75 protein-coding genes (2 of these 75 only partly in view) are annotated in these 115,343 nt (G+C 60.9%); 42 read left to right on the forward strand and 33 right to left on the reverse strand.

What is annotated here, in order from left to right:
* The 5 genes from M2447_RS02730 to M2447_RS02750 form a co-directional block, all read right to left on the reverse strand.
* Positions 1-175, reverse strand: the 5' portion of a protein-coding gene (locus M2447_RS02730) for a peptidase (RefSeq protein WP_277557302.1). 2,207 nt of this gene lie to the left of the window's left edge; only the first 175 of its 2,382 coding nucleotides appear in the window; its start codon is at positions 173-175; the stop codon falls past the left edge of the window.
* Between the two features lie 35 nt (positions 176-210).
* The gene (locus M2447_RS02735; RefSeq protein ID WP_277557303.1) at positions 211-1,626 is read right to left on the reverse strand and encodes a DUF1501 domain-containing protein; all 1,416 of its coding nucleotides are present in this window, start codon (positions 1,624-1,626) and stop codon (positions 211-213) included.
* A 120-nt stretch (positions 1,627-1,746) separates the two neighbouring features.
* Positions 1,747-3,606, reverse strand: a complete 1,860-nt coding sequence (locus M2447_RS02740) for a DUF1553 domain-containing protein (protein ID WP_277557304.1) — start codon at positions 3,604-3,606, stop codon at positions 1,747-1,749.
* Positions 3,603-4,739 carry a translation initiation inhibitor gene (locus M2447_RS02745; RefSeq protein WP_277557305.1) on the reverse strand — a complete coding sequence of 379 codons (1,137 nt, stop codon included), beginning with the start codon at positions 4,737-4,739 and terminating at the stop codon, positions 3,603-3,605. The genes M2447_RS02740 and M2447_RS02745 overlap by 4 nt, the downstream gene beginning before the upstream one ends.
* Before the next feature lie 241 nt (positions 4,740-4,980).
* Positions 4,981-5,877: an AraC family transcriptional regulator gene (locus M2447_RS02750; protein WP_277557306.1), complete on the reverse strand. Its 897-nt coding sequence runs from the start codon at positions 5,875-5,877 to the stop codon at positions 4,981-4,983.
* Between the two features lie 182 nt (positions 5,878-6,059).
* Here M2447_RS02750 and M2447_RS02755 point away from each other — a divergent pair, with 182 nt between their 5' ends.
* The 3 genes from M2447_RS02755 to M2447_RS02765 are packed head-to-tail and all read left to right on the forward strand — an operon-like array spanning position 6,060 to position 13,643.
* Entirely contained in the window at positions 6,060-9,383 is a 3,324-nt protein-coding gene (locus tag M2447_RS02755; RefSeq protein WP_277557307.1) for a DUF5107 domain-containing protein, read from the forward strand.
* A gap of 28 nt (positions 9,384-9,411) precedes the next feature.
* The gene (locus tag M2447_RS02760) at positions 9,412-10,836 is read left to right on the forward strand and encodes a sugar porter family MFS transporter (RefSeq protein ID WP_277557308.1); all 1,425 of its coding nucleotides are present in this window, start codon (positions 9,412-9,414) and stop codon (positions 10,834-10,836) included.
* 38 nt (positions 10,837-10,874) lie between these two features.
* Positions 10,875-13,643 (forward strand): sugar-binding domain-containing protein, encoded by a 2,769-nt coding sequence (locus M2447_RS02765; RefSeq protein WP_277557309.1) that lies wholly within the window; start codon positions 10,875-10,877, stop codon positions 13,641-13,643.
* A gap of 197 nt (positions 13,644-13,840) precedes the next feature.
* Here M2447_RS02765 and M2447_RS02770 read toward each other — a convergent pair whose 3' ends face one another.
* Complete coding sequence (locus M2447_RS02770) at positions 13,841-21,784, reverse strand: autotransporter outer membrane beta-barrel domain-containing protein (protein WP_277557310.1); 7,944 nt, start codon at positions 21,782-21,784, stop codon at positions 13,841-13,843.
* Between the two features lie 248 nt (positions 21,785-22,032).
* Here M2447_RS02770 and argC point away from each other — a divergent pair, with 248 nt between their 5' ends.
* On the forward strand, positions 22,033-23,067 hold the full coding sequence (gene argC, locus M2447_RS02775; RefSeq protein WP_277557311.1) for an N-acetyl-gamma-glutamyl-phosphate reductase: 1,035 nt from the start codon (positions 22,033-22,035) through the stop codon (positions 23,065-23,067).
* Between the two features lie 114 nt (positions 23,068-23,181).
* Here the strand turns inward: argC and M2447_RS02780 are convergent, their stop codons facing one another.
* Both M2447_RS02780 and M2447_RS02785 read right to left on the reverse strand, forming a co-directional pair.
* Positions 23,182-24,216, reverse strand: coding sequence for a hypothetical protein (locus M2447_RS02780; protein WP_277508976.1), 1,035 nt, complete (start codon positions 24,214-24,216; stop codon positions 23,182-23,184).
* Positions 24,217-24,351: 135 nt separating this feature from the next.
* Positions 24,352-25,155 carry an Hsp33 family molecular chaperone HslO gene (locus M2447_RS02785; protein WP_277508977.1) on the reverse strand — a complete coding sequence of 268 codons (804 nt, stop codon included), beginning with the start codon at positions 25,153-25,155 and terminating at the stop codon, positions 24,352-24,354.
* A 112-nt stretch (positions 25,156-25,267) separates the two neighbouring features.
* Between M2447_RS02785 and M2447_RS02790 the strand changes: the two genes are divergently transcribed.
* Entirely contained in the window at positions 25,268-25,966 is a 699-nt protein-coding gene (locus tag M2447_RS02790; RefSeq protein WP_277557312.1) for a L,D-transpeptidase family protein, read from the forward strand.
* A 71-nt stretch (positions 25,967-26,037) separates the two neighbouring features.
* Here the strand turns inward: M2447_RS02790 and M2447_RS02795 are convergent, their stop codons facing one another.
* On the reverse strand, positions 26,038-28,092 hold the full coding sequence (locus M2447_RS02795; RefSeq protein ID WP_277557313.1) for a sulfatase-like hydrolase/transferase: 2,055 nt from the start codon (positions 28,090-28,092) through the stop codon (positions 26,038-26,040).
* A 105-nt stretch (positions 28,093-28,197) separates the two neighbouring features.
* A complete protein-coding gene (locus M2447_RS02800) occupies positions 28,198-29,163 on the reverse strand; it encodes a hypothetical protein (RefSeq protein WP_277557314.1) in 966 nt (321 codons plus the stop codon).
* On the opposite strand from M2447_RS02800, the gene M2447_RS02805 reads away from it, so the two are divergent.
* The 4 genes from M2447_RS02805 (at position 29,162) to ruvA (ending at position 32,042) form a co-directional block, all read left to right on the forward strand.
* Entirely contained in the window at positions 29,162-29,302 is a 141-nt protein-coding gene (locus tag M2447_RS02805; RefSeq protein ID WP_277508981.1) for a hypothetical protein, read from the forward strand. The genes M2447_RS02800 and M2447_RS02805 overlap by 2 nt on opposite strands.
* An 11-nt stretch (positions 29,303-29,313) precedes the next feature.
* A complete protein-coding gene (gene dapA / locus M2447_RS02810; RefSeq protein WP_277557315.1) occupies positions 29,314-30,204 on the forward strand; it encodes a 4-hydroxy-tetrahydrodipicolinate synthase in 891 nt (296 codons plus the stop codon).
* Between the two features lie 263 nt (positions 30,205-30,467).
* On the forward strand, positions 30,468-31,202 hold the full coding sequence (gene dapB / locus M2447_RS02815; protein WP_277557316.1) for a 4-hydroxy-tetrahydrodipicolinate reductase: 735 nt from the start codon (positions 30,468-30,470) through the stop codon (positions 31,200-31,202).
* A gap of 228 nt (positions 31,203-31,430) precedes the next feature.
* Positions 31,431-32,042 (forward strand): Holliday junction branch migration protein RuvA, encoded by a 612-nt coding sequence (gene ruvA / locus M2447_RS02820; RefSeq protein WP_277508985.1) that lies wholly within the window; start codon positions 31,431-31,433, stop codon positions 32,040-32,042.
* 72 nt (positions 32,043-32,114) lie between these two features.
* Here the strand turns inward: ruvA and M2447_RS02825 are convergent, their stop codons facing one another.
* Positions 32,115-37,919 (reverse strand): MG2 domain-containing protein, encoded by a 5,805-nt coding sequence (locus M2447_RS02825; RefSeq protein ID WP_277557317.1) that lies wholly within the window; start codon positions 37,917-37,919, stop codon positions 32,115-32,117.
* 101 nt (positions 37,920-38,020) lie between these two features.
* A complete protein-coding gene (locus tag M2447_RS02830) occupies positions 38,021-39,295 on the reverse strand; it encodes a glutamate-5-semialdehyde dehydrogenase (protein ID WP_277557318.1) in 1,275 nt (424 codons plus the stop codon).
* Between the two features lie 104 nt (positions 39,296-39,399).
* On the opposite strand from M2447_RS02830, the gene M2447_RS02835 reads away from it, so the two are divergent.
* Positions 39,400-40,902, forward strand: coding sequence for a GTP-binding protein (locus tag M2447_RS02835; RefSeq protein WP_277557319.1), 1,503 nt, complete (start codon positions 39,400-39,402; stop codon positions 40,900-40,902).
* Between the two features lie 85 nt (positions 40,903-40,987).
* Here the strand turns inward: M2447_RS02835 and M2447_RS02840 are convergent, their stop codons facing one another.
* From M2447_RS02840 to M2447_RS02860, 5 genes are all read right to left on the reverse strand, one after another.
* On the reverse strand, positions 40,988-42,379 hold the full coding sequence (locus M2447_RS02840; protein WP_277557320.1) for a class II fumarate hydratase: 1,392 nt from the start codon (positions 42,377-42,379) through the stop codon (positions 40,988-40,990).
* A 122-nt stretch (positions 42,380-42,501) separates the two neighbouring features.
* The gene (hisF, locus tag M2447_RS02845; RefSeq protein ID WP_277557321.1) at positions 42,502-43,263 is read right to left on the reverse strand and encodes an imidazole glycerol phosphate synthase subunit HisF; all 762 of its coding nucleotides are present in this window, start codon (positions 43,261-43,263) and stop codon (positions 42,502-42,504) included.
* Between the two features lie 164 nt (positions 43,264-43,427).
* Complete coding sequence (locus M2447_RS02850; protein WP_277557322.1) at positions 43,428-45,197, reverse strand: hypothetical protein; 1,770 nt, start codon at positions 45,195-45,197, stop codon at positions 43,428-43,430.
* Positions 45,198-45,419: 222 nt separating this feature from the next.
* Entirely contained in the window at positions 45,420-45,872 is a 453-nt protein-coding gene (locus tag M2447_RS02855; RefSeq protein ID WP_277508994.1) for a hypothetical protein, read from the reverse strand.
* A gap of 174 nt (positions 45,873-46,046) precedes the next feature.
* Positions 46,047-46,820 carry an endonuclease/exonuclease/phosphatase family protein gene (locus M2447_RS02860; protein WP_277557323.1) on the reverse strand — a complete coding sequence of 258 codons (774 nt, stop codon included), beginning with the start codon at positions 46,818-46,820 and terminating at the stop codon, positions 46,047-46,049.
* 311 nt (positions 46,821-47,131) lie between these two features.
* On the opposite strand from M2447_RS02860, the gene rph reads away from it, so the two are divergent.
* Positions 47,132-47,884: a ribonuclease PH gene (rph, locus tag M2447_RS02865; RefSeq protein WP_277508996.1), complete on the forward strand. Its 753-nt coding sequence runs from the start codon at positions 47,132-47,134 to the stop codon at positions 47,882-47,884.
* 330 nt (positions 47,885-48,214) lie between these two features.
* Positions 48,215-48,772, forward strand: coding sequence for a DUF1287 domain-containing protein (locus tag M2447_RS02870; RefSeq protein ID WP_277508997.1), 558 nt, complete (start codon positions 48,215-48,217; stop codon positions 48,770-48,772).
* A gap of 75 nt (positions 48,773-48,847) precedes the next feature.
* Here M2447_RS02870 and M2447_RS02875 read toward each other — a convergent pair whose 3' ends face one another.
* The 3 genes from M2447_RS02875 to M2447_RS02885 form a co-directional block, all read right to left on the reverse strand.
* Positions 48,848-49,789: a TatD family hydrolase gene (locus M2447_RS02875; protein ID WP_277557324.1), complete on the reverse strand. Its 942-nt coding sequence runs from the start codon at positions 49,787-49,789 to the stop codon at positions 48,848-48,850.
* Positions 49,790-49,860: 71 nt separating this feature from the next.
* Positions 49,861-51,480 (reverse strand): sulfatase, encoded by a 1,620-nt coding sequence (locus M2447_RS02880; RefSeq protein ID WP_277557325.1) that lies wholly within the window; start codon positions 51,478-51,480, stop codon positions 49,861-49,863.
* A gap of 31 nt (positions 51,481-51,511) precedes the next feature.
* Positions 51,512-52,345 carry a hypothetical protein gene (locus tag M2447_RS02885; protein WP_277557326.1) on the reverse strand — a complete coding sequence of 278 codons (834 nt, stop codon included), beginning with the start codon at positions 52,343-52,345 and terminating at the stop codon, positions 51,512-51,514.
* Between the two features lie 184 nt (positions 52,346-52,529).
* On the opposite strand from M2447_RS02885, the gene M2447_RS02890 reads away from it, so the two are divergent.
* The 4 genes from M2447_RS02890 to M2447_RS02905 all read left to right on the forward strand — a co-directional run bounded on the left by M2447_RS02890 (position 52,530) and on the right by M2447_RS02905 (position 57,147).
* Complete coding sequence (locus M2447_RS02890; protein WP_277557327.1) at positions 52,530-53,669, forward strand: aminoglycoside phosphotransferase family protein; 1,140 nt, start codon at positions 52,530-52,532, stop codon at positions 53,667-53,669.
* Positions 53,666-54,592, forward strand: coding sequence for an NAD-dependent epimerase/dehydratase family protein (locus M2447_RS02895; protein ID WP_277557328.1), 927 nt, complete (start codon positions 53,666-53,668; stop codon positions 54,590-54,592). The genes M2447_RS02890 and M2447_RS02895 overlap by 4 nt, the downstream gene beginning before the upstream one ends.
* Entirely contained in the window at positions 54,574-55,539 is a 966-nt protein-coding gene (locus tag M2447_RS02900; RefSeq protein WP_277557329.1) for an AraC family transcriptional regulator, read from the forward strand. The genes M2447_RS02895 and M2447_RS02900 overlap by 19 nt, the downstream gene beginning before the upstream one ends.
* 183 nt (positions 55,540-55,722) lie before the next feature.
* A complete protein-coding gene (locus tag M2447_RS02905) occupies positions 55,723-57,147 on the forward strand; it encodes a hypothetical protein (protein WP_277557330.1) in 1,425 nt (474 codons plus the stop codon).
* A 58-nt stretch (positions 57,148-57,205) separates the two neighbouring features.
* Here M2447_RS02905 and M2447_RS02910 read toward each other — a convergent pair whose 3' ends face one another.
* From M2447_RS02910 to nagB, 5 genes are all read right to left on the reverse strand, one after another.
* Positions 57,206-58,057 carry a PIG-L family deacetylase gene (locus M2447_RS02910; RefSeq protein ID WP_277557331.1) on the reverse strand — a complete coding sequence of 284 codons (852 nt, stop codon included), beginning with the start codon at positions 58,055-58,057 and terminating at the stop codon, positions 57,206-57,208.
* A gap of 171 nt (positions 58,058-58,228) precedes the next feature.
* Positions 58,229-59,638 carry an ROK family protein gene (locus tag M2447_RS02915; RefSeq protein WP_277557332.1) on the reverse strand — a complete coding sequence of 470 codons (1,410 nt, stop codon included), beginning with the start codon at positions 59,636-59,638 and terminating at the stop codon, positions 58,229-58,231.
* 333 nt (positions 59,639-59,971) lie between these two features.
* A complete protein-coding gene (locus M2447_RS02920; RefSeq protein WP_277509010.1) occupies positions 59,972-61,942 on the reverse strand; it encodes a sodium:solute symporter family protein in 1,971 nt (656 codons plus the stop codon).
* A gap of 60 nt (positions 61,943-62,002) precedes the next feature.
* Positions 62,003-63,673 (reverse strand): beta-N-acetylhexosaminidase, encoded by a 1,671-nt coding sequence (locus M2447_RS02925; RefSeq protein WP_277557333.1) that lies wholly within the window; start codon positions 63,671-63,673, stop codon positions 62,003-62,005.
* A gap of 34 nt (positions 63,674-63,707) precedes the next feature.
* Positions 63,708-65,615, reverse strand: a complete 1,908-nt coding sequence (gene nagB, locus M2447_RS02930) for a glucosamine-6-phosphate deaminase (protein WP_277557334.1) — start codon at positions 65,613-65,615, stop codon at positions 63,708-63,710.
* Between the two features lie 226 nt (positions 65,616-65,841).
* Between nagB and M2447_RS02935 the strand changes: the two genes are divergently transcribed.
* Positions 65,842-66,729, forward strand: a complete 888-nt coding sequence (locus tag M2447_RS02935) for an AraC family transcriptional regulator (protein WP_277509013.1) — start codon at positions 65,842-65,844, stop codon at positions 66,727-66,729.
* Between the two features lie 33 nt (positions 66,730-66,762).
* On the opposite strand, the gene M2447_RS02940 is transcribed toward M2447_RS02935, so the two are convergent.
* Together M2447_RS02940 and M2447_RS02945 are read right to left on the reverse strand one after the other, a co-directional pair.
* Positions 66,763-67,707, reverse strand: coding sequence for a tyrosine recombinase XerC (locus tag M2447_RS02940; protein ID WP_277557335.1), 945 nt, complete (start codon positions 67,705-67,707; stop codon positions 66,763-66,765).
* A 44-nt stretch (positions 67,708-67,751) separates the two neighbouring features.
* Positions 67,752-68,462 carry a MazG family protein gene (locus M2447_RS02945; protein WP_277557336.1) on the reverse strand — a complete coding sequence of 237 codons (711 nt, stop codon included), beginning with the start codon at positions 68,460-68,462 and terminating at the stop codon, positions 67,752-67,754.
* A 170-nt stretch (positions 68,463-68,632) separates the two neighbouring features.
* Here M2447_RS02945 and M2447_RS02950 point away from each other — a divergent pair, with 170 nt between their 5' ends.
* The 4 genes from M2447_RS02950 to M2447_RS02965 all read left to right on the forward strand — a co-directional run bounded on the left by M2447_RS02950 (position 68,633) and on the right by M2447_RS02965 (position 73,565).
* Positions 68,633-69,637 (forward strand): serine/threonine-protein kinase, encoded by a 1,005-nt coding sequence (locus M2447_RS02950; RefSeq protein ID WP_277557337.1) that lies wholly within the window; start codon positions 68,633-68,635, stop codon positions 69,635-69,637.
* 46 nt (positions 69,638-69,683) lie between these two features.
* Positions 69,684-71,246 carry an RNA polymerase factor sigma-54 gene (rpoN, locus tag M2447_RS02955; RefSeq protein WP_108825884.1) on the forward strand — a complete coding sequence of 521 codons (1,563 nt, stop codon included), beginning with the start codon at positions 69,684-69,686 and terminating at the stop codon, positions 71,244-71,246.
* Positions 71,247-71,502: 256 nt separating this feature from the next.
* Entirely contained in the window at positions 71,503-72,918 is a 1,416-nt protein-coding gene (locus M2447_RS02960) for a DUF1343 domain-containing protein (protein ID WP_277557338.1), read from the forward strand.
* 266 nt (positions 72,919-73,184) lie between these two features.
* Positions 73,185-73,565 (forward strand): RNHCP domain-containing protein, encoded by a 381-nt coding sequence (locus M2447_RS02965; protein WP_277557339.1) that lies wholly within the window; start codon positions 73,185-73,187, stop codon positions 73,563-73,565.
* 93 nt (positions 73,566-73,658) lie between these two features.
* On the opposite strand, the gene M2447_RS02970 is transcribed toward M2447_RS02965, so the two are convergent.
* From M2447_RS02970 to M2447_RS02980, 3 genes are all read right to left on the reverse strand, one after another.
* Positions 73,659-74,576 (reverse strand): endonuclease/exonuclease/phosphatase family protein, encoded by a 918-nt coding sequence (locus tag M2447_RS02970; protein ID WP_277509022.1) that lies wholly within the window; start codon positions 74,574-74,576, stop codon positions 73,659-73,661.
* Between the two features lie 75 nt (positions 74,577-74,651).
* The gene (locus M2447_RS02975) at positions 74,652-75,059 is read right to left on the reverse strand and encodes a protease inhibitor I42 family protein (protein WP_277557340.1); all 408 of its coding nucleotides are present in this window, start codon (positions 75,057-75,059) and stop codon (positions 74,652-74,654) included.
* A gap of 29 nt (positions 75,060-75,088) precedes the next feature.
* Positions 75,089-75,976 (reverse strand): polyprenyl synthetase family protein, encoded by an 888-nt coding sequence (locus M2447_RS02980; RefSeq protein ID WP_277557341.1) that lies wholly within the window; start codon positions 75,974-75,976, stop codon positions 75,089-75,091.
* Between the two features lie 198 nt (positions 75,977-76,174).
* Here M2447_RS02980 and M2447_RS02985 point away from each other — a divergent pair, with 198 nt between their 5' ends.
* From M2447_RS02985 to M2447_RS03070, 18 genes are all read left to right on the forward strand, one after another.
* Positions 76,175-76,447 (forward strand): zinc ribbon domain-containing protein, encoded by a 273-nt coding sequence (locus M2447_RS02985; RefSeq protein WP_277509026.1) that lies wholly within the window; start codon positions 76,175-76,177, stop codon positions 76,445-76,447.
* A gap of 3 nt (positions 76,448-76,450) precedes the next feature.
* Positions 76,451-77,140, forward strand: a complete 690-nt coding sequence (locus M2447_RS02990; protein WP_277557342.1) for a hypothetical protein — start codon at positions 76,451-76,453, stop codon at positions 77,138-77,140.
* 58 nt (positions 77,141-77,198) lie between these two features.
* On the forward strand, positions 77,199-77,756 hold the full coding sequence (locus tag M2447_RS02995; RefSeq protein WP_277509028.1) for an FKBP-type peptidyl-prolyl cis-trans isomerase: 558 nt from the start codon (positions 77,199-77,201) through the stop codon (positions 77,754-77,756).
* A gap of 179 nt (positions 77,757-77,935) precedes the next feature.
* A complete protein-coding gene (malQ, locus tag M2447_RS03000) occupies positions 77,936-79,594 on the forward strand; it encodes a 4-alpha-glucanotransferase (RefSeq protein WP_277557343.1) in 1,659 nt (552 codons plus the stop codon).
* 230 nt (positions 79,595-79,824) lie between these two features.
* A complete protein-coding gene (locus tag M2447_RS03005; RefSeq protein ID WP_277557344.1) occupies positions 79,825-80,478 on the forward strand; it encodes a hypothetical protein in 654 nt (217 codons plus the stop codon).
* The gene (locus M2447_RS03010) at positions 80,475-81,449 is read left to right on the forward strand and encodes an ATP-binding cassette domain-containing protein (RefSeq protein WP_277557345.1); all 975 of its coding nucleotides are present in this window, start codon (positions 80,475-80,477) and stop codon (positions 81,447-81,449) included. The genes M2447_RS03005 and M2447_RS03010 overlap by 4 nt, the downstream gene beginning before the upstream one ends.
* A 548-nt stretch (positions 81,450-81,997) precedes the next feature.
* Positions 81,998-83,956: a type VI secretion system contractile sheath large subunit gene (locus M2447_RS03015; protein WP_277557346.1), complete on the forward strand. Its 1,959-nt coding sequence runs from the start codon at positions 81,998-82,000 to the stop codon at positions 83,954-83,956.
* Positions 83,957-84,061: 105 nt separating this feature from the next.
* Positions 84,062-85,207: a hypothetical protein gene (locus M2447_RS03020; protein WP_277557347.1), complete on the forward strand. Its 1,146-nt coding sequence runs from the start codon at positions 84,062-84,064 to the stop codon at positions 85,205-85,207.
* 145 nt (positions 85,208-85,352) lie between these two features.
* Positions 85,353-86,186: an ion transporter gene (locus M2447_RS03025; RefSeq protein WP_277509035.1), complete on the forward strand. Its 834-nt coding sequence runs from the start codon at positions 85,353-85,355 to the stop codon at positions 86,184-86,186.
* 100 nt (positions 86,187-86,286) lie between these two features.
* A complete protein-coding gene (locus tag M2447_RS03030; protein ID WP_277509036.1) occupies positions 86,287-86,586 on the forward strand; it encodes a PAAR domain-containing protein in 300 nt (99 codons plus the stop codon).
* A gap of 68 nt (positions 86,587-86,654) precedes the next feature.
* Positions 86,655-88,622: a hypothetical protein gene (locus M2447_RS03035; protein ID WP_277509039.1), complete on the forward strand. Its 1,968-nt coding sequence runs from the start codon at positions 86,655-86,657 to the stop codon at positions 88,620-88,622.
* 57 nt (positions 88,623-88,679) lie between these two features.
* Positions 88,680-89,219 (forward strand): hypothetical protein, encoded by a 540-nt coding sequence (locus M2447_RS03040; protein ID WP_277509040.1) that lies wholly within the window; start codon positions 88,680-88,682, stop codon positions 89,217-89,219.
* A 114-nt stretch (positions 89,220-89,333) separates the two neighbouring features.
* A complete protein-coding gene (locus tag M2447_RS03045) occupies positions 89,334-93,665 on the forward strand; it encodes a hypothetical protein (RefSeq protein ID WP_277557348.1) in 4,332 nt (1,443 codons plus the stop codon).
* 48 nt (positions 93,666-93,713) lie between these two features.
* Complete coding sequence (locus M2447_RS03050) at positions 93,714-94,661, forward strand: hypothetical protein (RefSeq protein WP_277557349.1); 948 nt, start codon at positions 93,714-93,716, stop codon at positions 94,659-94,661.
* Positions 94,662-94,838: 177 nt separating this feature from the next.
* On the forward strand, positions 94,839-96,206 hold the full coding sequence (gene tssK / locus M2447_RS03055; protein WP_277509046.1) for a type VI secretion system baseplate subunit TssK: 1,368 nt from the start codon (positions 94,839-94,841) through the stop codon (positions 96,204-96,206).
* 148 nt (positions 96,207-96,354) lie between these two features.
* Positions 96,355-97,125, forward strand: coding sequence for a DotU family type IV/VI secretion system protein (locus M2447_RS03060; RefSeq protein ID WP_277557350.1), 771 nt, complete (start codon positions 96,355-96,357; stop codon positions 97,123-97,125).
* 245 nt (positions 97,126-97,370) lie between these two features.
* Entirely contained in the window at positions 97,371-101,009 is a 3,639-nt protein-coding gene (locus tag M2447_RS03065; RefSeq protein WP_277557351.1) for a type VI secretion protein IcmF/TssM N-terminal domain-containing protein, read from the forward strand.
* A gap of 77 nt (positions 101,010-101,086) precedes the next feature.
* Positions 101,087-102,247: a hypothetical protein gene (locus M2447_RS03070; RefSeq protein ID WP_277557352.1), complete on the forward strand. Its 1,161-nt coding sequence runs from the start codon at positions 101,087-101,089 to the stop codon at positions 102,245-102,247.
* A gap of 229 nt (positions 102,248-102,476) precedes the next feature.
* On the opposite strand, the gene M2447_RS03075 is transcribed toward M2447_RS03070, so the two are convergent.
* The 3 genes from M2447_RS03075 to M2447_RS03085 all read right to left on the reverse strand — a co-directional run bounded on the left by M2447_RS03075 (position 102,477) and on the right by M2447_RS03085 (position 106,447).
* Positions 102,477-103,319: a hypothetical protein gene (locus M2447_RS03075; RefSeq protein WP_277509051.1), complete on the reverse strand. Its 843-nt coding sequence runs from the start codon at positions 103,317-103,319 to the stop codon at positions 102,477-102,479.
* Between the two features lie 99 nt (positions 103,320-103,418).
* A complete protein-coding gene (locus M2447_RS03080) occupies positions 103,419-104,567 on the reverse strand; it encodes a hypothetical protein (RefSeq protein WP_277557353.1) in 1,149 nt (382 codons plus the stop codon).
* Positions 104,568-104,689: 122 nt separating this feature from the next.
* Positions 104,690-106,447 carry a hypothetical protein gene (locus tag M2447_RS03085; RefSeq protein WP_277557354.1) on the reverse strand — a complete coding sequence of 586 codons (1,758 nt, stop codon included), beginning with the start codon at positions 106,445-106,447 and terminating at the stop codon, positions 104,690-104,692.
* Between the two features lie 556 nt (positions 106,448-107,003).
* Between M2447_RS03085 and M2447_RS03090 the strand changes: the two genes are divergently transcribed.
* The 3 genes from M2447_RS03090 to M2447_RS03100 form a co-directional block, all read left to right on the forward strand.
* Complete coding sequence (locus M2447_RS03090; RefSeq protein WP_277557355.1) at positions 107,004-107,348, forward strand: hypothetical protein; 345 nt, start codon at positions 107,004-107,006, stop codon at positions 107,346-107,348.
* A 481-nt stretch (positions 107,349-107,829) separates the two neighbouring features.
* Positions 107,830-109,791 carry a ShlB/FhaC/HecB family hemolysin secretion/activation protein gene (locus M2447_RS03095; RefSeq protein ID WP_277509057.1) on the forward strand — a complete coding sequence of 654 codons (1,962 nt, stop codon included), beginning with the start codon at positions 107,830-107,832 and terminating at the stop codon, positions 109,789-109,791.
* 35 nt (positions 109,792-109,826) lie between these two features.
* Positions 109,827-115,343: the 5' portion of a filamentous hemagglutinin N-terminal domain-containing protein gene (locus M2447_RS03100; protein WP_277557356.1), read on the forward strand. The gene runs 918 nt beyond the window's last position; only the first 5,517 of its 6,435 coding nucleotides appear in the window; its start codon is at positions 109,827-109,829; its stop codon lies beyond the right edge, outside the window.

Below are 115,343 nucleotides of genomic sequence, written 5' to 3' on the forward strand. Positions count from 1 at the left end.
GCTGCGCGCCCGCGGGGTAAAGGTATTCAATGTAAGGCGCGGCCACTGCGTGGCCGCAAATTCCAACGATCAAAATCCAGATTCCAACCAGCCAGCGGAATGTTGGCTGGAGGAATGCTTTTTCAGTTTTGGAATTTGGATGCCGGAATTTGGAATTTCGTTGGAATTTGTTCATTGGAATTTGGGATTTACCGAGAGCGCAGCGAGCGGTCATGTTGGCATGATCTCCTTTAACATTCCCTCGCCGGGCGTGAATTGGGTGGATTTTTTTGCGGGCTGGGCGGTTTCGTCCTGGCGCGGCGTCACGTAGGCGGCGCAACCGAGGGGGTGGGGGAGGGTGCCGTCGGGATCGATACCGAGGAGCTTGTAGATGCTCGCCGACAAATCCCACGGCGCGATGGCGCGCTTGGTGACGCGTTCGCCGCGGTTGTCCGTTTCGCCGACGATCTGTCCGCCCCGGAATCCGCCGCCGGCAATCGCCCACGAAAACGCCGCGCCGTAGTGGTTGCGTCCGCCGTTCCACGGCGGCTCGGTCATGAATCGCGGCGTGCGGCCAAACTCACCGCCGCAGGTGACAATCGTTGAGTCGAGCATCCCGCGCTCGGTGAGATCGGTGAGCAGTGCGGAGAATCCGCGGTCGAGTTCGGGCATGAGTTTTTTGTAGCGCTCGGCCTGGTCGCGGTGCGTGTCCCAGCCGCGCATGTTCACGGTGACGTAGGCGACGCCGTTTTCGACGAGCCGGCGCGCTTGCAGGCACGAGCGGCCAAACTCGGTGTTGCCGTAGAGTTCGCGGGTCTTGGCGCTTTCCTTGGAAATGTCGAAGGCGTCGCGCGCCTTGCCGAGCACCATTTCGCGAGCCTGGTCGCGGAAATAATCGGCTTCCTCGAACACGGCTTTTTGCGAATGGCCGAGGGCGTCGAGGTTGTCCAGGAGCGCGGCTCGTTTTTCGAGGTGCGCGCGTTGCTCGGCGCTGATCGGATTGGAGAGGTTGCCCGGAATGAACGAACGGTAGCGGGGGCCGAGAAACCCGGTCTCGGAAAAACGCCCGATCGCAACCGGCACCGTCATGTAGGCGGGAAGCGCGCGCCCCTTGAGCAGGCCGGCCTCCTCCATTTTGTAGGCGATGACCGCGCCCATCGACGGATACACAAGGCCGGACCTGGGATCCGTGCCGGTTTGCATCATGTAGGTGGCGGTTTCGTGCGCGTTGGTTTTGTGCGAGAGGCCGCGCAGGAGCGTGTATTTGTCGGCGTGTTTCGCGGAGAGCGGCAGCAGTTCGCCGATCTGGATGCCGTCCACGTTGGTCCGCGCGGTTTTGCGCCACGGGCCGGTGATGTCGGTCGAGGCCTGCGGTTTGGGATCGAAGGTGTCGATATGCGACGGGCCGCCAAACAGGAACAGTTGAATGACGGCCTTGGCGCGGGCGTTCGACGCGGGCGCGGAGCGCAGATACGGCGCCATGGCGAGTCCGCCGACGGTGAGCGCGCCGATGCGCAGAAAGTCGCGCCGGGTAACAAGGTCAAACGCGCGCCGGTAAAGCGCGTCCGAGGCGTGGTCTTCGTGGGCGCAGAGCGGGTCGTGTGGCGAGGCGGAATCGGGAGAAAAGAGAGGATCGGGAGTGTTCATGGAAATGTGGATTTCAGAACGCGGATTTAGGAATTGTGGTGCTTCCGCCCCACTGGGGATTTTGAAATTCGCATGGCAGCGCGCATTCCGAAATCCACATTCCGAATTCCGCATTTTGTATCAGTGATTGTATAAAAATTCCTTTGTGTTGATCAGCGCCCAGACGACATCTTGCGCGGCGGTGTTTTTGGAGGGGGCCTCCTGGAAATAACTGTTGATGATGGAGGTTTCCCCGCCGGTCGGCATGCGCGCGAGAAACGTGAGGTAACACTCCTCGGCAAACGCGCCCGCGTTCGCCCCGTGCTTTTTGGCGAGCTGCGAAATAACGCCGTCTTTTTTTCGCAGTTTTTTGGTGAGTGCCTCCGAGTCGAACAGGTAGAGGGCCTGCGCCATCGAGGGTCTGCGGTCGCGCTCGACCTCGTGGGAGGTGTCGCGTCCGGGGCGCCCGAAGGTTTCGAGAAATCCACTCGTCACGCTCGCGTCGGGATTCGCCACGCTGTGGAAATCGTCCGGCCACATGGCAAACGGCTCGGGGATCCGGCTCTCGAAATATTCATACGCGCCGGTGGCCGTGCCGATCGCGTCCGCAAGAACCTCGGCGTCGAGGCGGCGCGGAATGTAATGCGACCAGTTTTGCGAGTCGCGGGCGTTGCTTTCGTTTGCGGCGCTCGAGCGCTGGTAAGTTTGCGAGGTCACGATGAAGCGGAGCAGGGCGCGCAAATCGAAACCGCTTGAGACCACCTTTTCCGCGAGCAGATCAAGCAGCTCGGGATTGGCCGGCGGATTGCCGGGGCGCACATCATCGACGGGCATTGTGATGCCGCGCCCGAACAGCGCGCACCAATAACGATTTGCCACGTGCCGCGCGAAGTAGGGATTTTTCGGCGAGGTCAGCCACTTTACGAGATGCTTTTGCGGATTGTCCGCGCGGCTGAATTTCACCGGCGTGCCATCGGGGAGAACGGGGGCGGCGACGGTGTTTTTTTCCGCGCCGATCCTGTGCGGGGCCCACGAGGGGTTGAAATACACAATCTCCTCCTTCCACTCGCCGGTTTTTTTGTATTTCACATTGGTGAAAAACGCGGCGAGACCCGCGGCCTGCCCGGACTGCCAAGTCTGATACGGATGCTCCTTGCACTCGGCGCAATCGAGGCGCGCGCCCATGAAAATAAGCGCAAACGCCGACGCGAGCCCCGCGGGCGTGCGACGCTGGGTGGCGCGGTAAAAATTGCACGGTGGATCGCGGAAATTACTGCCCGCCGTGGTGAGAAGCGTCCGCGCCATCTCATCGTAGCGCATGTTGCCGGCCATCGCTCCGCGCAGCCAGTTGTGGTAGGCCTGCACGGCGTTGGGCCAGAGGTTGCTGGGGAACTCGCTTTTCACGCGCAACACGTCGCTCCACTTCATCGCCCAATAATCCGCGTATTCGGGGCGCGAAAAAATCCAGTCGATCAACTTCTCGCGCTTTTGCGGATCTGTGTCCGCAAGAAACTCGCGCGTTTTTTCGAGCGGGGGAAGCGCGCCCGTCAGGTCGAGACACGCGCGTCGCAGGAATTCCGAATCCGAGCAAAGAGGGGAGGGGAGAACGCCGAGCTGGCGCAGATTTTTGTTAACCAGCGTGTCAATCGGATGCGCGTCGGCGGCATCGGCAGTCGTGAAGAATTTCGCGCCGGAAGGAGGTGTTTGTTTCACCGTCACGAAAACCGTCGCGTAATCATCCCCGGAGCGAAAACTGAGCACGGCGCGCCCCGGCGAAACCGCCTCCAGCGTGCCATCGCTTTTGATTCGGGCGACGTTGGAATCGTTTGAATGGACGCTCGTGCCGGACGGGATTTTGATGCGCTTCGTTTTGCCAGGTTCAATGACCACCGACTCGGGACGGATTTTAAGTGCCGCGGCTTGCGCAAAAACGGAGCCGATCAGGCAAAACACAAATGCGCAAAAAGCCGTCCGCAGCGCGCGGGTGTGTTGCGTTTTCATGCACGCGCCTCGCTTTCTTTTTTCCACGCGTCCAGTTCGATTTCAAAAAGCAAATCGTCGCGGCAGATGTCGCAATGCGCAAAAATCGCGGGCAATGGCGGAATCCCGAGCGCCGTTCGGCGCGCCTCCCAGCGGGGCATCCATTCGATGCGGGGGAAATATAAAATCGCGCGCGCAGTGTCGCGCCAGTCCATGTCGCGCGATTTGAGAATCGCCTCGACCACGCGCAGGCTCAGGTCGATTTGCGCGTCGAGATCGTCGAGATGGATGGTCTTGCCGCCGGGTTCGATGCTCGCCGTGCCCGACACGAGCAAATGGCGCGAACCGTCCGCGTCCGCGCATTCCACGGCGCGGCTAAACGCGCTCTTGTAATCGTAGGCGGCGCACTGGAGCGGCGAAGTCACCGCGCTCACGCGCGGCGCAACGGCGGATTTTGGCGCGACTGCGAGCGCATCGAGTGAAAGCGCCGCGCCCGCGGCGTTGCTTGCGCCGACTCCCGTGCTCGCGGGCACCAGCGTGCCGAAGATATTGTGCTCCGTGAAAAACGCATTTCGCACGCGATTGAAGTCCGCATACCAGTCGAGAATATGGTCGTTGAAAAACCAGGTGCGAACTAGGTTGCCGAGCGTGAAACCCGCGTGTTCGAGCCGCGCCTTCAACAACTGCCACACATCCGCGGACTGGGCATCACGCGCCGCGCGAACATCAGGCGGCGTGAGCGCGCCGAGCAGCAGATAACGCGCATCGGGCGTTTCCCATTGCGCGCCGCAAACCGCGCCGCGCTCGTCCAGCACGCGGTCAATCTTGATTTCCTTGGGAAGCGCCGTGATGCGCGCGCTCAAGACGCAACCCGCCGGTGTGTCGTGGCGCCCGAGAAATGCCACCGGGAAGGGCAGGTTCGCGGTCGCGTTGCCAAGCGCGGGATCACAAAACGCATTGCCTTGAATCGGAACGAGCCCGCGAGCGAGCGCCGCATCGGACAATCGGCCAATCAGCGCGACGATGGACTCGTCGGGCCCGGCATTTGCGCTGATTGAGACCATGCTTCCGCCAAGTGATTTCTCATGAACGAAGCCGTTGGTGTGGGATTGCGAGGATTCCAAATCAGATGGAACGGGAGTTTGCAGTGACATGGTTTTCGAGGAAAAAGTCAGTGTTGTTTGGGTTTGGGGACTTTGATGCGACTGAGGACGCTTATTTCAGCAGGCGGTTACAACAGAGGGTTTTGAGAGGCGATTTTCAGGGAGCGAATGCCACTGAAAACTGTAACTGTAGGGAAAGGTCAATCGAATTCGCACAATGAACGTTATGTCTAATTATATTAAATCGAGATGCTCCTCATTCCGGTTTGTCCAGTCAGTCTTGAGGAGCAATTCAGCGCCCTGCCTGTTCCCTATACTCCGACGGGCTTGTGCCGACGTGCAGGCGGAAGCGTTTTGAGAAATACAACGGGTCGGTGAAGCCGAGGCTATAGGCGATTTCGGAAATGCCCTGGTCGGTTTGCATCAAAAGCTCGCAGGCGCGCTGCATTTTCAGGCGCGTGAAAAATTCCAGCGGACCGCAGTTGATCTGGCGTTTGAACATGGCGCAAAAATGCGGCACCGAAATGCCCGCCTCCTTCGCGATTTGAGCGAGCGTGAGCGTGCGGTCCAGGTTCTCGCGCAGGAACCGCACGCTGCGGACGATGCGCTCCTCGGTGTGCCGTCGGCGCGTGCTCGGCGAGCGTTTCATCGTGCGGCACAATCCCATGAATCGCATGAACGTGGTCGAGAGCCCGATCAGGTCGGAGTCGGTGTGGCCGCCGATTGTGTGATGATAACATTCCTCAAACGCCTCGATCATCACATCGACATTCTGAATCCAAAACCGCGGTTGTCGCGTGGTGAGGCCGAGCATTTTCACGTAGGCGGCGGCGCGGGCACCCGTGAAGTGAAACCAGAAAACCGTCCATGGATCGCGCGTGTCCGCCGCGTATCGGTGCGCGACATTCGGAGGCAGCACAATGCCGTGCCCGCGGTGCAAAAACCACTTCGACGAACCCGAGTGGACAATGCCGCGACCGCCGAGGCAAAAGATAAGAACGTGCTGCGCGCAACCGTCCGGCCGGTCCACATAATGCCCGAGCACGCGGTCAAAGCGTCCGATGTGCGTCACGCAAAGATCGGCGCACGCGGGAATGCGCCCGGCCTGCCGGAGCACGTTTTTCGGAAGGATGACAAGCCGTTCGCCGGGGAATCCGTCCGCGATGCGCGGTGTTGCTGGAGTTTTCACAATACCATAATATCTTCCATACCAAACATAGGGATGTCCATTTCAAACACGGGCGCGGCGTGTTACGATTTCGGCATCCTGTTTTCAAAACCGGGTTCCCATATTTCACCCTTCCCCACCCTTCAATCCCGCAACCTCACGATTCAACGGCAAACGAGTCCTCGGCACACTTGCGAATAGTCATGTCAATCCACGCACACATCATCCAAAAAACAATAAAAACGTATCCGGTCGGAAAACCCGAGCGCAACCCCATGTTCTTCGAACGGCGGGTTTATCAAGGTTCGTCGGGGCGCGTTTATCCGGTTCCGTTTATCGACAAGGTGTTCGACGATCCGGTCGACGCGAAATACAGCGTCGCGGAATTGGAGAACGAATTTGTGCGCCTCGAAATGCTGCCGGAAATCGGCGGCAGGATTTTTCTCGGTCAGGACAAAACCAACAACGACTACGATTTTTTCTACAAGCAAACCGTCATCAAGCCCGCCCTTGTCGGGCTCGCGGGGCCGTGGATTTCCGGCGGCGTGGAGTTCAACTGGCCGCAACACCACCGCCCCGGCACCTTCATGCCGACCGATATGTTTATCGAGGAAGAGGCGGATGGCGCGCGCACGGTCTGGATGTCCGAGCACGATCCGATGCTGCGCATGAAGGGCATGCACGGCATTCGCCTGCGCCCCGGCAGTTCGCTGGTGGAGTTGCGCGCGCGTTTGTTCAATCGCACGCCCTTCATGCAGACATTCCTGTGGTGGGCAAATGTCGCGGCGCGGGTGCATGATCGCTACCAGTCTTTTTTCCCGGAGGATGTCACTTACGTGGCCGACCACGCGGTGCGCGCGATGACATCGTTTCCGATTGCGACGAGTCCGTATTACGGTGTCCGTTACCAGGACCGCCCCGGGGCCAACGACCTGACTTGGTATAAAAACATTCCCGTGCCGACCAGCTACATGGTGTGCCAGACCGCGTTCGATTTCTTCGGCGGTTTCGACTTCGAGGCGGACGGCGGTTTTGTGCATGTGGCCGACCGCATGATTTCCCCCGGCAAAAAACAATGGACCTGGGGCAACCACCCTTTCGGTTATTCGTGGGATCGCGAGCTGACCGACGAGGGCGGCCCCTACATCGAATTGATGGCGGGCGTTTACACGGACAACCAGCCCGACTTCGCGTATCTCGCGCCCTACGAGACCAAGACATTCTCGCAATACTGGTGGCCCATCCAGAAAACCGGCCCCGTGCAAAACGCCAGCGAACGCGCCGCGCTCCGCCTCGTCGTCGGCGACGACAGGCGCATCGACGCGGCGGCGCTCGCGCCCGCGTTGCTCGACGGACGCGTCATTTTGCGCGAGGGCGGGCACACGCTCATCGACACGCGCGTCGAGCTGCGTCCGGGCCGGCCCTGGCAAAACCGCGAGCACACCATGCGCGGTGACAACCCGTCCGCGCTTGAGCTGATCCTTGAGGACGCGCGCGGCGAACGCGTGCTCGACTACCGTCCTGTTGACCGCGCCGCGCAGAAACAATCGCGCAACGTCGCAACCGAACCGCCCTCCCCCGCCGACATAACGACGGTTGATGAGCTGCGCTCCGTCGCCGAGCATCTTGAGCAATACCGTCATTGCACGCGCGCGCCCGAGCCCTACTGGGAAGAGGCGCTCAAGCGCGATCCGGACAATGTCGCGTGCAATATCGCGCTTGGACGCCGCCTGCTTTCGCGCGGGCTCTTTGAGAAAGCCGCCGCGCATCTCGAACGGGCCATTGCGCGGCTCACGGAGCGGCATCCGAATCCCTCGACGGGCGAGGCGCATTATTATCTCGGCCTGGCCCGCCGCTTCCAAGGCCGCCATGCCGAGGCCGCGCGCCATTTCGGCAAGGCGACATGGAACTACGAATGGCGCGCCCCCGCGCACTACGAACTCGCCGCGCTGTCGTGCCGCGACCGTCAATGGAAACGCGCGCTCGAACACTTGGAGAGCGGCCTGAAAACCAACACCGAAAACAACAAGGCCCTCGTGTTAAAATCCATCGTGCTGCGCCGTCTCGGTGAGAACCAAAAGGCCGATGCCGTGCTGGACGCCTTGCTGAAAACCGACGCGCTCGATCATTGGGCGCGTTGCGAGCGGGCGCGCGCGATGAACGACAACACCGAGTTCCTCAAGCTGTCGCGCAACGACGCGCAGACGATCCTGGATATTGCGTTTGATTACGCCGAGGCAGGCCTGTTTGCGGAAGCGCTCGCGCTGCTTGATTTGCACGAGGCGCAACCCGTGGGCGTCAGCGCCACGCCGAATCCGATGGAGCGCTCGCAGTCGATCCGCTACACGCGCGCATGGCTGCTTGCGCAAGCCGGCGACGCCGCCGCCGCCGAGCGCGAACTCGCCGCGGCGCGCAATGCGTCGTTCGAATATTTCTTCCCCTCGCGCGTGCACGAGCAAGTCGTGCTCGAATGGGCGCTCTCGCAACCCGGCGGCGATCCGCTCGCGGCCTACGCGCTTGGCAATTATTATTACGACAAAAAACGTCACGAGGATGCGATTTCCGTGTGGGAGCGCTGCGCCGCCTCCTCCTCGAAATGCGCGACCGCGCACCGCAACCTTGGCATCGCGTATTGGAATATTCGCAACGACGGCGACAAGGCAAAGGCCGCCTACGAGCGCGCGCTCGAAATCGATCCGAACGATCCGCGCCTGATTTACGAATTCGACCAGCTCTTAAAAAAGCGCAACGAGCCGCTCGAAAAACGCCTCGCCTGGCTTGAGGCGCGGCGCGAGTTGGTCAACGAGCGCGACGACACATCGGTCGAGCTCGCCACGCTGTATAACCTGACCGGCCGGCCCGCCAAGGCGCTCGACCTCGTGCTCTCGCGCCGGTTCCACCCGTGGGAAGGTGGCGAGGGAAAAGTGCTGCGCGAATACACGCGGGCGCGGCTGCTGCTCGGCTGCGACGCGCTGGAACGCGGGGTCGCGGACGAGGCGCTGAAACAATTTCAACAGGCGATGGACACGCCCGACTCGCTCGGCGAGTCCTACCACCTGCTGCAAGCCAAAGCCAATGTGAATTACTGGACCGGTTGCGCGCTGCTTGCGCTCGGACAAAACGACGAGGCCGCGAAACACTTCGAAATGAGCGCCGCCGAGCAGGGCGATTTCAGCGAGATGGCCGTCACCGTCCACAGCCCGCTCAGTTATTATCGCGGACTTTCGCTGCAAAAACTCGGGCGCGAGCAAGAGGCGAAAACGCAGTTCGAGGAAATGAAAAGTTTCGCAAAAATCCGCTTGGGCGAGCGCGCGAAAATCGACTACTTCGCCACGTCGCTGCCCGACATCCTTGTGTTTGACGAAAACCTGCAAGCCCGGCGCGACGCGGAAAACCATCTCTTGATTGCGCTCGCCTGCGAAGGCCTCGGCGACGCGGCCCGGGCTCGCGAACACCTCGCGCGCACGCTCGCTTTCACAAACGCCGACGCATGGGCCGCCGACTTGAAAAACAAACTGGAAAAATAACCGCACCATTAACCTCATATAAAAAACCATGAATGCCAACGTCCCCGCAGGCCCCGCAGTCCCCGCGCCGAAAACCGGTTACAACCTCGCCTACGTCTGGTGCATTTCGATTGTCGTCGCGCTGGGCGGCTTGCTGTTCGGCTACGACTGGGTCGTGATCGGCGGCGCGAAGCCGTTTTTTGAACGCTATTTCCAACTCGATAATCCCGCGCTTTCCGGCTGGGCCAACAGTTGCGCGCTCATCGGTTGCCTGGTCGGCGTCATGGTGGCCGGCATGCTCAGCGACCGCTTCGGACGCAAACGGCTGCTGATGACGGCCGCGCTCACATTTGCGATTACCTCGATCGGCAACGCCCTCGCGCCAAACTTCACGCTGTTCATCATCTGGCGGATGCTCGGCGGCGTGGCCATTGGCCTGGCGTCGAATCTCTCGCCGCTGTATATCGCCGAGGTCGCGCCGGCGCATTTGCGCGGACGTCTCGTTTCCGTGAACCAGCTCACCATCGTGATCGGCATTTTGCTGGCGCAATTCATAAACTGGTTTCTCGTGCGCAACCTGCCCGAGGGCGCGACGAACGAGTGGATCGTTAACTCGTGGTTCGGACAGCAAGGCTGGCGCTGGATGTTCGGCCTCACCGCGGTGCCGTCGGTGCTGTTCATCATTGGCATGTTTTTTGTTCCCGAAAGCCCGCGCTGGCTCGTGACAAAGGGCCGCGTTGATGACGCCGCAAAAATCCTCGGCAAAATCGGCGGCGCGGCCTACGCGCAAACGGCGATTGGCGAGATCAACCAAACCATCACCACCACGCGGGAAAAAATAAACTTTCGCGAACTGCTCGACCCGCGTTTGCGGGGCGTGCTCATCCTGGGCATCACGCTCGCCGTCTTTCAGCAATGGTGCGGCATCAATGTCATATTCAATTACGCGGAGGATATTTTTAGCGCGGCGGGATATGACATTTCGACCGTGTTGAAAAACATCGCGTGGACGGGCTCGGTGAATCTCGCGTTCACGTTTGTCGCGCTCGGAACGGTGGACAAGGGCGGACGCCGTCCGCTGATGCTTTTCGGCGCGGCGGGGCTTGCGCTGATTTACACGGCGATGGGTTTTTGTTATTTCACCGGCGTGCAAGGCTGGCCGATGCTGCTGCTCGTGCTCGCCGCGATCGGCTGCTACGCCATGTCGCTCGGCCCCGTGACGTGGGTGGTGATTTCCGAGGTGTTCCCCAACCGCATACGCGGCGCGGCGATGGCCGTCGCCGTGGCGGCGCTGTGGGGCGCGTGCTTCGTGCTCACCTACACGTTTCCGCTGCTCAACAGCGCGCTCGGCGCCTACGGCACCTTCTGGCTGTATGCCGCGATCTGCCTCGCCGGGTTTATTTTTATCAAAATCAAGCTGCCCGAAACAAAGGGCAAAACACTCGAGCAATTGGAAAAGGAACTGGTCGATTAATAACACACACCACAACGAAATTTTAACCTGATTATCCCATGTCAAAAAAAACAGTAATTATATTCGCCCTAATATTGATCCAGACGATTGCGGGGGCGAAGGATGAATTGTCATTGGCCGGCAAGTGGCAGGTGAGCCTGCGCCCTCCCCTGTCCGCCGACGCGGCATGGCGCGACATTCGCCTGCCCGGAACACTCGACGACGCCGGCATCGGCGAGGCGCTCGCACTAAAACCGGAGCTGACACTGCAAGTGCTCACGCGGCTCCAGCGAAAGCACATTCACATCGGCCCCGCGTGGTATCGGCGCGATGTTGTCATTCCAGAAAACTGGCGCGGCAAACAAGTCGTGCTGGAGCTTGAGCGCGTGCTTTGGGAGTCACGGGTGTTTGTTGACGGAGTGGAAATCAGCCGCGAAGACAGCCTGAGCACGCCGCACCGGCACGACCTCACCACCGCGCTGAAACCGGGGCGGCACGAGTTGATTTTGCAAATCGACAATTCGGAAATCCTGCCGGACTTGAGCCGCCACCACACGCGAAAATACCAGGCCCGCCACGACACCGCGCTGGCCCACGCCTATACAAATCACACGCAAGTGATGTGGAACGGCGCGCTCGGATTCATGCGCCTGGCCGCGATTGAACCGGACGCCATCAAGACAATCTCGGCGCACCCGCGCGTGACGCCCGGCTTCTCGGTTCAAATCGCGCTCGCGTTCGATTCCGCCGCGGCGAAAAACAAAACGCGCAATGCCGCGACATTCGATTTGGTGCTGCGCAACGCCGCGGGAAAACAAGTCGCCGCGGCGACAAAATCATTTCTGCCAAACAAAACGGGCGACTCGCTGGAAGCCGCGTGGACGCTACCGGAAGGCAGTGTGCGCGCATGGGACGAACTTGCGCCGCACCTCTATAAACTGGAAGTGCGCGCGCCCGGAAAATCCGGCGCGCTTGCATCGACGACTCTTGGATTTCGCGAAATCGCGGCGCAAGGCAGCGAGCTTCACGTCAACGGCAAGCGCGTCTTTTTGCGCGGCACGCTCGAGTGCGCCGTGTTTCCGCTCACCGGTTATCCGGCAACATCCGTCGCCGAGTGGAAACGCATAATCGCCACAGCCAAGGAATGGGGGCTGAATCATTTCCGCTTCCATTCGTGGTGCCCGCCCGACGCCGCGTTTCAAGCGGCCGATGAACTCGGCTTTTATCTGCAAGCCGAGTTGCCGCACTGGAGCCTCTTGGTCGGACAAAACAAGAAGTCTTGGAATTATCTAAACGAGGAGGCGCGGCGCATATTGACCGCCTATGGAAACCATCCCTCGTTCGTGCTCATGTCGCTCGGCAATGAACTGCAAGGCGATCTGGATTTGTTGAACAAGCTGGTCGGGGAACTGCGCGCGGAGGATTCGCGCCGGCTTTACACAACGACCTCGTTCACATTCAAAAAGGGGCACGGACGCTCGCCCGAACCGCAGGATGAGTTCTTCATCACACAATACACAAAGGACGGCTGGGTTCGCGGGCAGGGGGTGTTTAATGAAAAACCGCCCTCCTTTGACAATGACTACAGTCATGCCGCAAAGAATATAAAAGTGCCGATCATCACGCACGAAATCGGACAATATTCGGTTTATCCCGATCTCGCCGAAATCAAAAAATACAAGGGCAACCTCGTGCCGTTAAATTTCATCGCCGTGCAAAACGACTTGAAGGCAAAGGGACTCTTGAAACTGGCGGACAAGTTCACCGAGGCCACGGGCAGATTTGCCACCCTGCTCTACAAGGAGGAAATTGAGCGCGCCCTGCGCACGCCCGAGTTCGACGGATTCCAGTTGTTGGGATTGCAGGATTTCCCGGGCCAGGGCACCGCGCTTGTCGGCATGGTGAACGTGTTTTGGGAGGGAAAACGCTTTATAAAATCGTCCGAGTTTCGCGAGTTTTGCAGCGCCACCGTGCCACTCGCCCGCCTGCCGAAGGCAGTTTATGAACGCGGCGAAACCGTGAGCGCCGCCATACAAGTGGCAAATTATGGAAATGATATAAACCCAGCTGTCATCAAATGGCGCGTCAAGGATCAGGCGGGAAAACAGATCGCGTCGGGACAATTTGATAAACAGGAAATCGCATCCGGCGGCACAGTGGATTGCGGTCGGATTTCGGTTGCAATTCCAGGCAGCGGTCCCGCGGCGCGCTGGACACTCGAAGTGACAATCGACGGCACGCCATATCGCAACCATTGGAACCTGTGGGTCTATCCGAAGGAAACAACACCCGTGCCGGAAAACGTCACCTATACAAGAACACTCGGCGAGGCATTGACCGCCCTGTCCGCTGGCAAGAAAGTGCTCTTCAATCCACCCGTCGCGCAAACCAAGGGCATCGATGGGAAATTCGTTCCCGTTTTCTGGAGCCCGGTGCATTTCCCCGAGCAACCCGGCACGATGGGCATGTTGTGCGACCCGAAACATCCGGCGCTGAAAAATTTCCCGACCGGGGAGCACTCCGACTGGCAATGGTGGGATCTGGCGTTGAAATCAAAAAGCGTGCGAATCGACGGCCTCTCCGTGACGCCAATTGTGCGGGTGATTGACAATTTCGCCCGCAACCACTCGCTCGCCGCCGTGTTCGAGGCGCGCATCGGAAACGGACGCCTGCTATTCTGCACCATCGACCTGGACGCCGACCTGCAAACCCGCCCGCCCGCGCGCCAGCTGCGCAACAGCATACTGGGCTACATGGCCGGCGATTCCTTTAATCCCAAAACCGAAATGAAACCGGACGAACTCGGCGAAATGATTTTGAGCAACTAGCGCATTTATATAAAGAGTGCGGTCGTGTTTGACATTCAACAAACCTCGGCGCGCCCGCCCTGCCCTTCAACAACCAAAACTAAATCGTGGATGGCAGGGGTTGGTCCGTGGCATTTGAGACGCGCCCTTCGCCATGTGGAATTATAAGCGAAGGGCGGACGCCAGTGCTCGTGTTTGTGTTAAGCGCGCGTTGTGTCTTACCAGGCGCGGCGGTAGCCGAGGTTTAGCGACCAGGGGCGCTCGTAACGGGATGCCTTGTTGTATTCGTAATCGAAATACACCTGGCTGCGCGCGTCGATCAGGTAGCCGACACCCGCGCCGGCTTCCATCCGCCAGCCGTCAAACCAGGGTTGGTAGGAGCGGCCTTCAACCGTCACCCTGCCGCCGCCGGTGTCGCTTTTCACCGCGGCAAACTTCAGGTAGGGTTGCCAGCGTCCGTAGTCCGCGCCGGTGCGCAGTTGCCCGCGATATTGCCAGGCGTCGGAGTCGCCGATGTGCACTTGCAGGTCGCGGCTCACGCCGTTCGAGACGGTGTAGTCCGCGCCGTTGATCCATGCCACGGCCACTTGCGCGCTGGGCTCAACCCAGTAGCGGCCGTTCATGAGACGGCGGCCAAACTCAACCGAGAGGCCTTGCGTTTGGTTGGTGTATTTGCCTCGCGAGACAAAGCCGTCCACGCCGCGCGCGTTGAGTTCGTTGGTCGAGCGGTCGAAGCGCAGGGTCGCGTCAACGAACCAGGCGTTGTCGTAGAGCCAGAGCGCGTAGAGGCCGGCGCCGATCATGTTGCTCTTGCCGTCGCCGTATTGGTTGCGCGCGTCGTCGAAGGTGCGGTCGCTGCGGCTCATGCCGAGGTAGGCGCCGGCAATGAGCACCGCGTTTTCGCGGCGGAAGATTTTATCGCCGCCGGCGGTGACGCCGTAGCTGTCCTGCTCGAAGGTGCTGCCGCCGAGTTGCGCGGAGGCGTTGAGGCGGTAGTTGTTCACGCGGGCCCAGACGTTGCCGGTGTCGGCGGGCAGGTTCACGCGGATTTCGCCGAGGCGTTTGTGGACGTTGTCGAGGTTGTAGTGCCAGTCGGCGCCCATCACGCCGGCGGTGAGCAGGATCGCGTCGGCGGCGCGGCTGAGGGCGTCGCCGCCCGAGAGGTAGTAGGCGTTTTTGTCGGGCAGAATCAGGCCGCCGTCGCCTTTGTGGAGTTTGTAGGTGTGCATGCCGGATTCGAGGCCGTCCGACTCAAACACGGCGTCGCCATTGGTGTAGCCGATGACTTTGAGCGCGTAGGTGCGCAGCGGGTCGTCGAGCGGCGTGTCGTTGGTCGAGTTGAGATAAACAAAGTGCGTGCCGCTGGCCGTGCCTTGGATCGAGAGTGTGTCGCTGTTTTGGTTGAACAGGTCCACGTTCATGACGCTGGTGGTGTCGCCGGTGAGGTTGCCGGTGATCGTCAGCGTGGTGTAATTTGTCGAAAGACCGGCGGCGGTGCTGTATCTAATGAATCCGTTTTCGGCGTGCAGGTTTTTGACGGATTGCGAGTAATTGTTCAGGTCGAGCATCGCGTTGCGCAGGGTCAGGGTGCCGCTGTTTTGGATCGCGTCGGCAACGCCGGCGCGCAGGGTGCCGTTTTCGACGAGCGTGGCGCCGGCGTGCGTTTGCGCGACGGCGATGGTCGTGACGCCGGAGCCGGGGAGCACGAGGTTGCCCGCGCCGATGTTGCTGGCGAGGGTCATGTCGTAACCGTCGGCGTCGAGCGTGGCGGTGGCGTCCGCGGTGCTGACGAAGGGGTTCGAGACGGTGCCGCCGTAGCTGATGTAGAGGTCGGCGTTGTTGGCGAGCGTGGCGGTGGCGACAACGGCGTCGGCGTGCGTGATGGCGAGGTGGCCGTCGTTGGTGAGCAGCGAGGCGTCGCCCATGGCGGAGGAGCGGGTGAGGGCGAGCGCGCTGCCGGCGTCGATGACGGCGCGTGCGTTGGATGCGAGGCCGGAGTTGTCGCGCGAGATGGTGACGGTCGAGGATTCGGCGACGTGCACGGCGAGGTTGCCGGCGAGCTCGTTGCGAAGTGTGTCGGTGTAACCTTCGAGGCGCAGGGTGGCGTCGTTGCCGTCTCCGGCGATATATGCCGAGCCGAGCACCGACTGGTTTTGCGCGCGCAGGGTGCCGCTTTCATCAATCCAGAAGGCTGCGTTTTCGGTGAGGCCGGTGTTATTTCCTGTGAGGAGCACGGTGCGGTCCTCCTTGATGATGACGACGCCGCTATTGCTGACGAGGTCCTTGCTGAATGTGCCGCTGGCATCGAGGTAGAGCCAGGTGGGGCCGAAGTCGCCGAGAAATACGGTGCCGGAGTTGCCGAGGCCGGCGAGGTTGGTGAGGTGGACATCGCTCCACGATGTGTCGCTGCCGGCATATACGTTTCCTGTGAAGCCGGTGTTGGCTCCGTGGATGTAAACATCAGAGTTGCCGGTGAGGATGAGCGTGGAGGCGTCGCCGCCGGTCAGCGCGTTGTCGCCGTGCATCGTGCCGTCGCCGTTGATATTGAGCGCGCCGCTGGCGCCGAGGTCGATGCGGGCGGTGTCGGCGATGTCGATGCCGCCGATGGTTTGCTCCTGATTGTTGAGATCGAAGACCGACTCCGCCTCGATGGTGAGGCTGGAGGTTTGGCCGAGAGCGTTGTCGGCGAGGGCTCTCACAGTCGTGGTGCCGGTGATGAGGCTCGCGCCTTCGTAGTTGTTGTTGGTGTGACCGAGCGAGAGTGTGCCGCCGCCGGTGAAGATGAAATCTCCCGCGCCGCTGAGTTGCGCGCTGAGGGTTTTGTCAACCGAGCCGGTGTGGTCGATCTGCACGCCGAGGCCGTCGGCGATTGCCGTGGTGCTTTCGATTTTGCTCACGCCGTAGCCGAGGACGATGCCAGCGCCGAGGCTGCCGCTTTCGACAACTTTCGCCGTGTAGCCGTAGTGAATCGTGCCGAGCGCCGTGCCGCCGCTGTTTTCTATCGTGGCGGAGGCCGTTCCGGGCGGGTTGGCGATTTCGTTGCCGTGCGCATCCTTCACGTTGAAGCTTTTTCCGATGGCGCTGGAATCGATCACGCCGGCCTTGACGACGAGCGCCTGGTGGTCGCCGTCAACGTCGAAGACGTGGCTGGTGAGGGTGGCCGGATCGATGTCGAGTCCGTTGAGGATGCCGTCGGCGAGGTGGATTTGGCTGGCGCCGTCGGTGGACGCGAGCGTGCCGGTGTTCAGGGTCGAGGGCTCGACTGGGCTGGCGTTGGTGTTGGTGACGACGACGAGCGCGCCGCCGGCGAGGTCGAGCGTGCCGATGGTGCCGGTGACGGTGGAATCGACCGTGGCGCTGCCTTTTTCGTCGAGGCGCAGGGTGGCGTCGGCGAGGGTGGCTTGCGCGTTGTCGTCGAGGACGAGGTGCGACCAGCCGTTTACACCGCGCATGTTGACGGTGCCGGTGAAAGTCGTGCCGATGTCGATGGTGTAGTCGATGGTGTCGGTGGCCGGGGAGGTGTTGGCGAGGTCGAGTTGGCCGGCGCCGGTGATGGCGTTGCCCACGGTCGCGTCGGCGGTGGCGGAGATTTGCAGGGTGGCGCCGGCGTCGATGGAGGCGGCGCTTCCGCTGAGCTGGTATTCGTCCCACGCGACGTTGAGGGTGCCGGTTTTCACGAGCGTGATTTGTTGCTTCATGCCCGCGCCGGGATCCTTGTCGATTGTCCATGCGCCCGCGCCCTGCTTGATGAGCGTGCCGCTGAAGGTGGTGTCGCCGGTGACGGCGTCGGAGTAATTTTGCGTGCCGCCCGCGTCGCCGTTGAGCGTGAGTTGCGAGGCCGCGCCGGCGATGTTGAGGTTGCCGACGAGTGTGCCGCTGTTCCAGAGAGTCACTTCGTTCGCGGCGTCGGCGGTGAGGTTGATCGCGTGGGTGCCGCCGCTGATCACGCCGCCGGTGGTGTTGGTGATGACGGTCTGGGCATTGGCATAAATGCCAGTGTCGGCGGTGCCGGAGATGGTGCCGGAGTTGGTGACACGGCCGCCGTTGGCGAGGTATATGCCGTTGTCATCGCCCCGGATGAGGCCGGTGTCGTTGTTGACAATCGCGACCTGGCCGGCGCTGTCGGCGTAGATGCCGTGGCTGGAGGCGGAGGTGCCGGTGATTTTGCCGGAGTTGGTCACCGTGCCGCTGCCGTTCAGATACGCGCCGTAGAGTCCGCCCTCGATCAAGGCGTTGGAGGTGCTGGTGATTTCGATGGTGCCGAAGACGTGGATGCCGGCGCCATCGGCCGCGAGGCTGCGGATGGTGCCGGTGTTGAGCGTCGTGCCGCTGCCCGCGAGGTAAGCGCCGGTGCCGCCGCCTTGGACGAGGCCCGTGTTTGTGAGCAGGGCGGGGCCGTTGAAATAAACGCCCAGGCCGCTGCCCGACACACCGAGGATCGTGCCGTGGTTCGCCAGCGTGCCGCTCGATTCAAAATAAACGCCGATGGACTCGCCCTGGATGAGGCCGCCGGTGGTGTTGGTGACAAGCGCGTTCCAATTGACCAGCCTGACGCCGTGGCTGACCGCGGAGGTGCCGCTGATCGTGCCGGAGTTCGTTATGGCGCCATCAGTCATGCGCACCCCGGCGGCTCCGCCCGAAATCAGGCCGCCGTTTTCGTTGGTGAGTGTGACGGTGCCGCCGGAATAGATGCCGTGGCTGCCGGCGGATGCGCCGCTGATTGTTCCGGTGTTGGTGATCGTGCCGCCGACGTCGAGCCGGATGCCGGTGGTGCCGCCAGTGATGAGGGCGTGGTTGGCGACGGTGCCGCCGCCTTGCAGCCACACGGCGATGTCGTTGCCCTCGATGAGTCCGCCCGCGGTGTTGGTGACGAGGGTGGTCGTCGCCGAGACGATGGCTTCGCTGCCCATCATGGCGCGGATGGTGCCGGTGTTGAGGATCGTGCCGCCCGCCGCGCCCGTGTCGAGCGAGACGCCTTGCGAGTAGCCCTCGATGAGTCCGCTGTTGGTGATGTCAACACGACCGTTGGAATACACTCCGATGCTGCCGGCGCGGGTCGTGTCGCTGATGATGGCGCCGTGATTGGTGATCGTGCCGCCGGCGGCCAGCCGCACGCCGTAGGTGCCGCCCTGAATGAGGGCGCCGGTGGCGTTGGTGACGAAGGCCGCGTTGCCAGCGGAATTGACGCCGATGCCGTTGGCGGAGGTGCCGGTGATCGTGCCGGAGTTGCTCACCGTGCCGCCGGCGAGGAGGGAAACTCCTCTTGCTCCGCCCTGAATGAGGGCGCCGGTGTCGTTGGTGACGAGCGTGGCGTTGGCGTCGGAAAGGACGCTGGTGGAGTTGGCGGCCGTGCTGATGATCGTGCCGGAGTTGCTCACCGTGCCACCGGCGAGGAGGGAAACTCCTCTGTAGCCGCCCTGAATGAGGGCGCCGGTGGTGTTGGTGACGAAGGCTGCGTAGACTTCGGAATTGACGCCTTGGCCTGAGGAGGCGTCGGTGCCGGTGATCGTGCCGGCGTTGCTCACGGTGCCGCCGGCGACGAGGGAAACGCCGTAGAGGTCGCCCTGAATGAGGGCGCCGGTGGTGTTGGTGACGAGCGTGGCGTTGGATGCTGAATAGACGCCGGTGCCACCGGTGATCGTGCCGGAGTTGCTCAGCATGCCGCCGGCAAGGAGGGAAACGCCTCTTGCTCCGCCCTGAATGAGGGCGCCGGTGTCGTTGGTGACGAGTGTGGCGTTGGCGTTGGAAAAGACGCCGATGCCGTTGTAGGCGGTGCCGGTGATCGTGCCGGAGTTGGCAACCGTGCCGCCTTGGTTCAGATTCACGCCGTATCCGAGGCCTTGGACGAGGCCGTTGGTGGTGTTGGAAATGAGCGTGGCATTATTGTTGGAATAGATGCCGTGGCTGTCCGCGCTCGTGGCCTCGATCACGCCGCTGTTTGTCACCGTGCCGCCGCCGGCGAGGTTCACACCGGTATCGGCGCCTCGAATCAGGCCGGTGTTGCTGTTGCTGACGAGGATGGCGCCGGTCATTGCATCGACTCCCGTGCCGCCGAGGATTGTGCCGGAGTTGGCCACGGTGCCCAGCTCGATGCTCACACCGCGGGTATGGCCGCTGATAAAGCCGCCCGTCTCGTTGCTTATGCGGATGGAAACATTGCTGCCGGAAACACCGCCGTAGTTGCCGGTGATCGAACCGGAATTGACGACGGTGCCGCCGGCCAGAAGCTCAACACCCACGTAATTTGCGTTGATGAGCGCATCGGTGTTGTTTTCGACAAACACCGCCGCGCCGGTCGCCGTGACGCCCACCCTCGAGCTGCTTTCAATCGTGCCGGAATTGGCAAGCGTGCCGCCTGCCTCGAACAATACGGCGCTGGGGCCGCCCTGGATGAGTCCGGCGGAGTTGTTCGTGATCGTCGCCGCCCCGGACGCGCGCACGCTGGCCTCGCCATATCCGAAGATCGCGCCGTCGTTGCCCAGCGAGCCCGTGCCCTGCATATGCACGCCCAGTATGCCACCGGTGAGAGTGCCTTCGTTGGTGTGAGTTTTGGTGTTCGCAAGAATCAACGCGGTGCCGCTGCTGACATAGACCTCACCAGTGCCGGTGAGCGTGGAATTCACGCCGAGATAAACGCCGCCGCCTTCGATGCGTCCGTCGTTGTGCACGTTTATGGTGGCGCTTGCGTCCGCATAAATGCCATTCTCTATTGTGGCGCCGGCGTTGTTTTCGATCCGCGCCACGCCGCCCTCCACACGCACGCCGTGACCGCTGTCGCCCTGAATTGTGTCATTGTTTACAATGGTGCCGCCAGCGGTGAGTCGCACGCCATTGGTGTCGCCCTGTATCCAGCCGTTGTTGACCACCGAGCCGCCCGCAGTGAGCGTCACGCCGTCGATGCCACCGTAAATGATGCCGTTCGTCTCATTGGTGATGAGCGTGGCGGCGTTGGTGGAATAAACGCCGGACGCGGCGTGGCCTTCGATATTGCCGTCGTTCGTCACCGTGCCGCCCTTGGCGAGGTTCACGCCATAATTGCCACCCATGATCAGGGCGTCCGCGGAGTTGGTGATTGCCACCGGCGCGTTTTTCGCCTCCACGCCGATGTCGTTTGTGCCCTTGATCACGCCGGTGTTTCCAAGCGAACCGGTGCCCGCAAAGGACACGCCGACCATGCCGCCCTTGATCTCGTTTGGATTGGTGTGGGTCGCGCCGTCCAGCAGGATCAGCGCCGTGCCGGAGACGTCCATGGAGCCGGTTCCCGTAAGGGTGGAATTGGCGCCCAGCCAGATGCCCAGGCTGCCTGAAACGGTGCCGTTGTTCACCACCTTGGTGGTGCCGCCGGCGTAGATGCCTCCGTTGATTGTGGCGCCGGTATTGTTTTCCACGAGGCCCTCGCCCGCGCCTATATACACGCCGTAATTAGAGTCGCTCGTGATTTCACCATGGTTCCTCACCGTGCCGCCATTCACCAGACGCACCCCATTGCCATATCCTTGAATCGTGCCGCTGGCTTGGTTGGTGATGAGCGCCGTGCTGTTGGAAAATACGCCACGGCCGGTTCCACTGATAATCGAGCCTTTATTCGCAACTGTGCCTCCGGCACGTAGAAGCACCGCATCGCCCGTGCCGCTGATAACCGCGTTCGCCTCGTTCGTGACCAGCGCGGAAACGGCGTTGCCCACATGAACACCCCAGTTCCCCTTTATGGTGCCGGAGTTTGCGACCGTGCCGCCTCCGTAGAGGTCTATGGCATCATCACCGATGCCATGGATGAGTCCGTTGTTGGTGACCAAGGTCGATGCGTCGTTGCCGGAGTTGATGCCATCGCTGCTGCCTATGATTGTGCCGTGGTTGTCAATGATACCGCCTCCAGCCGAAAGGTATATCCCATTGGATGACCCCGATGCCAGCGCGCCGGCATCGATGGTGAGGTTCACGCCGGTCATCGTGCCCCTCATGCCGGTGCCGCCGCTGACGGTGCCGGTGAGGGTGTAAGTGCCGGAATTGGCGAAGGTGTAGCTGGTGCTGAGGCCCTCGATGCGTGTCGACTCGGCGGGCAGGGGTGCGTGGCTCATGAATGCTGCGAGCAGAATGAGCGCAAGGATGCCGCGCGAGCGGGCGCGAATCAGATGGCGGGTGAGACGGTTTGTGGTGTGCATGAGGGGGAAAAAGGATTGAGGGTTAACATGGGGCGATGGAAATGGCGCCCTGCTGGTTTATGGATGAATGAGACGTTTTTTGTTTTTTTACACGTTTTTAGTTACGGGCAATTTTTGCAATCCTCTAATGAAGATTTGCGCCAACAAAACACCTGGGAAATTTGAACACGCAAGGCGCCGAACCGCATTTGCGGGCACGCTAAAAAACCGCTCGCACTGCGGAGGATTTTCTTTGAGCCTCGCGGGCTATGTTAAAAGTCGGAGTCATCGGAGCATCGGGTTATTCGGGCGAGCAGTTGCTGAAGCTGCTTCTCGCGCATCCGCGCGTCACACTCGCGGCCGTCACCTCGCGTTCGCAGGCGGGCAAGCCGCTCTCGCAAGTCGTGCCATTTTTGCGCGGACAAGATCGCGGGCTCGCGTTTGTCGACTCGGACGCCGCCGCGCTCGCCGCGAGTGACATCGATTTGTTTTTCCTCGCCCTTCCCCACGGTGCCGCGGCTGAGTTTGCCAAGGCGCTCGTTCCGGCGGGCAAGCGCGTGATCGACCTGAGCGCCGATTTCCGCATCGCCGATCTCGCAACCTACGAAAAATACTACGGAAAACACCACGCGCCCGAGTTGCTGCCCGGCGCGCGTTTTGTGCTTCCCGAGCTCGCGCCGCCCTCGTGGAAGACCGAGGCCAAGTTAATCGCCGCGCCCGGTTGTTATCCGACGAGCATCCTCACCCCGCTCCTGCCACTAGTGCGCGCGGGCAACATTATTTCGCTCAAGCATATCGTCGCAAACTCCTACAGCGGCGTGAGTGGCGCGGGCAAAAAAGCGCAGGAAATGTATCTCTACGTCGAGCGCGCCGAAAGCATCAAGGCCTACGGCCTGGTGAAACACCGCCATCTCGCGGAAATCGAGGCGCAACTTTCGCTCGGCGCCGGCGGCAGCCCCATCGCGATCCAGTTCAACCCGCACCTCGCCCCCATGCGCCGCGGCATCGCGACAACAATCACCGTGCCCGCCGCGCCGGGGGCGACAATCGACGCGCTCTACGCCGCGTGGAAGTCCGTTTACGACGGGCGTCCTTTCGTGCAAATTCTCCCGACGGGCGAGACTCCCGACACCGCGCATGTGACGGGCACGAATCGCGTGGACATGTCCGCCGTGCTCGACGAGCGCACGGGCAATTTTGTGATCACCTCCGCCGTTGACAATCTTGTGAAAGGCGCGAGCGGCCAGGCTGTGCAGATTATGAACATCTGGTGCGGTTTCGACGAAACCGCCGGATTGGTGTGAGGCAAAAAATTTGGCCGGGGTAAAAGGCAGGGCGAACCGTCCCGGTGAGCCGCCTTGCCATCCCTGCTCACCGGGACGGTTCGCCCTGCCCCAGGCTCTGCCTCGCCAAAAGCGTCACTTGATGAATTTCTTCAAATCCCACGGTCTGATGTCCGTGGCGCGAACATTCCCCTTGCCGTCGAAAATGTGCCCGCTCCACTGGCCGCCGGCAACCAGGCGTTGATAGAGTTCGCCCTTGTTTCCCTTGCCGTCGAAATGAACGGGCATCTTGCACTTCGTTTTTTTGATGAATGCCTTCACTTCGGCGCTCTTGCTTTCCGGATCGAGGCACACAGCCACAAACTCAATCTGCCTGCGACTGTAATTGTAATACTGGTCGAGCATCCGGTCCATTTCGCCCGCGGCGTTTCGGGAAGTCGTGCTCCAGGTGAAAACATACAGTAGCGTGTCGCTCTTGAGCTTGGCGGAGTCGAACGCCTTTCCATTGATCGTGGTGAAGGCGAGCGTGAACGGCGTCTTGCGCATTTCGCCGAGCCGGAGCTCCCGCTTCGCCCAGTTGGAGAGGTCCCTGATCTTGCTTTTTGAGCATCCCTCAAGCTGCGTGTCGATGACCTTTTGCATCGAGGGCAGCCGTGCCTTCATGCGGTTCAAGACCAGGTAGAAGCCCCGCTCGCGATCCAGCATGTAAATGTCGCTGCCCGGGGTTTGCGCAAGGTCGTCGATATGCCTGCGCCAGTCATTGATCGCGCTTCCGGAGGGCGCGTCGAGGGTTTCGCCCTCGGCGATCGCGGCGCGAAGCGCGGCAAAGGCGGCCTTGTTCTTGTCGTTGGCGGCTGGTTGCTTGTCTATGATCGCAAAGTTGACTTTCGCATACCAGTCGGATCGCAGCGCGTCATTTTTGGCGAGAACGCTCGTGCCGAAACTGAGCATGTCGTTGACGACTTCCCTCGCCCGTTTTGCATCGCCTCCGTGATCGGCGAGGAACCCCACGCCGGCGTCGCACAGTTGCTGGCTAAAGGCGACGTCCCGCTTGGGGCTTTTGCGCATGCCCTTAAATTTGTTAAAGGACTCGTCGGCGGTTTGCGCCCAGGCCGTCGAGACGATGAGGCAGGCGAGCGCGAGGATGGGGATTCGGAGTGTGGTTTTCATGGTAAAATTGTTTTTGGGGACGGGCGGCGGGCGATTTCATGAAACAAACGCGCTGCCTTGTTTCAATGTTTTAAGGATTGAATTTCGTTCGGAAGAAACAGCCGTCGCCGCAAGCGCGCGAGTTTCACAAGCGGTTTACTTTTTGCCCGGCGCAAACGCCTCCATCGCCTCGCGCGTGATGATATGGCGCGCGCCGCAACGCGGGCAGCGCATCTCGATTTTTGGCTCGTCGCCGAAAAGCCCGCCGGGGTCGCGTTTCATCGCGGGCAGGAGCACCTCCATCATTCGGCTCTGGTTGCATCCGCAGTGCCAGCGGTAGATTCGTTTTTCGAGCAGTGCGAGCGTTTCGCTTTTGTCGATCCCGCGCATGGCGTCGGTCGTGAGCGCGTCGAACCATGCCTTGTCACAATCGGGATGCTCCGCGACCATCACGTAATCCTCCTCGGCCAGCTGAAAAAAACGCGCGGGGCGCTGCTCGCTTTGCGCGTAAAACTTTTCAACGCCCGCGAGCGGATCGCCGCCCTCGAACTCGACCGCGCTGCGGCGCTTCGGCTCGCCGGGCCGCACCGTGTCGGCGTAAAACAAGTTGCCCTGCATTTCCTTCACGTCCTCGTCGAACACGCGCCCGGTGATCGCGCCGGTCTCGTTGTCGCCGGTGAGAAACAGGTTCAAAAGCGGCTGCTGAAAATGAATCGTCCACGCGGTCATCTCGTTCCACGGGCGCGACGCCAGGTGGAGCGCAAAACCCGCCAGCGCGCGCTTGAACAATTCCGCGTGCGCGGGCTCGACGCGCAGTTTCTGTTCGCCGGCATGCAAAAAGTAATCGACATACAGCTCGCTGAACATGCCGCGCGCGACGAGCGCGTTGCGATTGCGGACAAAATACGTGCGAACTTCGTGGCCGGCGTCCTTCAAGTTGGGCGGTGTGTTTTCAGGCATGGCGAACAGGCAAGGCGAATTCCCCGTTTTTGAAAAGCCGCAATATGCGGCCATTGAGGCTAATTGGTTTGAAATATTCGCGCCTGTTCGCGTTCATTCGAGGCTCAAAACCATGGGCACTCGCATCACTCGAACACATCGGATTTTTCTCATCGGCTTCATACTTTTCGCAACCTTCGCATCCGCGGCGAACGCCGCCACCGTGCAGGAGCGGGTCAACCAATACGGCGCCGCGGTTCGCGCGCGCATGGAACCGCGCTTCAAGGCGGCCTGCCTCACCTACCCCGCCGCGCGCCTTACTTTCATCGTGCTCAAGGACGTCAAGCGCCTCGAACTTTGGGCGGGTAACAACACCTCCAAGGACGCGCCCATGCGCCTCGTCAAAACCTACGAAATCAAGGCCGCCAGCGGCACCGCAGGCCCCAAGCTCCGCGAGGGCGACCGGCAGGTTCCCGAGGGCATCTACGCCATCGAATCGCTCAATCCCAACAGCCGCTACCATCTCTCGTTGCGAATCAATTATCCGAACGCCTTCGACCGCGCCCGCGCCAGGGAGGAACGTCGTGCCAACCTCGGCGGCGACATCATGATCCACGGCAAGGCGGTGTCCATCGGCTGCATCGCGATGGGTGACGAGGCCGCGGAGGAACTCTTCGTGATGGCTGCGCAAACCGGCGTTAAAAACATCCGCGTCCTCCTTTGCCCCTGCGACCTGCGCTCGCAGGAAAACTTTCTCCCGCCCTTCACCGCCCCCGGGTGGACCGCCACGATCTACAAAAACCTGAAGCTCGCGCTCGAGGATTATAAATGAGGAGCACAATCACACCCTGCGCGAGTCGCTCTTGCGCAACGGTTGGCTCATGCGCCGGCGGGCAGGCACGATCATTTGTCTGACTTGAACACCCCGGCGGGAATCGGCTGCTTGGGCAGGCCGGGCGCGCTCCATGAAACATCCAGGCGCGGCGCGGTGCGATCCTTGGCACTGCGGCAGACAAGGCGGAACGGATGCAGGCCCGCCTTGAGTTTCATCGCGCCGTTTTTTTCCGCGTCGCCCTGGTATCCATAGTCCGCGTCAACAACCGTGGCGTCGTGGATGCGCAGCGTGGCGCCGTTGCGGGCGAGCAGGTGGAATGTGTATTCACCGTCAGCGGGAATTTGCAGGTAGCCGGTAAAACTAATCGCGCCGGCGACATGCTGTTTTGCCGGCTTGGTGTCGGGGCGCGGGATCATCCCGCTGTCAGCCGGCGCCAGGTCGTCGAGGGCGGGCACCCAGGGGAATTGGCCCAGATAAAACTTCCACGCGAGACCGTCCGCAAGCGGCGTGGGCGCGTCGATTGCGGGAGCAAACTCGTCGTCGTAGGGACGCGGCGCGGGCGCCGAGGCGACGCGCATTTGCAGGACGCGCGCCTTCATCTCGGCTTGCAGCGCGGGCTGCCCGGCGGCGAGGTTTTGTGTTTCCTTCGGATCGGTGACGACGTTGTAGATTTCAAAATCGTCGGCGTGCGATTTGATGTCGTAGCGCACACCCATCATGTCGCCGATGCGGATGGCCTGCATTTCGCCGCGCAAGCGGCCGCGCCTCGCGGGTTCAAAATCGGGATAGCCGGGCGTTTTGCTTTTGTTAAAGTATTCGAAATAGAACGCGCGGCTTGGTGGCGCGCCTTTGCCGGAGAGGAGCGGGAGCAGGGAAACGCCGTCCGTGCGCGCGGGCGGCGTGAGTCCGCTTGCGGCGGCAAACGTGGGCATCCAATCCCAAAACGCCGTGGGCGCGGCGATGACGCGATTGGCCGGGATTTTTGCGGGCCAGCGGGTGATGGTGGGCACGCGCAAACCGCCCTCGAGGCAGTCGCGCTTGATGCCGTCGTGCGGACCGTAGGTGCCGAAGAAGGACGGCTTGTAATCCTCGGAAAGATAGGACTCGGCGGCGGGGCCGTTGTCGGAGGTGAACACGACGAGCGTGTTGTCGTCGATGTTGAGATCCTTGAGAAGTTGAAGGAGGTCGCCGACGGCATCGTCGATGCGGCGCACGCTTGTGGCGTGGCGTTTGTAAACTTCGGTCCAGGGTTTGTCCTTGTATTCGGGGTGAATCCAGGAATCGGGCGTGCCGCTTGCGGTGGTGATGGCGCGCCCGGGCGTGCCGAGCCATTGCATGCCGCCGTGAAGTCCGCCGCCCGCGGGATAGGCTTGCGCGGGCAGTTCGAGGACGGCGTGCGGAGTGTCGTAGGCGAGGTAGAGGAAGAAGGGTTTGTTCGGCGCGTTTTGCTTTTGCTCGACGATCCACTTTTTTGCGCGGGCGGTGAACAGGTCGGTGGTGTAACATTTGTCGAGTCCGGCGGTGACGTCGTTGCGATTTTCCCAAACGATCAACGGGCCGCGCTGCCGGGCCTTTTTCTTAAAATAGATCGTCTCGACGGGGTAGTGTTCGTGACCGTCGATGTGGCGGATGTAGCCGTAATAATAATCGAAGCCGCGGTTGAGCGGATGGCTGGTCCAGTCGGGGCCGTTGCCCGCGCCTTGCAGCCCCCATTTGCCAATGGCGGCGGTGGCGTAACCGGCCTGCCGAAGCACGGTGCCGAGGGTGTGGTTTTCCTCGAGCGCCTTGTCGAACTGGTTGTTGCGGACGGTGGCGTGCCCTTGGTGGACGCCCTGCATGAGCGAGGCGCGCGAGGCGACGCAGACGGGCGCGGCGACATACTGGCTGGTGAAGCGCGCGCCCTCGGCGGCCATGCGGTCGATGTTGGGCGTGCGATGCCAGGGGCGCCCGGGATTGTCGTCGGCGCGCCGCTGATTTTGGTAAAACACGCCGACGTCACCATAACCGAGATCGTCGGTGAGAATGAAAATGATGTTGGGTTGTTGCGCGGGCTGGGCGGTTGCGGAGGCAAGCGCTCCGAGACCGATGGCGGCTGCGGCAGTGAGGCGGGCGGCGGGATTCATGTCGGGTTGTTTTTTGGAGAGGCAATAAAAAGAATGATGACTCCGGTCGCGCCAGACTGAATGCGCATGGCGGCGCGCCGTTTTTGTGAACGCCGTTTGAGCGGCTCAGAACCGCTGCAATTGCGGAAAATATTTTTTGTCGTTCACGATCGGCTTGGTCGGCTCGGTGTCTTTTTCGATCGGCTTGATCTTCAACGCGGCGTGCTCGGGGATTCCCGTTGCAACCGACGCGGGTTGCTGATCGCCGACACCTTGGAAGGTTGTTCCCGCCGGGGCAACGGGCGGTGGCGGTGGCAGCACAATGCTCGGGCCCGTCGCCTCAAGCATGGGCTGCCCCATCATCGCGGCGAGATCGGCTCCGCCCGCCGCGCGCGGCGACACATTCGCCGGCGCGTCGCCGGCGCCGGTATCCGCCGCATTAACGACACCGCCCGCGCTTGGGGGCGTGTCGCCGGAAACTGCTTTCTGCGCGGCGGCGGCGATGCCTGCGGCCGCGGGCGAGGCATCCGCCCATTTCTGCAAATATTGCACCAGCGGATCATTCGCCGCTGCGGCGTTTCTATTTTCGGGATTGTTTTCGATATCGCGGTCGCGCTCCGATTTTTCGTTCAACGCACCACGCGCGCTCCCGTCCTCGCGCTTGCCGAAACGCGCCTCAAATTCCTTCTGCCGCTTTTCATCCGCCTCGAGCTGGGCCATGCCGTCAACCAGCCAGTTGGGCGAGTAGGCCGCGCTCCCCGGCAATTGGTGCGCGACATTGTTGTTCGTCGTCGCCGGGGTCATGCGATCACGCGGCATCCGCGAAGCCGGCGCGTATTCGTTGACGGAGGGATGCACGACCGACAGGCCGCCGATACGATCCGGCGCGAACGCGGAATCGGCGGCGCCCGTGTTCAGGCCGGTTTGCGGAACCGGCGCGGGGGCCATTGCCTGCAACTCCTTGCCCGCGTTCGACGGCGATGGCTGCGGTTGCGCATCCGCTTGCTTTTGCCCTTCGTTGCCGGACAACGGCGTGATCGCCATTGCGAGGACGGCACAGACGACGGGGACTTGGACGCGAGGGAAAATCATGTGGGCAATCATTGAGCTTGCCCCGAACATGAACAATCCCGCGCCCCGTGGCAAGCCGCATCCCTCAACCTGCGCAAATGCGAAAAAACGTGTCGCATTGATTCAAATGGATGCTTTTGTTGATGGGAAATTCTCTTAACAACATCCGACATGAAACTGCGTCCACTCACAGGAGCCATCACCGCCCTCGCAACGCCATTCAAGAACGAAGCCGTCGCCTACGACGACTTGCGCAAGCTGGTCGAGTTTCAAATCAAATCGGGCATCAACGGCCTCGTTCCCGTCGGCACCACCGGCGAGTCCCCCACCCTCCTCCACGACGAGCATCTCGACGTGATCCGCGCCGTCATCGAAACCGCGCGCGGCCGCGTGCCCGTCATCGCCGGCACCGGCTCCAACTCCACGCACGAGGCCGTCGAATACACGCGCTTCGCGCACGAGGCCGGGGCCGACTCCATGCTCCTCGTCGCGCCCTATTACAACAAACCCAGCCAGGAGGGCCTCTACCGGCACTTCGCCGCCATCGCCGAGGCCACCGACCGGCCGCTCATCCTCTACTCAATCCCCGGCCGTTGCGGCATCGAAATCGGCGTGCCCGTCGTCGAACGCCTCCGAGCCAAGTATCCGCACGTCCGCTACATCAAGGAAGCCGGCGGCTCGGTCGATCGTGTTGACCAGCTCAAAAACGCGCTTGGCAAGGACATCACCGTGCTCAGCGGCGACGACAGCCTCACGCTCCCCTTCATGTCGGTTGGCGCGGAGGGCGTCATCAGCGTCGCCTCAAACCTCATCCCGCGCCAGGTTGTGAAGCTCACCGCGCTCGCCCTCTCCAACAACTACACCGCCGCAACAAAGCTGCACCGCAAGCTCTACCCGCTGTTCAAGGCGCTCTTCATCGAACCCAATCCCGTCCCCCTGAAAACCGCGCTCGCCCGCGCCGGCATCATCAGCTCCGCCCTCGTGCGCTCGCCCCTCTGCGAAATGTCCGCCGCCAACGAAAAAATCCTGGCCGCCGCGCTCGAAAAACTCGGCAAAGCATAAGGAGTCGAAAGGCCGGAGCACCAAAAGCCTAAAATAGAATAACCACGGAGGACACGGAGATGCACGGAGACGAAGAAAAATCACCGACAGTTTCCCACGATTTCTCCGTGTTTCCCAGTGTCCTCCGTGGTTAAAATCAGAAACTCTAAACCTCCAATTTCCAAGTTTAAGCTGAAAGTTTAAGATTCAGGTCCTCTGGTCTCTGGCTTTCCGGCATCTTCCTCCTGACTCCTGTATCCTGACTCCTTCCTCCTTTTAAAAAAATGTCACTACGCATCTCACTCTTTGGCTCCAAGGGCCGCATGGGCCATGCCATCATCAACGCCGCGCAACAACTCGGCCACACCATCGCCGCCACCGTTGACCTCGGCGACGACTTCGACGCGGGCGCGAAAGCCGGCGATGTGCTCATAGACTTCAGCTCGCACAAAATCACGGGCGACATCATCCGGCTCGCCGCCGCCAACAACAAGCCGCTCATCATCGGCACCACCGGGCACACCGACGCCGAGAAAAAAGCGCTCCTCGTCGAGGCCGCCAAAATTCCCTGCGTGTGGTCCGGTAACTATTCCATCGGAGTGAACCTCCTTTTCGCGCTCACCCGCCGCGCCACCGCCGTCCTCGGCGCCGACTACGACACCGAGGTGATCGAGATGCACCACCGCTTCAAAAAAGACGCCCCCAGCGGCACCGCAGCGCGCCTCCTCGAAATCATCCTTGAGGAACGCAAACTCGCCGCCGACGCCGTCCGCCATGGACGCGAAGGCATCACCGGCGAACGCACGCAATCCGAAATCGGCATGCACTCCCTGCGCGGCGGCGACGTCATCGGCGACCACACCGTCATGTTTGCCGGCCTCGGCGAACGCATCGAACTCACGCACAAAGCCAGCGACCGCGCCATCTTCGCCCGAGGCGCCCTCCGCGCCGCCGAGTGGATCACCGGCCAGCCAAACGGCGTCTACGACATGCAACGTGTTTTAGGCCTGACGGCCTGAAAAAGGAGTCAGAATACAGGAGTCAGGAGTCAGAAGTAAAAGGTCAGAGGCCGGAGAGCCAGAAGGCCGAAAGATTAAATCTGATCCACACCCTCAACCTCATCTTGAACCTAAAATAACGCAGTAGCGCCCCTCTGCCTAAGTTCGTTTCCCTCTTCTTAATGTCAAATATCCCACTTCGTTCGGAACACTCTTCACTCTTCTTCGGCTCCTGACTCCTTTCCTTCAATGATCGTCTCCATCCAAGGCACACTCGCCGCCGCCACACCGCTCCACGCAACCATTGAAATCAACGGCCTTGGCTACGGCGTGAACATCCCCGTCACCACCGCCGAAAAACTCCCCGCCGCCGGCTCCAATGTGAAACTGCACACCGTGGCGATCTACCGCGAGGACTCGCAAACGCTCTACGGATTCGCAACCATCGAAGAGCGCGATTTTTTCCAGCTCATGATCAACAATGTGAGCGGAATCGGCCCCAAAAGCGCGCTCACAATCATGAGCAAGCTCTCGCTCGCCTCGCTCGAGTCGGCGATTCGCATGGGAGACATCGCGACCCTTTCAAAATGCCCCGGCATCGGCAAAAAAACCGCCGAGCGCCTCGTCGTCGAACTCCGCGGCAAACTCGGAACGGGCACCGCGACCGGTGATTCGCCAATCGCGACAAACGCATCCGGCGAGCCCCAGCCCGCCGGTGATTCGCGCATCCGCGACGCAGTGCTCGCACTCGCCGCGCTCGGTTACAAAACCGCCGCCGCCGATGAAGCCATCCGCCGCGCGAACCTCGCCCTCGGCCCCAAGGCCACCACCGAGCAACTCATCAAAAAAGCGCTTGGTTAATCGGCAAGGTAGCACGGACATTCCTGTCTGTGCGGGTGCATCCGCGCGAACCCCCATTGCATTTTCACCACATCACCTCGCATCGATCCGCACGCGCCGCGCGTCGCTGTTGGCGCGGATTTCCGGCACATACATTGCCTCGACCTTCACCGGCAGCGCGCGGAAATCCCCCGGCGTGATCGCGCGCATGGTGAAACGGATTTCCCATTCGCCCGCCTCGACATGATCGAGGAAAAACGCGCTGTGGTCGTCGTGCTCCTCGCGGTAAATGCGGTGGCCGCGAACGCGCGCAGATTCGTCATCAAAATCATCGTCGTCATCGTCATCAAACTCGTCGGCGATGGGATCTTTTTTTCCATCAACCCGCACAAGCCGGGCATCCCAGCCGCTGCGCGCGTTTATTGGTTCGCAACCAGCGGGCTTTGGCACGGCGATCATCACGTATTCGAGGTCGTTTGGAACATCCAGTTTGACACGGGCCACCACTTGTTCGCCGGCTTGCGCCGCATTTTCACTCCCGCTCATTGGCATGGGATCAATGCGCACGGCTCCCGTCACTGTGCGGGTGACTTTTTGGCGTGTGAAGTCGCGCGAAACAGCGACCAAATGACTCGCTGGTTTCAGCGAATCGCCGCGCGCCCACGCCGTGGCAAGCGCCACGGCGTAAACAGGTGATGAACCGGAAAGGCGCCGGAGCGTGATCGCATTATCATTCTCCCGCAAAAGAGGCGCGTCGATTGGCAGCTCGCATGTCTCGCCGGCAAGCAATGCCGCAAGGTCGAGCGTTATCGTTCGCCATGTGTTCCCGTTGATCAGAATTTCCATTTGCGCGCCAGCAGACTCACCGGCGCGTTGCTTCATATATTGATTCAATGCGATCAGCGCGAATGCCGTGGCGCGCGTGTTCTCCCATGCCGTGCCGCGACGGTTCAGCACGAGCCAGTTCACAGCGGGCTCGACATGCGGGTGCGCGGCGTCAATCCGAAGCAGGGCAATCAACATGAGCGCGGTGGATTCAACGGCCCCGTCTGCCGCCCTCCAGTAACCGGATGTCGAGCCCCAATGCACCGTGTCGCCCATGCCGTCGGCGCGAACCCGTCGCGCGCCGTTTTCAAGATTGCGCAACAACACCGCGCGTTGATCCGGCGAGGCAAAACGCGAGGAGGCAAGCAGCAGGCTCGCGCGTCCGGCGGAGGAAAGTTTTTCGCGCTGCTCGTAAACACGTTCAAACACATCCCGCAATTCCTTATCCTCATCGTCCTGTTGCTTGTGTTTGTCCAAGCGCAAGCCGGCGTGCGCGACCACGCCAAGCATCCATGCGCTTGTGTCGTTCGGTATTGTTTTGTCTTTCAATATCAGTTCTTCAATCGCCTCGTGTGTCCGGTCGCGCAAATCTTGGGAAACGGCAATTCCAGCTTCCTCCGCCAATGCCAGTCCCCACGCCACATAGACGGTCATCCACGCGTCAGCCCTCCGACTGTCCGGCCACCAGCCGAATCCCCCATCGTCCCGTTCCGCCATCACAATGCGGTCGAGTCCGCGCCTCACAATATCATCGAGCGATGTCCGCGTTTTCCCACCGGCCATGATGCGTTTTTCCAGCACGTCATTTGAAACGCCCAAGTCCGCAAAAGTTTTTCGAATCATAACCGCCGGCAAAAACCGGCTCATTGTCTGCTCCACGCACCCATACGGATAATTAATCAAATAAGGCAGCGCGCCGAACATCGCGCCCGCTTGGTTCGGGCTGAGTTGTAACGTCGCGTTCAGGCGATTCCGATTCAGTTGCGCGGGCAATGTCAGCATGAATGTGTGCTCTTTCGCATCACCCGCGAGTCGCGCGCTGGTTGCGATTTGCTGGCTGACGCCGTCCTCGAGCACGGGTATTGTCAGGGCCATTCCATCGGTCTCCGATTCGGTTTTTGCGGTAAGCGTGAATGTCGCGTCGCCCGGCCACGTCGCCATTACCTCCGGCCATGTGACCACAGTCTCCGCTTGGACGGGAATGTTTTTCCTCACCGGACCAATAGTCATCCCCAGTGGAAACATCGCGGCGCCGGATGGCATGACAAACGCCTCGGCTGAGACCGCCGTGTCGGTGCGATTGACAAGCCGCGCGGAAATCATCGCCCGGTCTCCCTCAATCAGGAAGCGCGGAGTTTGCAGGCGGGCCTGAAACGGCAGCGTGGTTTGCGTGAAAGCCCGCCCTGTGCCGAACCGGTTTCCATCTATGTCGACAGCCAGCGCGCTAATGCTCCAGCGCGTCAGATTATCGGGATAATTGAATGCGACACTCGCCCGCCCTTGCATGTCGGTCAGGACTTCCGGAGCCCAGAAAGCCGTTGACGAAAAATGCCGCCGGATGCGCGTGGACATGGTGCTCGACATGGCATTCGCCGCATGACCAAGCGATTCTCCATCATCTAAGCCAAACACCCGCCCCACTTCAGTTTCATGCAGCAACCCGCCAAACGACATCGTTCGACCCGAGGGATTCAGTAACGCGCCCGGCCGCGCGTCGCGCAACGCCAACGGCCCCGTGTGCGCGCGTCGCGACATCGTGCGGGCGATCTGCGCCGGGGCGCAATGCCACATTGTCGAAGCTTCCATTATTTCCGGATTGCGCGCGTCCCCGGCAAGGGCGTCCACGGCCTGGTCGCTGACTGCGACGGCGATCTCGGCGACCGCCGGACGTCCGTGCGAATCTCGCACCATTATTTGCGCCTCCGCTCTGTCGCCCGGACGCGATTTCTCCGGCACGGGTTCGATATCCACGCGCAGCCGCGTGTCCACACGCTCCGTAATCTCCACATAGCCGGAGTCCATGTTGCTTCCCTTGGCATCATAAAAAATCACATACATCACGCCACCGAAAACCACGGGCGCGCGATCCAAGCAAACAGAAGTCACCCGCCGTCCGGCGCCCTCGACCACACGCGTGATGATCTCATTTTCCGCATACAAAACGAGCACCGCGCGCGACACGTCCTTTGGCAGCACAACCAGCGTTCGCAGAGACTCGCCGGCCCTCCATGCGTCAAGCCCGATCACTTTGCGAGCATCGGGAGGCAGGGCCAGTTCCGTCGTCATATCATCGGCCACCGTCAATTGCGGAGCATCCCTGCGGAGCGAATAACGCATGTCCAAAGTCTCGCCATCCGTCTCCAACCGCACGGTGTATAGCCCCTCGCGGGGCGGAGTAAACGGGATCGTCACGTTGCCGTCCGCGCCACCGCTCGCGTCAAAAACAGCAACCTCGGAAAGCTCATACTCGGACATTCCCAACATGCGCGCCGGGATAAAATCCCTCTTGTCATCCTTCGCGGCAAACCGCCGCTTCGCAGCATCCAGTTCATCCTCAAACACAAAGCTCCCATCCGGAGCCCGCCACTTCGGACGCCATTTTGCCTCCATCACCCGCGCTTTGCCGGAAAACGCGCAAGGTTCGCGCGCAGCATTGATAACCCCGACCGTGAACACCACGCTTTCCCCCGGCCTAGCCAAGCTGCGGCTGGCCTTGATAGAACCAACCGATACCGACGCTGCGCGCGCCAGATAAGCACTTGTCCTGGCTGTGACCGAGGGCGAGCCCTCCAGAACCACGTCAGCTTTCACGCCCACACGTCGAAGTCCTCGCACAGCGGGTTGCGGCAAATGAAGACGCGCTTCGCCATTCGAGTCCGTGATGAGCTCAATCGGCATATCCGTGTGCGTCTCCATCCAGTTTTTGAGCAAACGGCGCGCGTCCGGGCCGATGTCTTCCTCGCGCTCCACATCGGCATCAATCGACACATGCACGCGCGCGCCACCCACGGGGCCTCCGGAGTAGTATCGGGCGCGCACCGCAAACACCACGTCCGCGTCAGGTTGGGCGACAGCCTCGGGATTCAACCACACGGTTTCAGCCTCGATTCCCGATACCGCATAATTGTCCACATGAAACGCCCGGGGCAATTCGATCGTTTTTGACGACGGCGCATCGACGAGCGATAAACGCATTCGCACATTTCCGGGCTTGAGCGCCGACGGAAGCCGCAAGTCCCCGTGCGCAGTTCCATATTTGTTCAGCCTCAACGGGAGCCCATCAATCAAAGTTTCCTCCCCGTGCTCCACGGTGAGCGCAAGATTCGCCCGGCATGGTTCGAATCGTCCGTTGTTGCGTTCCCGTGCGACTATTTTCCAATGCACCGTCTCTCCCGGACGATAAAGAGAGCGGTCAAAAAACACATCGGCCCACACATTTGGCCGCAACACACCCTCGTGGCTCTCCACGCTGTTTGGCATGAATTGGTTTTCGCCGAACCAAACAGGCTGCCCGTCGACAAGCGCCATGAGAGTTGCCCCCCAGTTCGACTCAAATTCGCCCTTTCCTTTTTTGTCATTTGAAACAGGCAGCGTCGCATACCCCTTGTCATCAGTGACCGTCTCCCATTTTTCTTTTTCGCTCAAAATACCGATCACCTTCGCCCCGGCCACCGGCTCGCCCGAATCATTGTGATAGACGAACAATTTTTTCGGCCCCTCGGTGTGAAAAACAGCGATAGCCCGCACACTTGTGACAAAAATATCCGCAACACGCTCCTCGGGCTTCTTGCCGGAGCCTGTAATTGAAATTGTATAAAACCCCGGAGGCAACTCCTCCGCTATTTCGGTGGACTGACGCACCCACTGCATCGAACCGGCAGGAGATCCGCGCAAGGTGAGCCGCTTCATTACCGTGCCGCCATCACGCCAATTTTTTTCTCGCTGTGCTTCAATTGAAATCCCCGCTCTCCACAAGCCCCACCAATCCACGGGGCGATAAGACTCCATCGGAAACCTGAGAAGCTCGACCGTAAGTTCGCCGCAATTTGCCGTCGCATAATCAATGCGCAACGGCTCGCCCGGCGCGACGTAATCGGGCGCGTCAAGCAACAGTATTGGACGCGTCCACCAACCGATGAGCTTTTCCATCATGGTGCGCGTTTCACGGACAAAACGATCATCAGGAGCGCCGGCAAGCGCGTCGATCAACGCCGAAGCCTGTGCCCTCAATTTTTCCAAATCCGCCGGTGTGTCGGATTCGACAACAACCGTCCCCGCCGCACTGCCCTTAAGCGTTTGAAGGACAAAAAACCTCGCGCGAACCACGGCGTCCCATTGTGTGTTTTTTGAAATCTCAACGGCAAAGGCCCAGCGATTGTCGCGCTCCTTCGCAGACACATCTCTGGAGTCCGTGGAATAGTGCGCGTATTGCAAAGCGCACCATGCGCGATCATCCGCGGAAAGTTCGTCCAACCGTGAGGATCGTCCAAAATTTTCGATAAATTTCTCGCGGTATTCTTTGCGCAAACTCGCATACTCGGGCGCTGTGTTCGCCAGTCTGCGAAGGCTTCTCACATACGCATCCGTATTCTCTTTTTCAGGTGTTTTTGCTCCGCAGTAATCTGAAACTTCCAGTAAATCGCGTATCATGGCTGGATAATCATATGCGCCTGTCCGATGAAATTCGACACGCTCCTCAATGACAGCCAACCAAAAGGCATCCCGCTCGCGATACCCCTTTTCATAGGGAGCGAGCAGTTTCCCAAACATAGGCTTAATTTTCGCCTCGTTCCTTGAGCGCGCAGGCCAGTTCCAATCGTCCTTGGAAAAAGTCCGCCACTCCGCTCGCGCCAGCCACAACTCGCACCAGCGCCGCGCCTCGTCGTCGGGCGCGAGTTTTTGCGCTTGTGCATAGGCGTCGCGCGCCAGCGCCCAGGATTTTTCATCGTCGAAACGTTGCGCCTCGGCCAGTTGTGCTTCGTATGTTTTGTCCGCGCCTGCGATTGGAGCCTGCGAAAAAATTACGAAGAAAAATAACAATGCGAGGCGACGAGTGATTGAGGGGATTTTCATGAGGCGAGGAGTGTCTGATGAGAAGACGACCAACTTTCGCTTTTCTTAATCACAAAGACAATCGCAGACATCGCCCCTGCCCTTCCCCTTGCCAAAACACCCTACTCGCGCACCTGGCCGGTGCCTTCAACTAGGAACTTGTAGCTGCAGAGTTCGCGCAGGCCCATGGGGCCGCGGGCGTGGAGGCGGTCGGTGCTGATGCCGATCTCGGCGCCGAAACCGAACTCAAAGCCGTCGTTGAAGCGCGTGGAGGTGTTCCAGAAAACAGCGGCGCTGTCCACGGCCGCGAGGAAGCGGCGGGCTGTCGGCTCGTCGCGCGTGATGATGGCGTCGCTGTGCGCGGAGCTGTCGCGGTTGATTGTTGCAATGGCGGTTTCGAGCGAATCGACCACGCGCACGGCCATCACGTAATCGAGAAATTCGGTGCGATAATCCGCCTCGGTCGCGGCGGTGTGAGGAATGTTTTCCCCTGCAAGAATGGCCGCGCTCGCGGGGTCGCAGCGGAGCGAGACGTTTTTGGCGACCAGCGCGCGCGCCACCCGGGGCAGCAGCGTTTCCGCCGCGTCGCGGTGCACGAGGAGTTGCTCCGCGGAATTGCAGACGGAGACGCGGCTCGTTTTTGCGTTCACTGTCACGCGCTCGGCAATGTCCGCGTCGGCCGCGGCGTCGAGGTAGACGAAGCAGATTCCGTTGTAGTGCTTGAGCACGGGCACGGTGGCATTTTCGGTGACGAAGCGGATGAGCGACTCGCCGCCGCGCGGGATGATGCAGTGCACGTATTGGTCGAGCTTGAGCAGCGTGTTGAGCGCGGCGCGGTCGGTCGTGGGGATGAGTTGCACGGCGTCGGCGGGCAGGCCGGCGTGGCGAAGCGCGTCGGGGATGAGCGCGGCGAAGGCGGTGTTGGTGTTGAAGATTTCCCTGCCGCCGCGCAGGATTGAGGCGTTGCCACTCTTGAGGCAGAGGATCGCGCAATCGATGGTGACGTTGGGGCGCGCCTCGTAGATAATGCCGATCACGCCGATGGGCACGCGGACGCGGCGGATGCGCAGGTCGTTGGGACGCGTGGCGTCCTCCAATACCTCACCGACCGGATCTGTCAGCGCGACAACCTGCCGCACGCTTTCGACAAGCTGGGCGATGCGCGCGGGTGTGAGTGTGAGCCGGTCGATTTGCGCGTCGCTCAAGCCGTTGTTTTTCGCCTCGGCGAGGTCGCGGGCGTTGGCGGCGAGAAGCGCGTCCTGTGAAGAGGCGATCAACTCGGCCAGGCGTGTGAGCGCGGCGTTTTTCTGTTCGGGCGTCGCCGTGGCAAGGGCGAGCGATGCGGCGCGGGCGCGTTGGGCGATGGTGGTGACGAGTTGTGCGAGATCGGCGGACATGATGTTGAAAAGCATGCAATTTAGCGTTGCGCGCCCCACATGCAAGCGGAGAGCGGAAGCCGCGCTTGCGTCGGCGGGCTGGACGGGTTTGTTATGCTTTCTTCATGAGCAATTCCGCAGATTCCACGAACACCGCGCCAGCGCCCATTCCCGTCACCGTCCTCACCGGATTTCTCGGCGCGGGCAAAACCACGCTTCTCAATCGCATCCTCACCGAGCAGCACGGCAAAAAGCTCGCCGTCATCGAAAACGAATTCGGCGAGGTGGGCGTGGACAACCAGATCGTCGTCCAGACCGACGAGGAGCTTTTCGAGATGAACAACGGCTGCATTTGCTGCTCGGTGCGCGGCGACTTGATCCGCATCCTCACGCGCCTCATGAAGCGCAAGGACCGGCTCGACGGCATCATCATCGAAACCACCGGGCTCGCCGATCCCGGCCCCGTGGCGCAGACGTTTTTCACCGACGACGAGATGCGCGCGAACTTCCGCCTGGACGCGATCGTGACCATCGTGGACACGGCGCACATACTCCGGCACATCGACGACTCGCCCGAGGCGAAAAAACAAATAGCCTTCGCCGACGTGCTCGTGCTCAACAAAACCGATCTCATCGCCGCCGCCGAACTCGACGCGCTCGAAAAACGCATTCACGCCATGAACGCCGCGGCCAAAATTTACCGCGCCAAAAATTGCGATGTGCCGCTCGACGCCGTCATCAACATCGCCGGCTTCGATCCGGCGCGCGCGCTGTCGGTCGATCCGAAATTTCTCCAGCCGAGTTATCCGTTCGAGTGGGCCGGCGCCTACAAACTTCCCGCCGGCACGCACAAGCTCGTGATCGGCCACTGCCATTGCCACGAGCACGGGCATGAGGGTTGCGATCACGAACACGACCATGAGCATGAGCACGCGCACGGCGACGAACATGAACACGGCGACGGGCACGAGCATCACCACCATCATCACCACGGCAATCCGGGCGAGCTCGATGTCGTTGTCGCGCCGGTGAAATCGCTCGACGAGGCGGATATTGACGCGGTGGTGAAAACCACGGTGCTCACGTTTTCCGATTGGGAAAACAATGTGCGCGACGGCGACGCGTTCACGCCCGGCGACACGCTTCAACGCCTGCATCTCGGCGAGCATGAGCACGGGCATTTTAAGTTCACTGTCACCGAGCCCGGTTATTACCTTGTGTTCGAGGGCTGCGGCGAGCATCCGCTGCACATTTATCCCGAGGGCGCGGGCGAGGACGACAATGTGCGCCCGGACTGGCAGCGCGATTTTGAGCACACGCATTCGCACGAGGACGATGTTTCGTCGGTGGGCATCAACACGCCCGGCGACCTCGACGGCCAGCGCCTGAACGCGTGGATCAGCGAATTGCTGCGCACCAAGGGCAACGACATTTACCGCATGAAAGGCGTGCTCAGCGTGAAGGGCTCAAACCGCCGCCTCGTCTTTCAGGGCGTGCACATGCTTTTCGACGCGAAGATGGACCGCGAATGGGCCGCGGGCGAGACGCGCGCAAACACGCTTGTCTTCATCGGCAAAAACCTGGACCGCGCCGCGCTCAACGAAGGTTTTAACAAGTGCCTGGCGTGAGCGATGCGAAGTAGCGCGGACTGCCAAGTCTGTCTTCAGTTCCACCGCCGTTTTTCGGAGGCGGACCAGGCAGTCCGAGTCACGTTTATTCCTTGGCGCCGGGCCGGACCATGGTTGTCGGATCGAGGGCGCGGTCGAGCGTGGCAGCGTCGAGCAGGCCTTTTTCGAGGACGACTTCGCGCAATGTCTTGTTTTTTGAATACGCCTCCTTCGCAACCGCGGCCGCGGCATCGTAGCCGATATGGGGATTGAGCGCGGTCACGAGCATGAGTGAGCGGTCAACGAGTTCGCGGCAGCGCCCGGGGTCGGCCTCGATGCCCTTCACGCAGGCGTCGGCAAACTGTCGCGCGCCGGCGGCCAGGCACCGAATCGAGTCGTGCAGCGCGTAGGACATCAGCGGAAGCGTGACGTTGAGCTCGAAGTGTCCGTCGCGTCCGCACATGGCCACAATGTTGGCCATGCCTTGCGTGTAGATGCAGACTTGCACGAGCATTTCGCTCATCACGGGATTAACTTTTCCCGGCATGATCGAGCTGCCGGGTTGCGTGGCGGGAAGTTTGATTTCCTGCAGGCCGCTGCGCGGGCCGGAGCCGAGCAGCCGGATGTCGTTTGCGATTTTTGTGAGCGCCGCGGCAATGGCGCTGAGATGGCCGGCGGCCTCAACACAATCGTCGCGCGCCGCCTGCGCCTCGAAATGGTTTTCCGCCTCGTAGAAAAGGATGCCCGTTCGTTCCGTGAGAATGCGGCAGACTGTCGCGGCAAATTCGGGATGGGTGTTGATGCCGGTGCCAACCGCAGTGCCGCCGATCGCAAGTTCGCGCAGGCAGGCGATGGCTTTTTCCGCGCGGTCGGCGGCCTTCTTGGCTTGCGCGGCGTAACCCGAAAACTCCTGCCCAAGCGTGACGGGCGTGGCGTCCATCAGGTGCGTGCGCCCGATTTTCACAACGCCGTCGAAGGCGCGCGCCTTTGCGGCGAGTTCGGTGTGCAGGTGCTTGAGCGCGGGCACGAGCTGCGCGTGCAGCGCAAGCGCGACCGAAACATGCAGGGCGGTGGGAATGACGTCGTTGGATGACTGGCCGTGGTTGACGTCGTCATTCGGATGAAGCGGTTTTTTGGAGCCGATCGGATTGCCCGTGATCTGGCTGGCGCGGTTGGCGATGACCTCGTTCATGTTCATGTTGGTCGAGGTGCCCGAGCCGGTCTGGAAAATATCGAGCGGAAAGTGCGCGATGTGCTCCCCTTGGATGATTTCCTGCGCGACCTGCTGGATGAGTTGCGATTTCTCGGGTGAGAGCTGCCCGAGCTGCTCGTTGGCGGCGGCCGCGGCGAACTTCACAAGCGCAAGGCCCCGAATGAAACTCTCGGGCAGCGGACGCCCGCTGATCGGAAAATTCAAAAACGCGCGCTGGGTGGACGCGCCGTGGAGTGTTTCGTCCGGAACGGACATTTCGCCCATGGAATCTCTTTCAATACGCATGGGTAAACCAATAACCGCTTTGACAAAAAAATCAAAGCGGAAGCCCGTTTTTGTCGCTGTTTGCCAAAAACTTAACATCGGGCGCACCGAACGCGCCTCGCGATTTTGGACCGACTTGAAAGTTACAGCCTTACCGGAATGCCGCAGGAGGCGAGGTAACCTTTCACTTGCGGGACGCTCAGCGTGCCGAAGTGGAAGAGACTCGCGGCGAGCACGGCGCTGGCGTGCCCCTCCGTCACCGCCTCGGCAAAGTGCTCCAGTTTTCCCGCGCCGCCGCTGGCGATCACGGGCACTGTCACGGCGTCGCTCACCGCGCGGGTGAGCGCGCAGTCGTAGCCATTTTGCACGCCGTCGCAATCCATGCTGGTGAGGAGGATTTCGCCCGCGCCGAGCGCGACGGCCTCGCGCGCCCAGGCAACCGCGTTGAGTTCGGTCGGGTTGCGGCCGCCATGCGTGTAAACGCGCCATGTCTTGCCATCGGGTTCGCGTTTGGCGTCGATGGCGACAACGATGCACTGGTTGCCAAACCGGTTTGACGCGTCGGCAACGAGCTGCGGGGTTTTGATTGCGGCGGTGTTGAGCGAAACCTTGTCCGCACCCGATTTGAGCATTTTCTCGATATCATCGACCGTGCGAAGTCCGCCGCCGACAGTGAGGGGCATGAAACATTTTTCCGCGGTGCGGGCGACGACATCGTGCATGATGTTGCGTTCCTCATACGAGGCGGTGATGTCCAGAAAAACGAGTTCGTCGGCGCCTTGCGCGTCGTAAGCCTTGGCGCACTCGACCGGGTCGCCGGCATCGCGAAGTTGCTCGAACTGCACGCCTTTGACGACGCGCCCGTTTTTAACATCCAGACAGGGAATGACTCGTTTTGAAAGCATGGCGGTTTGGATTGGAGGAAAAGGAGTCAGAATACAGGAGTCAGGAGAAAAAAGACTGAAGGCCGAAGTGCAGGAATCCCCGAAAGACTAGGCGAGTCCATTTTGCCTTGCTCTTTCCAATGGCGCGGCAGCGCCCGTCCGGAGGCTGACTCCTGACTCCTTCTTCACTCTTCAATTCTGGTGACGTCGGGTTCGAAGTTCACGATGAGGCGGTAGATGTTGCCGGGGCGCATGATGAGCGGATGGTCGCGCACAAGGCTCTGCAAATAGTGGATTTTGCCGTAGTTCGTGCAATAGTTGGGGTCGTCGGTCACCACCTCGGTTTCCTGCCAGGAGGCCTGGAAATCATCCTTTTGCACTGTGCAACGGTGCGCTTGCTCTCCGAGCGCGAGCGAGCCAGCCACGCGATAGCGAGAATGCGGCGCGGCGATGGCGAGCATGTAGCGGAACTTCGTAAGCGTGACTTGCTGCTTCACCGTGTAGGCGAATTCGCAGCTGATGCTTGGGCCCGCAAAATTCCACTGCACTTTCACCGAGCCGATGTTTTTTGTGAGTTCCTCGTCCTTGGTGATGAGTTCGGGTTGCTCGTAGCGGAAATAGAAGCTGTTGCGCAGTCCGAGGCCGGTCACGCAGTTTTTGCCGTAATACGCGGGGATCGTGACTGTGGTGTCGTCGAAGGTGAGCTCTGGGAGCATGATCGGCGCGTAAACATTGCACGGCCAGTCAAACACACCCGGGCAATGCGGGAAGGGCAGCGTGTCGGCGCTCGGCACCTTGCTGGAGCTGACGAGCGGGATTTGGGCTTGGATTCCGCTCGTGGGATCGCGATAGAGGAAGAGCCCCTGCTCCTTGCGGTTCGACTTGTCGAAGATGACGAAGCGTCCGGTGGGATTGGTGCGCACGGGCTCGGGTTTGATCGGCGCGGCGGGCATTTGCACGGTCTTGGCGAGGCGCGACCACTGGCAGAGGAAGCGCGCGGCGTCGAAATTGGCGATGCGCGTGGTATGGTGCTGATTGGCAGTGCGCTCGTTGTCGCGCATGTCGAGGAAGCCGTGCTCCTGGTCGAGATAGGTTTGGTAGAAGAACAGGAAGAGGCGGCGCAGGATATCGAAATACTTCGGTTTTTGATCCTCGGCGATCCAGCCGTCGCGCAGGCCTTGCAGAATGAGGCTGATGCAGTGCATCTGGCCGTAGGCGCCCGAGTAGCGGCCAAACGCCCAGCCGAGCCCGTCCGCGCGCACGAGGTCGGGCATCATTTTGATGTATTTCTCGGCGTAGGTGCGAAGTGTGGGGAGCTTGCGGTCGCGCACGCCTGAGTTGGCGTGGAGCTGGAGCGAGGAGCGGATGAACACGTAGGTCATCACACCGTAGAGTGAAAAGTTGCCGCCGATGCCGGGGGCCGCGTCGTCGAAAAATCCGGTGGAGCTGGTGGCGTTGATGCGCTCGACCATGCGCTCGATGAGGCGCGAGGTTTCGTCCTTCTTGGAAAGACCGAATGAGAAACGGGCGACGGCCTTGGCGACGTTGAACGCCTGCCAGTGGTTATCGTAGTCCGAGCGGTGGAGCAATTGTTTGTCGATGCGGGCGCGGGTTTCGTCAACAAGGCGTTCCCAAACGAGATTGCGCTCCTTGGACGGGCCGAAGCAGAGCAGGCCGAGCGAGGCGTAGGCGAGGCCGTTTTCGGCGGCGGGTTCGGTGAACATCTGCGCGGTGATGCAGCGCGCGGTCAGGTCAACGAGGTCGTAGCCTTTGAGCGTGGTGGCACCGGTGGCGCGGTAATACTCGCCAAGTGCAAGCGCGGCGTGACCGGGTTCGTCGGGCCGGGAGTGCTCGCCTTCAACAGGAAGAATAGTGCCTTCCGGCTGTATTGAGGTTAAATTGTGGGCCAGCATTGTGCGGGCCATTTCGAGACATTGCTCGGAGAAGCTGTGCATGAAGGTAGTAGGCTAATCTGTCGTGCGCACCACGCGCGCAACAATGAAGTCGTTAGTTTTGCCAGTGTTTTGGATGCGTGTGCAAGAGGTAATTTTTCGTAAAGTTAAAAAATTACGTCGCAAACGCGTGAATCGCTCGGGTTTTGCAAAAAAATGCGGGGTCGACTCGAAAGCCGTCCCCGCATGTCGCGATAAACGAAATGTGTTTGTGCCGAGCGCCGGTTACTCGAAGGTAGGGATAAGAACGAGTTCGTCGCCCGGTTGCGCAACGTAGTCCTCGCCATCGCTCCAGGACAGGTCGTTGACAAGGAATTTGAACGAGACAGGCCCGCTGACGCCGACGAGCGTGATCGACCAGAGGTCGTCGTTGACGCAATTCATCGAAATGCCCTTGTCCCAGCTCAAGCCGGCGCCGAGGCCGCGAATTGTGAGCGAATTGCCGAAACCGATGTCGATCTGCGCCTTGATCTTGATGATCGAGGGCTTCGGCTGCCCGGCCGACGCGGCGGCTTTTTTCACTTGCGGAGCAGGCGCGGGAGCGACCGCCGCGGCCGCCGCTTTCGCCACCTTGGGCGAAGTGACTTTAGCCGAGGATACCGCTTTGGTTTTCTTCTTTTTTGCCGGAACGGGCGCCGGCGCCGCTGGGGTAGCTTTGGCTTTTGTTTTTTTCTTCATGATTTGTATTCTCCGTTTTGATTAATCAGGCAATTTTTTCGCCCAGACGGCGTTTACTCTTAATTAAATGCCCTTCTCTGCAATAGTTATTTGCAGTCAACCGTATTTGATATTCGTTTGCGCGGCCGCGTAAAAAAATTACTAAAACTAAAACGCGCGCGAAGCCGCCCTGCCTTACTTTAATTTGCAATCCACCACGACCGGGCGGTGGTCAGACAAAAACGATTTCACCACACTGCACGAGGCGTTGGTGCAGGACGGCGGCAGAAAAACAAAATCCAGCGTGCGCTGGGGCAGCGGCGAGGGATATGTTTTTTCACCCATCGGAAACAAACGGTAGTCGCCGTGCCGCGAGAAATATTGAAACAGCGACCGCGTCGCGTCCGCCGTGTGCGAGGGATTGTTCAAGTCGCCGCACACAATCGGCTGCACCGTCCACTTCGGACGCATCTCGGCGGATTTTTTTGTGAGATACCCCATGAGCATTTCCACCTGCTTGATGCGGTGCGCGCGCGACCGGTGGTGCAGGTGCATGTTGACCATGGGGACGCGTTTCCCGCCCACATCCAGCTCAACGAACAAGAAGCCCTTCTCGCCCAGTGTTTTTTTTCCGAACGCAATATTCTCCGAGTCCAGAATCGGATGCTTCGACAAAAACGCATTGCCGTAGTTGAAGTGAAACAACCCGTCCCTGCGCGTGTTCACGCCGAACACCGCATACGGAAACCGTGTGAACCGCCTCAAGTATTCCAGGTGGTCGAAATGTCCCGCCCACGAAGAGTCCTGGTCAATCTCCTGCAGCGCGACGACGTCGGCCTTGAACGTGGACAGCAGCTTCGCGATCTTGGTCAGTTGCGAACGAATCCGGCGCTGCGAAGACAATGCCGAAAACGGCCGCAGCCCGCGGCCATGGGCGATATTGTAAGTGACGATGCGCAACGAGGACATTTGTGAAACGGAAAACGCGGGCTTCAACTTCCGGAATTGAAAATGAGTCCAAGTGAATACTCCGCCCCGCGTTTCATCTGCAACGAGAAACCATGATTATTTTATGCGACGCCCGCCGCCGGGTGTGATTAAGAATCCGTGGGCGGGGCGGTTGCAGACTGCCGCTATCGCTCGAAACACCGTTACCGAGCGCGCCCCACGGCAGAGGCAGTTTACGGTTTACAGTTTTCAGTTAACAGTTTCGGCTCCGCAACCTCCACGGCACAACAGCGCCAAACCGCGAATTCCGACTCCTGACTCCTTTTTCATCCATGCACCGCAACGACAACCGCACACCCGATCAACTCCGTCCCATCACGCTCGTTCCCGACATCGCGCCGCACGCCACCGGCTCCGTGCTCATCGGCTTCGGCAACACTCGCGTCATCTGCGCCGCGACCATCGAACCCAACGTCCCCAACTGGATGAAACAGCAGGGCGTGAAAGGCGGCTGGCTCACCGCCGAGTATTCGATGCTCCCCTACTCCACCCTCGACCGCAAGTCGCGTGACATTTCCAAGGGCCGCATCGACGGACGCACCGTTGAAATCCAGCGACTCATCGGTCGCTCCCTCCGCGCCATCATCGATCTTCAGAAACTCGGCCAAAACACCCTCTGGATCGACTGCGACGTGCTCCAAGCCGACGGCGGCACCCGCACTGCCTCGATCACGGGCGCCTACCTCGCCGCGCGCCTCGCCGTGCAAAAACTTATCGACGCCAAAAAGCTCGCCGAAAATCCCCTCCTCGATTCCGTCGCCGCCGTGAGCGTTGGCATCCACGAAGGCAAGGAACTGCTCGACTTAAACTATCTCGAGGACAAGGACGCCGAAGTCGATTTTAACGTCGTGATGACCGGCAAGGGCCAGTTTGTCGAAGTGCAGGGCACGGGCGAGGAAGCCACTTTCAGTAACGACCAGCTCCAAGGCCTCCTCGTCCTCGCCCAAAAAGGCCTCAAGGATTTGGCCGCGCAACAAACCGCGTTTTTGACGAAACAACTGCTGGGAACGGTGAAGATCGGGTGAGGCGCGAAAAACACTATCGTATTAATCGTTTCATTGAATCTACCGGAACAGTATACATCGAACAGGTCTGTGGTTTGCCACAGCGATTCAATGTATATCGACTATTTCAGAAAAGAAAAACATCTGATTAGGGCAAGGGGAGTAGATACAAAATGAAAATATAAATTGCTGTAATAATTTATATGCCTCGCAAAAAACAGATTCCCTATCGCAATCAAAGCCCCACCGGTTGGTGGATATATGAAGAATCTAAACAACAACTCTCTGTGTTTGATGATGAATATCACGATGAGAGATAAGTTTTTGAAGCGAACCGCACTTCTCTTTTCTTTGCTCGTCATCGCCGCAAGCGCCTCCGGCGCACTCCCTAAAATCACCCCCGCCCAAACCATTGCCGCAGCCCGCGCGCAAATCGGCGTCACCACTTCCTATGATCCGGCGTATCGAAAAATCGGATACCCGAACGGCGATGTGCCCATCGACACCGGCGTGTGTGCCGACGTGATCGTGCGCGCCTTGCGCAAGCAAAACGCCGACCTCCAGCAACTCGTCCACGAGGACATGCGCGCCAACTTTTCCGCCTACCCAAAAATTTGGGGGCTCAGCAAAACCGACAAAAACATCGATCACCGCCGCGTTCCCAATCTTTGCACCTATTTCAAACGCGCCGGGAAATCCGTTGCCGTCACCGACAAAGCCGCCGACTACAAGCCCGGCGATATCGTCGCGTGGAATCTCCGTCCCAAGGGCTCGCTCCCGCACATCGGCATCGTCTCCGACAAAAAAGCACCCGACAGCACCCCGCTCATTATTCACAACATCGGCTCCGGCACCCGTGAGGAAAATATCCTTTTCCAATACCAAATCACCGCCCACTTCCGGCTGTGACCAACCTCACACCCATTGATCCATCCCAATTTGAGGGAAGAGCGAAAGATTGAGCGGTTTGTTTCGGGTTAAAAATTAACGCGATTGCGCAAACACCCGCTTCGCATTGCCGCCTAAAACCGCCTCAAGTTCCATCTCGCTCAACTCGCCTGTGCGTGCTTCGGCGATGAGCGACGCCATCGAATCAGCGGCGTTCGCGTCATTGTTTTTTGGATACAGAACAAGCGGATAATCCGTTCCAAACAAAACCCGTTCCGCGCCCGAGGCATCCGCCATCTCGCGCCAAATGCCCGCGCTGGTGTTCGCGCCATACGTCAGCGGCGACGCCGCCGTGTCATAAAAAATGTTTCCGAGGTTTCGCACCGGCTCACTCCATTCCGCATCCAGCGGCAACCGCGCCCCCCAATGCGCCAGCACGAAGCGCGTCCCCGGATGCCGCAGCGCCCAGCGCACGAAATCTCCGATGGGCGTCTCCACCTTTCCCGGATAATTTCTTCGTCCCGCCTCGCCCGCCGATTCGGTGACGTGCATGCACACCGACAACCCCAGCTCGCCCGCAAGCGCCAGCGCCGCATCCATCGCCTCCCGCGCCGCCGCATCGGCCATCACGCCCTGCGAATGTGGTGACAATTCACCAAGCCCGACAAACCCGGCCTCCGCCGCGCGCCTCACCGATTCGCGCGCCGCCTCCGCTCCCGCGCCCGGATGCAGGGCCGCGCACGCGCTCAGTCGGTCCGGATGCGCGCGCACGCATTTTTCATAAAAACCATTCTGCCATTCGCATGTCTCCGGCCGCTCCCAATACCATCCTTGGAGCACCGCGCGCGCCACGCCCGCCGCATCCATCGCGCGCAGCAATTCATCGACGCTTGGAAACTCCTGCACGCGTCGCCCGTCCTTTCGCGTGCGCGTGCACAGCACCGCCCAGTGCGCCTCGCCGCGCGCCGCCGCCCATTCAGCCGGAGCCGCGTTCAGCTCCGGCGGATACAAATGCACATGCGAATCGACGATTTCCATTTGCTTGGTTTCAAGACGAAAAAGTCATGCGGAGCCATTCCCAATTCCAAACTTCCAAGACTGTGACCGCCCTATCGTTTCAGCGGACGCTCCGGATCAAAATCGGGCGCCTCGAAATCGCTTTGTTCCACCCACGAGGTCCTTATCTTGGCGCGTTCGTTTTTGTTCATGAAGCGATTGTATAAATTCCTGTTTTTCGATGCGTAGGGATATTGGTCGAAAACATCGCCGCGTCCCTCCATGCGCGGGTCGTTTTGCCTGCGCAACTCGGCAAACAAACACTCTTTCATTTGCGACAACCGCGCACTGTGCTCCGGCGCGCGGGCCAGGTTGTTCATGCAATCGGCATCCGTTGACAGGTCATACAATTCCTCCTCCGGGCGCATTCCGAAATTGAGCTCCCACATCCAGTGATTAACGCCCCGTCTGTTTTGCTCGAGGATTGCGGTCTTGGTCGGGCCGCCGTCCGTGTTCAAATATCCGGTTACCGGATCGCACATGGGCCAGCGCGCGGGCTCGAAATTTTTCAAATATAAAAAACCGTCCATGTGCAGGCCGCGTATCGGGTATCCGGTGTCATTCGGACGCCCCAGGTCGTGCCGCTCCTGTCCGACGAGCAGCATTTCCCGTCCCCGCGCATTGTTCTGAAATATATCCATCAAACTCCGCCCCTGAACCGGGGCCATGATTGCCGCCTGTGGAGCTCCGCTGGCGGCCTCGATGAATGTCGGGGCGAAATCTATGAAGCTCACATAATCGTGTGAAACACGTCCGGGATTTTTTATGCCGCGCGGCCAGCAAATCGCCAGCGGCATGTGCACGGATGCCTCGTAGGCGGTTCCCTTCATCCGGGGAAACGGCATGCCGTTGTCGGAAGTGACGACGATGATTGTGTTCTCCAACTCACCCGCGCGCTCCAACGCCTCCAGCATGCGTCCGAGGTGCCTGTCGAAATGCTCCACTTCCAGCGCGTAATCGAGCATGTCGTTGCGCACGGTTTCGGTATCGGGCCAATACGGGGGCACGCGATCAATCTGCGCCGTGTTTTTGCCACCGACGGCGACACCGGAGCCGTATTCATATTTGCGATGGGGCTCGCGCCCTCCATACCAAAAGCAAAACGGGCGTCCGGGGTTTCTCGATTTTAGAAACGACTCGAAGTTCCCCGCGTAGTCGATTGGCGAAATGCCTTTTGTCGGCGGGGTTGCCTTAACCCCATTGTATTCCGCGCCGGTTAATTGCCGACGCGTTCCATCCTCCGCAGTCCCCGGATCGCCCGGACTCCACCCTTTTCCCGTGAAGCCGGTTTCATACCCCATTCCGGAAATCGCCTCCATGAAGGTGCGGTATTCCGCGGGAAAATAACACCCGTGGTTCGCCGCCGCTCCGAGCTGCCAGCTGTTGCGCCCCGTGAGCACCGCCGCGCGCGACGGCGCGCACTTGGCATTCGGCGTGTAGGCGCGCATGAACAAAACACCCTCCCTCGCCACGCGATCAAACGCGGGCGTGCTCACCCACTTGCAACCATACGCCGACATGTGCCCGAACGACGCGTCATCGGCGATGCAAAACAATATGTTGGGCCGGCCTGCCTTGTTGGCATCCGGCTGCGCGACCGCGCCGGACGTGAACAGCAACGGCGCGGCCATCGCGCACAAAACGCCACCCGCGGTATTTTTGACAATCTTCATGTCGGTATTATTTTTTGGGCTCCTTGATAATCTACTCCCTCGGCGCCTTGATATCCCCGCCGATCGTTTGGTGAAGCGCGGCCATGCTGCCCTGGTTGATGATGATGACGCCGCGGATCGGGCGGTCGAGGTCGAGGATGATGGTCAACACCGAGCAAATGGCCATGACCAGAACGACGTTTGGCCAGAAGATGCGCGTGCTTTTTAAACCGATGCCGTAGGCGAGCGTGCCGGTGGCGCAGGCCGAGACAAATATCAGCAGCCAGATGATCGCCTCGGGAATGTGATTGCCGCGCGCGGCGGTGCGGTCGTTTTCGTCGGAAAACACGCGGGTGAGTGTGTTCATGAAGTTTACGATTTGGTCCGCGCCGACGCCGGCCTTTTCGGTGTTGGCGCGTTCGAGCAATCGCACGGTCTCCGCCCACATTTCATTTTGCAGGATGTTTGTGCGGTCGATGTTGTCGCGCATCTGGTCGGCGCGCGTGCCCGGCGTGTAGTATTCGGCGCGCAGGCCCGTGTATTCGTAAATCCGCTCCTTCATTTTTTGCGCGCCATCCCTCGGCAGGAGATCCGCGAACAGGTGGGCGGTCTGAAGGTCGTTGACCTCCTGCCGCAGCAAATCCTGCCGCGTGTTGAAACGCCCGAGCGCCATGCCGAAGGCGAAACCGAGCATCAAAGCGACAAGCCCCAGCAGCGTGCCGCCGAGCGCGGTGACCTGGCCGCTCAGATGCTCGCGCGCATTTGCGGCGCGCCGGCGCCCGTAGCGGAACGCGCATTCGGTGACGAGCAACAGAAGCGCGACCAGAACAATAAAAAACGCGGCCTCGTGGAAATAATGGAAAACTTCAGGCAATGGCTTGGGCATGGCGAAAAGGATGAAGTTGAGGGTTGTTGGTGAAATACACAGTCGATGGTTTGCCGGGAGGCTGTTGTTTGACAATCCCTATCACCGCGCGGGTGCCGGTGTTTTGGCGAGCATCTAAAAAGTTAAAAATGAAAACTAATTGACAAAAACGACTATCTTAATGACCTACCCATAATTCTTTACGATGAGCCATAACGCCCTCCCCTCCCCACCCTCGGACTTGGCCGATGTTGCCGGACAATTCATGCTGCACGGGCAGTTCCTGGGCGCGCAACCCTACGGTTCCGGGCATATCAACGACACCTTTGTCGCGCGATTCGACCAGTCGGGCGCGCCGGTTCGCTACATCTTTCAAAAAATAAACCAAAATATTTTCAAGGACGTCGCGGCGCTGATGGACAACATCGAACGCGTCACCAGCCACGCCTCGCGCCGCGCAAAGGAAAAAGGCACCGACGCCTCGCGCCGCGCGCTCACCCTTGTGCCGACCCGCGACGGACGCTCCCATCTCAATGCCGCCGGCGGCCACGCCTGGCGGTGTTACCTTTTCATCGAGAACGCGCGCACCTACGACATCGTCGAAACCCCGTCGCACGCGCGCGAGGCGGCCCGCGCCTTCGGCACGTTTCAAGGCCTGCTGAACGACCTGCCCGGCGGGCGCCTGCGCGAAACCATCCCCGATTTTCACAACACGCGCAAACGCTTCGAAAACTTCCAGCGCGCGCTCGCGGACGACGCGCACAACCGCGCGGCGAATGCGCGCGATGAAATCGACTTCGCGCTAAAGAGCGAATCCATGGTGGACGTGCTGCTCAACCTCCAGAAAAGCGGCGCGATCCCCGAGCGAATCACGCACAACGACACCAAGATCAACAATGTGATGCTCGACGACGCCACGCACGAGGGCATTTGTGTGATCGACCTCGACACCGTGATGCCCGGCCTCGCCCTCTACGACTTTGGCGACATGGTGCGCTCCGCGACAAACTCGGGCGCGGAGGACGAGCGCGACCTCTCCAAAATCTCCATGCGCATGCCCTTTTACGAGGGGCTTGTATCCGGCTACTTGAGCGCCGCCGGCTCATTCCTGAACGAGGCCGAGCGCGCGCACCTCGCTTTTTCGGGCAAACTCATCACCTTCGAAATCGGCCTGCGTTTTCTCACCGATTACCTTGAGGGCGACGTGTATTTCAAAACAAAACGCCCCGGCCACAACCTCGACCGATGCCGCACGCAATTCGCCCTCGCGCGCAGCATCGACTCGCAACAATCCGCAATGGAAACCATCACCACACGCATCGCAAACAAGGAGACCTCACAATGAAAGTGCTCATCACCGGCGGAGCCGGATTCATCGGCAGTCACATCGCGGAACAATTGCAAGGACGCGCCGAAGTGCGCGTGCTCGACAGCCTGCGCACGGGATCCGAAAAAAACCTGGCGGGCATGAGCGTGGAGTTCATCGAGGACTCCATCCTGAGCCGCGACGCGCTCCGCGCGGCCATGCGCGGCGTCGATTATGTGTTTCACCTCGCCGCGCTGATCAGCGTGCCCGAATCCGTTGAGCGTCCGCACGAATGCGTTTCCCTCAACGTCACCGGCACGCTCAACGTCCTCGAGGAAGCCGCCGCCGCAGGCGTGAAAAAGCTCTTCTTCGCCTCGTCCGCAGCCGTCTATGGAAACAACCCCTCCGTGCCGAAACTCGAGACCATGCTTCCCGAGCCGCGCAGCCCCTACGCCGTGACCAAGCTCGACGGCGAATACTACTGCCGCCAGTTCGCCGAAACGGGGCGGCTCGACACGGTCGCCTTCCGGTTCTTCAACGTGTTCGGCCCGCGCCAGGACCCCGGAAGCGCCTACGCCGCAGCGGTGCCGATCTTCATGCAAAAGGCGCTCGCGAACGAACCGCTCACCCTCTTCGGCGACGGCGGGCAGACGCGCGATTTCATCTATGTGAAAGACCTCGCGGCGGCGTGCATCCAGGCCGCCACCACTCCCGGACTGTCCGGCGTGTTCAACGCGGGTTACGGCGGGCAAATCACAATACTCGAACTGGCGCAACGCATCATCGCCATGTCCGGCTCGCGCTCCGATATCCGCCACGCGCCGGAACGCGCCGGCGACGTGCGCCATTCGCGCGCAAACGTGGACGCGTTGCGCCAGGCGGGTGTTCCGCTGTCGGGATCGCTTGAGACGGGGCTGCGCGAAACGCTCGCGTATTACAAGGCATGCCACGAAACCCGATAAAAAAGAGCGGCGCGCGCGCAAACGACCGGGCTTCGCTCAAGGCAGCCTGCGATCGAATCGGCAAATCGCTCAACCGGTTGGTCAATCCGGCCGACTTGTTTTCCGGCGCGAAACTGGAGGACGCCGCGGTCGCCGACAACATCATCATTTTCAAGCGCACCTCGCCGGACATGCTGCGGCCGCGCGGTGTGACGCACAATTACCATCATCGCTACGAATTGGTGGTGCCGCTTCAGAAAACCGGACGCATTCATGTGGACGGCGTGCCGTATCAACTCACACCCGGCATGGCTTGCCTGATATTTCCGCACCAGTTTCACCATTATCTGGACATTGAGAAAGGGCCGATAAAGTGGGTGTTTGTTACCTTTGAAATGAAAAATGCCGCCACCCTGCGGCCCCTGCGCAACTCGCCGCGCAAGCTCGGCGCGCGCGAAATCGAAGAGCTCGACGCGCTTATTAATGAATATGCATCGCCCGCCGCCGCCCCCGGGCGCGGCTTGAATTTGGTGCTCAAGGTTTCCGACTTTCTGCAACGGCTCGCCAAATGCAGCGAAGCCGATTGCGTGATTCGCAACGACGGCGAGGAGTCGGACACGCGCGGCGCGATTCTGGAAAAAATCAACGCCTACGTGCGCTCGCACCTCGGGGAGCCCGTAACCATATCCGATCTCGCCGCGCACACTGGCTACTCGATTAGTTATTTGCGGGCGATCTTCCGCAAAAACCTGGGCGTGAGTCTCGGCAGCTACATGCGCGAATCGCGACTGTTGATTGCCGCGTCAATGCTCGGCGATCCGAACCGCGGCAGCATTGAGGAAATCTCAAGGGCGTGCGGATTCGAGTCGATCCACGCATTCAGCCGCGCCTTCAAAAACGCCATGGGCATGGCGCCGCGCGCCTACGGAAAATTCGTTCAGACAAACAACGCCAAATCCTCCACGTAGGGGCGTCGCTTGCGACGCCCGTGAACCGCTTTGGCAGGGCGAACCGTCCCGGTGAGCCGCCCACAGTCTCGGCTCACCGGGACGGTTCGCCCTACCCCAAACATGCCGCGCCAAACATTAAATAAATATTTATTCCGAATGTTTTAATCGACTCAGCAATTCCTTGCGTTTCACATGCGCGTTATGAGTCCCCGTAAAACCTTCCTCGTAGTGTCTGCCCTGATTGGCTGTTCGTTATCCGCCTTCGCCGGATCTTATGTGCCGAAGGACAACGAAATCCAGTTTCGCATCCTGCAAACCACAAAGGACAAGGCCCTGCGCGAAGTGGCATCGACACCTTTCACGCGGCACGAATACAGTTTGCTTAAGTCGATCGACTTGGATGCCGCCAAGCCTTCGCACGAATATTTCGGCATCGGGGTTTCGATGACCGACGCCAGTTGCTGGCTGCTTTCGCAGATGGATATCGAAGCCCGCCACAAAGTGCTCAAGGAGGCGTTCAGCTCCCGCGGCATGAACATCTCAATGATACGCCTCAACTGCGGATCGAGCGACTACGCAACCGAGCTCTACAACTACAACGATAACGAGGGCGATGTTGAGATGAAGAAATTTTCCGTGGCGCGCGACGAGGCCTATATGATTCCGATCATCAAGCGCGTCCACAGTTACCGCTCCGACTTGTTCACCTACGCGGCCGTGTGGAGCGTCCCGGGTTGGATGAAAGATTCCGGCGCCATGTGCGGCGGCAGCCTGCTCGACAAATATTTGCCGTCGTTCGCGGCCTATTGGACGGCCTATCTCAAGGCCTACAAGGAACGCGGCGTTCGCATCGACGCCGTCTCGGTGCAAAACGAACCGGGAACCGACCAGCGCGGCGGCTGCCCCGCGACACTTGTCTCCGCAAAACAGGAAATCGAACTGGCCGGAAAACTGATGCCCGCGGCGTTCAAGGAGGCGGGGCTCGACACGGAAATATGGTTGTATGACTGGGATTACGAGGGTCGTGATCGTGTGAACCAGATGCTCGCGGACCCCGACGTAAAGCGCAACGCGGCGGCCGTGGCATGGCATCCCTACGCCGGAAAGCCCGAGATGATGCGGGAAGTTTTGAAACAAAACCCGGGCACGAAAATGCACCTGACCGAGCGCGGCCCCAACCTGGCGCTGAAAGACATCCAGACTCCGAAATGGTGGTCGGAGGTGATTTTTGGCGCCCTCAACAATGGCTGCTCCTCCTTCACCAGTTGGAATCTGCTCTTGGACGAGGACGGCCAGCCCAACACCGGAAGATTCCCTTGCGGCGGTCTCATGTCGATCGACACCGAAACCGGAAAAGTGAGCAAGAGCACGCAATGCGCCGTGTTCTTCCACTTCAGCCCCTACGTAAAGCGGGGCGCGCAGATCATGGCCATTGAGCAGCCGGACGACGCGCTGACCGCCATCACATTCAAAAACCCGGACGGCCAGTTTGTGATCGTCGTTGCCGCCGGTGAAAACCCCAAGGTGCGCCAGCGCTTTCAGGTCAAATTCAAGAACCAGTATCTGGCCGTCTGCCTGCCGCTGAACAGCTGGTCGCTGACAACCGTCATCATCGACAAACAATAATTATCTCATCGCAACGCCGGGAGAGAGCGCGCAGTGGCGCGCCCTTGCGCGAAATTTATCAAGAAAACTTCTTGATGCGGTCGGCGACGTCCTGGCGGAAGCGGTCGATGTGGGCGAGCGTGTATTCGGAAATTGAATACTCGGGGTTTTCCACGAGCGGCGTCAGGTCCATGGCCCAGTTGATGCCGTCGTAAACATCGGTGGCGTGCGAGGTGTGGTAGGTGGCGTTCGCGAGGCGGCGGCCCGCCGTGGCGAGGTCGTAGCGCTTGCCTCCCGTGATCTGCGAGTCGAAGACGCCGACGAGCGAGGCGCCGATGTTCGGGTGCGCGCCGGTGTCGAGCGCGTGCTTGTCGGTGTCGCACATCCAGTCGAGGTCGCGCCAGACTTCGCAGCCGATCACTTTTTTCGGACGACGCTCCGCGGGAAGCGCGCGCAACGCCTTGAGGCTGTGCGAGAGCACCGCGATGTGCGTGTCGTGCTTGTCGGCGGGTTGGTGCAAATAGACGACCTCGGGCGTGCATCCGGCGAGGATTGCGGCGAGGTCGGCTTGCACGCCGGCGTCGGCCGGGTTCTTCACCGCCGCGCTGGGATGCGCGAGCTGAAACTGAATCGAATAATCGCCGACATAGGCGGCCTTGCGCTGCTCGCGACGGCGGATGCCCTGCATGGCCTCGTCGGTGTAATCCTTGTAGGGGCCCGAACGCGGGCTGCCCGCGCCGTTGGTGACGACGACGCCGGAAAACCATTTGTCGTCGCGACCGAAGCAGGCGGCGATGCCTTGGTAGGCCATGATTTCAATGTCGTCTTGGTGCGCGGCGATGCACAGGTGCGTGGTGCGCTTGAGCGCGTCGGCGGGCGCGAGGGCGGATTCGGGAACAAAGATGTCGGCTTCGTTGCGTGTGAATTTCATGATGAATAGGTGTGGTTGTTGGTTGTTGAAAATTGCCTGTTTTTGGAGTGCGGCGGCAGAGGGCTCAGAGCCCGGCGACGCCGCTTTCGAATGCGGAGAAAATTCGCAAATCGCTCAAAGCGGTGTCGCCGCTTCGCTCTGCCACCGCACTCCAAAGAAAAATCGTCGTCGTCATTTTTGCACGTCAGTTATCGCCGGCAGGCTGGCGGCGGCGATGGCCTGGCCATGGCGTTTTTCCTGCTCGCCGGGCGTGCGCAACGCGAGGCGCGTGGAGAGTTCGGGGAACTCCGCGTCCAGCACGGCGCGCGCGCGGTCGATGATGACGCGACCGCCCTCACCGGATGTCACGCGGCCGAGGATGAGGATGTTGCGCAGCTCGTAGAAATCCGCGTAGTGGGCGAGCGAATAGCCGAAGCAGTCGCCCACGGTTTCGTAGATGGCGCGCGCGCGCGGGTCATCCTTCGTCATGGCCGCCTGCACGGCTTCGAGTTGCTCGGGCATCGGCATGGTTTCGGGGAAGCCGAAACCGGCGGCGCGGGCGAGGCGCGCCACGCCTTGCTGCGAAAAATACTGCACGCCGCAACCGCCGTCGCCCGACCATTCATCGCGGGGCGCGTCCTCGCGGTAATCGATTGGCGTGAACGCGAGCTCGTTGAGCCAGGGCGTGATGCCGCCCTTGGGGGTGACGTAGCCGCCGGCCTGGCTGGTGCCCATCGAGACGCCGAGCACGGCGTTGTCCTTCATGAACATCGAGCCGGCGAGCGCGGTCACCTCGCCGTCGTTGGCGACCTCGAAGGGCACGCCGCCCCAGCGTTCGCGCAGGTCGGGAAACATGCGGCGGATTTTTTTCTCAAAAAGCTCGGGTGTGATGTTGCGGAAAAGCGACGCGACACGCACCTCGTTGTTCACATACACGCCGGCGGAGCTGCCGCCGATGGCATCGACGCGAGGCAGGTGCGCGGCGGCGCGAACAAGCAAGTCCTGCACGCCGTCGATGTGATACGAGGGATCTTTTTCGAAATACGGACTCCACGGGATTTCCTCGGAAAACACCACGCGCCCGTCGATGAGCGCGGCGACTTTGCGATCGCTTCCGCCGAGGTCGAAACCGATGCGGCAGCCGTCGAGATGCCCGCCAACCGAAAGCTCGTCCTGAGACTCGGATGAGGACGCCGCGTTCGACACATCCGCGCGGGCGACCTCGAAGGGTTTCCCGTAAATCTTAGCCCCCATCATTTCGCAGTCGAACGCGCGCTCGCCCTGCGCTCCGTAAATGCGCTTGAGCGGCTCGACCAGCTCGTCCGCGCCCGCGATGAGCACACGGCAGCCGCCGCGCTGCCAGAGGAGAAACTTGATCATGCGCTCGATGTGGCGGAGCGTGAGCGCGGCCCGCGGATGACCCGCGGCGAGTGCGCGCGTGCGATGGGTTGTGCGGCCGCCATCGCCGCGCACGAGCGTGATTTCGACGTCGCGCGCGCCGTTGTCGTTTGCCACCAGCCGGCCGTAGGCGCGCGTCCAAAGCGAGGCGGGCACAAAGGCGGGATCGAGGGGAGGTGTGATTTTCGGACGAATGTCTGTCATGGGAAAAAATTATTGGATTAAAAAAACAGATGAGTCCGCGCTTGAAGCCCAACGGGCTTCTGTCCTCTAGCCCGGGGTTGCGAGCGCGGCGAGCTACCCCGGGAATAATAAACATGACAACCAACCCCAACGGGGTTGCGGCCTGTTTGTTCGCCATGCGTTCGCAAAAGATGCAACCCCTTCAGGGTTGTGTTTTCTCTTTCAACAAACCCAGGGTAGGCGCTCGTTCCTCGCGCCAACCCCGGGCTAAGGGATTCATCCCCGTTGGGGATGAGAGGAAGCGCAGTTCGAGTTTTCATGGCGGAAAATTTCAATGGATAATGACGGACGCGATCAGCCCAGTTTGATGCGTGTGGAGAGCCGCAGCGTGGCAAGCGTGGCGAGCACCGCCACGACGCAGAGCACCGTGCCCAGCGTCGAGCGCCCGTAGAGCAAATTGCCGATGCCGAACAGGGCCGACCAAACCGCAAGGCAGCCGACCATCATGCACAGCAGGCCGGTGGGCACATCCCACTTGCCCTTCGCAACGGACGACGCGGGCATCGCAGCGCTCACCTTGCGCCAGCCGGGACCGCCCGCGCGGATTTTTTCGCAGAACTTCGCGAGCACTTCCTGCGGCTCGGGTTGCGTGAGGAATGTCACGACCAGCCAGCCGGCGGTTGTCAGCAAAATGCCGAGGACGAGCTTCCACGCGCTGTAATCCATGATTGAGAACCAGCCGCTCTCGCGCATGGCCGCCTCGATGCCGAGATGCGGCGCGCCCCATTGGAAGAAACAGGCGACGGCGAAGGAGACGATCATCGCGGTGATTTCGCTCCACGCGTTGATGCGCCACCAGAACCAGCGCAGGATGTAGAGCAGCCCGGTGCCGGCGCCGATCTGGAGGAGAATGTCGAAGGAATCCTTCGCGTTTTGCATCCAGAGCGCGACCACCCCCGAAAGCGCGAGCAGCGCGAGCATCGTAAGGCGCCCGACGAACACGGCGTGGCGCGGGCTGACGTCCTTGCGGATGAAGCGCGTGTAGAAATCCTGCACCACGTAGGAGGAGCCCCAGTTCAGGTGCGTGGCGATGGTGGACATGTAGGCGGCGATGAGCGAGGCGACGATCAGCCCGAGCCAGCCCTTGGGCATCTTGGAAATCATGCCGGGATACGCGATGTCGTGCCGCAAGAACTGCTCGTCCACATTCGGAAACTCCCGCGCGAGACTGCCCGTTCCGGCGGCGTCGGCGCGCGCCTGGCGCACCTCGTTGCGCACGGTTTCGCCGAGTGTCGCGTCGCCGCTTTCGTAGCGGGTGACGAGATCCGGATTCGCGGCGAGCCACGTGCGCGCGGCGGCCTGCTGGTCGGGCGGGGTGAGCGGAAACTGCGTCAACGAAACGAGCGCGACGATGATCCACGGCCAGGGGCGCACGGCGTAGTGCAGGAAGTTGAACAGGAGCGTGGCGCCGACGGCGTTCTTTTCGTTTTTCGCCGAGAGCATGCGTTGCGCGATGTAGCCGCCGCCGCCGGGTTCGGAACCGGGATACCAGACGTTCCACCACTGCACGGCCACGGGCAGAATCAACAACGTCATCAGCGTCGAAAGCCCGCCCTCGCGGTCGGGAAACATCGCCATGCGCGCCGAGACGTCGGCGTTGGAAAACAATTCACCCAGCGACGAGATGCCGCCGACCTCGGGCGACTTGACCGCGTAAACCGCCGCAAAAATCGCGCCGACCATCGCCACGGAATATTGGTAAAAATCCGCCCAGATCGACCCGGTCAGTCCGCCGAGCGTCGCGTAAACCGCCACGCCCGCCATGGCCCACAGCAATGTTTCCACAGGCGAAAGGCCGAAGAGCACCTGCCCGATCTTGATCGCCGCGAGCGACACGGTGGCCATGATCATGACATTAAAAAACACGCCCAGATACAGCGCGCGAAATCCGCGCAGGGCCGCCGCGGGACGTCCACTGTAGCGGATCTCGTAAAAGCCGAGGTCGGTGTCGAGCGCCGAGCGGCGCCAGAGTTTCGCATAGACAAAAACCGTCAGCATGCCCGTCAGCAGAAACGCCCACCACACCCAGTTGCCCGCCACGCCGTGCGTGCGCACGATGTCGGTGACGAGGTTCGGCGTGTCGCACGAAAACGTGCACGCCACCATCGAGACGCCGAGCAGCCACCAGGGCATGGAGCGGCCGGAGAGAAAGAAGTCGCCGGCGCTGCGGCCCGAGCGGCGCGCGGCGGCGGAACCGACGAGCACCACCGAGATCAGAAAGCCGGCGATGATCGCCAAATCGAGAGACGAGAGGTTTGTTAGCATGGGGAGTGTGTGGGTTTTCTTCTACAACTAGGAAGCAATGATGCGTATTGAGACAATTAATTATCGCGCCCGCGCGGGCGAGCCGTCGGGACGACGGTAGTTGGCGTTGACCTTGTCGAGATAACGAATCGCGGAAGGCAGGCGCTTTTGGAAGCAGCTCCAGTCGCGCGCCTCCTTCGGGCTCCACGCAACCTCAGCCAGCGCGAACATGCGCGGATACAGGTTATACTCGGCTCGGTTCCAATCGAAAAGATACTCGCCCCAAAGGTTCGCCTGGCAGCCGAGCACTTGCTTCTCGCGCTCCGGCGGCGTGCCCTCGGGAATGGGCTCGAAGTGATACGCCTTCTCCAGCGTGACGAGCCGCTGCGGACGGTTGCCGGAACGATTGAGGGCAGGCTGCTCGTAATAGGGATCGGCCAGCTTGTCGTCGGCGGAGGCGAGGTAGTCCAGGTAACAATGGGAGTTTGGCGTCATCACGACATCGTTGCCTTTTTCGATGGCGAGCCGCGCCCACTTCCAGTCGCGCCAGACCATCATCGTCGCGGTTGGCGACAGGCCGCCCTCCTGGATTTCATCCCAGCCGACGATGCGGCGTCCGCGCGCGTTGAGATATTTTTCGATGCGCGCGAGGAACCACGATTGCAGCTCGAACTCGTCCTTCAGATTGTTTTCACGAATGACTTTTTGCGCGAAGGCGGACGCCTTCCATTGTTTTTTCGGAGCCTCGTCGCCGCCGATGTGAATGTATTTTGAATTGGGAAACAACTCGCAAACCTCGTCGAGCACATCCTGCAAAAAGCGAAACGTCCCATCCTTGGGCGCGAAGATGTAGGGTTTCACGCCCCAGGTTTCGACGACCTTGGGCGCGTAGCCTTCGATGTCGCTGTTGCCGAGTTCCGGATAGGACGCGATGGCGGCGGCGGCGTGCCCCGGGATTTCGATTTCAGGAACGACGGTGATGCCGCGCTGATGCGCGTAGGCGACGATTTCGCGGACCTCGTCCTGCGTGTAATAACCGCCGTGCGGCACGCCGTCGGGTTTGTTGCGGTCGCCGGGCGTGGGAGAGTTGGCGCGCCACGCGCCGATTTGCGTGAGCTTGGGATATTTTTTTATCTCAATGCGCCAGCCCTGGTCCTCGGTGAGATGCCAGTGCAGCGTGTTGAATTTATACAGCGCCATGGCGTCGATCAATCGCTTCGCCGCAACCGGGCCGAAGAAGTGCCGCCCGTCGTCGAACAACACGCCGCGCCACTTGAATCGCGGCGAGTCGTAAATGCGCACGACCGGCAGCGTGACGCGCGCGCCGTCCCGCGCCACGAGCTGCGCGAGTGTTTGCAGCGCGTAAAACGCGCCGTTGCGGGCGGACGCCTCGATGCGCACGGCGCCATCCGCGGCGACCTCAAGCGCGTAGCCCTCGGGATGCGCGACGTGCGCGTTCGCCGAGCGCGAGGCGGAATCAACGCTGATTACCGGACGGCCCGCCGCGGTCGCCGTTGTCGGGTGCACCGCCAGGCGCAATCCCGTCCATTCCAAAAGCGTGTCCGCATACACGCGCCCAAGTGCGGCATCGGCGCACACAATGACATGCGCCGCGCCCAACGGCGCGTCCGCCTTCGCATCGTCGCGCACGATCTGCGCGGGACGCGGGATGACATTGATTTCACCGGCGGCAAGCCCGCATGAAAGGACAACGCACGCAAGCGCGCCGAGGAGTAGTTTGTGTGGAGTCATGGATGTGTGATGGGAGGGAAACGGAAACCAACTATTATTCCATCCACTGCCGGAACGGTTCGATCGCCTCGTAGTTGGCGAGGCCGAACTCATCGTAGGCGCGGGCGACGGCCTGGTTGTGCTGCTCGGCCTGCTGCCACGCCTCGCCCGCCTGCTGGCTGCGCGCGGGCGTCTGGCTGCGCTGGCTTTTGTGATGGCAGATGGATTGGATCTTTGCGGACAACTCCATCGGGCTCATCGGCACCGCCATGTCGATTTCGGCGATGTCCCAGATTCCCGAGGCGCCGCGATAAATCCACACGCGGCAATCGCGCCGCCAGGCGTCGTCGCGCGTTTTTTCAAGCGCCTGCCGCAGCACGCTGAAACAAATCGCGGGCAGCGAGCTCGGGTCCTCGGACGCGCCCGTGGCAAAAATCTGATGCGGCTCGATCTTGCGCAGGAGCGCCACAACCGCGTCCACATCCGCGTCGCCGATGCGGAACTGGCGGTAGCGGCCCTGCTCGTAAAACGGCAGGTCGAGGAAGACCGAGTTTTCCTTGGTCACGCCGCACGCGCGGACGGCGGCGCGCGCCTCCTCGCGTCGCAACGCGCCCTTGAAGCGGCGCAGTTCCGGCGGGTCGATGTCGAAGGCGGATTTCTCGTCGAGCTGCTGCCTGATTTTTCGGACAAATGTGTTGCTGGCTCCCTTCGCGTCGGAGTCCTCCAGCTCGATCATGAAGTCGGCATACGAGGCGGCCTCCTCGTCGGGCACGCCGAGGTTGCCCGATGTCTGGCAGGCCACGGTGACCTGGTGCCCCTGCTCGACAAGACGGCGGATGGTGCCGCCCATGCCAATCACATCGTCGGAAGGCTCGGGGCTCAAAACGAGCACGCGCTTCGGGTGCGGCGCGGCGCGCTCGGGACGATGCGTGTCGTCCGCGTCGGGCTTGCCGCCGGGCCAGCCGGTGATGGTGTGCTGGAGTTCGTTAAAAATGCGAATGTTGAGGATGTAGGCGGGTCCCTGCTCCGTGAGCAAATCGGTCATGCCGTGCTCGGTGTAATCGTCGTCGAGGAGCTTGAGCACGGGCTTCTTGACCTGCCTCGAAAGCCACACGACCGCGCGGCGCGAAATCGTCGGGGTCCACTCGACCGGGCCGACCAGCCAGGGAAGTTTTATGCGCGTGAGCTCCGACGCCGAGGCGCGGTCAACATGGAAGGTGACGTCGCCATGCTGCTGGAGAAAACTCGCGGGCAGCGCCTCCGAGGGCGCTTTCTCGGCGGCCTCGGCAACCACGCGCGCCTTGGCCCCGCCCCACGAAAGCAGGACGATGCGGCGCGCGTCGAGAATCGAGCCGACGCCCATGGTGATCGCGTGGCGCGGCACATTGGCCTCGCCGATAAAATCGCGCGCGGCGTCGCGGCGCGTCATGCTGTCGAGCGTGACCAGGCGCGTGCGCGAATCCGCGCCGGAGCCCGGCTCGTTGAAACCGATGTGGCCGGTGCGCCCGATGCCGAGCACCTGCAAATCGATGCCGCCGGCGTCCTTGATTTTCTGCTCGTAGGCGCGGCACCACGCAAACACCTCCGCGCGCGGCACCATGCCGTCGGGGACGTTGATGGCGGACGCGGGAATGTCGATGTGGTCGAAAAGCTGCTCGTGCATGAAGCGCCAGTAGCTTTGCGAATGCTCGCGCGGCAGGCCGTAATACTCGTCGAGATTAAAGGTGACGACGTTCGCGAAACTCAGCCCCTCCTCGCGGTGCATGCGAATCAGCTCGCGGTAAAGGCGCACGGGCGTCCCGCCCGTGGCGAGCCCGAGGACGACGGAGCGCCCGGCCTTGGCGCGGGCGCGGATTAACCCGGCAATTTCGAGGGCGAGCGCGCACGACGCCTCGTCGGCTGTATCATGAATCTGGATACGGATGCGCTCGCGTTGCTGACTTTCGGTGGTGACTTGGTTCATGTGTGGCGTGTGACGTTAATGACGTTAAAAAAGCTTGCCCATAATAGCCGCCGCCGTGTTCATGTGAAATGGCAAAAACGATTATGTTTTTAACAAAAATGACAAAAGCTGTGAGCGCCATGAACGGTGGTGCGAACCCTCCGGGTGAGCCGCGACAATTTGAATATCGTTACATAATTTCGGCTCAGCCGAAGGCTTCGCCCCACCCCCTGCCCCATTCCGCACCATGACCCCCGACCTTAAAAAAATGATCGCCCTGCTTCCCTCGCCGAAGCACCCGCTGCGCGGACGCCGGACGGTGCCGCTCAACCTGCCCGAAAACATCATTTGTTTTGGCCGGCGCGAGGCCTCCGCCCTCAACCAGCCACAACGCGGACGCGCGCTGCACCGCCGCTTCGTGCTCATGCTCGCGCTTCAAACGGGTGTGACCGTGCGCGTGGACGACCGCGAAATCACATTAAACGAAGGCGAGGGCCTGATGGTGTTTCCGTTTCAATTTCACGACTACACAAACCCCGGCGACGAGACGCTGCAATGGCTGTTCATCACGTTCGACCTTGTGGACGACGGGACGATGCAGGCGTTGCGCTACCAGCCGTTCGCGATTTCGCCCGCGATGCGATCACTCGCGACGGAGCTGGTCGCGACCTACTTAAAAACCGGCCCCTCTGCCAACGACCTCATCACGCTGCAACTCTCGCTCCTGCTCGCGCACATCCGGCAGACGAAACCCGCCTCGCAACGCCGCGCCAAGCCCACGCTCGCGCCGGGCCTCTTCACCAGGGTCAACGAAATCGTCGAGGACAAGGCGCAGCCGCCAAACGTGAAGGTGATGGCCTCGACGCTCGGAATCAGCGTGAGCCATCTGCGCGCGCGCTTCCGCGAATCGTGCGGTGTGAGCCTGGGCAAACACCTGCGCCGCGTGCGCCTGGAAAAAGCGCGTGGTCTCCTGCGCCTGAGCACGCGCCGAGTGACGGAAATCGCCGAGATGTGCGGTTTCTCGTCGGTCTACACCTTCAGCCGCGCCTTCCACACCGCCTACGGTGTCGCCCCCCTGAACTACCGCAAGGGCGGCCATGTGAAATTGCAGACAAGCCAGAGGAAGAAAAAATAACCCCTTCGCCTGCGCCGCGGAATCGCCGCCATGTTACGTCGCCCGAGGATGGGCTTTTTTATAGATGTCACGAAGGCGCGCCACGCTCACATGCGTGTAAACTTGTGTCGTGCTCAGGCTCGCATGGCCGAGCAACTCCTGCACGAGCCGCAAGTCCGCCCCCGCGTTGAGCAAGTGCGTGGCGTAGCTGTGGCGCAGCTTGTGCGGCGAAATCTCCAGCGGCAAGTCGGCCAGCGCGAGATAGCGCTTCAACAACAACTGCACCTCGCGCACCGTTATGCGCGCGCCGCCCTTTGTCACGAGCACGGGCGATCCCGGCGTTTTCCCCTGCGCGAAGCCGGCGCGAAATTTATTCAGCACCGCCATCGCCACGCGGCCCAGCGGGCAAAGGCGCTCCTTGTTTCCCTTGCCCAGAACGCGGGCGACTCCGCTCTCAAAATCAATGTCTCCATAATTGAGCGCCGCGAGTTCGCTCACGCGCAATCCGCCCCCGTAAAGCAGTTCCATCGCAAGCCGGTCGCGCCACGCCATGAACGGATCGATCGTCTCGTTTTCGAGCAGGAGCATGGGCCCGTTGAGCAGGCGGCGCATTTGTTCCTCGGTGAGAAATTTGGGCAGGCGTTTTTCAACTTTCGGCAACGGCACACCCGTGAACGGATTCGCCGCAAGCCGTCCCTGGCGCATCCAATACCTGTAAAACGCGCGCAAGCCCGACACATGATTGTGCAGCGTCTTTCGATCAAAGCGCGCCTGCGACTCGATTACGAAGTCGCGCACATCGCGCGCGTTGAGCGCCGCGAAGGTATCGTCACCGCGCGCCAGTTTCGCGCCCTCAATCCAGCGCCAGAAATCCTCGAACGCCTGCCGGTAGTTGCGCACCGTGTAGCGCGAGTAGCGGCGCTCCTTGGCTAGAAAATCGAGAAACGGCGCAAGCCAGTCGCGGGCGATGGCATCGGGGATGGGCGGGAGTTGGTTCATCGCGCGGATCAAATCTCAAGCCTGGAAATCCCAAGAAACGGCAATCAAGCGCCGGCGTTTTTTGTGATTCCAGAATTCGCGAGTTTCTCCTCGACCGCGTCCATCACCCCCGTCGCGTGCAATCGCAACGCGCCCTCCGGATCAAGCCCGCGCTGGCGGGCGGCGGCGGCGATCTCGAAAAGCATCCTGCCGAGCGCCGCCTCGTCGAGCCGGGAGGCGATCTCGTTTACGCGCGCGGCATCGACAATGTCCTCGTGAGGAAGTTTTTTCTTTTCGATTTGTTTCCAAACCGTTTCGGCAAACATGAGCGCGGGCAGGCGCGGCGGCAGGTCCTTGAAAAGTTTCTCCCTGGTCGTGTCGATCCCCTTGGCGGCCTTTTCCCGCAACTTGATCTGGTCCCATTGCGTGACGACCTTGTCCGGCGTGTCCACGCCGCCGTTGTCGGAGCCGAACACATGCGGATGGCGCCGGATGAGTTTTTCGTTTATGTCGCGCGCCACATCCTCGAAGTCGAACAACCCGCGCTCCTCGGCGAGGCGCGAGTGGAACACAACCTGGATGAGCACGTCGCCCAGCTCCTCGCGCATGTGATCCATGTCGCCGCGGTCGATTGTCTCAAGCAGCTCGCTCGTTTCGTCGATAAGGCAGCGCGCGAGCGTGGCATGCGTCTGCTCCTGGTCCCAAGGGCATCCGCCCGGCTCGCGCAGGCGCGCCATTGTGCGTTTTAGTTTTTCGATTTCGCTGGGTTCGCTCATGTTGGGATTGATACTCGCGCGCGCGCCGATTTCAAACGACAAAAACACACTTCCCTCGCAAATACCAAATCACCGCGCAATCCGGCGCCCGCACGACCATGCAGCATGTTTCGTGCTAGATTCTCCTTTCATCACTTGCCAGAGTCCAAAACCCTCTTTTCTTAACACTCATGCAGAACCTCAAACAAATCTCCACCGAGCTGCGCTACGACATCCTGCGCAAAATCGCCGAAGGCGGCATGGGCATCGTCTATGAGGCGGCCCAGCGGGGCGCGGGCAATTTTTCGAAGAACGTCGCGCTCAAGGTCATTCGCGAGGAGTATTCCGCCATCCCCGAATTTCAAAAAAACTTCATCGGCGAGGCGCGCCTCGTGGCCGACCTCATCCACACCAACATCGTCCAAACCTACCACCTCGGCAAAACCGGCAGCGGTCTCTACTACATGGTCATGGAGTTCGTCCGCGGCCCGCACCTTGAGCAACTCATCGAGCGCCATCATGCGCTCCGCCAGCACATCCCCATCGACATTGCCGTGTTCATCATCTCCCGCGTCGCCCGCGGCCTTGCCTACGCCCACGGCAAAACCGACAACGACGGACGCCCCCTCAAAATCGTCCACCGCGACATCGGCCCGAAAAACATTCTCCTCACCTTCGAGGGCGACGTGAAACTCACCGACTTCGGCATCGCGAAAGCCCTCGACCTTATGTATAACGAGGAAGGCAAGGTCATCGCGGGCAAGGACGAATACCTTTCGCCCGAGCAGGCCACCTACGCTGTCACCGACGCGCGCGCCGACCTCTTTCCCCTCGGCATCGTCCTCACGGAGCTTCTCCTCGGACGAAACATATTCCGCTCCGCCGACCGCCTCGAGTCGCGGCGCAACATCCTCTCGATGCGCATCCCGAAATTCGCAACCCTCCGCTCCGATATCGACGAACGTCTCGAGGTGATCATCCAAAAAGCCCTCCACCGTGATCGCGAAAAACGCTATCAAACCGCCGAGCAAATGCTCACCGACCTCGAGCTTTATCTTTACTCGGACCGCTACGGCCCCACCAACGAAAAGCTCGGCGTTTATATCAAAAAAATCATGAACTACGCGCCGCCCGGCACGCGCTCGCCCCTTCCTCCGCGCATGGGGCTGCATCAAAATAATAACCTGCAAAGATAAATCGAGCCTCGCGCACACCGGGGCAGTTTACACTCCGCATTCACGCATGAGCGGCAACCTCAACCAAGGACTCCAGCAACGCCAGACGCAAAACCTCGTTCTTGCGCCCCAGCTCCGCCAGTCCTTGAAAATCCTCCAGGTTGCCGCCCTTGATCTCCGCTCAGTCATCCAGGAGGAACTCCAGTCCAACCCCACCCTGGAGGAACTCGCCAACGACACCGGCTCTATCTCGCTCGAGCGCGCCGCCGAGGACGCCGCCAATCGCGACGATCCCGCCGGGGACAATACCATCGACCGCCCCAATTCCGACGACCCCGGCAGCGACGACGCCACCACGCACATCCTCCCCGCCGACGACACTCCGGACGACAACTCCCGTCCCGAAGCCCTCGATTTTTCCAACGGCAAGGAATACGAAATTCTCCAAAAACTCGACCAAGACTGGCACGACCACATGGCCAACGCCGGCGGCGCCCAGCCCTACACCTCCGACGACGCCGAAAAGCGCCAGCACTTTCTCGAATCCATCACCGCCGAAACCTCCCTGCAGGAACACCTACGCGAACAAGCCGACCTCGCCGACCGCTCGCCCCAAACCACCGAGGCTCTTAACTATCTCATCGGCTCGCTCGACGACCGCGGCTACCTCACCCAATCCCCGAACGACATCGCCCTCCAAACCGGCCTTCCCCTCGACGCCGTCCAGAAAGCCCACCGCCTCCTCCAAACATTCGACCCCACCGGCATCGGCGGTGAAAACATCCAGGAATGCCTCCTCATTCAGCTCGCCGCCAAAAACCGCGCGGACAGCCTCGCCGCGAGCATCATTCGCGACCACTTTGACCTTCTCACACGCCGCCGCATCCCCGAACTTGCGCGAAAGCTCGCCGTCCCCGCCGACGATGTGCAGGCAGCCATCGCGGAAATCGGCGCGCTCGACCCCGCTCCCGGACGCCGTTTCGCCCACGACAGCAATCGCGTCGTCATCCCCGACGTCACCGTCACCAAGGACGGCGACGAATGGAAAATCGAGCTCAACAACGATTATATTCCCCGGCTCCGAATCTCCAACACCTACCGCGAACTCATAGCCAAGGGCGGCCTCACCAAACAAGAGCGCGACTACATTCAGGAACGCATTCGTTCCGGCAAGTTTCTCATCAACTCCATCGAGCAACGCCAGCAAACCATCGAACGCATCACTCGTGAAATCCTAAAAATCCAGCGCGAGTTTTTCGAGGAAGGCGTTTCGAAGTTAAAACCCCTCACCATGATCCAAATCGCCGACATTGTCGGCGTGCACGAAACAACCGTCAGCCGCGCCATCGCCAACAAATACATCAAAACCCCGCACGGCACATTCGAGTTCAAATACTTTTTCACGTCCGGCTACCAAGCCGGCGACGGCGCCGCCGTATCAAACACAAGTGTGAAGGAAATGATCGCCGACCTTATTGCCGTCGAGGATCGCGCGCACCCCCTCAGCGACCAGGACCTCGTCGAAAAACTCGCCGAAAAAAGCATCACAATCGCCCGCCGCACCGTGGCGAAATATCGCGAGGAACTGAACATCCTCCCCAGCAACCTCCGCCGCGACTACACCGGATAAAAAACCAATCGCGGAAACGCGAAAGGGCGGAAATGTCTTGCTCCGCAAACCATGATTTCGGCGAAAACTCGCGGGATTAAATGTCACTGGAAATCATTGATCGCCGAATCATCAAAACACGAGATTGCGCCCCCGTGTTTGATTCTTTTCCGCGCTTTTCACTCTTCAGCGTTTCCGCGATTAAAAAACACTGCGAACAACTTTTTCGCATAATCGCTCGACGAATCCGCGCGCGCTCGCACAGTGACCGTCACTCATGCGCAGTCTCGTCAGCAAATTCCCGGTTTCGTCACTCATCCCGCTCTTCGCCACTTTCGTCGCGCTTTTCGGACTCGCGGGCTGCACCTCCGAACCCACTCCCGCCGACACGCGCATTTCGCCCGTCACAACCGCGCAGACACCAGTCATCACCGCGCCCTCCCAGCAACGGCCCGCGACACCGGTCACGCCCGCAAACGCCGCGTCACCCGTCATTCCGCGCGACACCTCGCCCGCCATCATGCTCGGCATCGACGTGCTTGAAGCCGAGGGCTTCCGACAGATCGCCGGCAAACGCATCGGCCTCCTCTCCCACCCCGCCGGAGTCAACCGCCACGGCGTTAGCACAATCGACGTTCTCCTCCGCGCTAAAAACGCTAAACTCGTCGCCCTCTTCGGCCCCGAGCACGGCATCTATGGCAACGCGCCCGCCAGCCAAAACATCGCCGACACCATCGACAAGCGCACCGGCCTCCCCGCCTATTCCCTCTACGGCAAAAACCGCCGCCCCACCAAGGAGCAACTCAAGGGTCTCGACGCGCTCGTCATCGACATGCAGGACATCGGCGTGCGCTCCTACACTTTTTCCGTCTGCATGAAATACGCCATTGAAGCCTGTTTCGAGCACGGCGTCGAAGTCATCGTCCTCGACCGCCCCAATCCCCTCGGCGGCCTCAAGGTTGACGGGCCCATCCTCGACAAAACCCTCTTCAGCGGCGTCGGACAAATGCCCATCCCCTACGTCCACGGACTCACAATGGCCGAACTCGCCCGCATGACAGTCGGCACCCCCGGCTGGCTCGACGTCTCCGCCAACATCAAAGGCCGCCTCACCGTCGTCCCCATGCGCGGCTGGCGCCGCGCCATGCGCTGGCCCGAAACCGGCCTGCGCTTCGTGCCCACCTCGCCCTACATCCGCGATTTCCACGCCTGCGTCGGCTACGCCATGACCGGCCTCGGCTGCCAGATTGGCGGCTTTAAGCATGGCATCGGCACGCAATTCCCATTCCGGGGACTCTCCCACAAGGCGCGCTCCGTCAATTTGCTCTTGCGCGATCTCAACGCGCTCAAGACCCCCGGCCTCGGTTTCCGCAAAATCACCCTCACCGCCCCCAACGGCTCGCCCAAGGGCGACGGTATTTTTGTGGAAGTGACCGATTGGGATTCCTGGCGTCCGACCGAGCTCAGCTTCCACCTCATGCGCCTCGCCTGTGCTTACAATGCGCAAAACCCCTTTGCAGCCGCCAGCCCCGCCTCCGCCCGCAGCTTCAACATCCACACCGGCAGCCGTTGGTGGTGGAACACCATCGTAAAGGACGGCGCCAGCATCGACGTCAACCTATTCCTCCGCGCATGGCACCGCGAATGCCTGAAATTCCAAGGCGCGAGCCGTCAGTTTTGGCTTTATAATTAATGCCCGCGATTTTCTCCGCGGCGTTTCCCGATCTTGACTGCCATTCGCAAATGCGCACGGTTGGTGACTCATGACAAATAATTCAGGTGAGTCTGCAAAGTAATACACGCGCACTGGTGAACACTGTGAGCGAGAGAAGGCTTGGTTATGCCCCGGCAACCATGGCGTCCCGTTCCGCAAAGTGGATCAGTGGCGTGTAAACATAGGTAAGGGAGCCTGCCGCAAGGCGGCTCCGGTTTATTGCCGCCGGGGTGTTTTTCACACCTATGTCTCATTTTACTGATCCGTCGCATCGCCGTCGGTCGAAACAACACACTTGTCATTCATCGCCAGCCGCATGGCTAAAATGCCGCCATTGCGGAGGCGAATTTTCACTTAACGCGCCGGGCACGCGGCATCGCAACCACTGCCCGTGGTGCCTCTGGAGCATCCACCTCGACGACAAACCGGGCGACCGAAACTCGGATTGTCATGGAGGAATGGAGCCCATCGCCGTGAGCGCGTGCCCCGATGGAGAATGGCTGATCGTGCACCAATGCAAAACCTGCTTCGTCGTCCACATAAACCGGATCGCCGGCGACGACAGCGAACGGGAGTTGCTAGGGCTCGCCGTGCGTCCGCTCAAACTATCGCCATTCCCAATATGATTGGGAACGGGATGCGCGGGGCACCCGAAACCGGGGCTTCGCGCATCCTGTTAACCCCCTCGCAAAATCATTCTCTCAATCAGCCTTAACCGCTCACCGCTTGCCCGCGTAAACCAACTCCGCGGAAACAAAATAATGGTCGCTCGGATAGCGCCGGACGCCATCGACGAGGCGGCTGTCCTTGCTGATTTCGGCGGCGACGGGCTTGAGGAACTTGTTGATGAGGATGTGATCGATCTTCACCCGCTTCTTCTCGCCTTCAGTTCCGCGAAAACCATGGAAGGTCGCGCCCGGCTCGGCGGGGCCGTGCACAACCGCGTAACTGTCAGCCCAGCCTGCCGCCGTGGTTTTTTTCATGGGGCCGGAATTCATGCCGCAATTAAAGTCAGCCGTCATAAACGCGGCCGTGCCGGGCGGGAGAGTCTTCGCAAAATCAAGCATCACATCCATCTGCAACATGCGGACGGAATCGGAGTCGTGCTGCAGGTGCGCGTTGATAACGCACAGTTGTTTCCCGGTGACTTTGTCCTTCAGCAACACCCAGTTTGCCACGCGGCGCGTGCCGCCTTCGAATATGGAATTCTCAACATCCGGCGTGGGTGAGAGCCAGAAACCGCCCTCGTTCATTTTTTTGAAACGCTTCGTCGAATACATGATGGGGTTTATGGGCTGCTTCGAGCGGTAAATGGTGTTGGAAAGCGTGAAGCCGGGCATGGCTTTCATCAGGTAATCGGTGATGGCCGCGCGATTTTCCTGAATGCAATAAATGTCCGCGTTTTGGGCCATGATGGCATCGCGGCAGATGTCCTTCCTTTGGTCCCAGCCGTTGCCTGTTTTGTAGTCATCCTTCATCATTTGCCGCACATTGGCGGTGACGACCCTGAAGCCGTCGGTCGTCCGCCTCTTGCGAAGCGCGAATTCGCCGGAAGCCTGCGCCCAAATCGATCCCGAAAGTATCGAGAAAGTCAGTGCGATTGCGATTATGAGGGGGCATTTTTTTTGGTTTGTCATGATATTAAGGGAATTGTTTCGAAGCGAAGGCTGAGGTTGCCTGGGGCGGTTTGCCAGATGGAGGCTTTGGCCCGCTCACTTTATCCTCACATTCACCGTGAAGGTTTTCACCGGCGGCCTGTCTTTTTGGGCGGCGTGTCGATAGATAAACTCGAGCGGCTGCTCGCCGATGTGGATTGTGCGCATCAGATAGGTGAACTTGCCCGGCTTGCCCGCTTCGGACGGGTTGGAATACCGTCCCTCAATCAGCGCCATTCCCGCCACATCCGGGGGCAGCGGACGCAACTCCCACATGTAGCCCGCGGCCATGTCGCCGGGCATCTCGATCACGAGCACATCGCCCAAAACGATGGTCGCATCCTTGGAGGGCTCGTCATTTTTCTGCACAACACTCACCTGGTGCGGCAGGCGCGCGGATTTCGAGCATCCGCCCGGCGCGAGAGCGGCGGCGGCAATGGAAATTATCAAAGTCAGTTTTTTCATCGAAATAGTTTTGAAGCGGGTGCGGGCGATTATTTTCGCCGGTCGAGCATCGAAGTGATCAGGTCGCGCAGGAAAGTTGTGTCGCCGGGCAACTGCGCGAGCGCGGCGAGCGCGGCCTGCGTGTGCGTTTCGGCGTGGCGGCGCGCGCCTTCGATTCCATACAGGCGCACGTAGGTCGTCTTGCCCGACTTCGCGTCCTTGCCAACGGTCTTGCCAAGCGTGGCGCTGTCGGCCGTCGAATCGAGAATGTCGTCAACAACCTGAAACGCGTGCCCAAGTTCGCGCCCGAGTTCGCGAAGCGCGTCAAGCTCGCTTTCGGAAAGCAGGCCGCCGCACATGCCGCCCATGACAAGCGACGCGCGAATCATCGCCGCGGTTTTGTTGAGATGGATGTATTCGAGCTGCTCGCCGGTGGCGTCGACTTTTTTCTCGGCAAGCAAATCCTCCATTTGTCCGCCGATGAGCTGCTCGCTGCCCGCGGCGGCGGCAAGCTCGCGCACGAGCGCGCGCGACAACTCGGCGTCGGCGGAGTAGTGCGTCGCCAGGAGCAAAAACGCGTGCGTGAGCAGCGCGTCGCCCGCGAGCAACGCCGTGGCCTCGTCATAGTGTTTGTGCGCGGTGGGGCGCCCCCTGCGCATGTCGTCGTTGTCCATGCACGGCAGGTCGTCGTGAAGCAGCGAATACGTGTGAATGCACTCGACGGCAACCGCCGCGGCAGCCGGATCGTGGAGCGGGTTGCCGCGCAGATCCGCCGCGGCAAGGAGCAGCACGGGGCGCAGCCGCTTGCCGCCCGCCTGCATGCCGTAGCGCATGGCCTCGTGCAAACGCGATGGACGCGCCGCGGCGGCGGGCAGGAGCCCGCCAATTGCCTGCTCGACGCGGGCGATGTGGGTGTTGAGCTTTGTTGTGAAATCCATGGGGCGATATCCGGTTCTTGCAGTTTGCGTTATCGTGTCAAAACAGATCCCGCAATGCCGGCACTCCGGCAAATTTGCAAACGCCTATTCACACGATTCGCCTCGACACGCGAATTTTCACGCAAAAAACATTTTTGCGCCCCTCTCAAACACTCGGCTCGCATGTCGCAAAAAAATTACTATGAGAGGAGGTTTTTTATGCCAACCTACGATTACGTCTGCCCGAAATGCGGCTTCGAATTTGAAGCCTTCCAGTCGATGAGCGACAAGCCGCTCACCAAGTGCCCGTCGTGCAAAAAAACGGGCGTCAAGCGGCTTATCGGCCCCGGCGCCGGTTTTGTGTTCAAGGGAACGGGATTCTACGAGACCGACTTCAAAACAAAAAAAGGCAAACCGCCCGTCGAGTCCGCGCCCAAGCAGACAAAGGCGTGCGACAGCTGCGCCTGCAAAAACGCCGGCAAATCAAAATAACGCGTGCCCTCGCCCTCCCCCCGCCCCTCCCGCCTCTGGCCTGACGTCATCCTTGCCGCCGTCGCATTAATCGCGGGCGGCGCGCTCGCCTGCGCCTGCCTGGTTTTCAAGCCGGTCACGATCATTCCGGGCGATTCGTCCCCGCCGCAAAACACACGCGAGGTTTATTACGCCCAAGGTTCGCGGGATCGCGCCAAGGGCGCGTCGTGGATTCGCAAACGCGCCGCGCTTCTCGCCGCCGCGCCGGGCGTGATCACATTGAACGAGGACGAGCTCAACACCTGGTTCGCCGCGAGCTCGCGCGCACGACAAGCCCGCCGCTCCGGAACGACCGCGCCCGCCCCTCAACTCGACTTCCGCATCGACGACAATCTGCTGCAAGTGGCCGCCCCCGTCATCGTGCAAACGCCCGCCGGCAAACGAACGGTGCTCATGCGGATGCGCGGCAACTTTGAGCGCGTCGCGGCCAATCCCGACACCGGCCTGCCCAGCGTGATCATGTATGCGCCGCGCGAGGCCCACGCCGGCTCGCTGCCGCTGCACCGCATTCCCGGCGCAACCGCGTGGCTCATTTCAAAAGTGCTCCAATCCCAAACACCGCCTGGCGAGGCGCTCGCCGCTTGGAGAAAAATCGAGCGCGTCACAATCGCCGGACGCGAATTGCGCATCATTATTTCAAACACGAACGAATAAAATTGCTGACAGCCGGGGATTGACGCCAGAAAGTGCGCCTGCAGAAAAACCTTTCGACATGCGTTTGCTCAAATTACTCGCCGCCCTTTTGATCCTAGCCACGCCCGCCGCGCTCCACGCGCAACGCGAAAAGCTGCCGCCAGCCGATCTCGAATACGTTGAGAAAACCTGGCCGGACGCCCAAATCACCTCCACGGGCATGCGCACAATCGTCATGCAAACCGGCACTGGTGAAAAAGCCGAGCGCGGCGACCGTGTCAGCGTTCTCTACAAAGGCATGCTGCTCAACGGAACTGTTTTCGACCAGACGCGCAGCGCCGATCACCCGTTCACATTCCGCGTCGGCCGCGGCGAGGTCATCGAAGGCTGGGAGGAAGGCATCCCGATGATGCGCGTCGGGGAAAAACGCCTCCTTATCATCCCCTTTGAACTCGGCTACGGCACGCGCGGCGACCCCCCGAAAATTCCGCGCCGCTCGACCCTGGTTTTTGAGGTTGAATTGGTGAAAGTTGTGAAACCCGATCCGGAAACCCAGATCGAGAAGACCCCGATTGCGCCGCGCGCGAAAAAGAAGGACACCGGTCCCGTGACCAACGTCCCACCGGTCAAAAACTGACGCAAGCGCGCTTGCGCGCCGAAAGACGCCGCCGGTGAAAAGTTCGCGTTTTGTCAGCCATGCCGAAGCGCGCGAGGGGAGTTGCGCGCGGAGAAAACAAAACTCGATTCATTTCGCCATCGCCTGTTTTATTCAGGCGTTTCCTTTCGCCATTCGCACAAGGAACCATCCGTTTTCCGATGCCTGATTTCACCAACATCAAACATTCAACCGACGCCGCCAGACCAATGGGCGCCGACACCTCCTCGCTGCTTTCCGCCAGCTCCGGAATAATCGCCCCGGCATCAGGCTCTCGCGAACCGCTCTTCAACTGGCTCACGCAACGCGCCGCCGGCGTGCTCATGCACCCGACCTCGTTGCCGGGCGCGCAAGGCATCGGCGTTCTCAGCGACGACGCCATCGACCCGTGGCTCGCGTTTTTGGGCGACGCCGGATTTCGCTACTGGCAGGTTTGCCCGCTCGGCCCAACCGGTTACGGCGATTCACCTTACCAGTGTTTCTCCGCCTTCGCCGGCAACCCGTATCTCATCGACCTGCAAGTCCTGCAAAAACACGGGCTCCTCGAAAGCGCCGACATCGCGCCGCTCACCGCCCTGCCCCGCGACCATGTCGATTTCGGCTGGCTCTACGCCGCCAAATGGAAGGCGCTGCACCGCGCCTACGAAAACTTCAGCAACAAAACGAGCATCACACACGCAGCCGCAACCACCCTTCCCTACGGTGATTACGACGAATTTCTGAAAAAGCACGCCGACTGGCTCGAACCCTACGCGCTCTTCCAAGCGCTCAAGGAGCATCACAACCCGCTCCCGTGGTGGAGCTGGCCGGAGGAAATCCGCTTCTATGACAAAGCGCGCGCCGCCGCCCTGCCGCGGGACGTTTTAACCCGTGCCAAGGCCCACGCGTTTTTCCAATACCTCTTCCACGGCCAATGGGCCCGCGTGCGCGCCAAGGCCGCGCGCCTCGGCATCGAAATCATCGGCGACGCGCCCATCTTTGTCGCCCGCGACAGCGCCGATGTATGGGCGAATCCCGAACTCTTCCAAATCGACGAAAACACGGGCGAACCGCTCGCCGTCGCCGGAGTGCCGCCCGATTATTTCTCCGCCGACGGACAACTCTGGGGCAATCCGCTCTACGCCTGGGAAAAACACGCCGCCACCGGATACGCTTGGTGGATTCGCCGCCTCGCGGTGAACTTCGAGCTGTGCGATGTCCTGCGCCTCGATCACTTCCGCGGCTTCGACACCTACTGGTCGATCCCCGCCGACGCGCCGACAGCCAAGACCGGCGAATGGCAGCAGGGCCCCGGCCTCGCCTTCTTCGAAAAAGTCCGCGCCGCCCTGCCCCGCGCCAAAATCATCGCCGAGGATCTCGGCGAGCTCATGCCCTCGGTCATCGAGTTGCGCGACGCCACGGGGCTCCCCGGCATGGTCATCCTGCAATTCGCCTTCGGCGGCAAAGCCGACAACCTCTACCTGCCGCACAACCATCATCACAACAGCGTCGTTTATCCCGGCACGCACGACAACGACACGACGCTCGGCTGGTATCGCGCCGCCGGCAACGAATCCGCCGCCGATCACGTGCGCCGCTACCTCCGCGTCAACGGCAGCGAAATCGGCTGGGATTTCGTGCGCTCCGCCTACGCCTCCGTGTGCAACCTCGCCGTCATTCCGCTGCAAGACCTCATGAGCCTCGGCAGCGAGGCGCGGTTTAACACTCCCGGCGTTGCTGCCGGCAACTGGCAATGGCGTTATACCGCGCAGCAACTGGAAAACGTGCACAGGGAAAGCGCGGGGTATTTGAAATCAATCGGCGAACTCCACGGACGCTGACGGAAACACAACGCAGACAATTATAATAAATGTCCGTTCAACCAGAGCATTTCAAAAACAACAGCCTCGTAGGGGCGCACCTTGCGTGCGTCCTCGCGTCCGACCGCGTTGTGAATACGCACGCAAACAGTCTTTCGCATACGAGGGCGCACGCAAGGTGCGCCCCTACAAAACGCTTATTCTCTTTTTTCGTATTAAATTGTATTATATGCGCATTCCTGCAGGCGAATTTGGTCGTCGAACCCGATTACGCCATGACGGAGGAAAATGTTACTGTGGGATGCTCTAACCAAAAAATTGTCGTCACAGGCTATTATAAATTTATAAAAATTCAAAAGAAACATAAACCTGCCCAGCATGGGCAATCGCGATCAGACACGCATTTTGAAATAAAACTTCCCGTTCCCGTTCCCAAAAGCATAAAAACAGCAGAAGGGCTGATAGAGAAAATAAACCCGGTGCTGCAATACAATGACAAGGAATACCGCCCTAAATATGAAAGCAACGGAGCCACCATCATAACCAATATCGAGTTGTTTCCGAACGCATACTGCGCCCTCTTTCGCTTTAATATTCCGGTTAAAATTTTAAAGCAGGAGGCAGTATTTTCAATTCACTATGACCAACCGATTATAGAAATTGATGGAAAGTCTCATGCAAGTTACGTTCCATTTATTCCCTATGCCGGAGAAGTGAAATTGGACGAAAATGCGTTTGTCATCACATTTGAGGCGCGGACTGGCGTAACATTGCAATTGCGTGATCCGGCGACGCACAAAGTCATTCAAAAAAAAGCGGATCAAGTTTCGCTCAAAGCCGAAAACGGAAAAATTATTTATGTGGAAATTATTCCGTCAAGTGACTCCTCTACAATATCACAATGATCGAAGTCCGAAATCTCACGCGCGTCTTTCGCACCTATAAAAAGCGGCCCGGTTTTCTGGGCGGCATTTACGGGTTGTTCAAACGCGACTTTGAGGAGATCGCCGCGGCGAAGGATGTTTCGTTTGATATTTCCGAGGGCGAGTTTGTCGGGTTCCTCGGACCCAACGGCGCAGGAAAAACCACGACGCTCAAGATGCTCTCGGGGCTCATTTTTCCGACGAGCGGCACGGCGCGCGTCGCCGGTTTCGATCCCACGCGGCGCGAGTCCGCCTACCGTCGCATTTTTGCGCTCGTGCTCGGACAGAAAAACCAGCTCTGGTGGGACTTGCCCGCCATCGAGTCGTTTCAACTGCTCCGCCATATCTACGGGCTGCCCGCCGACAGCTTCAAAAGCACGCTCGACGAGCTCGTCGAACGGCTCGGCGTCGGCCACAAGCTCAACGTCATGGTGCGCGAACTCTCGCTCGGCGAACGCATGAAAATGGAGCTCATCGCCGCCCTGCTCCACCGCCCGCGCGTCCTTTTTCTCGACGAGCCCACCATCGGGCTCGATGTCGTTTCGCAAAAAGCCGTCCGCCAGTTTTTGCGCGAATACAACCGCCGGCACAATGTCACCATCCTGCTGACGAGCCACTACATGGCCGACATCCAGGAACTCTGCGACCGCGTGATCGTGATTCATCGCGGGACAAAAATCTACGATGGCGCGCTCGACCGGCTTGAGGCCGGTTCCGGCGCCCGCGGCAAAATCATAAAATTCCTCCCCCAGCCCGGCGCGTTTCCCGAAAACTGGACCTCGCGCCACGGACAGGCCGTGCGCGACAAGGACGGACACATCACGCTCAGCGTTCCCGCCGCGGACATTGTCGCCGTTTCGCAGGAAATTCTTTCCGCCGGCAGTGTCGCGGACATCACCATTGAGGACGTCCCGCTTGAGGACGTGATCGCCGAGCTTTTTTCTTCGCAGTAACACAATTTGCGAGATGGTTTTGTTTTTTTAACGGGTAGGGCGTGCTCGCCGAGCGCGCTGAGAACTACGGGCGGTGCGGGCTTTTGGGTATTTCGAAAATCGAAAAATTTCCCGGTAAACCCTGTCACGCGCGCATTCGCCTGCGTCGCGCCAAGGCCGTGTGATTACAAAAAAATCCAAAGTTTGTAATTACCTTCCCATTGACGGTATTTGCGGCCGGTCGCTTTTTACAGGCATCCCACCACCTGAAAAACCTCCTCAAACCGTGTTCACCTATTTCCTCAACACGCAATTTCTTCAATCACCACTTAGGGCTGCCACACGATGGAACTTCCCGACAGGGAAGCGGGTGGATGCGGCCCTTGCAGGGGGGCCGGCGGGCGGCTCCCCTGCAGAATTTTTCGCAAACACAAGTCATTTACAACTCAATGACATAAACAAATCTCGACGACCTCGATTCAGCTCCTTAAATATGTGCGCAACCTAGGGGCGTGTTTTCCCAATAGTCTTTTGCAGAGCGCCTTAAATCCACCCTTCCATCCATCATTATGAGCGACGACGATAAATCACTCGAAGACCTCCTCGCCGAACTCGGCGATTCCGGCGACGATTCCGCATCCTCCTCCGCATCGGACGACACTTCACTCGACGATCTCCTAAAAAGTCTCGGCGGCGACGACACGCCTTCCGCCGACTCCGGCGACAGCGAATCGAGCGACGACGACCTCGACAGCCTTCTCGCCGGACTCGGCGGTGATGACGATTCATCGTCGTCGTCCTCCTCCGACAGCGACAGCTCGTCCGGCGGCGACTCCGATCTCGACAGCTTGCTCGCGGGTCTCGATGGCGATGACGATTCGTCCGCATCGTCATCCGATGATTCTTCATTCGATGATTCGTCTGATTCTTCGGATGAGGATTCTCCCGCGCCCGCCGCTCCGCCGCGCGAAGCACCGAAAGCCTCCACCGGCTCCGGCGTGAAACCTTCGCTCTCCGCCACTCTCGGCGTCCGTTCCGCGCCGAAGGCGCACCCCGGCTCGAAGCAGCCGCTCGTCATCGCGCTGATCGGCGATTTCACAGGACGCGTCAGCCGCGGCGTTGTCGAGCCGCTCGCCGACCGCAAGGGCTACCTCGTCGATCTCGATTCGCACGACGAGCTCTACGAAAAACTTTCCCCGACCCTCACCATCGAGGACCCCGGCGCGCCCGGCACCAAGGTCGAGCTCACGTTCAACGAACTCGACGATTTCCACCCCGACCAGTTCTACAAAAAATTCCCCGGCATCCAGAATCTCCGCACGCTGCGTCCGCAGCTTCTCTCGTCCGCCTCGCTCGCGAAGGCCGCCGCGCAACTCCAGAAACTCCTCGGCACGCCGCTCCCGAAGGCTCCGCGCCGCAGCTCCGGCGCGCGTCCCGGCGAGACCACCGAGCAAACGCTCGAGCGCCTTCTCAAGAAAAAGCCCGCCGCCAAAAAAGGCGCGGCTCCGGCGGCAAAGGCGTCCACGGCCACGCAGGCGGTCGAGGCGCTCATCAAGCAGGCCGTCGCCGACAACGTCGTCAAGAACCCCACCGCGCACCAGCAACAACTCGTCGCCGCGCTCGACGCCGCGTGCGCCGTGCGCCTCCGCGCCATTCTCTCGAATCCGCGCTTCCAGGCGCTTGAATCCGCGTGGCGCTCGATCGACATGCTCGTGCGCCTTTTCGACGACGGCGACCGCATCAAACTTCTCGTTTACGATGTCTCGAAGGAGGAAATCGCCTTCGACCTCACCAAGAACGGCGACAACCCGACCGAGACCGAGCTCCACAAAATGATCCGCGACACCATCGCGGAAAACCAGTGGATGGCCGCGTTTTGCATGCACACCTTCGGCGATTCGCCCGACGATCTCGCGCGCACCAAAAAGCTCGCAGCGGTCTTCGCCGCGAACCAGACGCCAATCATCGCCGCGGGGCATCCCTTCGCGCTCGGTTGCGCCAGTTTCGCCACGCAACCCGATCCCGACGACTGGACAAAAACAAAGGACACCGACATCGGCGCCGCGCTCAAGGCCCTCCGCGAAAGCCCGGACGCCGCCTACCTCGCGCTCGCCATGCCGCGCGTCCTCATGCGCCTGCCCTACGGCAAGACGACCGATCCCATCGCGCCCTTCCCCTTCGAGGAAATCGAGTCGCCCGACCAGCACGAGCAATACCTCTGGGCGAGCCCCGCGGTGCTTGTTGCCCGCATGTATCTTGAGCGCTTCAAGCAAAAGGGCTGGGGCATGGACCTCGACGCGGGCGAAACGCTCGGCGACATTCCCGTTTTCCACTTTAAGGAAAAAGGCGAATCCAAGATGATGCCCTGCGCCGAGGCGTGGCTCACCGAGCGCGCCGCCGTCGCCGTGTCGAACGCCGGTTTCATACCGATCCTCTCGATCAAGAACTCCGACTCCATCCGCCTCGGACGCATCAACTCCATCTCCGTTGACAACGCGCCCCTGGCGCTCCGCGTGCCGAAAAACTGAACCACCGACCTGCATCGACTTGTGCCGACTTGAGTCGTTTTAAGTCGGCACATGGCGCGACAGCGCCCAATCCAAAATCCGCATTCCAAAATCCAAAATCGCCACATGGGCTTTTTCTCATCACTCGCCGACAATCTTCTCGGGGCCGCCACCATCCCGTGCGTGTGCCCCGTGAAGATGCTCGACCAGTTGAAAAAACTCATCCCTCTCCTGCCCGAGCTCCCCGAAATCCCCATCCCAAAACTCGACCCGCTCACGCCTCTCACCATGGCCGGCCCCTCGGCGGCAAACAACTTCATCCGCTCGAAACTCAACATCATAAACAAAATGCGCGTGCCCCAGGCGATCGCGCGCCTGCCGTTCGACCACATGAAGATCGGCCGGATGGAAAGCGTAACGCCAGTCATCCGCGTCATTAATCAGGCCACCGGTGCAAACATTGAAGACCCCGCGCTCGAAGCAAGAATGCAGGGCTCGCTCCTCGGCCTTGCGAAAATACCGCTCGCCGTTCCCACGCTGGCCACGATGCCGCCTCCTCCGCAGCCGATCATGCAAAAAGTCTCCGCCGTCGTCACGCAAATGCGCATGGCAAAGGCGATGCTTTCGCTCAAACTCACTCCGCTCGACCCCGCCGCGCTCGCCAAGATCCAGGTCATTACGAAGACTGTCGCAACCATCCCGCCCCTGCCCCTCGAGCAACTCAAACCACTCGCGCCGCTCGCCACTGTCGCGCGCCTGGCCAAGGCGATGAATGTTGACCTGAAAAAACCTGGCGCCGTCCTCAAAATCGCCAACAAGCTCAAAATCCTCGCCAAGCTCCCGCCCGAGCCGCCCGCGCCCGCCATGGCCGCGCTTCCCGCAATGATGCAGGTGCTCAGCATCGCGCAAACCAACACTAACGTCGCCAGCTATTTCAAACTCGACCTCGCGAAACTCACACCGCCCAACTTCATCGCCAAAGTCGGCGTGCCACTGCAGCCCCTTGTCGAGTTTGGTGAACAAATCGCCGACTCACTCACCCCCGAGCAGACCGCCAACGCCCAAAGCTGGGCGGCCGCCTCGCAATTTTTCCCCGCGCTCAGGTTAATGGAAACAGTCGATCTCGGGAACCTCGATCTCACGCCACTCGGCGACGTGCCGCCGCTGCCCAATTTCGGCCCGATTGCCTCCGCCTTCGCGCTTGGCGAGGTCGCGAAATCCGCCGGCAAAAAAGCCGGCTCCAAAAAATGTCCGCAATGCCCGCTCGGGTGAAAAACCTGAAAGCCTGTTCCGAGCGATATCGACAATCCGCCAAATCTGAAGGCCGAAAAAAAACAACCACTTTTAAAATCACCACCCAACCACCAACCAATCTTCAGCCTTCAGGCTTTCAGGACTTCAGTCCTTTTCAATGAACATGATCTCACAATTCTGCCGCAACCTGATCGCCCGAACCACATTCGAGGTCGCCGTCGCCATCATCATTTTGGCGAACTGCTTTTTCATAGGCCTGAACACCTATCAATTGCAGGCAAACGACACCATTCACAGGATTCAAAACATCATACTCGTTTTGTTCACCATCGAGTTTGTCATCCGCTTTTTCGCGCGCACGAGCCTCAAGGAATTCGTCACCTCCGGCTGGAACATTTTCGACTTCTCGCTGCTCGTCATCAACTACATCCCCGAGACGGCGTTCGACAACGGCCTCACGTTGCTCGCGTTGCGCGTGCTGCGTGTTTTCCGGGTGCTCCGCCTGCTTCGCCTTTCCGCCGAAATCCGCCTCATCGTCAGCGTGCTCCTGCGTTCGCTCCGCTCGCTGCTCTGCAACGCCGTCGTGTTTTTTGCGTTCATGTATCTGTTCGCCATCCTGGGCATCTCCATGTTCCGCCTGCCCGAACCCGCGACCCTGCCCCCGGAAAAAGCCGCCGCCTACGCGCAACTCGTCGAAGTCGCGCCGCCCACGCCATCCTGTTCGCCCGACCCCTACGGCACGCTCGGCGAATCCATGTTCACCCTCTTCCGCCTCCTCACCGGCGAAGACTGGACCGACATCCGCTACAACCTCGTCAAGGCCTCCGAATACGGCATCATCCATGTCAGCCCCCCCGTCGTGACCGGCTTCCACGTCCTCTGGTATGTCCTCGCTGCATTCCTTCTGCTCAACCTCTTCGTCGGCGCCGTCCTCACCAACTACCAAACCATCCTGGAGCAAACCAAACAGAAGAAAAAAGAAACCACCGCGCGCTGATTTTCTTAATTCACATTTTAAAACACGACCGCACACTCACCTCTCACCAACGCGACCTTCAGCCCCTCAGTCCTTCAGACCTTCAGCCTTTTTTCCAACCATGCCATTCGCCGCACGACTCACAGACATGCACACCTGCCCGATGGTGACACCCGGCGTGCCGCCCGTCCCGCACGTCGGCGGCCCCATCACCGGCCCCGGATGCCCCACGGTCATGATCGGCAAAATGCCCGCCGCCACCGTGGGCAACATGTGCACCTGCACCGGCCCCCCGGACAGCATCATCAAAGGCTCCGCAACAGTCATGATCGGCAAAATGCCCGCCGCGCGCATGGGCGACAACACCGCCCACGGCGGAGTCATCACGCTTGGCTGTCCCACCGTGAACATCGGCGGCTGACAGCCGCGCCACGCACCAAACCCTGAACCTCAGCCATTCAGCCTTTCAGTCCTTCAGCCCTTTCCCTCATGCTCCCTCCCAACCACGTTTTTGTTCCCATCGACGCCGCGAGCGCCGGGCAGCCGTTGCGCGTCTGCATCGTCGTCAACCAAAACCCACCCCCAAGCACGACCACGCCCTCCTGCCCCTTCGTGCTCCTGCGCTCCACGCTCGACGCCCGCGTCTACCTCGGCGCCGTCCTCGACGCCACCGGCCGGCACCGCGAATGGCTTGAAATCTGGATACAAACCGTCGCGCCCCTCGCCGCCGCCGAATACAAAACCATCGCCGGCAACGATCCCCTCACCAACGCCATGCTCGACGCCCGCTGGGATGTGATGACGCGCACCTTCATCGAGGCCGACCCCGCCGCGTGCATCCAAACCGGCTTCGAGCAACAACACCCCCGCCCCGCCTGCATCGACCTCGACGCCCTCGCCCCCTGGCATCCCGCCACGCCCGAGAACCAACCCTACACTCTCGCCACCGACGACGCCGAACTCCTCGCCGCCGGGCTCCCCGCCTTTTCCAGCACCACCGCCCGCCACTGGCGCGCCACCGCCCCCGACGGCAAACCGCAATTCATCCCCGCGCCCCTCACATCCGAGCAACTGAACACCCACAGCGCCAAACTCCACGCACTCCCCCAAAAACTACATCCCCTAAACCCCGAAAGCGGTTTAACATTTCTCCGACGCCTCGCCCCGATCGCGCTCGACGACTACGCCGCCTTCCTCGGCGGACGCCCCTGGAAAGGCAACGCCAGCGCGCGCGAAACCTATCCGCTCGACGCCCCGCTCCGCGCCCTCTCCGATTGGGACGCCGCCCAGCAACACGGCCTCCACCTCTTCTCCACCGCCGGTGGCCGCTGCGGGCGCTTCATCGAATCGCTCCACCTCAAACTCTCGCTCCTTCACCAGGCGCTTCACCACGCCCGCGCCGCCATCAAGCAACGCCAGCTCCCCTACCTCAACCTCTCCGCCGACTCCTTCCGCGTCGCGCTCGACGCGCCCGACACCACGCTCCCCGCGCTCTGGACCGCGCGCCTCGTCCCCGTCCGCGCCGGCCAGTCCATGGCGCTCCCCATCAAGACGGCCGATGTCCGCTACTTCATCGCCCTCGAACAACCCTCCGCCTCCGTCTATCGCCCCGCGCACATGACGCAGTCCATTCGCGGCTTTGGCGACGTGCGCATCCGCCGCGTTTACACCGACACCGGCGACCGCATCTGCGTCGAAGGCACGCTCGTCACGCCCGACCGCGTCGGCCACTCCGCGTCCGACATCCTCTGGCTCCGCCTCCCGCTCCCCAACATCGCGCCCGACCTCTTCGCCCGCCTCGACACCGCCGAGGGACTCGCCGCCGGCGAAGCCCGTTTCCGCACCATCCCCCAGGACCTCCCGCCCGAAATCAACGAAATGCTCCGCAACACCGAAGGCGCCGTGTTTCCCGACACGCCCTTCGAGACGATTCCCCTCCTCAGCGCGCCCGCCGACCTCTACTCGCTCGCCGTGCTCGGCGCGCTCCTCCTCCTCGTCAACTCCGGCAACACGCTCGGCGTCGCCACCGACGACCTCATCGGCTACGCCCGCAAGCTCGGCCAGGAAGCCACCAAACCCGCCGCGCCCGACACCGTGCTCGAACCCTTCGCCGCGCGCGCCGTCCAAGTCGCCGAGGCCGACCCGCGCATCCGCGCCGCGCTCGGCCCGCACCGCCTCGCCTACGACGGCGTCACCGCCGAGGACGCCGCCGACTGGGTGCCGCCCGACCTCTGGTGGCACATCATCGGCACACTCGCCCGCCTCATCCCCGGCGCCGGCCCCGACAGCTATTGCAAAGACTACGGCGACGCCTCGCCCTTCAACCTGGAAAAAGCCCTCGACGCCCCCCTGCGCGACCTCGGCAACCTCCTCCTCCGCACCCGCGGCCTCATCATCAGCGACTGGACCAGCAACCGCGAAGTCGCCCGCGTCATCAGAAAAATCCCCACGACTTAAGTCGACTTGAATCGATTTAAGTCGAACAACCATTCCGCATTTCCACCACATCCATCAATGAATACCAAAAGCATCCTATCCATCATCGCGGCGCTCACCGCGCTCTTCATCGCCGGTTGCGGCAGCACGCCGAAACCCGTTGCCCACGAGATAAAAATCACCGTGGACAAATCGCTCGAAAACACCTCGATGCAAATCGACATCATCGGCGCAAACGCCGTCTCCGACCTTCCCAAGTGGCAGTCGTATTCGGTCACCGACTACTGGCAGCCCGGCAACGCCACCCGTCGTGACACCGACCGCATCACGCTCGACTACGGCCGCGGCAAACCCGCCGCGCAAACCGTCCCCTCGACCGACGCCAAATGGAAACGCTGGCTCGACCAGGGCGCGAGCAACGTCGTCATCATCGCCGACCTCCCCGGCATCGCCGCCGACCGTGGCGGAGCCGCCGACCCGCGCCGCCTCATCCTCTCCCTCGACGCCAAGGCGTGGAAGAAGGACAAAAAAGCCCCCCTCGAAATCCTCGTTCAGGAAAGCGGCCTCCGCGTCCTCACCCCGCCGGCCACGGAAAAGAAAGGCTTCAAGCTCTTCTAATAAATTTTCGATTTTCGATTCTCGATTTTGGATTGGGAGCTTCCGCTCCATCTTCGCGTCTCGGAGCGGTAGCTCCCCAATCCGCCCTATCGGTCTTATCCGTCCTATTCTCTGATGCCCCCCGGCAAAACCATCAACGGCTACACGCTCGGTGCTGAAATCTCCAGCACCGCGAGCGCCACCGTGCATTTTGCCGCCTCCTCCGGAGCCCCTGACAAACCCCAGGGGCTCGCCTTCAAAACCTACGCCACCGACCAGCCGCCCGGCCCCCGCCGCGCCGCGCTCTTCACCGCCTTCCAGTCCGCAATCGAGGCGCAACAAGCCGCGCACGCCAAGGCCCCCGGACGCTGGGTCGCCGTCCGCGCCACCGGCCTCGTCAAGGCGCCCCCGAAAATCTGCGGCATCGACACCCCCGCCGTCACCGCCGCCTACCTCGTCACCGATTATTATCCGCGCACGCTCGCCCGCATCATCGACGCGCGCCTCGAACTCGACCTGCGCGCCATCCACGCCTTCACGCGCGGCGTGATCGACGCCCTCGTCGCGCTCGACGCCGCCGCGGGCCGCCCCCACGGCGCGCTCACCGCCGGAAACATTTTCATCGGCGGCAACGGCCCGCTTCGCAAATCCCCCGTCCTCCTCACCGAACCCGCGCCCCTCTCCGGCGTCACCACGCAGCAAGCCCGCGTCGCCGACAACCGCGCGCTCGGCACGCTCATCGCCACGCTCATCCGCCGCCGCCAGCACACCGGCTGGCCCATCGAGGACGGCCCCGAGTGGACCTCCCTCGGCAAACACAAACGCGCCTGGCTCGACTTCTGCAACTACCTCCTCGATCCGCACCCCGCGCCCGACACCGCCACGCTCGACGAACTGCAACGCCGCTTCGCCAAGCTCGGCGGGCGCGGCATGCGCACCCGCACCAAAATCCTCATCCCCGTCGCCGCGCTCCTCGTCCTCTCGTCCCCCTTCGCCGCGCTGCGCTTCGCCCCCTTCGAAAAAATCCCCGAGTCCCTGCAAGAATTCGCCATCAAACTCGGCAACCTCCCGCCCGACGTCGAGGAAGTCCCGCCCGAGTTCGCCCAGCTCTGCGACATCTGGTATGACTGGTTCGGCTCCCTCTGCGCCGAAGCCGGCAACGCCAGAAACGCCCCCCGCTGGGGCGCCGACACCTGGCTCCGCGAAAACGTCCTCGTCCACATCACCCCCGAAGCCCGCGCCGCGCTCGACCCGCGCGTCCTCACCGAGGACAACCGCAACCTCGAAAACCTCCGCGCCAACCCGCCCGAGTCCGCCAAGCGAGGCCTCGTCGTCCGCCGCGTCAAGCAAGCCCACGCCACGCTCGAAAAACTCGCCGCCAGCTTCGTCGAGTGGCCCGGCGCGAACACCCTCGCGCAAACCGCCGAACGCTTTGAAAAACTCGGCCTCGCCGCCGCCGCCGAAGAGCTCCGCGCGCCCGAGTTCACCAACCTCCCCTCCATCAACTCCGGACGTCTCCCCGCCAACATCACCCGCCGCCTCAACACCCTCGAAACCGCCGCCGCCGCCGAGCGTGCCTGGGCCGCCACCGCCCAAAAACTCGACACCCTCGACGCAACCAACGACCCCGTCCTCAAAGGCCTGCGCCCGCGCGAAATCACCGCCGCAGCCGCCGCGCCGCTCGCCGAACTCCCCGCCAAACTCGCCGAAACCGCCCCCGCGCTCGACACACGCGTCGCCTTCGTCCGCGGCGATTGGGCCGGCGGCATCGGCCAAAAACGCTGGCTCGCCGAAAGCTTTGTGCGCAACCACACCGGCCCCGCAACCGACGAAACCCTCGCCCGCTGGGACGCCGAAATCCGCGACTACTACATCGTCACGCCCGACGAGGACCCGCGCCGCGCGCCCGCGCTCGACACCGCCGTCACCGCCGCGGCCACCGCCCTTCGCAACCTGACCAACGAGGAAGCCAGCCTCGGCGGCGGCACCGAAGTCTCCGCGCCGCTCACCCGCGAGCAAACCGCGCTCACCGCCGACCTCAACACCCTGCGCGCCGAGCAAGTCCTCAAAAAAGACATCCCCGTCGCGCGCGAAAAAACCGCGACCCTGCAAAACCGCTACACCGCGCTCGCCGCGCAAATCGCCATCGCGCTCGACGAACTCCACCCCAACCCCGTCGAATGGCTCGCCCGCATGCGCGCCGCCAACGTCGGCCCCAGCGCCGTCCTCAACGCCGAGTGGGCGCGCCGTCGCGACACGCTCCTCACCGACATCACCGCCGACCGCCTCGCCGCCAACGAAAACGCCTTCCGCGACCTTCGCACCCGCGTCCGCCAAACCCGCGAATTCCTCTCCGGCCTCGACGGCCCCCAAGTCGCCGGCGGCGTGAAACCGCCCGATCTGGTTAAAACGGATTCTGCGATCACCGCCCAAACAAACGCGGCCGATGCGGCGCAAAAAGAAGAGCTGTTCACAAAGCTGCTCGCCGAAACACAATGGACGGCAAACGGAACACCCGCCCAAACGCTTGTGGAATTTGCCGCCACAGCCGCCGTTCGCGGCAATACGGAAACCCTCGCGGCATGGCGCGAGGCCGCGACCAAACTCGCGCACGAACTCCAGGACCTCCAATCCGCGCTAAACCAAGGTTACGCATGGAATGAAAAAATCGGCGCGACCGACCAAACCCTCGGCGACAACTTTGCGCGCGCCTCGGCAAATGTCGCGGCCACCGCGGTAACCGCCGAGGGCAGCCCCTCGAAAATATTCGCGGAGTGCAGGCTGATTCAATCCCTCCAAACCGAAACCGACCGCGCCACGCTTGCGCAAACCGCGGCATCGCCCGCCTCGCTCAGCGTCCCCCTCTCGGCATGGCGGCGCCTTGACGCGCTTCCCGACTGGCCGGTGAGCGTTGAGGAACTCGACACTGAAATAACCTTGGAAAAAGGCCTGGTTGAGCACATCGAAAAATCACCGGCCTTCTCTACACCGCCCGGCGATTCCGCAACGGACGAAAAACAAAAAACGGAAGCGCTCCTGGCCGAACTAAAAGCCAAACGCCTCGCGCTCATCACCACCGCCGCGCCCAAACGCTGGCGTCGCAGCTACGCGCAAATCCCCGTCGAGCACACGCCCGACGTCATCGCGCGCATGGACGCCTTCGGCGTCAAACCCGATGACCTCACCGGCCTCGACCGCTTCGACTACCTCCTCGCGCAAGCCAAGCAAACCCGCTGGGCGCGCCTCAACGAAACCGACGCCCGCGACCAGCGAAACACATTTGTCACCAACGCCCGCGCCATTCCCGAAGTCACCGCGCGCGCCGAACTCTCCGCCTTTGTTGGCGAGGCGCAAAACATCAATCTCGAACCCACCGGCGAAAAAACAACGCCCGCCGACATCGGCCCCGGACGCATCGGCTGGGCGGGCGAGTTTTCCGACGACATGCGCGCCGCCACCTACCGCTGGACCGACCTGCGCGGCAACGCGCACATCCAGAAATACCTCCTCGTCGAACCCGAGGCCGGCGTTCCATTCTTCCTGTCCACGACGTCGGTATCCGTTGGCGAGTTCATTGCGCTCATCGAAGGCCGCCCCGAGGGCCGCGCCGTGATCGACGCCATGCCCGCGTGGATCGGCGACGTCTCCGGCGGCATCGACACCGACTTCCGCCCCGGCCCGCAACCCTGGCGCGTGCTCGCCCAGCGCCGCACCACCGCCACGCGCCTCAACGACTCGCGCATGTCGCTCAACACCCGCTGGCAGGCGTTCCTCGACCCGCGCTGGCCCGAACCCTACTACGCGCCCGGCATCACGCCGCCCGTGCCGCCAACCCCCAACGCACCGATGCAAAACCTCCCGCCCGCCGCCGCCCGTGTATTCACGGAACGGATACTCGGCGCGCGCCTCCCCACCACCGAGGAATGGTCCGGTATCGTCGAGCTCTTCGCCAAAAAACTCGCGCGCCCCGACGCCCCCGGCGCAAACTTCACCGACGCCACCTGGCTCGCCCAGCGCGACCACCTCGTGAAAAACGGCGCGCTCTTCGAGTTCCCCTGGCCCGACTCCGGCGCCTACGCGCCGCCCGGCGCGCCCTCGCCGACCGTGCAAACCCATTCCACGGCCCCGGCCTACGCCCCGGAGCAAAACGACGGCGCGCTCTGGTTCTCCGACGTCAACGCCGCCTCCGCGCAAAACGAAACCGGCTTCGCGCACCTCTTCGGCAACGTGGCGATCCTGCTTCACGATCCCCTCGCCGCCGCGGGCGGCGCTTATTCGGTGGCCGGCGGCTCCGCCATTTCGCCCGCCACCATCGACCCGAAAAAAACCTACCCGCTCCCCGCCGAAAGCGAAGGCTACGCCGACGTCGGCATCCGCCCCGCCTTCGACGCCTCCAAATCCATGATCATCCGCGGCCAGCTCATGATGCTCCTCCGCAAACAACCCTACGTTCGCCAACAACAATAGAACCGACTTAAATCGACTTACCTCGCCGCCAACTTCCCGCCATTTTTTATGACAACACCCACCTCCACCGCCCCCTCAAACTCGCAGCCCCTCACCGACGCGCCCGCCTGGGCCGCCGCCGCCGCCACGCGCCTGCGCTACCTGCAAGCCAACTTCGCCGACGATCCCGCCGAGAGCCGCGAGGCGTTCCTTGAGGACGAACTCAAAAAACTCCTCGACCCCGTCCCGCTCGGCAAACGCCTGCTCTACCTCGACACGCTCGCGGAAAAATTCCCCACATGGGAATCGCTCTCCTCCGCGCCCGCCGTCGCCACCAAGGCCGCCAGCGAGGAACGCACCCCCGACGAAGTCTGGGCGCTCTTCCTCAAAACACTGCCGAAGTTTTCCCTTGAGCAACGCGAAACGATCAAGGCCCGACTCGCCGACGCCGGCTTCGTGCGCGTCTCCGGCGACTCGATCGACGGCAGCTCCACCGCCGACATCGTTGACAAGCTAAAAATCCCGCCCTCCGACAAAATCGACGGCTCGCGCCTCGGCAAACTCTACGCCGCGCTCGCCGAGTTCGCCATCATGACCGACCAGCTCGCGTGGAACGTCTGGAAAGGCCTCTCGCCGAAATCCACCATCCGCCGCGACGGCTCCGCCGGCGATCTGCGCACCGCGCTCCGCCGCTCCACGACCGGCGACCCCGAGGTTTCCGCCGCGCAAATCGCCGGCCAGCTTGAAAAAAACCGCCAGCTCATCGCCGGCCTCATCGCCGCCATCGGCCCCGCGGGCAAGAACTTCACGCGCCGCTTCCAGTCGCGCTACTCGCCCGAGGCCATCCGCGACATGGTCAAGCTCGAAGGCGCCTCCGTCTTCGGCAACGCCGACGCCCGCAACTGGAAAAAATACACCGAACTCGCCCAGGAAATCAGCGAGGACACCATCCAAACCGACATGATGGACGCCGTCGCCAAATACGCCGAGGAACTTATGAAAGGACAAAACCGGTAGTAGAATTTTCGATTTTCGATTCTCGATTTTCGATTGCGCGCTACCGCGCGGCACCGAAATTGAAAACGGAGCGGTAGCTCCCAATCGAAAATCGAGAATCGAAAATCCAAAATTAAGTCCCGCACTTTAACCAGCAACCAAACAACCACCAACAACCACACTCCCCATCCCACCACCATGTCTCTCAACATCCATTGGCACGAAGGCCTTTTTCTTCAACCGCACCACCTCCAGCGCCTCCAGCACGGCGTGCTCGCGCAGAACCAATCCGACCGGCGCCTCTCGTGGTCGCATCCCTACGGCATCATCGAATCGAAACTCTCGCTCGACGACCTCGCCAACTTCCGCGTCCGCTTCGACAAACTCCACGCCGTCATGCCCAGCGGCCTCGAAGTCAACTACCCCGAAAACGCCGAGCTGCCCTCCATCGACCTGAAACCCCTCTTCGCCGGCAGCGGCGCCGTCTTTAACATCTACCTCGGCGTGCCGCTCTGGAAGGAAGGCCGCGCCAACTCCGGCGGCGAGTCGCCCTCCGAGCAACCCGACGCCACCGCCAAGATCATCTACCGCGTCGAGGAAAAAACACTCGCCGACGAAAACACCGGCGACAACTCCAAGCCCCTCCTCATCCGCCGCCTCAACGCCCGCTTCGTCACCGACGACGAGGACAAGTCCGACCTCGAGCTCATCCCCGTGCTCCGCCTCGTGCGCGGCGTCGGCGAGCAACTCGGCCAGCCCAAGCTCGACCCCGAATACGCCTCGCCCTGCCTCTTCCTCACCGGCTCCGCCACGCTTCACAACATCGTGCGCGACCTCGTCAACCAGGTCGAGGCCTCGCGCACCGAACTCGTCATCCAGATCAACCGCGGCGGCTTCGCGATGGACACCCTCCGCGGCGCGCAAATCGAGCAAGTCCTCCGCCTGCGCACGCTCAACCATTACAGCGCGCGCCTCACCACGCTGCTCACCGCCGCCAGCATCACGCCCTTCGACTGGTATCTCGAACTCCGCTCGCTCCACGCCGAGCTCTGCGGCCTGCACCCCGACAAGGACGATTACGAAATCCCGCCCTACAACCACGAAAACCTCTTCAACGGCTTCGACCAGCTCAGCACCAAAATCCGCGCCCTCCTGCGCGGCGCGGTTGCGGCCTCCTTCCTCAAGGTTGACTTCACCACCACGCCCGACGGCCTCGAAGCCACGCTCACCGAGGAGCATTTCACGCGCCCCGTCGAATACTACCTCGCCATCAAGTCGGGCGAGGACCCGCGCCAGATCGCCCCGATGATCGAGGACGGCAACCGCTTCAAACTCATGCCCAAGAGCATGGCCAACCGCGCCGTGCGCGGCGTCGAGCTCAAGGAGGAGCGCTTCCCCCCGATGCAGCTCCCCGCGATTGGCGGCCTGAGTTTCTACCGCCTCAACCGCGCCGAAAGCGCGCGCATCTGGCAGCAACTCCAAACCGAAAAAGTCGCCGTCCTGCGCTGGCCCGACCAGGAAAAATCCGACTTCCAAGTGGCACTCTACATGACACTCGCCGATTGAAGAAATTTTCGATTTTCGATTCTCGATTTTCGATTGCGCGCTACCGCGTGGCAGCAAAATCAAAACGGAGCGGCAGCTCCCAATCAAAAATCGAAAATCGAAAATCGAAAATAAAATCTCCCGTCTTCTCTCACACTCACCGCCTACCATGAATCCACTCGACGCCACTCCATCTCCCGTTCCCACGCTTCACGAACTCTGCGATCCGCTCTTCCAGGAAATCTGCCGGCTCAACCGCATCGGACGCAAGGCGCCCGCGGGTGAATACGCCATCACATATTCCGAAATCAAGGGCATCTTCGCCAACATGGCCGAGCGCGCGCGCAAGGACGTCCGCCTCAACCTCAACTACGAGAAAGTCGAGCTCGCGCTCGTCTTCTTCGTGGACTTCATGATCGCCGAGGCGAAGCTCCCCTACTCCGCCGAGTGGAACAAAAAACGCCTCGCCTACGAGCGCAACGAACTCGCCGGCGACGAAAAGTTCTTCGACATGCTCGACGAAACCCTCGCCGACACCAAGGAAGGCGCGGTCGAGCGGCTTGTCATTTATTACATCTGCCTCGGCCTCGGATTCAGCGGCTGGTATATGGGGCAGGACGAATACCTGCGCAAAAAGCAAAAGGAAATCCTCCCCCGCATCCGCCCCTACCTCGACACCGACGAATCCGGCCTCATCTCGCCCGACGCCTACAAGAGCACCAACACCGTCAACCTCCCGCTCCCGATGGGCTCCACGCTCATCCCGATGCTCATCTGCCTCGTCACGCTCATCGTCGTGGTCATCGCCGCCAACATCGTCCTCTTCAAAACCGCCTCCAGCGAACTCACCCAATCCGTTGACGAAATCCGCGCCCACGAAAATGCCTCGGCCGCGCAAGGCGCGGCAAATTCCAATACTCAAAACCCAAATTCCAAATAAATTCCAAAATCTCAAATGACCAAATCTCAAAAAAGCATCCGCCCGCCATTCGTAGCGCAGACTGCCAAGTCTGCCTCTGTGCCACGGGCTGCCAGCCCGTGTGACGAGGCACAGCCTCGCTCTTTGGAATTTGGAATTTGAGATTTTTTTGGGATTTGGGATTTCGGAATTTGGAATTTTCCCGCTCTCCCCGCCTTTAACCGTTCCCTTTCACAAACAAACACCAGCACCACCCTCACCACGCCATGAAAGACCTCTTTAACAGCATTTCTGACAACCTGCGCTACGTCGCCATGCTCCTCGCGGGCACCGGCATCGCCGGCTCGGTCCTCTTTGCCGACCGCGCCATCTACACCGTCTTCGCCATCGGCCTGCTCGTTGTCGGCAGCTTGCTCTTTGTCTTCGACGCCGTGCGCCGCGCGAAAAAATCGAAGGCCGAAAAACGCCTCGCCGCGCAACTCGCCGACAACTCCTCCGGCAACGCCGGCATCTCCGAGGCCGCCCGCCGCGCCCAGCTCGACGCCCTTCGCGAAAACTTCCAGAAGGGCATCGCCAAATTCCGCGCCGCCGGAAAAGACATCTACACCCTCCCCTGGTATATGGTCGTCGGCGAACCCGGCTCCGGCAAAACCGAGGCTGTGCGCCGCTCCAACGTCGGCTTCCCCCCCGGCCTCCAGGACGAAATGCAAGGCGCCGGCGGCACCATCAACATGCACTGGTGGTTCACCAACCACGCCATCCTCCTCGACACCGCCGGCAAGCTCCTCTTCCAGGAGGCGCCCCCGGGCACCACCACCGAGTGGACCGAGTTCCTCAACCTCCTCACCAAGTCCCGCCCCAACTGCCCCATCAACGGCCTCGTCCTCGTCATCCCCGCCGACTCGCTCCTCAAGGACAACGCCGACGACATCGCCAAAAAAGCAGGCAAAATCTGCGAGCAACTCGACCGCATCCAACGCACCCTCGACGTCCGCTTCCCCGTCTTCATCCTCGTTACAAAGTGCGACCTCCTGAACGGCTTCCGCGAGTTCTTCTCCGACATGAAGGACCCGCACCTCCAGCACCAAATGACCGGCTGGTCCAACCCCGACCCGCTCGACACCCCCTTCAAGCCCGAGCACGTTGACGAATACCTCAACACCATCGCGCAAAAAATCGCCCGCCGCCGCCTCGGCCTCCTCGCCGACCCCGTCGCCACCGATCCCAGCGAACGCCGCGCCGACGAAGTCGATTCGCTCTTCGCCCTGCCCAACTCCATCCAGTCGCTCGCGCCGCGCCTCCGCCGCTACCTCGAGACCGTTTTCGTCACCGGCGAATGGTCCGCCAAGCCGCTCTTCCTGCGCGGCATCTACTTCACCTCCGCGCTCACCGAAGGCAAGGCGCTCGATCTCGAACTCGCCCAAACCCTCGGCGTCACGCCCGACTCGCTCCCCGAGGGCAAACTCTTCGAGCGCGAACGCTCCTTCTTCCTCCGCGACCTCTTCATCCAAAAAATCTTCAAGGAAAAAGGCCTCGTCACCCGCGCCTCCAACACGCGCAAGCAACTCAAGCGCCGCCAGCTCATCCTCGGCGGCACCGCCGTCGCCGGCCTCGCCCTCACGCTCACCCTCTCCATCTGGGGTTACTTCTCCGTGCGCGACAGCGTCGGCGCCGAATCCGCCTACTGGAAAGCCGCCGCCGCCGACTGGACCAAGGACCACACCTGGAACCCCATCGTCACCCCCGAATTCCGCGGCGCCGAAAAATACAAATACAACGGCGACAACCCCGTGCGCGTGGGCTCCGAGCAAATCCCGCTCCACGAATTCCACGCCCGCCTGCAATTCCTCGTCACCCGCGACCTCTCCGTGCCGCTCGTCTTCAAGCCCCTCGACATCTTCGGCACCACCACCAACGCCGGACGCCGCGAGGCCCAGCGCGTCCTCTTTGAAAGCAGCGTCATGCGCCCCGCCATCGCCGCCGCGCGCACCCGCATCGCCAGCGACGACGCCGTCGCCACCTGGACCGCCCGCGACACCGCCGCCCTCGCCACGCTCATCCAAATGGAAGGCATCATCCACTACCCCATGCTCCCCGGCCAGACCGTCGAGTTCGCTCCCGGCGCATTCCTCACACCCCTCATCGGCCTCTGGACACCCGACGGCAAAATCCCCGCAGACCTCAACGGCGCCTTCGACGCCACCTACTACGAACGCGGCGGCTCCGGCTACAACAAATGGCCCAACGTCACCTACTCCGCCGGCATCTCCTTCCGCGAAAACACCCCCATCGCCAAGGCCTGGCTCGCCTTTGCCAAGGCCCAGGGCGCGGGCGCGGCAACCCAAAAAACCGACATCACCAACCTCGCCAAAATCCGCGACGCAGTGAACGCGTTCGCTTCCGGTGAAAAAGATTACCAGCTCTACGCCTCGCGCGACAGCAACATCGCCGGCTGGCTCGCGGAGGCTCGACGCACCTTCACCGCTCTCGAAGCCGCCAAAACCGCGCTCGACGGCGCCATCGAACAAGGCCGCTCCAACGGCATCTTCGCCAAGGACGCCTCACCCGCCCTAGCCACCGCCTATGGAGAAATCGTCCAAAAAGCCCGCGCGCAAAACGAGGCCGGCAGCAAGGCCATCCGCGAAGTCGTCAACAAGTTCACCAAGCCCGACCTCGGCACCCTCGCCACCAAGGCCAACGCCACCGGCGCGATCGGCGAGCTCGTCGGCTCCGTCACTGAAAAAGCCGGCCCCACCGCCGAGGATCTCGCCAAAAAAATGAAGACCAGCTTCACGCCCGAGTTCCCCATGTTGCAGGAAATCACCGCGCGCCTCGACCAGATGGAGCAAGTCACACTCGCCGAAACCCGCGCCGTCTTCGGCGACACCAAACCCGAGGACCTCGCCCTGCTCGATAAAAACTACCTCGATATCAACGAAAAGCGCCCCCTCTACGAAATCCGGTTCGCCGCTTACAACCGCGGCATGGACCTCTTCACGCTCGCGCCCTCGACCGCCGACACCCTCGTCGGCGAACTCGGCAGGCACATCGAACAAGCCGCCGCCATCGCCGCCGCCATTGACGCCGAAGGCTCGAAATACAACCAGGCGCTCATGTCCGATTTCCGCAACACCGTCCGCCAGGTCGCGCGCGCCGGCAATCAGGCCCGCGAACTCGACCTCTTCAAACTCCACCACGACACCATCGCCGGCTACCTCCGCAAAAATGTCGGCTTCCCGATCCTCCTCGACGCCACCGACATCATCACCACGACCGACACCCTCAAGAAAAACGTGGACTTCATCAAGGCCGCCCGCGCCGACCTGGCCGACTCCCGCGGCCCCAGCGCCGCGCGCGCCACGGTCAACCGCAGCACCGAGCGCATCAATAAAATCATCGGCATCCTCAACGCCCTGGCCGCCCCCGACGGCGCGCCCGCCAGCGTCAAAATCCAGATCGCAAAATACGAGGACCAGAAAAAGTTCATCACCGAGCGCGGCATCTCCAGCGATTTCGGAGCGGTCTTTGCGGGCAACCTCTGGCGCACCGCGCGCATGAGCGGCCGCGCCGCGCGCACCCAGTCGCCCTCCGACGCCGAGCTCGCCACCATCCGCGTCACCGAGACGATGCCCCCGCTCGAACTCTTCCTCGCCGCCGACGTGAAACCGACCCCCGACACGCAAGCCGCGTTCACCGACACCTGGACGACGCTGCGCCTCATCTCGAAATCCGGCTTCCGCAAATCCGACGGCAAGACCTGGCAGGCCCCCGTGAGCATCCGCGACAACACCGTTGGCGAAGGCGCCCCGCAATCGGACCTCTTCCTGATCCTCCAATTCCAATACGACAACCAACTCCCCGAACTCGCCGACTGGCCGACGCGCACGAACCTCGGCCTAAATTAAAACATTCCCGACCGCCCCGACTTAAATCGATCCAAATCGATTTAAGTCGATTTGCGTCGCCATCCCAATCCCCCGCCATGCCCGACTTCTTCAAAGACTTCCTGCACCAAGAACTCGTCGAACACGGTCGCAACGCCCCTCCGACCGTGCATCTCGCGGCGTTTGGCAAGCACCCCGCGTGGAACGACCACATGGAGGACATCAACCTCAACACGCTCACCCTCCTTGAGGCCAAACGCTACATTTACCTCCAGGGCATCTCCGGCAACATCGACAGCGGCGCATGGAACCCGCCCGCCGCCCCCGTGGGGGCGTCGCAAGCGACGCCCTCCGATTCAGCCCTTCAGCCCTTCAGTCCTTCAGCCCTTTCTTCACCAGCCCTCTCCTTCAACCACTGGCTCCTCTGGCACCGCCCCGGTGAAATCCTCCTCGGTCGCCTCCTCGCATCGACCGACGGCAAAGGCCGCACCCGTTATCCCTTTGTTGTCCTCGCGCACATCATAAACCTGCCGCTCGCGTCCGCCCTCGAAACCTGCGCCCCGCTCATCGACGAAGCCGCGCGCCAGGCACGCGAGGCGACCACACCGGATGCCGTGCGCCAGATCATTGTCCAAACGCGCAGCCGCCTTGCCGCCGCCGTCGAAGCGACCGCGGATTCGCCAAGCCCGCTTCCCCCCGGCCTACGCCCCGCCATCGACCCCGTCGGCTGGACGCGCCTCTACCACGTCATCGAAAACCAGCTCCACCAATACGGCCCCGGCGCGCGCCCCGAGCATCCCTCCTGCCGCCACCTGCGCCTCCCCTCCGCCCCGGGGACCGCACGCGTCCCGCGTGCAGACGGCGTCGTCCCCGACGCCGCCCCGCAAAACCTCCTCTGGTGGGCGACCTACTGGCTCACGCAGCTCGACACGCAAATCCCCCTGCTCCTCATCGCCCCCGAAACCGCCGCCTGGCTCGACCTCATCGTCGGCGAGCCCGCCAGCCAGCATTTCCGCTGCCTCCTTGTCGATTCCGGAGCGCTCCCCACGGTCACGGACACGCCCTATTCCGTGCCGTCGCACATCGAGCAAGCCACAAACGAACTGCTGCTCAACGCCGACGAGTCCGCCCTGCCCGCGCGCAGCCTTTTTCACCTCAAGCCGCCCACGCGCGACACCGCACTCGCCATCATCGGCACCCGCGACGGACTCGCCAAGGCCACCCGTCCCCCCGGCCTTCTCAAAAAACTTTTCGGCTGAGCGTTTCCAAGGAGCGTAAAACAAAAATGTAGGGGCGCGCCTTGCGCGCGCCCTCGTGTTCACCCGCCTTGAGCATGCGTTTGCATAAAATCGCCCGCATACGAGGGCGCACGCAAGGTGCGCCCCCACAAAACAGGCCGCGCCCGCATGGCTGGTCGGGCGCGGCCATCCCCTGCTCAATGCCCGCTTCACGCGATTCAAAATTCTGAAACGCGCCTGCGGCCAAATTTTAATCGGGGAGCGGAACGGTGAGCGCGCCAATTTGCGAATCAATATCCTTGGCCAGCGTCACGGCCAGTTCTTCCACGTAGGCTACCTCATGCGACAGGGGCTTGGCCTTGATTAAGTGCTCTTTTGATTTTAAGAGGGTTCCCTTTCTCCACTTGCCCAATTCCACCGCAAATTTCCGAAGTCCCTCGGGCAGCCCTTTAAGCTCACCCACCTTGCGCTTGCCCGCATAACCGGATATATGCCTTTTCCTATGGTGGAGGATGAAATTACTTATGGAGTCATATCCACTCGGCAATAGCGCGTCCACTTTATCAAGCTTTGATTTTCCCGCAACATCGACACAGCTCTTTATTTCTTTCGCCAGCTCTTTCTCCACTGTTTCCGCAAGTTTTTTGAGTTTTTTGTCATCTATTAGAATTTTTCCTCCCGGGGGGGCGGATTTTTTGTTTTTTTCCGCGTCGCGAACGATTTTCCTTATCTTTTCGCATTCGGCCGCCATGAGATCCAGTCCGTTGCAATACGCCTTCAGATGTTTCGACCACCCGTAATGCTCAAGTTTCTCGGTGAGCTTTTTCTCGGCGTTCAGCACTTTTATGTATCCATCGCAGATCATGAGCACTATGTCGGGATTCGTTTGATCTTTGCAGTATTTTTCCACTGCGACGGGTAATTTTGTGGCAAACTTACCGTATTTAGCAAGAAATCGCTGGTAGTCGTCCTGGGTGAATTCACCCTCCTTGTATGCTTTCTTTGCAGCCGCGTGCATGCTCTTGTGCATGTGCGTGGTATGGGATTCAATGCAAGCATTCAGGGCTTTGATTGTTTTTCTATCGAGGGCCATGATTTTTATTATATTTAGGGTTTATATTGAGGGTTGATTGTTCGGCAAATTTGAGGGACGGCACGCGCCACGCGCGGCGCGGTCGCCCCCTGTCCGGCATTACTTTTCATGCGCGCGCATTTCGGCTCCCGTCCAGCTGTTCACACAGGGGGAACCCATCACAAAGTTTTCATTGTATTCAAAGATCGCCGTTCTCAAGGGCGAATCTTTAGGATTCTCATGAAGCTTGGCCTCCAGGGCTAGATTAAAGGAGCCTCCCGAAGCAAAACATTTTTTCAAGGTTTCGAAACTCTTCTTGTCAGTCACCCAATCGGCTTCCAGACCCCTCATCAACTTTAGCATCTCCGAGGACGACGTCTTTTTGTGGGCGTCAAATTCCTTTGCCAGTCCCTGTATATTCCAGCGGGGCTTTCTCACAACCGTAAGTAATGAGGACATTCTTTTCATGCCGTCCTCTATCGCCTTGCCCAGTTGAGTATAAACGTTTTGGGACTGCTTTTCAGCCGTCGCCACGCCATCACGCACTTTATAAGCCCCCGCGACAAGCCCATATAGTTTTACATACTCCGGCAGCAATGCCTTCAGCGTGGCAACATACCCCGTGGGAAGCGCATTTGCCTTCAGTTTACTCGCGCGGCCAAGCTCCTTCCTGGTAAATATGGCAAGATTATCTGCGGCCTTTATCTGCTCGGATCCCTTTTTTACTTTGTTCCACAGGGTTTCGGTAATCTTCACAAAGACCATGACGTCATGGTCGGCGCCTTTTATGCCGAGGATACTATTAACTATACTCTGGCACTTGGCAAAGTGAGCCTTGGCATCCTTGAATACGTCCGACTCCTTCGCCTTCGCGGTAATCTTCCCGCTTACCTTTCTATCATGCCATTTTTTTATCTCAAAAATATAATTATAGTGTTTCATGACCCGGGCTTCAGCATCCCTTAGTGTCGTGAGCATGCCGCCCGTCGTCGAGATCAGGGCGACGTCCCGAAAATTCGAATTGTTTTGCAAATCGGTCAATACCTTCTCGCCCGTCTTCCATCCCTCGGGATCCTTTGCCTTGAGCGCGTCGGATGCCTTTTTTATCTCATGGGGAACGTCATTGATCGCATTAAAAAAGGCGAGATACGCGACGATCATCGCCTCGTAATCCTTCGTAACCGCCTCCGCGAGGCGGTGCGATTCTTTATTATATTTCCAGGCCAGATCATACATCTTCTTGAATTCCGCGTATGCTTTTTTACTCATGGTGTTTATTGGTGTTAGCTGGTTGGTGTTGTTGGGTTTGTTTATGTGTTTGTATTAATCGAAAATGCCGTTTTCTAACCGCAGATGGACACAGATAACCGCAGATGTTTGTGTCGCGGCATCTATCGCTTTTGCTGCAGCTCCGCCAGTTCGGCCGCCACCTTCTTGAATGCCGCTTCCCTTTGAGCGAGGGTGATCATGACCTTGCCGATTTGATCCACAGATTTTGCATCGGCCACGGAAGCATCCAGCGATCTCTCGGCAAGATTCTTAATGGGGCCGTCGCCCAGCGAGGCGATATGTTTCTCGAAGATTGGGAAAGCCACTCCTTTGATGGTGTTGATGACCAACGCATCGTAGAGGTTCTTGACAAACTTGGTGTCAATCCAAGTGCCGAACATCGCCATGGGCATTTTTTTCAAAACGGCCTTTGCAATATTACCCATAAAATCATCCATTGAGGCACCGGGCTTGGTCATGCGACCCACTTCCGCCAACGCTGTCTTGAAGGCATCCTTGCCGATGTTGCCAGCCCACTTGGTAATGAACGATCCTATTTTGCTGGAGGGGATTTTTCCAAGCACCCCCTTCATAAGCATCGGTGTCAGTTTTCCGACGAGTTTAGTGGCGAGAGGTCCCGTGACCGAGCTGCCGCCGGCGGCGACGAGACCGTCAATAGTGATATTCAGGACTGCATCGTCGAAGCCCTTGCTGGTGCCCGCGGCGACTTTGCCGATTTCATTCGCGAAACTTTTCAAAGTATTGACGCTACTGTCAACGAGCACACCCTTTCCACCGACCGCCCCGGTTTTGATTTTAATAAGAATCCCGAGCGCCTCAAAGCTCACGTCGCGTGTGATCTCAAGCCCCGTCACGATGTTTTCACCACCGCCTATCAGCTTTTCGCGGTAATCTTGCATCATCTTGAGCGCGGAATCGACATCAGCGGACGCTGTTTTTATACGAGCCCCTATTTCCTCGTATTTTTTGCCGTTGATCGCGGCTCTCAACCTCTTGACAGACTCCTCCGCTTTCTTAATCGGGGCCTCGGACGGAAAATCGGGTGTCCCTGGAAGGTTGTGCAACAGCCATCCGACGATATACTGCTCATTATTCTTCTTGCGGGCGTCATTCCACAGCATTCTTGGAGTTCCGGCGAGCCGCTCCAAGTTGTCCGCGATGCGTTTGAAATCTTTCTCCAGTTGTTTTTCAAGCAATTGAATATCATTCAATATTTTTTCGGCTTTTTCGCGAGCCACCCTTTCCTCAAGTTCCCGGACCATGTTTTGCCGGGTCTGCTCGACGGCGGTTTTTCCGCCCCTGTTCATAATCTCAAGTCCTGCGCCAGAGATCGCGCTTAAGATTCTCCCGTCCTTTGCGACGTGATCAAGGATTGTCGCCTTGATGCTTTTTTTCTTTTCAATTGCGACATGAATCGCGTTTTGGGCAGCCGCGATGAACATATTGGAGTTCTTGTGTATGGCATCCTCGATCGCATCATCCAGTTCATCCTTGGACATGGGCATCCTTCCGACGCTCATTTTTTTGGAGTGCAACACGTCGACCAGATCGATGACAAAATAAAATTCAAGCCACTCGTGCAATTCTTTCCACGGACATTCTTTCGCAAGGCGTTCCGCGAGCGTGTTGACGCCTTTTTGAGGCTTTTGAACAAGATCGACTCCCTTGCGCTCCAGTTCGACCACGAGTTTTTCCACTATTTTATAGCCGCCACCATTGGGAGCAGCCCATGTGTTGAAGTAGCCTTCCATGTCTTTTTTGGTGAGCCAACTTCTGAATGTTTTGACCTTGGAGGCTGCAATCATGGAGGCTGCCAGGGTGAATTTTTTGAGGTTCGCTTTGTCTTTGAGCAGGGACATGAGATTTGAGGTGTTTATGGCTGTATTGGTGCGGGCGTGGTGCTTTGCGATGGGCTGCCGGAAAAAACATCCCCGGTCATCAATGCATTGGGATTTGCGCTAAAAAGGTTTCGGAAAATCTTCGGGAAAAATCCTCGCCCGAGTGAAAAGTCACACAACCAATTAAATATGAATAATTAGTGGAATTAATTTATCAGCCCTCCCTAAATTCGCCCAATCTCCCAAAAAAATTCCCGAACCTTCTTTCAAAAAAATCCCAATGCTTGGGTAAGCGGAAATGTTTTTCCGTTTTGCGGCAGGGGCGCTTTTCCCCGACGCAACACATAACAACCCAAACAATACACACACAAACACCATGCCATCATTCACAATACCCGAATTCCCAAAGGTTCTCACCGTGGCCGAATGGGAGAAAAACGCCGGGGACGCACCCGAAAAATACAAGGACGCCGCAATCCTCACGAAACACCTCGATACCCTCCACAAGGCGTATAAAAAAATACCGTGGGCCCGAATCAAGGAATTCTGCGAGCGAAAACCTGATCTCACGAATATCATGTCCGCCGCCAAAACAGCTTTGGCCTTGAAAGCGGAAGTTAAGGCACTGTTCGACGCCTATAGTAATAGTAATTTTTTTGAGGCCATGAAGGATGTCCGAAATTTCAGCGGCATTTCATCCCTCACCAAATTCAAAACAGCCCACCCCGAGGCGGCGGACTTCTTGAACAAAAAAATGCGACCGGCTTTCGAAGCCTTTCGTATCAAGGCAGGTATTCCCGCGATAGTAAATCCATTGAACACCAGCGGCGCGGAAAAACACAGGGCCATTGAGGCCAAGGTAAAACTTGAGTGGACGGAATTGGGCAAAACTCTCGCGATTCTCGATAAAATCACATGGTAACACCGGCACCGGGTCGCCATGCCATGGTTTTAGCACCGTGGCGCGGACTGCCAAGTCTGCCTGCCTTTCACGTCGGCACGGCAAACTTGCCCTCCCGCGCCACGCGTGTCTCATCAGAGGCACGCCAAACGGGTCCGCCTCATGCAAGGAATTAAGGTTATACTTATACATCAATGACACTCCATCCAACGAGTCATGACGATGATATGTCCACACGCATCTGCCGCATTTTTCCATCAAATTGCATTAATCACCCATGCTATTACAAAAAAAATCGTGAATTGTAATCACCTGCCCGTTGACTCCTTGCGCATCCCCGCAACTTGATTATCCCGTTCGCAGGCAATCCACAGCCACCCGCCATCCATTCTCTCCATCGTATTTGCAAACACCCGTTTTGTCTTTTAAACGCCGCTTGCGTTTTTTGGCGAAACAGCATGTATGTAAATCCCCCCCTGAAGACACCTAAAGCCTCTGAAATATGAACCCGAAACCATTCGGCTCGCCACGCGTTATCACCGCATGCATTCTCGCCATCTGCGCGCTTGTATTCACCCCAAACCTGCCCGCGCAAGCCGACGCCCCCGCCGCAGGTGAAACCTACCGCGCCGAGTCATTCACGCTGGGCTACGGCGCCGAGACGGAAAGCATCATTCCGCTCGACGCGCTCCGCTCCCTCAAGGTCAACATCGAGTTGCGCGACGGCGTTTATTACCCGTCAACCGGCCCCGTCGCCGCCGCGCCCTGCGCCGTCGGCCAGACCTTCCCCGACGGCAAGTTTTCCGAGGCCGCGCTCCTGGAAATCTTCCAATCCATCGCAAAATATTACAACACCCGCGGCATCTACGGCGTGTTTGTCGTGGTGAACCGCGACGACATCGACCCGCAAACCCGCGAGGACTACCGCCCCGCCAACCGCAAGGACCTGCGCCTCACGATCTGGGTCAGCCGCGTGAGCGAAATGCGCACCATCGCCAAGGGCTCGCGCATCCCCGCCACCGGCGCAATCAACAACCCCGCGCACAAACTCATCCTGAAACACTCGCCCCTCCAGCCCGACCCAAACACCACCAAGCCCAATTCCGCGCTCTGGAAAAAACGCCTCGACAACTACCTCCTCGACCTCAACCGCCACCCCGCCCGCCGCGTTGACGCCGCCATCTCCGCCGGAGCCAGCGCCGGCGAAGTCACGCTCGACTACCTCGTCTCCGAAACCCGCCCCTGGTTCGCCTACGCCCAGCTCTCCGACTCCGGCACCGACGAAACCGACGACCTCCGCGCCCACCTCGGCTTCTCCTACTACCAGCTCACCAACCACGACGACACGCTCCTGCTCGACCTCTCCTCCACCACCGACATCGAGAGCGGCTTCTCCGCCTCCGCCAGCTACAACCGCCCCCTCCTCTACCCCAACACCCTCCGCGCAAAAGTCTACGGCGCCTACTCCGAGTTCACCGCCCGCGACCTCGGCATCGCCCTCGACAAGTTCACCGGCTACTCCATCGCCACCGGAGCGGAACTCCCCTGGAGCCCCTTCCGCATCCCCGGCGGCATCTCGTTCGACATCATCCCCGGCGTCACCTGGCAAAAATACCACACCTACGACAGCAACCAAAAGGACGTCCTCCCCCTGCGGGGCAAGTCCACCACCGATTTCATCACCGCCTCGCTCAGTCTCCACTTCGAGCGCAACACCGACGCCATGCGCACGTATTTCCGCATCAAATACGAAACCAATTTCGACGGCGACACCGGCCTCACCGCCAACCAACTCATCGCCCTCGGCCGCTACGAAACCACCCGCGACTACCAGGTCCTCAGCTACGATCTCGGCCACACCATGTTCATCGAGCCGCTCCTCTTCGGCGAAAAATTCTACTCCGGCGACAACTGGCGCAAATCCGCCCGCGCCCACGAAATCTCCTTCAGCAGCCGCGGCCAGTATTCCATCACCGACGACCGCCTGATACCGCAAAAAATGATGACTCTCGGCGGCATGTATTCAGTTCGTGGATACCCCGAGTCCACCACCTCCGGCGACAATGTCTACGCCGCCTCGCTCGAATACCGCCTCCACGTCCCCCGCCTCTTCCGCCCCTACGCCGCCCTGCCCCGCGACCGCGGCGACCACACCCCGCCCACCTATTTCGGAATCCCCATGAACTGGCGCTCCCCCAACCTCCACGCCCTGCCCGACTGGGATTTCATCGTGCGCCTCTTTGGCGACGTCGGACGCTCCCACGTCATCCCCACAAGCAAGGCCTACGTCATCGAGGAATCCCACACGCTCGCCAGCGTCGGCTTCGGCTTCGAGGCGCAATTTAAGGGCACCTTCAACGCCCGCATCGACTGGGGCTTCGCCCAAAAATCCGTCCACACCACCGCGCGCGACGTCTCCAGAAATTCCTCGCAGGTGCACTTCACCATTTCGGTGCTCTGGTAAAACGGCGCCACACCACGAAAACCCTCTCATTCACCATGGTCACAATTTCGCGCATCAGTTTCGCGTCAGCCATTATCCGGACGGTCCTCTCCGCCGCCATCATCGCGCTTCCGGGCACATCCATGCGCGCCGACGCGCCCGTGGGCACGGTGGTCTCCGGCGAGGCCTCCTTTGATTACAACGGCAACAAAACCACGATCACCGCGGGCAACAACGCCATCATCGAGTATCCCAAGTTTAACATCGACCGAAACGAAACCGTGCAGTTCGTGCAGCCCACGGACACCTCGCGCGTATTGAACCGCATCACCGGCGGCGATCCCTCCTCGATCCTCGGCAGCCTCCAGGCCAACGGCATCGTTTATTTTGTGAACCCCGCCGGCATCTATTTCGGCCAGCACGCCACCATCGACGTCGGCCAGTTCTACGCCGCCGCGGGCAACCTCTCCAACGCCAACTTCCTCGCCGGCCGCGACAACTTCGAGCGGCTCTCCGGCCAGGTGCACAACGAGGGCGTGATCAACGCCTCCGCCATCCACCTCATCGGCCAGAACGTGCGCAACACCGGCAACCTCAACTCCCCCGCCGGCCTGGTCATGCTCGCCGCCGGAGACGACGTGCTAATCGGCCGCCGTGGCGAACACGTCTTTGTCAACGCCACCAAAACCACGCCCGACGCATCCGCGACCGCCGGCGTTGAAAACGCCGGCAACATCAACGCGGAGGGCGGACGCGCCCTGCTCGCCGCCGGCGACCTCTACGCATTGGCCGTGCAAAACTCCGGAGTCATCCGCGCCCACGAAATTACCCTCGCCGGACAAGGCTCCGGCGAAGTCTGGAACCGCGGCACAATCGACGCCGATAGCGCCGACACCGAAGGCGGCCGTGTTGAAATCACCGGCCAATACGTCGGCCTTTCGTCCGAATCCACCATCGACGCAAGCGGCGCAACCGGCGGCGGCGAAATTCTCATCGGCGGCGACTACCAAGGCGCGAACGCCGACATCCGCAACGCCACCGCCACCTACGTCGCCGAGGGCGCGGCGATCCGCGCCGACGCCACGACCAGCGGCTCCGGCGGCAAGGTGATCGTCTGGGCCGACGAAACCACGCGCTTCCACGGCAGCATCTCCGCGACCGGATTTACGAGCGGCGGCTTCGCCGAGGTTTCCGGCAAGCAAAACCTCCTCTACACCGGCCTCGCCGACCTGCGCTCCGCCAACGGCCTCGCCGGCACCCTCCTCCTCGACCCCGACAACCTCACCATCTCCACTGCTGCCTCCACCCCCGGTGTCATCCCCGGCAGTGTGTTCACCGCCCCCGTCAGCGATACCGACTGGAATCTCAACACCAGCGATCTCGCCACCCAACTCGCGCTCGCCAGCGTCACTGTTCAGACCGCCACCGGCGACATCACCGTGGCCGACACCATAACATGGAATAACAATAGCGTGACCTCGCTTACCCTCGATGCGGGCAACAATCTCATCATCAACGCCGACATCCTCGCCACCGGCCCCATCACCATCAACCTGAACGCGGACAACGATATCAACATTGCCAGCACCGCATTCATCTCGGCCTCCCAGGTGAACGCCACAGCCATAGGAAGCCTGACAATCAGCGGCAGCGTTGAAGCCAACGGAGTCGGCCCCGAAGGAAAATTCACCGCAAACGCAAACAGCATCACCTTCGAAAACGGCAGCTACGTTTCCGGCTCCAATCATGCTTACACGGCAACCGGCAACATCATGCTCGACGGCGAGGTTGATGTTACCGGTTCACTGTCGCTCAACTCCACATCGGGCACCATCACCATTGGCGCTAACAGCAATTTCAATAACGGGATTCGCTACGACATCAACGGCGGCGTCAATTTCATGGCAACCACCGGCATGCTCTTGTTCTCCACCATGGAAATCGACGGAGGAGGCCGCGATGTGACGCTCGGCAGCTACATCTCCGGCGGCCCCATCACGGTGCAAAACGCGCAAAACATAAACATAACCGGCGTGGTGCGCTCCGACTCGGGCGTGCAATCCTACCAAGCCGCCAACGACATCCTCTTCAGCGGCACCTTTGTTCAAGAAGGTCCCGGCGTGGGCATGACATTCAACACCACGACCGGCACGACAATCTTTGCATCCGGCGCGGCTGTTTCGCTCGGCTATTATAGTCCCACCACAATCTCCATAACCGGCGGATTTACGGTAAACACCGGCGTCAATCTCGGATTCCGTGCAAGCAGCACCCTCGCATACAACATCAACGGCGCCGGCCGCGATGTGATCCTCGGTGCTGCCGTCGATCTCACAATGGCCGGTGGCAACACCCTGTCCATTACCAACGCCAACAACCTCACCCTCGCCAGCGTCATCACCAACGACGCCCAATCCCACACCGCCGCCAACAACCTCACCGTCACCGGCACGCTCCAAACCCTCAACGCCAGCCAAAACATCTCGCTCTCCGCCACCTCGGTCTCCCTCGCCTCCACCTCCGAAATCAACTCGACGGGCACGACCGCCATCACCGGCGCGCTCGACATGGCCTCCGGCGCGAAAATCGGCGCCTCGGTCATGACCGTCGATGCCCTCGGCGGCAACATCGCCATCGCCGGCGAAGTGCTCACGATCAACGGCGGCACATTCACCAACGCCGGCACCATCGCCGCAAGCGGCAGCATCAACAATCTGGGCTCCGGTGATTTTACCTTCATCGGAAACCAAGCCATGACCGTCGGAGGCATGATCAACGCCACCAGCGGAGGCAACGTCAACATCACCGTCTCCGCCGGCACCCTGAGCGTCGCCTCCACGGGCACGGTCAATGGCCGCAACATCAACATCAGCGGCGGCCTCAACGTCGCCTCCGGCGCGGCGCTCACCACTCCCTACGGCTCCGGCAACATCACCATCGACGGCCTCAACCGCGACGTTGCCATCGCCACCGCCATCGACATGGGCTCCGGCACCTTCACACTCTCAAACGCCCGCAATCTCGCGCTCGACACCCTCATCACCAACGACGCCCAAAACCACACCGCCACCGGCGGCATCACCGTCACCGGCACCCTCCAAACCCTCAACGCCGACCAAAACATCTCGCTCTCCGGCACCTCGGTCTCCCTCGCCTCCACCTCCGAAATCAACTCGACGGGCACGACCGCCATCACCGGCGGTCTCGACATGGCCTCCGGTGCCCTCATCGACGCGGATCTCGTCACTGTCGATGCCTTTGGCGGCAACATCGCCATCGGCGGCGAGGTGAGCACCATCACCGGCGGCACCTTCTTCAACGCCGCCAACATCGCCGTCACCGGCACCGTCACCGGCGCGTCCGGCAACTTCGTCTTCACCGGAAACCAAGCCATGAGCGTCGGCGGTGTCATCGACGCCGGCAGCGGCGGATCAATCTCCCTCGCCTCCACCACCGGCACCGTAAGCGTCGCCTCCACCGGAACCATCAACAGCAGCAACATCAACATCAGCGGCGGCCTCAACGTCGCCTCCGGCGCGGCGCTCACCTCGCCCTTCGGCAACGGCAACATCACCATCGACGCCCTCAACCGCGACGTCGCCATCGCCACCGCCCTCACTCTCGGCTCCGGCAGCCTCGCCATCACCAACGCCCGTGACCTCGCCCTCGACACCGTCATCACCGATGACGCCCAGGCCTACACCGCCACCGGCGGCATCACACTCACCGGCACGCTCCAAGCCAACAACGCCGACCAAAACATCTCGCTCACCGGCTCCGCCGTCTCCCTCTCCGCCACCTCCGAAATCGACACGACGGGCACCGTCACCATCACCGGCCCGCTCGACATGGTCGCGGGCTCGGCCATCCACGCCCATGACACCATCGTCAACGCCCTCGGCGGCAACATCACCCTCGGCGGCGAAATCATGGCCAGCGGCACCTACGTCAACGCCTCCGCCATCAACGTCACAGGCACCATCCTCGGCGGCGGCGTCTTCGTTGCCAGCCAGTCCATGACCGTCGGCGGCGTCATCGACGGCGACTCTGACAACGACCTCTCAATCACAGTGTCCACCGGCACGCTCGCCCTCGCCTCCAGCTCCACGCTCGGCGGCCGCAACGTCTCCATCGCCGCCGGTCTCGACATGGCCTCCGGCGCGAGCATCGTGTCCCTCAACGACATTGTCGTCGATGCCCTCGGTGGCAACATCACCCTCGGCGGCGACGTGGACACCATCACCGGCGGCACCTTCTTCAACGCCGCCAACATCGCCGTCACCGGCACCGTCACCGGCGCGTCCGGCAACTTCGTCTTCACCGGAAACCAAGCCATGAGCGTCGGCGGTGTCATCGACGCCGGCAGCGGCGGATCAATCTCCCTCGCCTCCACCACCGGCACCGTAAGCGTCGCCTCCACCGGAACCATCAACAGCAACAACATCAACATCACCGGCGGCCTCAACGTCGCCTCCGGCGCGGCGCTCACCTCGCCCTTCGGCAACGGCAACATCACCATCGACGCCCTCAACCGCGACGTCGCCATCGCCACCACCCTCACCCTCGGCTCCGGCAGCCTCGCCATCACCAACGCCCGCGACCTCGCCCTCGACACCGTCATCACCGACAACGCCCAAGCCCACACCGCCGCCCGCAACCTCACCCTCACCGGCACCCTCCAAACAATCAACACCGGCGAGGGCGTCGCGCTCACCGCGCAAACCGGCACACTCGTCACCACCGCCGCCGCCGCCATCGACTCGCGCGGCGACATCACGCTCAACGCCACGACGGCCACCCTCGGCGGCGTCATCCACACTGACGAGACACTCACCGTCGCCACCACCGCCGGCGCGCTCGCCATCACCGGCACGCACGACGGAAGCATTGCGCACATCACCTCCGCCACCGGCGTCTCGATCTCCGGCGCGCTCAATTTCACCGGCACCAACACCATCAACGCCACCACCGGCACCATCGCCATCGCCGGCGCCGCCTCGGTCGCGGGCGAGACGATCAACCTCAACGGCGGCGTCCGCATCGACAACGGCGCGAACCTCGTCTCCGACCTCGGCCTCGTCATCGACGCGCTGGCGCGGGACGTCGTCATCAACGCCGACCTCAGCCTCCCCGAACTCTCCATCGCCGCCGCCCGCTACATCGAAACCGCCGCCGTCGCCACATACGGCGACCAGGAATACCATTTCGCCCCGAACGGCGCCGGCGCCATGAAAATTAACGGCGCGCTCGTCTCCGAAACAGGCGACATCACCATAACAAGCAACAGCGATTACCCCGCCGCCCACGCCACCATTTTCTCCACCTCGCCAAACGGCATCCTCATCTCCGCCACGCTCGGCAACGTCATCATCGGCCACAACGACACCCTCCTCGCCTACCACCACGGCAGCGCCGCCCCCGACGCCGGCACCATCACCATTGAGGCCGGCGGCATCGCCTCCGTTGGCAACCTCTCCGCATCGCGCCGGATAAATGTGTCCGCCAATCAAATACAGCTCGATGGAGCCGTTTACCAGGCCCCCACCATCGCGCTCTCCGCCGTCACCTCCCTC

Origin of the sequence: Ereboglobus sp. PH5-10, from assembly GCF_029504735.1 — a bacterium.
In the GTDB taxonomy this organism is placed as follows: Bacteria; Verrucomicrobiota; Verrucomicrobiia; order Opitutales; family Opitutaceae; genus Ereboglobus.

Coding starts and splice junctions, on each gene's coding strand:
- M2447_RS02735 (WP_277557303.1), bottom strand. CDS start 1,626: ATGAACACTCCCGATCCTCTCTTTTCTCCCGATTCCGCCTCGCCACAC.
- M2447_RS02740 (WP_277557304.1), bottom strand. CDS start 3,606: ATGAAAACGCAACACACCCGCGCGCTGCGGACGGCTTTTTGCGCATTT.
- M2447_RS02745 (WP_277557305.1), bottom strand. CDS start 4,739: ATGTCACTGCAAACTCCCGTTCCATCTGATTTGGAATCCTCGCAATCC.
- M2447_RS02755 (WP_277557307.1), top strand. CDS start 6,060: ATGTCAATCCACGCACACATCATCCAAAAAACAATAAAAACGTATCCG.
- M2447_RS02760 (WP_277557308.1), top strand. CDS start 9,412: ATGAATGCCAACGTCCCCGCAGGCCCCGCAGTCCCCGCGCCGAAAACC.
- M2447_RS02765 (WP_277557309.1), top strand. CDS start 10,875: ATGTCAAAAAAAACAGTAATTATATTCGCCCTAATATTGATCCAGACG.
- M2447_RS02770 (WP_277557310.1), bottom strand. CDS start 21,784: ATGCACACCACAAACCGTCTCACCCGCCATCTGATTCGCGCCCGCTCG.
- argC (WP_277557311.1), top strand. CDS start 22,033: ATGTTAAAAGTCGGAGTCATCGGAGCATCGGGTTATTCGGGCGAGCAG.
- M2447_RS02780 (WP_277508976.1), bottom strand. CDS start 24,216: ATGAAAACCACACTCCGAATCCCCATCCTCGCGCTCGCCTGCCTCATC.
- M2447_RS02785 (WP_277508977.1), bottom strand. CDS start 25,155: ATGCCTGAAAACACACCGCCCAACTTGAAGGACGCCGGCCACGAAGTT.
- M2447_RS02790 (WP_277557312.1), top strand. CDS start 25,268: ATGGGCACTCGCATCACTCGAACACATCGGATTTTTCTCATCGGCTTC.
- M2447_RS02795 (WP_277557313.1), bottom strand. CDS start 28,092: ATGAATCCCGCCGCCCGCCTCACTGCCGCAGCCGCCATCGGTCTCGGA.
- M2447_RS02805 (WP_277508981.1), top strand. CDS start 29,162: ATGTGGGCAATCATTGAGCTTGCCCCGAACATGAACAATCCCGCGCCC.
- M2447_RS02800 (WP_277557314.1), bottom strand. CDS start 29,163: ATGATTTTCCCTCGCGTCCAAGTCCCCGTCGTCTGTGCCGTCCTCGCA.
- dapA (WP_277557315.1), top strand. CDS start 29,314: ATGAAACTGCGTCCACTCACAGGAGCCATCACCGCCCTCGCAACGCCA.
- dapB (WP_277557316.1), top strand. CDS start 30,468: ATGTCACTACGCATCTCACTCTTTGGCTCCAAGGGCCGCATGGGCCAT.
- ruvA (WP_277508985.1), top strand. CDS start 31,431: ATGATCGTCTCCATCCAAGGCACACTCGCCGCCGCCACACCGCTCCAC.
- M2447_RS02825 (WP_277557317.1), bottom strand. CDS start 37,919: ATGAAAATCCCCTCAATCACTCGTCGCCTCGCATTGTTATTTTTCTTC.
- M2447_RS02830 (WP_277557318.1), bottom strand. CDS start 39,295: ATGTCCGCCGATCTCGCACAACTCGTCACCACCATCGCCCAACGCGCC.
- M2447_RS02835 (WP_277557319.1), top strand. CDS start 39,400: ATGAGCAATTCCGCAGATTCCACGAACACCGCGCCAGCGCCCATTCCC.
- M2447_RS02840 (WP_277557320.1), bottom strand. CDS start 42,379: ATGCGTATTGAAAGAGATTCCATGGGCGAAATGTCCGTTCCGGACGAA.
- hisF (WP_277557321.1), bottom strand. CDS start 43,263: ATGCTTTCAAAACGAGTCATTCCCTGTCTGGATGTTAAAAACGGGCGC.
- M2447_RS02850 (WP_277557322.1), bottom strand. CDS start 45,197: ATGCACAGCTTCTCCGAGCAATGTCTCGAAATGGCCCGCACAATGCTG.
- M2447_RS02855 (WP_277508994.1), bottom strand. CDS start 45,872: ATGAAGAAAAAAACAAAAGCCAAAGCTACCCCAGCGGCGCCGGCGCCC.
- M2447_RS02860 (WP_277557323.1), bottom strand. CDS start 46,820: ATGTCCTCGTTGCGCATCGTCACTTACAATATCGCCCATGGCCGCGGG.
- rph (WP_277508996.1), top strand. CDS start 47,132: ATGCACCGCAACGACAACCGCACACCCGATCAACTCCGTCCCATCACG.
- M2447_RS02875 (WP_277557324.1), bottom strand. CDS start 49,789: ATGGAAATCGTCGATTCGCATGTGCATTTGTATCCGCCGGAGCTGAAC.
- M2447_RS02880 (WP_277557325.1), bottom strand. CDS start 51,480: ATGAAGATTGTCAAAAATACCGCGGGTGGCGTTTTGTGCGCGATGGCC.
- M2447_RS02885 (WP_277557326.1), bottom strand. CDS start 52,345: ATGCCCAAGCCATTGCCTGAAGTTTTCCATTATTTCCACGAGGCCGCG.
- M2447_RS02890 (WP_277557327.1), top strand. CDS start 52,530: ATGAGCCATAACGCCCTCCCCTCCCCACCCTCGGACTTGGCCGATGTT.
- M2447_RS02895 (WP_277557328.1), top strand. CDS start 53,666: ATGAAAGTGCTCATCACCGGCGGAGCCGGATTCATCGGCAGTCACATC.
- M2447_RS02900 (WP_277557329.1), top strand. CDS start 54,574: ATGCCACGAAACCCGATAAAAAAGAGCGGCGCGCGCGCAAACGACCGG.
- M2447_RS02905 (WP_277557330.1), top strand. CDS start 55,723: ATGAGTCCCCGTAAAACCTTCCTCGTAGTGTCTGCCCTGATTGGCTGT.
- M2447_RS02910 (WP_277557331.1), bottom strand. CDS start 58,057: ATGAAATTCACACGCAACGAAGCCGACATCTTTGTTCCCGAATCCGCC.
- M2447_RS02915 (WP_277557332.1), bottom strand. CDS start 59,638: ATGACAGACATTCGTCCGAAAATCACACCTCCCCTCGATCCCGCCTTT.
- M2447_RS02920 (WP_277509010.1), bottom strand. CDS start 61,942: ATGCTAACAAACCTCTCGTCTCTCGATTTGGCGATCATCGCCGGCTTT.
- M2447_RS02925 (WP_277557333.1), bottom strand. CDS start 63,673: ATGACTCCACACAAACTACTCCTCGGCGCGCTTGCGTGCGTTGTCCTT.
- nagB (WP_277557334.1), bottom strand. CDS start 65,615: ATGAACCAAGTCACCACCGAAAGTCAGCAACGCGAGCGCATCCGTATC.
- M2447_RS02935 (WP_277509013.1), top strand. CDS start 65,842: ATGACCCCCGACCTTAAAAAAATGATCGCCCTGCTTCCCTCGCCGAAG.
- M2447_RS02940 (WP_277557335.1), bottom strand. CDS start 67,707: ATGAACCAACTCCCGCCCATCCCCGATGCCATCGCCCGCGACTGGCTT.
- M2447_RS02945 (WP_277557336.1), bottom strand. CDS start 68,462: ATGAGCGAACCCAGCGAAATCGAAAAACTAAAACGCACAATGGCGCGC.
- M2447_RS02950 (WP_277557337.1), top strand. CDS start 68,633: ATGCAGAACCTCAAACAAATCTCCACCGAGCTGCGCTACGACATCCTG.
- rpoN (WP_108825884.1), top strand. CDS start 69,684: ATGAGCGGCAACCTCAACCAAGGACTCCAGCAACGCCAGACGCAAAAC.
- M2447_RS02960 (WP_277557338.1), top strand. CDS start 71,503: ATGCGCAGTCTCGTCAGCAAATTCCCGGTTTCGTCACTCATCCCGCTC.
- M2447_RS02965 (WP_277557339.1), top strand. CDS start 73,185: ATGTCTCATTTTACTGATCCGTCGCATCGCCGTCGGTCGAAACAACAC.
- M2447_RS02970 (WP_277509022.1), bottom strand. CDS start 74,576: ATGACAAACCAAAAAAAATGCCCCCTCATAATCGCAATCGCACTGACT.
- M2447_RS02975 (WP_277557340.1), bottom strand. CDS start 75,059: ATGAAAAAACTGACTTTGATAATTTCCATTGCCGCCGCCGCTCTCGCG.
- M2447_RS02980 (WP_277557341.1), bottom strand. CDS start 75,976: ATGGATTTCACAACAAAGCTCAACACCCACATCGCCCGCGTCGAGCAG.
- M2447_RS02985 (WP_277509026.1), top strand. CDS start 76,175: ATGCCAACCTACGATTACGTCTGCCCGAAATGCGGCTTCGAATTTGAA.
- M2447_RS02995 (WP_277509028.1), top strand. CDS start 77,199: ATGCGTTTGCTCAAATTACTCGCCGCCCTTTTGATCCTAGCCACGCCC.
- malQ (WP_277557343.1), top strand. CDS start 77,936: ATGCCTGATTTCACCAACATCAAACATTCAACCGACGCCGCCAGACCA.
- M2447_RS03010 (WP_277557345.1), top strand. CDS start 80,475: ATGATCGAAGTCCGAAATCTCACGCGCGTCTTTCGCACCTATAAAAAG.
- M2447_RS03015 (WP_277557346.1), top strand. CDS start 81,998: ATGAGCGACGACGATAAATCACTCGAAGACCTCCTCGCCGAACTCGGC.
- M2447_RS03020 (WP_277557347.1), top strand. CDS start 84,062: ATGGGCTTTTTCTCATCACTCGCCGACAATCTTCTCGGGGCCGCCACC.
- M2447_RS03025 (WP_277509035.1), top strand. CDS start 85,353: ATGATCTCACAATTCTGCCGCAACCTGATCGCCCGAACCACATTCGAG.
- M2447_RS03030 (WP_277509036.1), top strand. CDS start 86,287: ATGCCATTCGCCGCACGACTCACAGACATGCACACCTGCCCGATGGTG.
- M2447_RS03035 (WP_277509039.1), top strand. CDS start 86,655: ATGCTCCCTCCCAACCACGTTTTTGTTCCCATCGACGCCGCGAGCGCC.
- M2447_RS03040 (WP_277509040.1), top strand. CDS start 88,680: ATGAATACCAAAAGCATCCTATCCATCATCGCGGCGCTCACCGCGCTC.
- M2447_RS03045 (WP_277557348.1), top strand. CDS start 89,334: ATGCCCCCCGGCAAAACCATCAACGGCTACACGCTCGGTGCTGAAATC.
- M2447_RS03050 (WP_277557349.1), top strand. CDS start 93,714: ATGACAACACCCACCTCCACCGCCCCCTCAAACTCGCAGCCCCTCACC.
- tssK (WP_277509046.1), top strand. CDS start 94,839: ATGTCTCTCAACATCCATTGGCACGAAGGCCTTTTTCTTCAACCGCAC.
- M2447_RS03060 (WP_277557350.1), top strand. CDS start 96,355: ATGAATCCACTCGACGCCACTCCATCTCCCGTTCCCACGCTTCACGAA.
- M2447_RS03065 (WP_277557351.1), top strand. CDS start 97,371: ATGAAAGACCTCTTTAACAGCATTTCTGACAACCTGCGCTACGTCGCC.
- M2447_RS03070 (WP_277557352.1), top strand. CDS start 101,087: ATGCCCGACTTCTTCAAAGACTTCCTGCACCAAGAACTCGTCGAACAC.
- M2447_RS03075 (WP_277509051.1), bottom strand. CDS start 103,319: ATGGCCCTCGATAGAAAAACAATCAAAGCCCTGAATGCTTGCATTGAA.
- M2447_RS03080 (WP_277557353.1), bottom strand. CDS start 104,567: ATGAGTAAAAAAGCATACGCGGAATTCAAGAAGATGTATGATCTGGCC.
- M2447_RS03085 (WP_277557354.1), bottom strand. CDS start 106,447: ATGTCCCTGCTCAAAGACAAAGCGAACCTCAAAAAATTCACCCTGGCA.
- M2447_RS03090 (WP_277557355.1), top strand. CDS start 107,004: ATGTCCGCCGCCAAAACAGCTTTGGCCTTGAAAGCGGAAGTTAAGGCA.
- M2447_RS03095 (WP_277509057.1), top strand. CDS start 107,830: ATGAACCCGAAACCATTCGGCTCGCCACGCGTTATCACCGCATGCATT.